116 protein-coding genes (1 of these 116 running past the window's edge) are annotated in these 112,775 nt (G+C 59.7%); 39 read left to right on the top strand and 77 right to left on the bottom strand.

What is annotated here, in order from left to right; genetic code table 11:
* Positions 1-170: 170 nt before the first annotated feature.
* The 13 genes from QRN41_RS21915 to QRN41_RS21975 all read right to left on the bottom strand — a co-directional run bounded on the left by QRN41_RS21915 (position 171) and on the right by QRN41_RS21975 (position 12,647).
* Positions 171-1,091: a S66 peptidase family protein gene (locus QRN41_RS21915; RefSeq protein ID WP_285422135.1), complete on the bottom strand. Its 921-nt coding sequence runs from the start codon at positions 1,089-1,091 to the stop codon at positions 171-173.
* Positions 1,092-1,243: 152 nt separating this feature from the next.
* Positions 1,244-2,245 carry a lipoyl synthase gene (gene lipA / locus QRN41_RS21920; protein ID WP_162276709.1) on the bottom strand — a complete coding sequence of 334 codons (1,002 nt, stop codon included), beginning with the start codon at positions 2,243-2,245 and terminating at the stop codon, positions 1,244-1,246.
* Between the two features lie 26 nt (positions 2,246-2,271).
* On the bottom strand, positions 2,272-2,919 hold the full coding sequence (gene lipB, locus QRN41_RS21925; RefSeq protein ID WP_034100909.1) for a lipoyl(octanoyl) transferase LipB: 648 nt from the start codon (positions 2,917-2,919) through the stop codon (positions 2,272-2,274).
* A complete protein-coding gene (locus tag QRN41_RS21930) occupies positions 2,919-3,194 on the bottom strand; it encodes a DUF493 domain-containing protein (protein ID WP_034100910.1) in 276 nt (91 codons plus the stop codon). Before QRN41_RS21930 ends, lipB begins: the two co-directional genes overlap by 1 nt.
* Before the next feature lie 84 nt (positions 3,195-3,278).
* Positions 3,279-4,436, bottom strand: coding sequence for a D-alanyl-D-alanine carboxypeptidase family protein (locus tag QRN41_RS21935; protein WP_034100911.1), 1,158 nt, complete (start codon positions 4,434-4,436; stop codon positions 3,279-3,281).
* A gap of 185 nt (positions 4,437-4,621) precedes the next feature.
* Complete coding sequence (locus tag QRN41_RS21940) at positions 4,622-5,620, bottom strand: septal ring lytic transglycosylase RlpA family protein (RefSeq protein WP_034139421.1); 999 nt, start codon at positions 5,618-5,620, stop codon at positions 4,622-4,624.
* On the bottom strand, positions 5,620-6,630 hold the full coding sequence (mltB, locus tag QRN41_RS21945; RefSeq protein WP_094065980.1) for a lytic murein transglycosylase B: 1,011 nt from the start codon (positions 6,628-6,630) through the stop codon (positions 5,620-5,622). The genes QRN41_RS21940 and mltB overlap by 1 nt, the downstream gene beginning before the upstream one ends.
* A gap of 17 nt (positions 6,631-6,647) precedes the next feature.
* On the bottom strand, positions 6,648-7,751 hold the full coding sequence (rodA, locus tag QRN41_RS21950; protein ID WP_015886065.1) for a rod shape-determining protein RodA: 1,104 nt from the start codon (positions 7,749-7,751) through the stop codon (positions 6,648-6,650).
* Between the two features lie 31 nt (positions 7,752-7,782).
* A complete protein-coding gene (mrdA, locus tag QRN41_RS21955; protein WP_034100915.1) occupies positions 7,783-9,681 on the bottom strand; it encodes a penicillin-binding protein 2 in 1,899 nt (632 codons plus the stop codon).
* 15 nt (positions 9,682-9,696) lie between these two features.
* On the bottom strand, positions 9,697-10,164 hold the full coding sequence (gene rlmH / locus QRN41_RS21960) for a 23S rRNA (pseudouridine(1915)-N(3))-methyltransferase RlmH (protein WP_003176297.1): 468 nt from the start codon (positions 10,162-10,164) through the stop codon (positions 9,697-9,699).
* Positions 10,165-10,173: 9 nt separating this feature from the next.
* Entirely contained in the window at positions 10,174-10,668 is a 495-nt protein-coding gene (gene rsfS / locus QRN41_RS21965) for a ribosome silencing factor (RefSeq protein WP_034100916.1), read from the bottom strand.
* Positions 10,669-10,737: 69 nt separating this feature from the next.
* Positions 10,738-11,382 carry a nicotinate-nucleotide adenylyltransferase gene (gene nadD, locus QRN41_RS21970; RefSeq protein ID WP_034115210.1) on the bottom strand — a complete coding sequence of 215 codons (645 nt, stop codon included), beginning with the start codon at positions 11,380-11,382 and terminating at the stop codon, positions 10,738-10,740.
* Positions 11,382-12,647, bottom strand: a complete 1,266-nt coding sequence (locus tag QRN41_RS21975; protein WP_167418187.1) for a glutamate-5-semialdehyde dehydrogenase — start codon at positions 12,645-12,647, stop codon at positions 11,382-11,384. Before QRN41_RS21975 ends, nadD begins: the two co-directional genes overlap by 1 nt.
* A gap of 174 nt (positions 12,648-12,821) precedes the next feature.
* On the opposite strand from QRN41_RS21975, the gene QRN41_RS21980 reads away from it, so the two are divergent.
* The gene (locus QRN41_RS21980; RefSeq protein WP_167418186.1) at positions 12,822-13,505 is read left to right on the top strand and encodes a DNA-3-methyladenine glycosylase; all 684 of its coding nucleotides are present in this window, start codon (positions 12,822-12,824) and stop codon (positions 13,503-13,505) included.
* 30 nt (positions 13,506-13,535) lie between these two features.
* Positions 13,536-14,852 carry a bifunctional DedA family/phosphatase PAP2 family protein gene (locus tag QRN41_RS21985; protein ID WP_167418185.1) on the top strand — a complete coding sequence of 439 codons (1,317 nt, stop codon included), beginning with the start codon at positions 13,536-13,538 and terminating at the stop codon, positions 14,850-14,852.
* Here QRN41_RS21985 and QRN41_RS21990 read toward each other — a convergent pair.
* Genes QRN41_RS21990 through QRN41_RS22000 form a run of 3 tightly spaced genes read right to left on the bottom strand, consistent with a single transcriptional unit; the run spans position 14,849 to position 16,536 of the window.
* The gene (locus QRN41_RS21990; RefSeq protein ID WP_034139426.1) at positions 14,849-15,439 is read right to left on the bottom strand and encodes an LON peptidase substrate-binding domain-containing protein; all 591 of its coding nucleotides are present in this window, start codon (positions 15,437-15,439) and stop codon (positions 14,849-14,851) included. The genes QRN41_RS21985 and QRN41_RS21990 overlap by 4 nt on opposite strands.
* Positions 15,440-15,460: 21 nt before the next feature.
* Entirely contained in the window at positions 15,461-16,177 is a 717-nt protein-coding gene (locus tag QRN41_RS21995; protein ID WP_034100922.1) for an LrgB family protein, read from the bottom strand.
* The gene (locus QRN41_RS22000; protein ID WP_034139427.1) at positions 16,174-16,536 is read right to left on the bottom strand and encodes a CidA/LrgA family protein; all 363 of its coding nucleotides are present in this window, start codon (positions 16,534-16,536) and stop codon (positions 16,174-16,176) included. The genes QRN41_RS21995 and QRN41_RS22000 overlap by 4 nt, the downstream gene beginning before the upstream one ends.
* Before the next feature lie 203 nt (positions 16,537-16,739).
* On the opposite strand from QRN41_RS22000, the gene QRN41_RS22005 reads away from it, so the two are divergent.
* The 3 genes from QRN41_RS22005 (at position 16,740) to QRN41_RS22015 (ending at position 19,690) form a co-directional block, all read left to right on the top strand.
* On the top strand, positions 16,740-17,195 hold the full coding sequence (locus QRN41_RS22005; protein ID WP_034100924.1) for a MaoC family dehydratase: 456 nt from the start codon (positions 16,740-16,742) through the stop codon (positions 17,193-17,195).
* A gap of 105 nt (positions 17,196-17,300) precedes the next feature.
* Positions 17,301-19,019 carry a C13 family peptidase gene (locus QRN41_RS22010; RefSeq protein WP_167418184.1) on the top strand — a complete coding sequence of 573 codons (1,719 nt, stop codon included), beginning with the start codon at positions 17,301-17,303 and terminating at the stop codon, positions 19,017-19,019.
* A 29-nt stretch (positions 19,020-19,048) separates the two neighbouring features.
* Complete coding sequence (locus tag QRN41_RS22015) at positions 19,049-19,690, top strand: oxidoreductase (RefSeq protein WP_034100926.1); 642 nt, start codon at positions 19,049-19,051, stop codon at positions 19,688-19,690.
* A gap of 57 nt (positions 19,691-19,747) precedes the next feature.
* On the opposite strand, the gene QRN41_RS22020 is transcribed toward QRN41_RS22015, so the two are convergent.
* From QRN41_RS22020 to QRN41_RS22035, 4 genes are read right to left on the bottom strand one after another with little or no spacing between them, the layout of a single operon-like run.
* On the bottom strand, positions 19,748-20,032 hold the full coding sequence (locus tag QRN41_RS22020) for a YceK/YidQ family lipoprotein (RefSeq protein ID WP_034139431.1): 285 nt from the start codon (positions 20,030-20,032) through the stop codon (positions 19,748-19,750).
* Positions 20,025-20,654 (bottom strand): flavin prenyltransferase UbiX, encoded by a 630-nt coding sequence (gene ubiX / locus QRN41_RS22025; RefSeq protein WP_034100928.1) that lies wholly within the window; start codon positions 20,652-20,654, stop codon positions 20,025-20,027. The genes QRN41_RS22020 and ubiX overlap by 8 nt, the downstream gene beginning before the upstream one ends.
* A complete protein-coding gene (gene mpl, locus QRN41_RS22030) occupies positions 20,651-22,000 on the bottom strand; it encodes a UDP-N-acetylmuramate:L-alanyl-gamma-D-glutamyl-meso-diaminopimelate ligase (protein WP_094065975.1) in 1,350 nt (449 codons plus the stop codon). The genes ubiX and mpl overlap by 4 nt, the downstream gene beginning before the upstream one ends.
* 57 nt (positions 22,001-22,057) lie before the next feature.
* Positions 22,058-23,971 carry a sigma-54-dependent Fis family transcriptional regulator gene (locus tag QRN41_RS22035; RefSeq protein ID WP_167418183.1) on the bottom strand — a complete coding sequence of 638 codons (1,914 nt, stop codon included), beginning with the start codon at positions 23,969-23,971 and terminating at the stop codon, positions 22,058-22,060.
* Between the two features lie 273 nt (positions 23,972-24,244).
* Between QRN41_RS22035 and exaC the strand changes: the two genes are divergently transcribed.
* The 17 genes from exaC to QRN41_RS22120 all read left to right on the top strand — a co-directional run bounded on the left by exaC (position 24,245) and on the right by QRN41_RS22120 (position 46,604).
* On the top strand, positions 24,245-25,765 hold the full coding sequence (gene exaC, locus QRN41_RS22040) for an acetaldehyde dehydrogenase ExaC (RefSeq protein ID WP_034115221.1): 1,521 nt from the start codon (positions 24,245-24,247) through the stop codon (positions 25,763-25,765).
* A gap of 146 nt (positions 25,766-25,911) precedes the next feature.
* On the top strand, positions 25,912-27,345 hold the full coding sequence (eat, locus tag QRN41_RS22045; protein ID WP_034100934.1) for an ethanolamine permease: 1,434 nt from the start codon (positions 25,912-25,914) through the stop codon (positions 27,343-27,345).
* Between the two features lie 62 nt (positions 27,346-27,407).
* Entirely contained in the window at positions 27,408-28,802 is a 1,395-nt protein-coding gene (locus QRN41_RS22050) for an ethanolamine ammonia-lyase subunit EutB (RefSeq protein WP_034100935.1), read from the top strand.
* Positions 28,799-29,635, top strand: a complete 837-nt coding sequence (gene eutC / locus QRN41_RS22055) for an ethanolamine ammonia-lyase subunit EutC (RefSeq protein WP_167418182.1) — start codon at positions 28,799-28,801, stop codon at positions 29,633-29,635. The genes QRN41_RS22050 and eutC overlap by 4 nt, the downstream gene beginning before the upstream one ends.
* Positions 29,636-29,724: 89 nt before the next feature.
* Positions 29,725-30,183 (top strand): GNAT family N-acetyltransferase, encoded by a 459-nt coding sequence (locus QRN41_RS22060; RefSeq protein WP_167418181.1) that lies wholly within the window; start codon positions 29,725-29,727, stop codon positions 30,181-30,183.
* Between the two features lie 386 nt (positions 30,184-30,569).
* Positions 30,570-31,226, top strand: a complete 657-nt coding sequence (locus tag QRN41_RS22065) for a DedA family protein (protein WP_123479421.1) — start codon at positions 30,570-30,572, stop codon at positions 31,224-31,226.
* A gap of 6 nt (positions 31,227-31,232) precedes the next feature.
* Positions 31,233-32,048, top strand: a complete 816-nt coding sequence (locus QRN41_RS22070) for a M90 family metallopeptidase (protein ID WP_034139435.1) — start codon at positions 31,233-31,235, stop codon at positions 32,046-32,048.
* Between the two features lie 109 nt (positions 32,049-32,157).
* The gene (ppa, locus tag QRN41_RS22075) at positions 32,158-32,685 is read left to right on the top strand and encodes an inorganic diphosphatase (RefSeq protein ID WP_003176323.1); all 528 of its coding nucleotides are present in this window, start codon (positions 32,158-32,160) and stop codon (positions 32,683-32,685) included.
* A gap of 214 nt (positions 32,686-32,899) precedes the next feature.
* Complete coding sequence (locus QRN41_RS22080; RefSeq protein ID WP_034100940.1) at positions 32,900-33,673, top strand: LexA family transcriptional regulator; 774 nt, start codon at positions 32,900-32,902, stop codon at positions 33,671-33,673.
* Positions 33,674-34,123: 450 nt separating this feature from the next.
* Complete coding sequence (ycaC, locus tag QRN41_RS22085; protein ID WP_034100941.1) at positions 34,124-34,756, top strand: isochorismate family cysteine hydrolase YcaC; 633 nt, start codon at positions 34,124-34,126, stop codon at positions 34,754-34,756.
* A 250-nt stretch (positions 34,757-35,006) separates the two neighbouring features.
* Entirely contained in the window at positions 35,007-39,623 is a 4,617-nt protein-coding gene (locus tag QRN41_RS22090; protein ID WP_285422137.1) for an RHS repeat-associated core domain-containing protein, read from the top strand.
* A 1-nt stretch (position 39,624) separates the two neighbouring features.
* Positions 39,625-39,939: a hypothetical protein gene (locus QRN41_RS22095; RefSeq protein WP_034100954.1), complete on the top strand. Its 315-nt coding sequence runs from the start codon at positions 39,625-39,627 to the stop codon at positions 39,937-39,939.
* A gap of 340 nt (positions 39,940-40,279) precedes the next feature.
* Entirely contained in the window at positions 40,280-41,419 is a 1,140-nt protein-coding gene (locus QRN41_RS22100; protein WP_167418212.1) for a Fic family protein, read from the top strand.
* A gap of 74 nt (positions 41,420-41,493) precedes the next feature.
* On the top strand, positions 41,494-41,736 hold the full coding sequence (locus tag QRN41_RS22105; RefSeq protein WP_003194556.1) for an exodeoxyribonuclease VII small subunit: 243 nt from the start codon (positions 41,494-41,496) through the stop codon (positions 41,734-41,736).
* Positions 41,733-42,620: a (2E,6E)-farnesyl diphosphate synthase gene (ispA, locus tag QRN41_RS22110; protein ID WP_167418213.1), complete on the top strand. Its 888-nt coding sequence runs from the start codon at positions 41,733-41,735 to the stop codon at positions 42,618-42,620. The genes QRN41_RS22105 and ispA overlap by 4 nt, the downstream gene beginning before the upstream one ends.
* Positions 42,621-42,731: 111 nt before the next feature.
* On the top strand, positions 42,732-44,630 hold the full coding sequence (gene dxs / locus QRN41_RS22115; protein ID WP_034115241.1) for a 1-deoxy-D-xylulose-5-phosphate synthase: 1,899 nt from the start codon (positions 42,732-42,734) through the stop codon (positions 44,628-44,630).
* Positions 44,631-44,714: 84 nt separating this feature from the next.
* Positions 44,715-46,604, top strand: coding sequence for a TonB-dependent receptor domain-containing protein (locus QRN41_RS22120; protein ID WP_167418214.1), 1,890 nt, complete (start codon positions 44,715-44,717; stop codon positions 46,602-46,604).
* A gap of 7 nt (positions 46,605-46,611) precedes the next feature.
* Here the strand turns inward: QRN41_RS22120 and QRN41_RS22125 are convergent, their stop codons facing one another.
* The 11 genes from QRN41_RS22125 to nrdR form a co-directional block, all read right to left on the bottom strand.
* Positions 46,612-47,400 (bottom strand): cobalamin-binding protein, encoded by a 789-nt coding sequence (locus QRN41_RS22125; protein ID WP_167418215.1) that lies wholly within the window; start codon positions 47,398-47,400, stop codon positions 46,612-46,614.
* On the bottom strand, positions 47,397-47,816 hold the full coding sequence (locus QRN41_RS22130; RefSeq protein WP_034100960.1) for a hypothetical protein: 420 nt from the start codon (positions 47,814-47,816) through the stop codon (positions 47,397-47,399). The genes QRN41_RS22125 and QRN41_RS22130 overlap by 4 nt, the downstream gene beginning before the upstream one ends.
* Positions 47,813-48,430 (bottom strand): GTP cyclohydrolase II, encoded by a 618-nt coding sequence (gene ribA / locus QRN41_RS22135; RefSeq protein WP_034100961.1) that lies wholly within the window; start codon positions 48,428-48,430, stop codon positions 47,813-47,815. Before ribA ends, QRN41_RS22130 begins: the two co-directional genes overlap by 4 nt.
* A 128-nt stretch (positions 48,431-48,558) precedes the next feature.
* Positions 48,559-49,287, bottom strand: coding sequence for a substrate-binding periplasmic protein (locus QRN41_RS22140; RefSeq protein ID WP_167418216.1), 729 nt, complete (start codon positions 49,285-49,287; stop codon positions 48,559-48,561).
* A 66-nt stretch (positions 49,288-49,353) separates the two neighbouring features.
* Entirely contained in the window at positions 49,354-50,319 is a 966-nt protein-coding gene (gene thiL, locus QRN41_RS22145) for a thiamine-phosphate kinase (RefSeq protein WP_034100963.1), read from the bottom strand.
* Between the two features lie 18 nt (positions 50,320-50,337).
* Positions 50,338-50,838, bottom strand: a complete 501-nt coding sequence (gene nusB / locus QRN41_RS22150) for a transcription antitermination factor NusB (RefSeq protein WP_034100964.1) — start codon at positions 50,836-50,838, stop codon at positions 50,338-50,340.
* The gene (gene ribH, locus QRN41_RS22155; RefSeq protein ID WP_034100965.1) at positions 50,835-51,311 is read right to left on the bottom strand and encodes a 6,7-dimethyl-8-ribityllumazine synthase; all 477 of its coding nucleotides are present in this window, start codon (positions 51,309-51,311) and stop codon (positions 50,835-50,837) included. Before ribH ends, nusB begins: the two co-directional genes overlap by 4 nt.
* Positions 51,312-51,399: 88 nt before the next feature.
* A complete protein-coding gene (gene ribBA, locus QRN41_RS22160) occupies positions 51,400-52,491 on the bottom strand; it encodes a bifunctional 3,4-dihydroxy-2-butanone-4-phosphate synthase/GTP cyclohydrolase II (RefSeq protein WP_034100966.1) in 1,092 nt (363 codons plus the stop codon).
* Positions 52,492-52,506: 15 nt separating this feature from the next.
* On the bottom strand, positions 52,507-53,169 hold the full coding sequence (locus QRN41_RS22165; protein WP_167418217.1) for a riboflavin synthase: 663 nt from the start codon (positions 53,167-53,169) through the stop codon (positions 52,507-52,509).
* A gap of 45 nt (positions 53,170-53,214) precedes the next feature.
* Entirely contained in the window at positions 53,215-54,351 is a 1,137-nt protein-coding gene (gene ribD / locus QRN41_RS22170; protein ID WP_167418218.1) for a bifunctional diaminohydroxyphosphoribosylaminopyrimidine deaminase/5-amino-6-(5-phosphoribosylamino)uracil reductase RibD, read from the bottom strand.
* The gene (gene nrdR, locus QRN41_RS22175; protein ID WP_034100969.1) at positions 54,348-54,818 is read right to left on the bottom strand and encodes a transcriptional regulator NrdR; all 471 of its coding nucleotides are present in this window, start codon (positions 54,816-54,818) and stop codon (positions 54,348-54,350) included. The genes ribD and nrdR overlap by 4 nt, the downstream gene beginning before the upstream one ends.
* A gap of 139 nt (positions 54,819-54,957) precedes the next feature.
* On the opposite strand from nrdR, the gene QRN41_RS22180 reads away from it, so the two are divergent.
* Positions 54,958-55,413, top strand: a complete 456-nt coding sequence (locus QRN41_RS22180) for a YbaY family lipoprotein (RefSeq protein WP_034139462.1) — start codon at positions 54,958-54,960, stop codon at positions 55,411-55,413.
* Complete coding sequence (locus QRN41_RS22185; protein ID WP_167418219.1) at positions 55,410-56,063, top strand: class I SAM-dependent methyltransferase; 654 nt, start codon at positions 55,410-55,412, stop codon at positions 56,061-56,063. Before QRN41_RS22180 ends, QRN41_RS22185 begins: the two co-directional genes overlap by 4 nt.
* Before the next feature lie 34 nt (positions 56,064-56,097).
* Here QRN41_RS22185 and QRN41_RS22190 read toward each other — a convergent pair whose 3' ends face one another.
* The gene (locus QRN41_RS22190; protein WP_285422145.1) at positions 56,098-56,499 is read right to left on the bottom strand and encodes a hypothetical protein; all 402 of its coding nucleotides are present in this window, start codon (positions 56,497-56,499) and stop codon (positions 56,098-56,100) included.
* Here QRN41_RS22190 and QRN41_RS22195 point away from each other — a divergent pair.
* The 3 genes from QRN41_RS22195 to trxA all read left to right on the top strand — a co-directional run bounded on the left by QRN41_RS22195 (position 56,464) and on the right by trxA (position 58,262).
* Complete coding sequence (locus QRN41_RS22195) at positions 56,464-56,655, top strand: Abi family protein (protein ID WP_243269844.1); 192 nt, start codon at positions 56,464-56,466, stop codon at positions 56,653-56,655. The genes QRN41_RS22190 and QRN41_RS22195 overlap by 36 nt on opposite strands.
* An 85-nt stretch (positions 56,656-56,740) precedes the next feature.
* Positions 56,741-57,316, top strand: a complete 576-nt coding sequence (locus QRN41_RS22200; RefSeq protein ID WP_243269843.1) for an Abi family protein — start codon at positions 56,741-56,743, stop codon at positions 57,314-57,316.
* A 73-nt stretch (positions 57,317-57,389) separates the two neighbouring features.
* Positions 57,390-58,262, top strand: a complete 873-nt coding sequence (trxA, locus tag QRN41_RS22205; protein WP_034115246.1) for a thioredoxin — start codon at positions 57,390-57,392, stop codon at positions 58,260-58,262.
* On the opposite strand, the gene QRN41_RS22210 is transcribed toward trxA, so the two are convergent.
* Positions 58,259-58,606: a hypothetical protein gene (locus QRN41_RS22210; protein ID WP_167418220.1), complete on the bottom strand. Its 348-nt coding sequence runs from the start codon at positions 58,604-58,606 to the stop codon at positions 58,259-58,261. The genes trxA and QRN41_RS22210 overlap by 4 nt on opposite strands.
* A 132-nt stretch (positions 58,607-58,738) precedes the next feature.
* Between QRN41_RS22210 and QRN41_RS22215 the strand changes: the two genes are divergently transcribed.
* The 5 genes from QRN41_RS22215 (at position 58,739) to QRN41_RS22235 (ending at position 62,649) form a co-directional block, all read left to right on the top strand.
* Complete coding sequence (locus QRN41_RS22215; RefSeq protein WP_034115247.1) at positions 58,739-59,338, top strand: DUF2796 domain-containing protein; 600 nt, start codon at positions 58,739-58,741, stop codon at positions 59,336-59,338.
* 6 nt (positions 59,339-59,344) lie between these two features.
* The gene (locus tag QRN41_RS22220) at positions 59,345-60,055 is read left to right on the top strand and encodes an ABC transporter ATP-binding protein (RefSeq protein WP_034100975.1); all 711 of its coding nucleotides are present in this window, start codon (positions 59,345-59,347) and stop codon (positions 60,053-60,055) included.
* A 1-nt stretch (position 60,056) separates the two neighbouring features.
* Positions 60,057-61,322 (top strand): ABC transporter permease, encoded by a 1,266-nt coding sequence (locus tag QRN41_RS22225; protein ID WP_285422138.1) that lies wholly within the window; start codon positions 60,057-60,059, stop codon positions 61,320-61,322.
* Between the two features lie 11 nt (positions 61,323-61,333).
* Positions 61,334-61,855, top strand: a complete 522-nt coding sequence (locus QRN41_RS22230; protein WP_034100977.1) for a DUF3299 domain-containing protein — start codon at positions 61,334-61,336, stop codon at positions 61,853-61,855.
* A gap of 95 nt (positions 61,856-61,950) precedes the next feature.
* Positions 61,951-62,649: an OmpW/AlkL family protein gene (locus QRN41_RS22235; protein WP_094066842.1), complete on the top strand. Its 699-nt coding sequence runs from the start codon at positions 61,951-61,953 to the stop codon at positions 62,647-62,649.
* Positions 62,650-62,768: 119 nt separating this feature from the next.
* Here QRN41_RS22235 and QRN41_RS22240 read toward each other — a convergent pair whose 3' ends face one another.
* The gene (locus QRN41_RS22240) at positions 62,769-63,653 is read right to left on the bottom strand and encodes a sugar nucleotide-binding protein (RefSeq protein ID WP_040265596.1); all 885 of its coding nucleotides are present in this window, start codon (positions 63,651-63,653) and stop codon (positions 62,769-62,771) included.
* A 167-nt stretch (positions 63,654-63,820) separates the two neighbouring features.
* Between QRN41_RS22240 and QRN41_RS22245 the strand changes: the two genes are divergently transcribed.
* On the top strand, positions 63,821-68,068 hold the full coding sequence (locus QRN41_RS22245; RefSeq protein ID WP_285422139.1) for a DEAD/DEAH box helicase: 4,248 nt from the start codon (positions 63,821-63,823) through the stop codon (positions 68,066-68,068).
* A gap of 93 nt (positions 68,069-68,161) precedes the next feature.
* Here the strand turns inward: QRN41_RS22245 and QRN41_RS22250 are convergent, their stop codons facing one another.
* On the bottom strand, positions 68,162-70,237 hold the full coding sequence (locus QRN41_RS22250; protein ID WP_285422140.1) for a mechanosensitive ion channel family protein: 2,076 nt from the start codon (positions 70,235-70,237) through the stop codon (positions 68,162-68,164).
* A 159-nt stretch (positions 70,238-70,396) separates the two neighbouring features.
* On the opposite strand from QRN41_RS22250, the gene QRN41_RS22255 reads away from it, so the two are divergent.
* Genes QRN41_RS22255 through QRN41_RS22270 form a run of 4 tightly spaced genes read left to right on the top strand, consistent with a single transcriptional unit; the run spans position 70,397 to position 74,301 of the window.
* Positions 70,397-71,323, top strand: coding sequence for a DUF72 domain-containing protein (locus QRN41_RS22255; RefSeq protein WP_236218675.1), 927 nt, complete (start codon positions 70,397-70,399; stop codon positions 71,321-71,323).
* Positions 71,320-72,096 (top strand): endonuclease/exonuclease/phosphatase family protein, encoded by a 777-nt coding sequence (locus QRN41_RS22260; RefSeq protein ID WP_034100983.1) that lies wholly within the window; start codon positions 71,320-71,322, stop codon positions 72,094-72,096. Before QRN41_RS22255 ends, QRN41_RS22260 begins: the two co-directional genes overlap by 4 nt.
* The gene (clsB, locus tag QRN41_RS22265; protein ID WP_285422141.1) at positions 72,093-73,355 is read left to right on the top strand and encodes a cardiolipin synthase ClsB; all 1,263 of its coding nucleotides are present in this window, start codon (positions 72,093-72,095) and stop codon (positions 73,353-73,355) included. Before QRN41_RS22260 ends, clsB begins: the two co-directional genes overlap by 4 nt.
* Positions 73,345-74,301 carry a lysylphosphatidylglycerol synthase domain-containing protein gene (locus QRN41_RS22270; RefSeq protein WP_034100985.1) on the top strand — a complete coding sequence of 319 codons (957 nt, stop codon included), beginning with the start codon at positions 73,345-73,347 and terminating at the stop codon, positions 74,299-74,301. The genes clsB and QRN41_RS22270 overlap by 11 nt, the downstream gene beginning before the upstream one ends.
* 3 nt (positions 74,302-74,304) lie before the next feature.
* Here the strand turns inward: QRN41_RS22270 and QRN41_RS22275 are convergent, their stop codons facing one another.
* The 3 genes from QRN41_RS22275 to QRN41_RS22285 all read right to left on the bottom strand — a co-directional run bounded on the left by QRN41_RS22275 (position 74,305) and on the right by QRN41_RS22285 (position 77,302).
* The gene (locus QRN41_RS22275; protein WP_285422142.1) at positions 74,305-75,060 is read right to left on the bottom strand and encodes an alpha/beta hydrolase family protein; all 756 of its coding nucleotides are present in this window, start codon (positions 75,058-75,060) and stop codon (positions 74,305-74,307) included.
* Positions 75,050-76,159: a DUF3182 family protein gene (locus QRN41_RS22280; protein ID WP_285422143.1), complete on the bottom strand. Its 1,110-nt coding sequence runs from the start codon at positions 76,157-76,159 to the stop codon at positions 75,050-75,052. The genes QRN41_RS22275 and QRN41_RS22280 overlap by 11 nt, the downstream gene beginning before the upstream one ends.
* A 171-nt stretch (positions 76,160-76,330) precedes the next feature.
* Positions 76,331-77,302, bottom strand: a complete 972-nt coding sequence (locus tag QRN41_RS22285) for a GlxA family transcriptional regulator (protein ID WP_285422144.1) — start codon at positions 77,300-77,302, stop codon at positions 76,331-76,333.
* A 96-nt stretch (positions 77,303-77,398) separates the two neighbouring features.
* Between QRN41_RS22285 and QRN41_RS22290 the strand changes: the two genes are divergently transcribed.
* A complete protein-coding gene (locus QRN41_RS22290; RefSeq protein WP_034100989.1) occupies positions 77,399-77,962 on the top strand; it encodes a cysteine hydrolase family protein in 564 nt (187 codons plus the stop codon).
* A 21-nt stretch (positions 77,963-77,983) separates the two neighbouring features.
* Here the strand turns inward: QRN41_RS22290 and tam are convergent, their stop codons facing one another.
* The 3 genes from tam to QRN41_RS22305 form a co-directional block, all read right to left on the bottom strand.
* Positions 77,984-78,745 carry a trans-aconitate 2-methyltransferase gene (gene tam, locus QRN41_RS22295; RefSeq protein ID WP_034139480.1) on the bottom strand — a complete coding sequence of 254 codons (762 nt, stop codon included), beginning with the start codon at positions 78,743-78,745 and terminating at the stop codon, positions 77,984-77,986.
* Positions 78,746-78,879: 134 nt separating this feature from the next.
* Entirely contained in the window at positions 78,880-79,395 is a 516-nt protein-coding gene (locus QRN41_RS22300; protein ID WP_047882862.1) for a single-stranded DNA-binding protein, read from the bottom strand.
* A 9-nt stretch (positions 79,396-79,404) separates the two neighbouring features.
* Positions 79,405-80,799: an MFS transporter gene (locus tag QRN41_RS22305; RefSeq protein ID WP_034100992.1), complete on the bottom strand. Its 1,395-nt coding sequence runs from the start codon at positions 80,797-80,799 to the stop codon at positions 79,405-79,407.
* Positions 80,800-80,977: 178 nt separating this feature from the next.
* Here QRN41_RS22305 and uvrA point away from each other — a divergent pair, with 178 nt between their 5' ends.
* Entirely contained in the window at positions 80,978-83,812 is a 2,835-nt protein-coding gene (uvrA, locus tag QRN41_RS22310) for an excinuclease ABC subunit UvrA (RefSeq protein WP_034100993.1), read from the top strand.
* 66 nt (positions 83,813-83,878) lie between these two features.
* On the opposite strand, the gene bfr is transcribed toward uvrA, so the two are convergent.
* The 36 genes from bfr to rpoB form a co-directional block, all read right to left on the bottom strand.
* Positions 83,879-84,343: a bacterioferritin gene (gene bfr, locus QRN41_RS22315; RefSeq protein WP_003176400.1), complete on the bottom strand. Its 465-nt coding sequence runs from the start codon at positions 84,341-84,343 to the stop codon at positions 83,879-83,881.
* 155 nt (positions 84,344-84,498) lie between these two features.
* Complete coding sequence (locus QRN41_RS22320; RefSeq protein ID WP_094066834.1) at positions 84,499-85,947, bottom strand: catalase; 1,449 nt, start codon at positions 85,945-85,947, stop codon at positions 84,499-84,501.
* 238 nt (positions 85,948-86,185) lie between these two features.
* Positions 86,186-86,572, bottom strand: coding sequence for a 50S ribosomal protein L17 (gene rplQ, locus QRN41_RS22325; RefSeq protein WP_003176402.1), 387 nt, complete (start codon positions 86,570-86,572; stop codon positions 86,186-86,188).
* A gap of 41 nt (positions 86,573-86,613) precedes the next feature.
* The gene (locus QRN41_RS22330) at positions 86,614-87,615 is read right to left on the bottom strand and encodes a DNA-directed RNA polymerase subunit alpha (RefSeq protein ID WP_003176403.1); all 1,002 of its coding nucleotides are present in this window, start codon (positions 87,613-87,615) and stop codon (positions 86,614-86,616) included.
* Between the two features lie 22 nt (positions 87,616-87,637).
* Complete coding sequence (gene rpsD / locus QRN41_RS22335; RefSeq protein WP_003176404.1) at positions 87,638-88,258, bottom strand: 30S ribosomal protein S4; 621 nt, start codon at positions 88,256-88,258, stop codon at positions 87,638-87,640.
* A gap of 18 nt (positions 88,259-88,276) precedes the next feature.
* Positions 88,277-88,666: a 30S ribosomal protein S11 gene (gene rpsK, locus QRN41_RS22340; RefSeq protein WP_002555466.1), complete on the bottom strand. Its 390-nt coding sequence runs from the start codon at positions 88,664-88,666 to the stop codon at positions 88,277-88,279.
* A gap of 30 nt (positions 88,667-88,696) precedes the next feature.
* Positions 88,697-89,053: a 30S ribosomal protein S13 gene (gene rpsM / locus QRN41_RS22345; protein WP_003194635.1), complete on the bottom strand. Its 357-nt coding sequence runs from the start codon at positions 89,051-89,053 to the stop codon at positions 88,697-88,699.
* A gap of 129 nt (positions 89,054-89,182) precedes the next feature.
* The gene (gene rpmJ / locus QRN41_RS22350) at positions 89,183-89,299 is read right to left on the bottom strand and encodes a 50S ribosomal protein L36 (protein ID WP_002555468.1); all 117 of its coding nucleotides are present in this window, start codon (positions 89,297-89,299) and stop codon (positions 89,183-89,185) included.
* A 27-nt stretch (positions 89,300-89,326) separates the two neighbouring features.
* A complete protein-coding gene (gene secY / locus QRN41_RS22355; RefSeq protein WP_003176406.1) occupies positions 89,327-90,655 on the bottom strand; it encodes a preprotein translocase subunit SecY in 1,329 nt (442 codons plus the stop codon).
* Positions 90,656-91,093: a 50S ribosomal protein L15 gene (gene rplO / locus QRN41_RS22360; RefSeq protein ID WP_034139513.1), complete on the bottom strand. Its 438-nt coding sequence runs from the start codon at positions 91,091-91,093 to the stop codon at positions 90,656-90,658.
* A gap of 3 nt (positions 91,094-91,096) precedes the next feature.
* Positions 91,097-91,273 (bottom strand): 50S ribosomal protein L30, encoded by a 177-nt coding sequence (rpmD, locus tag QRN41_RS22365; protein ID WP_003176408.1) that lies wholly within the window; start codon positions 91,271-91,273, stop codon positions 91,097-91,099.
* A gap of 2 nt (positions 91,274-91,275) precedes the next feature.
* Entirely contained in the window at positions 91,276-91,776 is a 501-nt protein-coding gene (gene rpsE / locus QRN41_RS22370) for a 30S ribosomal protein S5 (RefSeq protein ID WP_010566852.1), read from the bottom strand.
* A 3-nt stretch (positions 91,777-91,779) separates the two neighbouring features.
* On the bottom strand, positions 91,780-92,130 hold the full coding sequence (rplR, locus tag QRN41_RS22375; RefSeq protein ID WP_003186037.1) for a 50S ribosomal protein L18: 351 nt from the start codon (positions 92,128-92,130) through the stop codon (positions 91,780-91,782).
* 10 nt (positions 92,131-92,140) lie between these two features.
* Positions 92,141-92,674 (bottom strand): 50S ribosomal protein L6, encoded by a 534-nt coding sequence (gene rplF, locus QRN41_RS22380; RefSeq protein ID WP_003176412.1) that lies wholly within the window; start codon positions 92,672-92,674, stop codon positions 92,141-92,143.
* 12 nt (positions 92,675-92,686) lie between these two features.
* Entirely contained in the window at positions 92,687-93,079 is a 393-nt protein-coding gene (rpsH, locus tag QRN41_RS22385; RefSeq protein WP_010566853.1) for a 30S ribosomal protein S8, read from the bottom strand.
* Positions 93,080-93,287: 208 nt separating this feature from the next.
* Positions 93,288-93,593: a 30S ribosomal protein S14 gene (gene rpsN / locus QRN41_RS22390; RefSeq protein ID WP_003176414.1), complete on the bottom strand. Its 306-nt coding sequence runs from the start codon at positions 93,591-93,593 to the stop codon at positions 93,288-93,290.
* Between the two features lie 13 nt (positions 93,594-93,606).
* On the bottom strand, positions 93,607-94,146 hold the full coding sequence (gene rplE / locus QRN41_RS22395) for a 50S ribosomal protein L5 (RefSeq protein ID WP_003194642.1): 540 nt from the start codon (positions 94,144-94,146) through the stop codon (positions 93,607-93,609).
* Between the two features lie 22 nt (positions 94,147-94,168).
* Entirely contained in the window at positions 94,169-94,483 is a 315-nt protein-coding gene (gene rplX / locus QRN41_RS22400) for a 50S ribosomal protein L24 (protein WP_007896770.1), read from the bottom strand.
* An 11-nt stretch (positions 94,484-94,494) separates the two neighbouring features.
* Positions 94,495-94,863, bottom strand: a complete 369-nt coding sequence (gene rplN, locus QRN41_RS22405; protein ID WP_002555479.1) for a 50S ribosomal protein L14 — start codon at positions 94,861-94,863, stop codon at positions 94,495-94,497.
* A gap of 23 nt (positions 94,864-94,886) precedes the next feature.
* On the bottom strand, positions 94,887-95,153 hold the full coding sequence (gene rpsQ, locus QRN41_RS22410; protein ID WP_003176419.1) for a 30S ribosomal protein S17: 267 nt from the start codon (positions 95,151-95,153) through the stop codon (positions 94,887-94,889).
* A 2-nt stretch (positions 95,154-95,155) separates the two neighbouring features.
* A complete protein-coding gene (gene rpmC / locus QRN41_RS22415) occupies positions 95,156-95,347 on the bottom strand; it encodes a 50S ribosomal protein L29 (protein ID WP_002555481.1) in 192 nt (63 codons plus the stop codon).
* Complete coding sequence (rplP, locus tag QRN41_RS22420) at positions 95,347-95,760, bottom strand: 50S ribosomal protein L16 (protein WP_003176421.1); 414 nt, start codon at positions 95,758-95,760, stop codon at positions 95,347-95,349. The genes rpmC and rplP overlap by 1 nt, the downstream gene beginning before the upstream one ends.
* A gap of 12 nt (positions 95,761-95,772) precedes the next feature.
* The gene (gene rpsC, locus QRN41_RS22425) at positions 95,773-96,459 is read right to left on the bottom strand and encodes a 30S ribosomal protein S3 (RefSeq protein WP_003176422.1); all 687 of its coding nucleotides are present in this window, start codon (positions 96,457-96,459) and stop codon (positions 95,773-95,775) included.
* A 13-nt stretch (positions 96,460-96,472) separates the two neighbouring features.
* On the bottom strand, positions 96,473-96,805 hold the full coding sequence (rplV, locus tag QRN41_RS22430; protein WP_003103908.1) for a 50S ribosomal protein L22: 333 nt from the start codon (positions 96,803-96,805) through the stop codon (positions 96,473-96,475).
* Positions 96,806-96,816: 11 nt separating this feature from the next.
* Entirely contained in the window at positions 96,817-97,092 is a 276-nt protein-coding gene (gene rpsS / locus QRN41_RS22435) for a 30S ribosomal protein S19 (protein ID WP_002555486.1), read from the bottom strand.
* A gap of 16 nt (positions 97,093-97,108) precedes the next feature.
* Positions 97,109-97,933: a 50S ribosomal protein L2 gene (rplB, locus tag QRN41_RS22440; RefSeq protein WP_167418232.1), complete on the bottom strand. Its 825-nt coding sequence runs from the start codon at positions 97,931-97,933 to the stop codon at positions 97,109-97,111.
* A gap of 14 nt (positions 97,934-97,947) precedes the next feature.
* The gene (rplW, locus tag QRN41_RS22445) at positions 97,948-98,247 is read right to left on the bottom strand and encodes a 50S ribosomal protein L23 (RefSeq protein WP_002555488.1); all 300 of its coding nucleotides are present in this window, start codon (positions 98,245-98,247) and stop codon (positions 97,948-97,950) included.
* A complete protein-coding gene (gene rplD, locus QRN41_RS22450; protein ID WP_003176424.1) occupies positions 98,244-98,846 on the bottom strand; it encodes a 50S ribosomal protein L4 in 603 nt (200 codons plus the stop codon). Before rplD ends, rplW begins: the two co-directional genes overlap by 4 nt.
* Before the next feature lie 12 nt (positions 98,847-98,858).
* Positions 98,859-99,494, bottom strand: a complete 636-nt coding sequence (rplC, locus tag QRN41_RS22455; protein ID WP_003194649.1) for a 50S ribosomal protein L3 — start codon at positions 99,492-99,494, stop codon at positions 98,859-98,861.
* Between the two features lie 81 nt (positions 99,495-99,575).
* A complete protein-coding gene (gene rpsJ / locus QRN41_RS22460) occupies positions 99,576-99,887 on the bottom strand; it encodes a 30S ribosomal protein S10 (RefSeq protein WP_003186070.1) in 312 nt (103 codons plus the stop codon).
* A 156-nt stretch (positions 99,888-100,043) separates the two neighbouring features.
* Positions 100,044-101,237 carry an elongation factor Tu gene (gene tuf / locus QRN41_RS22465; RefSeq protein WP_034139514.1) on the bottom strand — a complete coding sequence of 398 codons (1,194 nt, stop codon included), beginning with the start codon at positions 101,235-101,237 and terminating at the stop codon, positions 100,044-100,046.
* Between the two features lie 30 nt (positions 101,238-101,267).
* On the bottom strand, positions 101,268-103,373 hold the full coding sequence (gene fusA / locus QRN41_RS22470; RefSeq protein ID WP_034100998.1) for an elongation factor G: 2,106 nt from the start codon (positions 103,371-103,373) through the stop codon (positions 101,268-101,270).
* Between the two features lie 30 nt (positions 103,374-103,403).
* On the bottom strand, positions 103,404-103,874 hold the full coding sequence (gene rpsG / locus QRN41_RS22475; protein ID WP_002555493.1) for a 30S ribosomal protein S7: 471 nt from the start codon (positions 103,872-103,874) through the stop codon (positions 103,404-103,406).
* A gap of 118 nt (positions 103,875-103,992) precedes the next feature.
* Positions 103,993-104,364 (bottom strand): 30S ribosomal protein S12, encoded by a 372-nt coding sequence (gene rpsL / locus QRN41_RS22480; protein WP_002555494.1) that lies wholly within the window; start codon positions 104,362-104,364, stop codon positions 103,993-103,995.
* A gap of 216 nt (positions 104,365-104,580) precedes the next feature.
* On the bottom strand, positions 104,581-108,780 hold the full coding sequence (rpoC, locus tag QRN41_RS22485) for a DNA-directed RNA polymerase subunit beta' (RefSeq protein ID WP_034100999.1): 4,200 nt from the start codon (positions 108,778-108,780) through the stop codon (positions 104,581-104,583).
* A 64-nt stretch (positions 108,781-108,844) separates the two neighbouring features.
* Positions 108,845-112,775 carry the 3' portion of a DNA-directed RNA polymerase subunit beta gene (gene rpoB, locus QRN41_RS22490; protein WP_034101000.1) on the bottom strand. The gene runs 143 nt beyond the window's last position, so the window shows 3,931 of its 4,074 coding nt (coding positions 144-4,074); the start codon falls outside the window, past its right edge — the gene reads right to left on this strand; it ends in the stop codon at positions 108,845-108,847.

Below are 112,775 nucleotides of genomic sequence, written 5' to 3' on the forward strand. Positions count from 1 at the left end.
TCAATGTGAGAGGGAGCTTGCCCCCTCCCACAGCTGACCAAGTTGTCATGTCGATCACTGATCAATGTGAGAGGGGCTTGCCCCCTCCCACAGCTGACCGAGTTGTCATGTCGATCACTGATCAATGTGGGAGGGGGCCCCCGATGGCGGTTTAGCAAGAGACCCCAGATTCAGAGTGTAAAGACCACATCCTGCTCCAACATCACCCGCTGCTCCCCCGCATCCAGCCGCACCCACGCGCCCATCGGCAGGGTCAGGTTCGGATCGCAATGCCCACTGCGCCAGCCGGCCAGCACCGGAATGCACAACGGTTCAAATGTCTGTTTGAGCAGGCGCTGCAGCGCGACGTTATCCACTCCCGCCACGTCCCCGACCAACACCCCAGCTACCTGAGCCAACTTGCCCGCCAGGCGCAAATGCGTGAGCAGACGATCGATGCGGTAGATCGGCTCGTTGACGTCTTCGATAAACAAGATGATGCCCTGCGCGTCGATTTCGTAAGGCGTGCCCATCACCGCCGCAATCATCGACAGGTTGCCTCCCAGCAAACGCCCACAGGCGATGCCAGGCTCAATGGTGGTCAGCGGGTAGGCCGCCGGGTGCGTGATGAGGTTGCCCGCGCCCAGTTGACCACGCAGCAGGCTGAACAGTGAGGACTCGGTAGGTTGCTGCTTGTCGCCCAACAGGTCGGCATTGAGCATCGGCCCGTGGAACGTCACGAAGCCCGCGTAGCGGCTGATGGCCAGGTGCAAGGCGGTGATGTCGCTGTAGCCGACGAAGGGTTTGGGGTTGGCGCGCAGCAGGTCGAAGTCCAAACAGTCCAACAGCCGTGGCGTGCCGTAACCGCCCCGCAGGCAGAAGATCGCATCGATTTCAGGGTCGGCGAAGGCGGCGTGCAGGTCATGCAAGCGCACCTCATCGCTGCCGGCGAGGTAGCCGTCGCGCTCATACACCCCAGGAAAAATCCGCAGGTCGTAGCCGCGGGTGCGCATCCATCGGCTGGCCTTTTCAACGTCCAGCGCTGCGGGGCCGGCGGGAGCGATCAGGGCGATGGTGCCTTCAGAACGAAGGGCTGGAACGGCGGTTGTCATACACAAGTCTCCCTGGTTAACGCACAACGAAATGTGGGAGAGGGCTTGCCCCGATAGCGGTGGATCAGCCAGCACATGAGTGACTGACCTATCGCTATCGGGGGCAAGCCCCCTCCCACATAAGCCCCTCCCATTCCGGATTTAAACTCCGATCAGGAGATCAGGCTTGCCTTGACCAGCTTGGCCTGCTCGTCGGCGTGGTACGAAGAACGCACCAGCGGGCCCGATGCCACGTTTTTGAAGCCCATCTTGTAGCCTTCCTCGGCGAACCAGGCGAAGGTGTCCGGGTGCACGAAACGCTGCACCGGCAAGTGGTTACGCGATGGTTGCAGGTACTGGCCCAAGGTCAGCATGTCGATGTCGTGTTCGCGCATGCGCTTCATGACTTCGATCACTTCCTCATCGGTCTCGCCCAGGCCCAGCATCAGGCCGGATTTGGTGGGGATGTGCGGCATCATCTGCTTGAACTTCTGCAGCAGGGTCAGCGACCACTGGTAGTCCGAACCGGGACGCGCGGCCTTGTACAGGCGTGGCACGGTTTCCAGGTTGTGGTTGAACACATCCGGCGGCTCGGCGGCAGTGATTTCCAACGCCACGTCCATACGGCCACGGTAGTCCGGCACCAGGGTTTCGAGCACAACGTTCGGCGACAGTTTGCGAATTTCGCGAATGCAGTCGGCAAAGTGCTGGGCACCGCCGTCACGCAAATCGTCGCGGTCCACCGAAGTGATCACCACGTACTTGAGTTTGAGGTCGGCGATGGCGATGGCCAGGCTTTCCGGCTCGTTGACGTCCAGTGGCTTCGGCCGGCCGTGGCCAACGTCGCAGAACGGGCAACGGCGGGTGCAGATGTCACCCATGATCATGAACGTGGCGGTGCCGCCGGAGAAACACTCACCCAGGTTCGGGCAGGAGGCCTCTTCGCACACACTGTGCAGCTTGTGTTTGCGCAGCAGGGCTTTGATCCGGTCGACTTCCGGCGAGACAGGGATGCGCACGCGGATCCAGTCAGGCTTTTTCGGCAGTTCGGTGGTAGGAATGATCTTTACCGGGATGCGTGCAACCTTCTCGGCGCCGCGCAGCTTGACGCCGGCTTCCACCTTGGCACGCGGGGCCGGGGCCGGACGCTCGGTTACGTCCAGCGTCGGGATCATGGTTTGCACTGCATCAGTAGTCATAGTCAGTCGATTCCGCCCGTGAGGGTCGTCTGCTCAGCATAGTCGAGGTGTTTGACGAGCTGCGCGCGCAGCCGGGCACTTACCTCGGCAAATTTAATCGGTGTCACATGCTCGCTCAGCTGTGTCATCGCTAACCCGGCATAACCGCACGGGTTGATGCGCCGGAAGGGCGCCAGGTCCATGTCCACGTTCAGGGCCAGGCCATGAAAGGAACAACCGTGGCGAATCCGCAGCCCCAGGGAAGCGATTTTCGCGCCATCCACATACACCCCCGGAGCATCGGGCTTGGCCGCGGCGGTGACGCCGTAACTGGCCAATAGCTCGATCAGGCACGCCTCGATACGGCTGACCAGATCACGCACACCAAACCCCAGCTTGCGCACATCCAACAGCAGGTAAGCCACAAGCTGACCGGGGCCATGGTAAGTCACTTGGCCACCCCGGTCGACCTGCACCACCGGAATCTCCCCCGGCAGCAGCAGATGTTCGGCCTTGCCGGCCTGGCCCTGGGTGAACACCGGTGGATGCTCCACCAGCCAGACCTCATCCGGCGCCGAGGTGCCGCGCTCGTTGGTGAAGCGCTGCATCGCATGCCAGACGGGCTCGTAGGCCATCTGGCCAAGTTCACGAAAGCCCAGGACCTGCGACATCACAACACCATGTGTACGAAGCCGGTGGCCCGCAGTTCACTGTTGATGTTGTAGAGCTGGTCCTGATCCGTCGCCACGATGTGCAACTGGATCGTGGTGTATTTACCGTTGGTACTGGAGCGCTCGTCCACACGGTTGTCGTTGATCGTGGCGTGTTTACGCACGATGTCGAGGATCTTGTCTTTGTTGCCAACACCGGTATCGCTGATCACCTTGACGGGATAATCCGTCACCGGGAACTCGATCTTAGGCGCCTTCACTTCTTTATCGGTCATGGCAGAACGGCCTCGTAAGCGGTAAGCCGTGGCGACGGCAAAGCCCCGCGTCGGTTCAACGCGGGGCTTTGCAGGTGCACACAATCAGTTGAACAAGCCGTAGAAGAATAGACGGATGCTATCCCACACGCGGCGGAAGATACCACCTTCGTCGACGGCGTCCAGCGCGATCAGGTCGGCGCTGTGCACCACCTTGTCGTCCAGTTTCACTTCGACTTTACCGATCACATCGCCCTTGGCGATTGGCGCGACCAATTGCGGATTCATGGTCATGCTGGCAGCGAGCTTTTTCAGCTGGCCTTTAGGCATGGTCAGGGTCAGGTCTTCGGCCAGGCCGGCCTTGACTTGGGAAGCCGCGCCTTTCCACACCGGGGCGGTCGCCAGTTCAGCACCCTTCTGGTAGAAGGTCTGGGTTTCGAAGAAGCGGAAACCGTAGGTCAGCAGCTTTTGCGTCTCGGCCGCACGGGCCTGTTCGCTGTTGGTACCGAACACCACGGCGATCAGGCGTTGGCCATCACGTACCGCCGAGGACACCATGCAGTAGCCGGCCTCTTCGGTGTGGCCGGTTTTCAGGCCGTCGACGGTCTTGTCGCGCCACAGCAGCAGGTTGCGGTTAGGCTGTTTGATGTTGTTCCAGAAGAACTCCTTCTGGGAGTAGATCGCGTAGTGCACCGGGTCGACGCGGATGATCGCGCGCGCCAGGATCGCCATGTCATGGGCCGACGAGTAGTGCTCTGGGTTCGGCAGACCGGTCGGGTTCATAAAGTGGCTGTTGGTCATGCCCAGATCGGCCACGGTTTTGTTCATCATGTCGGCGAACGCGTCTTCGCTGCCGGCGATGTGCTCGGCCAGGGCGACGCTGGCGTCGTTACCGGACTGGATGATGATGCCGTGCAGCAGGTCGCTGACGGTGACTTGGGAGCCCACCTTGATGAACATCCGCGAACCGCCGGTACGCCAGGCGTTTTCGCTGACGGTCACCGGGTCGTTTTCACCGATCTGGCCGCGACGGATTTCCAGGGTCGCGATATAGGCGGTCATCAGCTTGGTCAGGCTGGCCGGCGGCAGGCGCTGGTCACCGTTGTTCTCGACCAGCACGTTGCCGCTGGCGGCATCCATGAGCACCCAGGCCTTGGCGGCCAGTTGCGGTGAAGCCGGCACCATTTCAACCGCCCAGGCGGCCGGGGTGATGATCAGCGAGATAAGCAGGCACGTGCGTTTGGCTAAGGTGGTGATGTTCATCCGTCTCTCGAAATTGCTTATGGAAACTTGCCCTCGCGGGCAAAACTTATTCAGACAGCCCGCTACCAGACTGTCGCGTGTTCGGTTGCCCGCTCACCCCTTGCTCCCGGGTTTTTATTGTTCAAACGAGCCAACAACCAGAGTTCAAGCCCGCGTACGTGCCTGAACCATCAATCCGTTACTGCTTACTCGGCGGTGACCACACTGGGTTGCCCCAGGTTGGCCAGACGCACACTGTTCTGCACTTGCGCCACCTCGCTCGGCGAGCCGATCGGGCCCATCCGCACGCGGTGCAGGGTTTGCTGGTTGCGCACGATGGAACTGATGAAGACCGGCGCATTGACCATGCTGCTGAGTTTGGACCTTAACAGTTCCGCCGCATCCGGGTTGGCGAAAGCGCCGACCTGCAGGTACTGCCCGCCCGCCAGGGAAGCACCCGGCGCGGCCTGGGGCACGGCCACGGTGTCCGGGGCGTGCTGTTGCGGTGGCGGCGTCCACTGTTCGACCTTGCCGGCCGATGCGGTGATCTGTGGTTGCGGGGTCTGCGGCTCGTTGAGCATCAACGGCGCTGGCTTGCCACGCTGAGCCCAATACTGCGCCGGATCGATGCCTTCGACCTTGACCCGCGCGGTGCCGGTTTCGGCGTAGCCGAGCTTTTTGGCGGCAGCGTAGGACAAGTCGATGATACGGTCCGAGTAGAACGGCCCACGGTCATTGACCCGCAGGATCACCGTGCGGTGGTTGTCCAGGTTGGTCACGCGTACGTAGCTGGGCAACGGCAAGGTCTTGTGGGCCGCGCTCATGCCGTACAGGTCATAGACCTCGCCATTGGCGGTGTTCTGGCCATGGAACTTGGTGCCGTACCAGGAGGCCGTGCCGGACTGCACGTAGGTCTTGGATTCTTGCAGCGGAAAGTAGGTCTTGCCCAGCACGGTGTACGGGTTGGCCTTGTAGGGACCGGTGTGCAGGGTGGGCGTGGCATCCGGGATTTTCGAGACATCCACATCCCACCACGGCGCGCCGTCTTTGTGCGCGCGGTTGATGTCCAGGCCCGGTTGGGATCGAACCACCGCGCCGCCGGACTTCTGCGTCGGCGCGCGGCTGGTGGAACAACTGACAACCAGCAAGGACAACGCGGTGAACGCCACCAGCTTGAGCGGTTTATTGAACGGCGATGCCCGCATTACTTGTTGCCCCGTGCTTGGACCAGCATGTCTGACAGCTGATGCACGGCCATGGCGTACATCACACTGCGGTTATAACGCGTGATTGCGTAGAAATTCTTCAGGCCCATCCAGTATTCAGGGCCATTTTCGCCTTCCAGGCGGAATGCCGTTACCGGCGTGTCATCGTGTGGCGCATTCTGACTCGACCAACCCAGCGCCCGCAACTCCCCGACGGTCTTGGCCGGCTCGATCCCCTGGGTCAGGCCGTCGTCGGCGCGCTCCCCGGTGACATCCGCGCGGACCACCACCGGCTCGCCGGCAACCCAGCCGTGGCGCTTGAAGTAGCTGGCCACGCTGCCGATGGCATCGTCGGGATTGCTCCAGATATTGATGTGGCCGTCGTTGTCGAAATCCACCGCGTAGGCGCGAAAGCTGCTCGGCATGAATTGCGGCAAGCCCATCGCTCCGGCGTAGGAGCCCTTGAGGGTCAATGGATCGACCTGCTCTTCGCGGGCCAGCAGCAGGAATTCGCGCAGTTCCTTGCGGAAGAAGTCGGCACGGGGCGGGTAATCGAAGCCCAGGGTCGACAACGCGTCGATCACCCGGTAGCTGCCGGTGTTGCGCCCGTAGAAGGTTTCGATGCCGATGATCGACACAATCACTTGGGCCGGCACACCGTATTCCTGTTCGGCGCGGGCCAGGGCGGCCTCGTGCTCGCGCCAGAAGTCCACACCGCGGGCCACGCGGGCGTCGGTGAGGAACATCGGGCGATATTCTTTCCACTGTTTCACACGTTCAGCGGGGCGGGAAATGGCGTCGAGGATCGCCTGCTTGCGCTGCGCCTCGCGGAACACGCCCATCAACTGCTCACCGGCGAAACCGTAGTCGCGGGTCATTTCACCGACAAACTCGGCGACCTGAGGTGAACCATCGTAGTCACCGGCCAGGGTCTCCTGCGTTGCCCCCAGCAGCCCGATCAGGCCCATCCAGGACGCATGCCGAGTCGCCCAGCCGCGCATTACTTGCATTGACATCTTCACCTTATTCAAACCTGTGCGATCCACTTGCGATGCGTATGAATCGACATCAAAACCCCAAACGCTGACAGCAATGTCACCAGCGAAGTTCCGCCGTAGCTAATGAATGGCAACGGCACCCCAACCACCGGTAACAGGCCACTGACCATACCGATGTTGACGAAAACGTAAACAAAAAACGTCATGGTCAGCGCGCCGGCAAGCAATTTGCCGAACAGCGTCTGCGCTTGCGCGGTAATCACCAGGCCACGCCCGATCAACAACAGGTAGATCAGCAGCAACGCGCAGATCCCCACCAGGCCGAACTCTTCGCCCAGCACCGCGATGATGAAATCGGTGTGGCTCTCGGGCAGAAAGTCCAAGTGCGACTGGGTGCCCAGCAACCAGCCTTTGCCGAAGACCCCACCCGAACCGATTGCCGCCTTGGACTGGATGATGTTCCAGCCGGTGCCCAAGGGATCGCTTTCCGGATCGAGGAACGTCAGGATCCGTTGCTTTTGATAGTCGTGCATAAAGAAGAACCACATCGCCACCGCCACCGGCACCGCAGCGGCCAGCACGCTGAGGATCCAGCGCCAGCGCAACCCGCCCATAAACAGCACGAACGCGCCGCCGGCCAGGATCAGCAGTGAGGTGCCTAGGTCGGGCTGGCGCACAATCAGGATAAACGGTACGCCGATCAGGATCAGGCTGATGCCTACGTGTTTGAGCTGCGGCGGCAGGGTGCGCTTTGACAGGTACCAGGCGATGGTCGCCGGCATCAGGATCTTCATGAATTCCGACGGCTGGAAGCGAATCACCCCTGGGATATTGATCCACCGCGTCGCGCCCATGGCGTTGTGGCCCATCACGTCCACCACCACCAACAGCAACACCCCCGCCACATAGCCCAGCGGCACCCAGCGCGCCATGAAGCGCGGCTCCAACTGAGCGATCACCACCATCGACAACAGGCCCAGGCCGAACGACGACGCTTGTTTGATCAGCAGGTCCCAGTTCTTGCCACTGGCCGAATACAACACAAACAGACTGCCGGCCGCGAGGGTCAGCAACAGGATCAGCAACGGGCCGTCGATGTGCATGCGTTGCAGCAACGTCGCACGGCGACGCATCACATCCTCGCTGGAGAGGATGCGGTCAAAATTACTCTTCACTGGCCGTAACCTCGGGGCTTGAAGGGGGGCCGCCATATTCAGGCTTGAGCCTGCCGTCCTCGGCCAGAAGCCAGGCGTCCATCACCTGGCGCACCACGGGCGCGGCGACGCCGGAGCCGGACTCGCCGTTCTCAACCATCACCGCCACCACGATTTTCGGGTCGTCGGCCGGCGCAAAACCGACAAACAAGGCGTGGTCGCGGTGACGTTCCTGAACCTTGGAACGGTCGTATTTCTCGCCTTGCTTGATCGCCACCACCTGGGCGGTACCACTCTTGCCGGCGATGCGATATTGCGCACCGATCGCCGCCTTGCGCGCTGTGCCGCGCGCACCGTGCATCACCTGCTGCATGCCGTGGTTGACCTTGGTCCAGTCCGACGGGTCGCGCAGCACAATGTCCGGGATCGGGTTGTCATCCACCGGCTTCTCGCCTTCGATGGTCTTGGCCAGGTGCGGACGGTTCCACACGCCCTTGTTGGCCACCAGCGCCGTGGCCTGAGCCAGTTGCAGCGGCGTGGCCTGCATATAGCCCTGGCCGATCCCCAGGATCAGGGTTTCCCCCGGGAACCACGCCTGGCGGCGGGTCGCGCGCTTCCATTCCCGCGATGGCATCAAGCCTGGCGATTCTTCGAACATGTCCAGGGAAACTTTCTGACCGAGCCCGAACTTGCCCATGTAGGCCGACAGACGATCAATGCCCAGCTTGTGGGCAAGGTCATAAAAGTAAGTGTCGTTGGAGCGCATGATTGCGGTGTCCAGGTCGACATAACCGTCACCGGTACGGTTCCAGTTACGGTACTTGTGATCGTAATTGGGCAGCATGTAGTAACCGGGGTCGTACACCCGGCTGGAAGCGGTCACCACGCCAGCGTCCAGGCCGGCAATCGCCACCGCCGGTTTGATGGTCGAACCCGGTGGGTACAAGCCACGCAGCACACGGTTGAACAACGGCCGGTCGATGGAATCACGCAGCTCGGCGTACGCCTTGAAGCTGATACCGGTCACGAACAGGTTCGGGTCGAAGCTGGGTTGACTGACCATGGCCAGCACTTCGCCCGTCTTCGGGTCCAGCGCCACCACCGCGCCGCGTCGGCCGCCCAGCGCCATCTCGGCCGCTTCCTGCAGCTTGATGTCCAGGCTCAGTACGATGTCCTTGCCCGGCACCGGGTCGGTACGCTTGAGCACGCGCAGCACACGGCCGCGGGCGTTGGTTTCAACTTCTTCGTAACCCACCTGGCCGTGCAGTTCGGGCTCGTAGAAACGCTCGATGCCGGTTTTGCCGATATGATGGGTGCCGCTGTAATTCACCGGATCGAGGGTTTTCAGCTCTTTCTCGTTGATGCGCCCCATATAGCCGACGGAGTGAGCAAAGTGCGGCCCTTGCGGGTAGTGCCGCACCAACTGCGCCACCACTTCCACCCCCGGCAGGCGGAACTGGTTCACCGCGATCCGCGCGATCTGCTCTTCGGTCAGCTCGAACAGAATCGGCACCGGCTCGAATGGCCGGCGCCCCTGCCTCATGCGTTTCTCGAAGATCACCCTGTCTTCCGGCGTCAGTTGCAGGACTTCGACGATCACGTCGAGCACTTGCTGCCAATCGCCGGAACGTTCGCGGGTCATGCTCAGGCTGAAGCTGGGCCGGTTATCCGCCACGACAACGCCATTGCGGTCGAAAATCAGCCCGCGGGTCGGCGGAATCGGCTGCACATGCACCCGGTTGTTTTCCGACAGCGTGGAGTGATAGTCGTACTGGATCACCTGCAGGAAATACAGGCGCGCAATCAACACTCCGATCAGCGCCACCACCATGATCGCGCCAAACACCACGCGCGCACGTACCAGACGTGCGTCTTTCTCATGGTCCTTGATGCGGATCGGCTGAGTCATCGGGAGGGGCGCAGACTATTTGTGGTAAGGGTGCCCGGACAGAACTGTCCAGGCGCGATACAGCTGTTCACCGATCAGAATCCTTACCAACGGGTGCGGCAACGTCAGTGCCGACAGCGACCAGCGCTGGTCCGCCCGCGCGCAGACTTCCGGCGCCAGCCCTTCGGGACCACCGACCATGAAGTTGACCGTGCGCGAGTCCAGGCGCCAGCGATCCAGCTCCACCGCCAACTGCTCGGTGCTCCAGGGTTTGCCGTGCACTTCGAGGGTGACGATACGCTCATTGGGGCCGACCTTGGCCAACATGGCTTCGCCTTCCTGACGGATAAAGCGCGCCACGTCGGCATTCTTGCCCCGGGTGTTGAGCGGTATTTCCACCAGTTCCAGCGACAACTCGGCGGGCAGACGCTTGGCATACTCGTGCCAGCCTTCTTCCACCCACTTGGGCATGCGTGAACCGACAGCAATCAGACGCAGGCGCACAGCCGTTCCTTATTCCTGGTCTTTGTTGAGCTTGTCGAAGTGAGCGTGGCCCACTTCCGGGCTGTGGTGCTTGCCATCGGCGGCACGGCTCTGCTCGGCGCCTTTCCACAGACGCTCCAGGTCGTAGAACTGGCGAGCGTTGGAGGTCATCATGTGGACGATCACGTCGTCCATGTCCAGCAGCACCCAATCGCTGTCGCCCTTGCCTTCTTCACCCAACGGCTTGACGCCCTGGGCTTTGACGGCTTCGCGCACTTTGTCCAGCATCGCGCCGATCTGGCGGTTGGAGGTACCGGTGGCGATGATCATGTAGTCGGTGATGCTCTGCTTGTCGCGCACGTCCAGCACCTGGATGTCCTGGGCCTTCACGTCCTCCAGGGCCGCCACGGCGACTTTCACCAGCTCTTCGCCGACCAGTTCCGGACCGGTGTGGGCTTCTACCGGCAGAGGGGCGCTTTTGAACGTGCCTTTGCGCTTAACTTTGCTTACGTCTTTGTTGGTCATATAAAACTCGTTTTGCTCGTATGTTCGGGCGCTCGCTGTACGACTGTTCGTACCTTCAAGCACGCCTTTTCAGTTCGACGCACGGTAAAGCCCGTGCGCATCGATGTAGGCCAGGACCGCGTCAGGCACCAGGAACCGTACCGACTTACCGCTGGCCAGCAGTTGACGGATCTGGGTGGCGGACACCGCAAGCGGGGTCTGCCAGACGAATGCAATATTCCCGTTCGGCCCGGTCAGGGCCAAGGGGTCACTTACCGACCGCGCGGCCAGCAGGTTGCGCAAGGCATCCGGCGGTTCGCTGTCGGCATCCGGGCGTTGCAAAACCAGGATGTGGCAATGCTGGAGGAGATCCTCCCAGCGATGCCAAGAGGGCAGGCCGCAAAATGCGTCCCAGCCCAAAAGCAGAAACAACTGGTCGTCCGCGGCCAGTTCGGCGCGCATCAGTTCCAGGGTGTCGACAGTGTAGGACGGTTTATCGCGCTTGAGCTCGCGGTCGTCCACCACCAACGGTGCAATGCCTTCCACCGCCAGACGCACCATTTCCAGACGCTGCTGGGGCGACACTTGCGGCGTGTCGCGATGGGGCGGCCGGAAATTGGGGATCAGGCGCAGTTCATCCAGCGCCAGCGCGTCCGCCACTTCCAGAGCGCTGCGCAGATGGCCGATGTGCACAGGGTCGAAGGTACCGCCGAGCAGCCCAATGCGCTTAGCCATCAAGTGCGCACGTGCCCGTCGCCGAACACCACGTACTTCTCGCTGGTCAGGCCTTCCAGGCCCACCGGGCCGCGTGCGTGGAGCTTGTCGGTAGAAATCCCGATCTCCGCGCCCAAGCCGTACTCGAAACCGTCGGCAAAGCGCGTCGAGGCATTGACCATCACCGAAGCGGAGTCCACTTCGGTGAGGAAGCGCCGGGCATCGCTGAAATGCTCGGACACGATCGCGTCGGTGTGCTTGGAACCGTAAGTGTTGATGTGCTCGATGGCCTGATCCAGGTCGTCGACGATGCGGATCGACAGGATCGGCGCAGTGTATTCGGTGTACCAGTCCTGCTCGGTGGCTTCGATCACGTCCGTGCCCAGCAACGCGCGGGTACGCTCGCAACCGCGCAGTTCCACGCCCTTGTCGCGGTAGATCGCGGCCAACGGCGGCAATACGCGCTCGGCGATGCCGGCGTGCACCAACAGGGTTTCCATGGTGTTGCACGGCGCGTAGCGATGGGTCTTGGCGTTGTCGGCGATGCGGATCGCCTTGTCGATATCGGCCGCAATGTCGATGTACACATGGCACACGCCGTCCAGGTGCTTGATCACTGGCACCTTGGCATCGCGGCTCACGCGTTCGATCAGGCTTTTGCCGCCGCGCGGCACGATGACGTCGACGAATTCCGGCATGGTGATCAACGCACCAACGGCGGCGCGGTCGGTGGTTTCCACCACTTGCACCACTTCGGCCGGCAACTCGGCCACGGCCAGGCCCTGCTGGATGCACGCGGCGATGGCACGGTTGGAATGGATAGCCTCGGAACCGCCGCGCAGGATGGTGGCGTTGCCGGATTTGAGGCACAGGCTTGCGGCGTCGATGGTCACGTTCGGACGCGACTCGTAGATGATGCCGATCACGCCCAGGGGCACGCGCATCTTGCCCACCTGGATGCCGGACGGCAGGTAACGCATATCGCGGATTTCACCGATGGGGTCAGGCAGCTTGGCTACCTGACGCAGGCCTTCGATCATGTCGTCGATACGCGCCGGGGTCAGTGCCAGGCGGTCCAGCAGGGCCGGCTCCAGGCCATTGGCGCGGCCGTTGGCCAGATCCTGTTCGTTGGCGGCGGTCAGCTCGGAGCGCGAGGCATCCAGAGCGTCGGCGGCCGCCAGCAGGGCGCGATTTTTCTGCGCAGTGCTCGCACGGGCGATCAACCGCGACGCCTGGCGGGCAGCGCGACCCAGGCGGGTCATGTAGTCAAGAACGGACTCAGTCATGGTCGGGGAGTCTTGGCAAAGAGGAAAGCGGCAGATTATAGCCGTGACGCCGCCCGACTGACAGCGGTGAGGGGCGGATGGTCGAAATGAACTGTAAAAACCTGAGCTTCAGCCGTAATTAAGGTGGGAGTTGTTATCATCCGGTCACATTTAGCCGTAATAACTGCCGACGCCATGCCCAGTTCCGCTCTTCCAACCCCCGCCAGCGCCCTGCCCGACAGCTTCTTCGACCGCGATGCGCAAGTGCTCGCGCGTGAATTGCTCGGAAAAGTCATTCGCCACCGAGTCGGCGAAACCTGGCTTTCGGCGCGAATTATCGAAACCGAAGCTTATTACGCGGCCGAAAAGGGCAGCCACGCGTCCCTCGGTTACACAGAAAAGCGTAAGGCTTTGTTTCTGGATGGGGGGCACATCTACATGTATTACGCCCGTGGCGGCGATTCTCTGAATTTCAGCGCCCATGGCCCAGGCAATGCGGTGCTGATCAAATCCGCCTATCCATGGGTCGACGAAATCGCCAGCCCAGCCAGCCTGGCGCAGATGCTGCTGAACAACCCGGACGCCAAAGGTCTGCCCCGCCCTTCGCACAAGCTGTGCGCGGGCCAGACGCTGTTGTGCAAGGCGCTGGGGCTGAAGGTGCCGATGTGGGACGCCAAACGGTTTGACCAAGAACTGCTTTACGTCGAAGACGTCGGCCAGACCCCGACGCAGATCATCCAGACCACCCGCCTGGGCATCCCCAGCGGGCGTGACGAACACCTGATGTACCGCTTCGTCGATGCTGGCTACGCGCCTTATTGCACGCGGAACCCGTTGCGCCGAGGCCAGGTCGAAGGCCGCGACTATTTTTTGCTGTGAATTCCCAAGAACACCGATGGAGTGGATTGTATGGGCCAATGGCTCGATAGCATTACTGGCTGGCTGAGCATCAACCCTCAATGGCTGGCCGTGGCGGTGTTCATCGTCGCGTGCGTGGAGTGCCTGGCGATTGCCGGCTTGATCGTACCGGGCACGGTGCTGCTGTTCGCTATCGCCGCCTTGGCCGGTAGCGGCGCGCTGTCCTTGAGCGAGACGCTGCTGCTGGGTTTCCTCGGCGGCTTGCTCGGCGACGGGGTTTCCTACTTTCTGGGACGACATTTCCATCAGAACATACGGCGTTTGCCCGGCTTACGTCATCACCCCGAATGGATGAACGGCGCCGAGACCTACTTTCACAAATACGGGATCGCCAGCCTGCTGGTCGGCCGTTTTATCGGCCCGCTACGCCCCATGCTGCCGATGGTGGCCGGCATGTGCGACATGCCGTTCCCGCGTTTCGCCGGGGTGAGCATTCTGGCGGCGGCGGGTTGGTCGGTGGCCTATTTGCTGCCGGGCTGGGCGACCGGCGCCGCGTTCCGCCTGCCGTTGCCGCAAGGGTTCTGGCCGGAAGCGGCGGTGGTCGCAGGGTGCCTTGCGGTCGTGATCGGGCTAAGCCTGAATAGCAGCCTGCGGGGGCATCGTCGCGCCACGTTATGGATAGGCGGCGCCAGCCTGACGTTATTGATCGCGCTGTTTATCGGCTATCACTCGCTGGACAATTTTGACCATGGCCTGAGTGCGCTGGTGCAGGAGCATCGCAGCCCTTGGCTGGATGAAGTAATGGTGCGGATCACTCAACTGGGCGAATTCAAAAAAATGTTTTTCGCAAGTGCGGTGTTTACCGGCTTGCTGGTATTGGCGCGGCAATGGCGCCACGCGCTGTTTGTCGGTGCCACGCTGGCGGGGTCTGCGCTTATCAATACCGGGACCAAACTGTTTTTCGCCCGCGGCCGCCCGGAAATCCTCACAGACCCATTGACCAGTTTCAGCATGCCCAGCGGCCATGCGTCCGGCGCGTTTGCGTTTTTCCTGGCGTTGGCGGTCTTGGCCGGTCGCGGTCAGCCCACACGGCTGCGCCTGACCTGGATGCTGCTGGGCTGTATTCCGGCGGCGTTCATCGCACTGTCGCGGGTCTACCTCGGCGCCCATTGGCCCACGGACATCCTCGCCGGCACGTTGCTGGCAATGACGGTGTGCGCGTTCAGCCTGGGGCTTAGCGAATATCGAAGCCCCTTGCCCGCCATGCCACGGAAAACTTGGTGGCTGCTACTACCGGCGCTGGTGGCGGTGCTGAGTTTTATCGCGCTGGCCGGCACATCCCATGCCCTGTTGCGCTACGCCTATTAAGTGAACAGCTCGCCCTGAAGTTCGTCGAGCAGGAACTGGATCATATCCAGGCGCTGTTGCGGACTGTCCATTTCCAGCAGCTTGATCTTGTCGTCATCGGTGAACGGCAGCAAATACGCCAGCTGATTGGCCAACGCTTGTTGGCCCTGAGCGTTGGTGTCCATGTCCAATGAGGCGACCATCGGGTGTTCGGCCAGGACCTGAAGCAAGGCCAGCAGGTCTTCGTCCTCTTCTTCCAGGGCGCTGTCCGGTTGCTCATCCAGCCAGCGCACCTCGCCCACCAGCAACTGGTCTTTCTGCACCGTGACGTCAGACACATGAAAACGTCGCCCGCCCTCAACCCGAATGCCCAGCAGGCCGTTGTCCTGCTGTTTGAAGTCGCGGATCAGCGCTTCACAACCGACCACCGCGTAAGCGTCCGTCATATCGTCGGCACTGGCTTCTCCAAGGATGCACACCACCCCGAAACCTTCGCCCTTCTTCATACAGCGCCCGATCATATCGAGGTAGCGCGCCTCAAAGATCTGCAAGTCGAGCGTGCAGCCAGGAAACAGCACGGTATTGAGTGGAAACAGCGCCAGACTCATAAAGCGTTCCTTAAACCCGGTTTAAACAATGACCGACACGGCCAGCGGCAGGAACACCGCCGTAGCCACGCCCATCAAACTCATGGCAAGCGCCGCGAAGGCGCCACACTCTTCGCTTTCCTGCAAGGCCACTGAAGTACCGACGGCATGGGCGGTCATGCCCAGGGCCATGCCACGCGCCTCGGCGCTGTGAACGCCCAGACGCGACAACAACGCCGGGCCGACCATCGCGCCGACCACGCCGGTGATCAACACAAATACCGCCGCCAGCGCCGCCACGCCGCCGATCTGCTCGGCCACCAGCATGGCGATCGGCGACGTCACCGACTTGGGCGCCATGGTCATCAGCACCATGTGTTCGGCGCCAAACCACCATCCCAGCAGCACGCACAGACCGGTGGCGAAGACCCCACCTATCACCAGCGTAGTAAAAATCGGCCAGAACAATTGGCGAATCCGCCGCAGATTCAGGTACAGCGGCACCGCCAGGGCCACCGTCGCCGGGCCCAAGAGGATGCCCATGATCTCGGTGCTCTTGCGGTACTCGGCGTAGCTCAGGCCACAGCTGAGCAACACACCGATCACCAGCAGCATCGACACCAACACCGGTTGCAGGAAGATCCAGCGGGTTTTCTCGAAGCCCGCCAGCACCAGTTGATAGGCGCCCAGGGTGATACCGATCCCGAACAAGGGATGATGAATCACTGCCGTCCAGGCTCCGTGCCAGTCGAAGATCATTGGCCCTCCTCCTCACTGGCATGCCGCTTGGCCAAACGCTCCATCATCACGCCGATCACGGCCATGGCAATTACCAGCGACAACACGAGGGCGCCGACAATAGCCCAGAAATCCGCAGCGATAGCCTTGGCATACACCATCACCCCGACTGCGGGTGGCACCAGCAGCAACGGCAGGTAGCGCAACAGGCTGCCGGCGGCCAGGCTCAGGGGCTCACCCACCTCGCCGCGCCACACCAGAAAGCCCAGCATCAGCAGCAGGCCGATGATGGGCCCCGGCAGAACCGGCAACAGCAAATGATTGAGCGCCGTGCCGATCAGTTGAAACAGCACCAGCCACGTCAGGCCACGTAACAGCATCCGTCCTCTCCCCTTTAGAACCCGCCCGCATTATAAGCACGCTGGCGCTATGCCCAGGCATTCGCCATAAGCATGGTGGGTTGACCGAGCTGATGGGCCATGATGATCTACAGTGGATCTCTGTCACCCATAAAAGCCCCGCCGCCACTGGATAAACACATGGCTGTGCCGGGCATAAAACCGATGAACCAAGGAGAGACGCAATGCCCTATGTACCCGTAGCGCAGCTCAACGATTATGTCGGCAAGGAACTGGGACGTTCCGAATGGCTCACCATCGACCAGGCCCGTATCAACCTGTTCGCGGAGGCCACCGGCGATCATCAGTTCATCCACGTCGACCCGGTCAAGGCCGCGCAGACGCCGTTCGGCAGCACCATCGCCCACGGGTTTCTGTCGCTGTCACTGATGCCGAAGTTGATGGAAGACATCCTGATCGTGCCAGAAGGCCTGAAAATGGCGATCAATTATGGCCTCGACAGCGTGCGCTTCATCCAGCCGGTGAAAGTCAATTCCAAGGTACGCCTGAACGTCACGCTCACGGACGTCACCGAGAAAAAGCCCGGCCAATGGCTGTTCAAGGCCACCGCCACCCTGGAGATCGAAGGCCAGGAAAAACCTGCTTACATTGCCGAGTCCCTGTCGCTCTGCTTCGTATAAGGGTTTGCCTGTGGTGAGGCACGCACACTCACCACAGGGTATGTAAATTTATGTATGAAACTCGCAGCTGCGGCATACTCGGCGCTCAATTATCCGGATCCCGCTATGCGCCCACTCGCCCCCCTTGCCCTTGTCCTGTTGCTCACCGCTTGCGGAGATGGCGAATCGCTGTTGCCGCCGGATGCGCGCCTGCCCGATGGCGGCCGTTACCGGGGCGATGTGGTCAATGGTTTGCTGCAAGGCCAGGGCCGCGTGGATTACCCCAACGGCAGTTGGTACGCCGGCACGTTCGACAAGGGCCAGTGGCACGGTCAGGGTGAATGGCATGGCAGTAACGGCGAGGTCTATAAAGGGCAGTTCAAGCAGGGCCTGTTCGACGGCCAAGGCAGCCTGAACACCGCTGGCAGCCAGTATGTGGGCGGGTTCAAGAACGGTCGTCGCCATGGCGAAGGCACCCTCAAAGAAGGGCAGATGACCTACCGTGGCGAGTTCAAGGACGACCAATATTCCGGCCTCGGTCGCCTGGAACTGGCCGACGGTAGCCAGTATCAAGGCCAGTTCGCCCACGGCAAACCCAATGGCGAAGGCCAGCGCAACGACGACAGCGGCAACCAGTTCAGCGGCCATTTCGTCGATGGCCAACTGGAAGGCAACGGCACCTTCAACAGCGCCGATGGCGACATTTACATCGGCCAATTCAAACAGAACCAGCTCAACGGCAAGGGCCGTTACGAAAACGCCGATGGTGACGTATGGATCGGCCAGTTCAAGGAAGGCGCGCTGACCGGTAAGGGCGAGTTGATCGGCGCGGATGGCAGCCACTATGTCGGCGAGTTCGCCGACTGGCGCTTTAGTGGACAAGGCCGCCTGAACCTCACCGACGGCAGTTTCTATATCGGTGGCTTCGACAGCGATAACTACCAGGGCCGTGGCACCCTCGTACTCACCGACGGCACCGTACAGGCCGGCACCTGGGTCAACGGCATGCGCGTACGCGACGCGGAGGGCAAGTTATTACCCGACCCGTTGGAAATCGGCGTTCTGGCCCAAGGCCATCTGCTCGATGCCGCTCTCGCGGCCGTACCGGCCTCCACCTCCGCCGTCGAGCTGTACACCCTGGTGTTGGCCGGTGACGGCAAACAGAGCGTGTTCCTGCGCGAAGCCGATTACGTCAGCAATCTACTGGCGATCCGCTTTGGCGCACGCGGGCAGATTCGCCTGGTCAATCACCGCGACCACATTGCCGACCGCCCGCTGGCCACCCGCGAGAGCCTGCGCCGCTCCGTACAAACCCTGGCAGATCGCACTGGGCCGGAAGACCTGGTGTTCATCTACCTGACCAGCCACGGCACCCATGAACACGAACTGGTCCTGGACCAACCGCGCATGGAGCTGGCCGACCTGCCCGCCGACGAACTGGCGGCCGTAATGGCGCCGCTGAAAAACCGCGACAAAATTATTGTGATTTCCGCCTGTTACTCCGGCGGGTTCATCCCCGCGCTGAAAGACGACCGCACCCTGATCATGACGGCGTCGCGCGCCGACCGGGTGTCCTTCGGTTGTTCCGAAGAAGCCGACTTCACCTACTTCGGCGACGCCCTCTTCGCCCAGGCGCTCAACCAGACCGACGATTTGCAACAGGCCTTCAAGCTGGCCCAAGGGCATGTGAGCGAACGCGAACAGGCGGACAACTTCGAAGCGTCCGAGCCGCAGATCTGGGCTCCCAAAGGCGTGATCGCCCATTGGCAACTCTTGCGTAAACAGCAGGCACGAAAGGCGCTCGAAAGCGTCTCAATGAATAGCAAGGAAGCCAAAGGCAACTAAGCTGAACCGTGTAACAAGGGGGAAACACCATGTACCTGACGCCTCAGCATATTTTGCTTGCCGGAGCCTCCGGCCTAACGGGCGAACACCTGCTCGACCGCCTGCTCAACGAACCCACCGTCACCCGTGTACTTGCGCCCAGCCGCAAACCGTTGGCCGAACATCCGCGCCTGGAAAATCCAGTGGGCGACCCGGCGGTGTTCCTGCCCCGGCTCAGCGGCCAGGTAGACATTGCTTTCTGCTGCCTGGGCACCACCATCAAGCAAGCAGGCTCCGAAGAAGCGTTCCGCGCGGTGGACCTGGACATGGTGGTGGCTTTCGCCAAGCGAGCCCGGGAAATGGGCGCGCGGCACCTGATCGTGATCAGCGCGATTGGCGCCGATCCGAAGTCTTCGATCTTCTACAACCGCGTGAAAGGGGAAATGGAAGAAGCGCTCAAAGCTCAGGACTGGCCACAACTGACCATCGTGCGCCCATCGTTGCTGCTGGGCGAACGCCTCAAACCGCGCCTGGCCGAACAACTGGCCGGTCCGCTGTCGCGTCTGATTCCGGGTAAATACCACGGCATCGAAGTGTGCGAACTGGCCCGCGCCATGTGGCGCTTGGCGCTGGAAGAGCAAGACGGGGTGCGGGTGGTGGAGTCGGACGAACTGCGCAAGCTCGGTAAATAACCCCAAATAAGGGAGGGGGGGGGTTGCCCCCGATGGCGGAGGGGCTGTAAACCCAGGTTAAAGCCCGCCCGTGGCGTTGAACCCCACCCCCAGCACCGTCAACACCGACAGTGGCAACAGCAAGGTGTCGAGCAACGCACTGGCCGGCAGGTCGATGCCGGGATAGCTCGGCGCCTCGGCCCCAAACCGGTCCTTGGCGCAGCAGCCGCCATTCATCGCATATAAATCCAAACGCGTGCCGGCATACACCACCGGCGCGTTCGGCTTGGCTGCGTCCAACGTGCGCGCCGTGGCGCAGCCGGTCAGGTGCAACGCCAGCAGCACCAGCAGCGCCTTATTCATCGCTGCTCAAATGGTGCTCGCCCCACCGCGGCAGCATGTCCTGGGGGATATTCAACAGGTTGAGAATGCGCGCCACTACAAAATCCACCAGATCATCGATGGTTTGCGGCTGGTGATAGAAGCCCGGCGACGCCGGCAAAATCGTCACGCCCATATTCGATAGCTTGAGCATGTGCTCCAGGTGAATGCTCGAATACGGCGCCTCGCGCGGCACCAGAATCAGTTGGCGCCGCTCCTTCAAGGTCACGTCCGCCGCGCGCTCGATCAAATTGTTGCAGGCGCCGGTGGCAATCGCCGACAAGGTGCCGGTAGAACACGGCACCACCACCATCGCCGCCGGGGCACCGGAGCCCGAGGCCACCGGCGACATCCAGTCTTCCTTGCCGTAGACCTTGATCTGCCCCGCCGCCGCACCGGTGTACTCGGTGAGAAAGGCTTGCATCGATTGCACCTTGGCGGGCAGCGCCACATCGGTCTCGGTGGCCAGCACCAATTGCGCGGCTTTGGAAATCAAGAAGTGCACCTCCCGGTCCTCGCGCACCAGGCAATCGAGCAAGCGCAAGCCATAGGGGGCGCCGGATGCGCCAGTCATCGCCAGGGTGACGCGTTCCGGCCCGCTCATTTCAGAGCCTCGGCCAGTTTGCCATGCAGGCCGCCGAAACCACCGTTGCTCATGACCACCACATGGGTGCCCGGCGTGGCTTTTTGTTTGACGAACGCAATGATGCCTTCGATGGAGTCGCACACTTGCGAAGGCACTGTGCACTGCGCGGCAATGGCCGGCAGGTCCCAGCCGAGGTTGGCCGGGGCGTACCACACGGCCTGGTCGGCATCATTGACGCTTTCCGGCAAGCCGTCGCGGTGGGCGCCGAGTTTCATGGAGTTGGAGCGCGGTTCGACAATGGCGATGATCGGCGCATCACCGACCTGTTTGCGCAGGCCGTCGAGGGTGGTGGCAATGGCCGTCGGGTGGTGGGCAAAGTCGTCGTAGATGGTAATCCCATTCACGTCGGCGACTTTTTCCATCCGGCGCTTCACGCTTTTAAATGCGCTCAACGCCGCAATGCCCATGGCCGGAACCACGCCCACATGCCGCGCCGCCGCCAGGGTCACCAATGCGTTGGCCACGTTGTGCTGACCGGTCATGCCCCAATCGACAACACCTTGGGCCTCGCCTTCGAACAGCACCTCAAATCGCGAGCCGTCGTCACTGAGCAACTTGACCTGCCACTGCCCGCCGACACCGGTGGTTTGCACAGGGGTCCAGCAGCCCATATCGATCACTCGCTGCAGGGCCGGTTCGGTGGTCGGGTGGATCACCAGCCCCTCGCTCGGAATGGTGCGCACCAAATGGTGGAACTGCCGTTCGATCGCCGCCAGATCGGGGAAGATATCCGCGTGATCGAATTCCAAATTGTTCAAAATCGCCGTGCGCGGACGGTAGTGCACGAACTTGGAACGCTTGTCGAAGAAAGCGCTGTCGTATTCATCCGCCTCGATCACGAAAAACGGGGTCTCGCCCAGACGCGCCGATACCGAGAAGTTCTGCGGCACGCCGCCGATCAGGAAGCCCGGGCTCATGCCCGCATGCTCCAGCACCCAGGCCAGCATGCTGCTGGTGGTGGTCTTGCCGTGGGTGCCCGCAACAGCCAATACCCAGCGACCTTGCAACACATGGTCCGCCAGCCACTGCGGGCCGGACACATAAGGTAAGCCTTTATTGAGCACGTACTCGACCGCCGGATTGCCACGGGACATAGCGTTGCCGATCACGACCAGGTCCGGGACCGGCTCGAATTGCGCCGGGTCGTAGCCTTGGGTCAACTCAATGCCCTGAGCTTCCAGTTGCGTGCTCATGGGTGGGTAAACATTGGCATCGGAGCCGGTGACATGATGGCCCAGCTCTTTGGCCAGAACCGCCATCGAGCCCATGAACGTGCCGCAAATACCGAGAATATGAATGTGCATAGTCGACCTCGTAAAACATCGAGGCAGGTTAGCGTAGGGTGGGGAAATTCGCACTCTTTAGCTGATAGCCTGGCGGGCGATCCCGTGTCTGCGCAGCTTTCTATAAAGGGTATTGCGGCTGATACCGAGCTGCTGCGCCGTGAGTGTCATATGCCAGCGTTGTTGCTCCAGCACGGCCAGTAACGCCAGGCGCTCGGCATCGTCCAACGGTGACTCCAGCTGCGCCGCCTCGGTCAGGGCCTGCGGGTGGGCCTGACGGATCGCGACAGGCAGATCTTCCAGGCCCACACGTCCGTTGTCACACAGCGCCGCCAGCGTGCGCAGCACCGTACGCAGTTGCCGCACATTCCCCGGCCAGCTGAAACCCAACAGTGCCGAGCGCGCCGCCGCATCCAACACTATTGTCTGCCCATGCGCCTCCTGCGCCAGGAGAAACTCCAGCAACTGCGCCTTATCGCTGCGTTCACGCAACGGTGGCAGGCTGACTTCCAGACCGTTGAGCCGGTAATACAAATCTTCGCGAAAGCTACCGTTCCGTACGCGCTCCGACAGGTTTCGGTGAGTGGCACTGATGATGCGCACGTTCACCGCCTGGGGCTCGCCACCAATGGGCACCACTTGGCGGTCTTCCAGCACCCGCAATAGCCGGGTTTGCAGGGCCAGCGGCATGTCTCCGATTTCATCCAGAAACAGCGTGCCACCGTCGGCCTGCTGCAATTTGCCGGGCATGCCTTCTTTGCGTGCACCGGTAAAGCTGCCACCGCGATAACCGAACAGTTCGCTTTCGATCAGGCTTTCCGGGATCGCCGCGCAATTGAGGGCGATAAAGGCCTTGTCGACGCGCTGGCTGGCGTGGTGGACGGCTTTGGCGAAGGCTTCCTTGCCGGAGCCGGTTTCGCCGTTGATCAGCAACGGCACGTCGCGCTCGAATACCCGCAGCGCCTTGCGAAACCCCTCCTGCAACGACGGGTCGCCCAGGCAGATATCGGGCTGGCGCGCAGGTTGCGGGGCTGGGTTCGGCGCAGGCGCCAGCACGGCCGACACGCGGCGCGGCTGGCCACGCAAGGCGGCGAACAAATGCCGCCCCTCCCGCGTGCGCAGGGGCCAACTGGCAGTGGCCGTAGCGCTGGCGCGACAGAGTAGTTGATCCAGGGAACACTCGAAAAAGGCCTCCACCGGTCGCCCCAACAACCCGTCGCGCACTTGCCCCAGCAGGTTCAAGGCGCTCTGGTTGACCGCGCATATGCGTCCTTCGCCATCGAAGGCCAGCAAGCCTTCGCTGAATAACCCCACGGACTCGGCCTGCAAATGAAAACGCAACAGCCAGTGCTGCTCAAAGTGACGCAGGAAGTAACAGCTTTCGATCATCTTGGCCGACAGGTTCACCAGCGCCATGGTGTGGAACTGGCTCTGGCGCGACACCGCCTCGCGAGCCGATGACACATCCAACACTGCCAGCAGCTCGCCGTGGGGGTCGAACACTGGGCTGGCCGAACAGGTCAGCCCGGTGTGCCGGCCGCGAAAATGCTCATCCCGATGAATCGTCAAGGGTTGACGTTCAACCAGGCAGGTGCCGATGCCATTGGTGCCTTCGCTGGCCTCACTCCAATCGGCACCGAGCCACAACCCGGCGCGCTCGAAAACCCTACGCTCGGAGGGCGCGGTGACACAGTTGAGGATCACTCCGCGCGCATCGGTCAGCAGCACCGCGTGGCCGGCACCTGAGAGTTGTTGGTGCAGGCTGTTCATCTCGCTGCCGGCGATTTGCAGTACTTGCTGCAGACGCTCACGGCTTTCGAGCAGGCGGCCGTGTTCGAGCACGGTGGGAGCGATGGTTTGCGCAGGGTCGAGGTGGTAATCCTCCAGGCACCGCAGCCAGGAACGAGCGATGGAAGGATCGCTCGATGGGTCGCGGCCACGCGCCACTGTCAGGACCTGCTGGGCATGGCGACTGAAATGATCGTTGTGCATGTTCTTATTATTCTCCCGGCGTGAGAGCGTCCAGCATCCTCCAGCCCTGTGATGGATGCAATCCCGAGTCGGCCCACTGGTCATAAGCTGTACCGTTTATGGCACAAACTGTCACACCCGCTGTATCGCGCGTGCCACAGCAACCCTTTGCAACAAACCCCAACCCCTTGATTTACCTGGCCCACAACGCAGTGGCCCAACCTTTGCTCTACGCTTTACCAAGCGCTTGAGCGCTGCACTCCAATAAACATAAAAAGCCAGGAGATACCCACCATGCGTTACGCACACCCCGGTACTGAAGGCGCGATCGTTTCGTTCAAGGCCAAGTACGGCAACTACATCGGTGGCGAGTTCGTTGCGCCGGTCGATGGCAACTATTTCACCAACACCTCGCCGGTCAACGGCAAGCCTATCGCCGAATTCCCCCGCTCCACTGCCAAGGACATCGATAAAGCGCTGGACGCCGCCCATGCCGCCGCCGACGCCTGGGGCAAAACCTCAGCCCAGGACCGCTCGCTGGTGCTGCTGAAAATCGCCGATCGCATCGAGCAGAACCTCGAACTGCTTGCCATCACCGAGACCTGGGACAACGGCAAAGCCGTGCGTGAAACCCTCAACGCCGACATCCCCCTCGCTGCCGACCACTTCCGTTACTTCGCCGGCTGCATCCGCGCCCAGGAAGGCACCAGCGCCGAGATCAATGAGCACACCGCGTCCTATCACTTCCATGAGCCGCTGGGCGTGGTCGGTCAGATCATTCCTTGGAACTTCCCACTGCTGATGGCCGCCTGGAAACTCGCCCCGGCCCTTGCCGCCGGTAACTGCATCGTGCTCAAGCCGGCCGAGCAGACGCCGCTGGGCATCAACGTGTTGATGGAAGTGATCGGCGACCTGCTGCCACCGGGCGTGCTGAACGTGGTGCACGGGTTCGGCAAAGAAGCCGGCGAAGCCCTGGCCACCAGCAAGCGCATCGCCAAGATCGCCTTTACCGGTTCAACCCCGGTGGGCTCGCACATCATGCACGCGGCGGCCACCAACATCATCCCGTCCACCGTCGAACTGGGCGGCAAGTCGCCGAACATCTTCTTCGCCGACATCATGAAAGCCGAACCGTCGTTCATCGAAAAGGCCGCTGAAGGCTTGGTGCTGGCATTCTTCAACCAAGGCGAAGTCTGCACCTGCCCATCCCGCGCGCTGGTGGAAGAGTCGATCTACGACGATTTCATGAAAGTGGTGATGAAGAAGATCGAGCAGATCAAACGCGGCGACCCGCTGGACACCGACACCATGGTCGGCGCCCAGGCGTCCGAGCAGCAGTTCGACAAGATCCTCTCGTACCTGGACATCGCCAAGGGCGAAGGTGCGCAACTGCTGGCCGGCGGCCAGGTCGAGAAACTCAGCGGCGACATGGCCGGCGGTTACTACATCCAGCCGACCCTGCTTAAGGGCACCAACGAAATGCGCGTGTTCCAGGAAGAAATCTTCGGCCCGGTGGTGAGCATCACCACGTTCAAGGACGAAGCCGAAGCCCTGGCAATTGCCAACGACACCGAGTTCGGCCTGGGTGCCGGCGTGTGGACCCGCGATATCAACCGCGCCTACCGCATGGGCCGGGCGATCAAAGCAGGCCGCGTATGGACCAACTGCTACCACCTCTACCCGGCGCACGCCGCGTTCGGCGGTTACAAGAAGTCCGGCGTGGGCCGTGAGACTCACAAGATGATGTTGGATCACTACCAGCAGACCAAGAACTTGCTGGTGAGTTACGACATTAATCCATTGGGCTTCTTCTAACTCACAACACCCTCCCATCTTTGAAATGCCATCAACTGTGGGAGGGGGCCTGCCCCCTCCCACATTTAGATATTTATAAGTACTTGCGAATACATCCGGCCCACAGAGGCCGAGTTAAAAACAATAACAATGAAAGGTACTTTTCCATGCCTAGCGAACCCACTGGATCTTCTGTCGACTTCGAAAAAGTCGACACCGACTACTTCCAACAACGCGAACTGAAAAAAGGCGCCGCCGGCTGGGTACTGCTGGTGGGCCTCGGCGTTGCCTACGTGATCTCCGGCGATTATGCCGGCTGGAACTTCGGCCTGGCCCAAGGCGGCTGGGGCGGCATGTTCCTCGCAACTTTACTGATGGCCACCATGTACTTGTGCATGTGTTTTTCCTTGGCCGAACTGTCCTCGATGATCCCCACCGCCGGCGGTGGCTACGGCTTTGCCCGCAGCGCTTTCGGGCCCTGGGGCGGGTTTCTCACCGGAACGGCCATCCTGATCGAATACGCAATCGCCCCGGCCGCTATCGCGGTATTTATCGGCGCCTATTGCGAGTCGCTGTTCGGCATTGGCGGCTGGATGATTTATCTGGCGTTCTACATCCTGTTTATCGGCATCCATATTTTCGGCGTCGGCGAAGCGCTGAAACTGATGTTCGTGATCACCGCCATTGCGGCGATTGCCCTGGGCGTGTTCCTTGTGGCTATGGTGCCGCACTTCAACATGGCCAACTTGCTGGATGTGCCGGTGACCGAAGCCAAGGGCGCCAGCACCTTCCTGCCCTTCGGCTACGTCGGGGTATGGGCGGCAATCCCTTATGCGATCTGGTTTTTCCTCGCCGTGGAAGGCGTACCGCTGGCCGCTGAAGAAACCAAGAACCCCAAGCGCGACCTGCCCCGTGGCCTGATCGGCGCCATTGTGGTGCTCACCAGTTTTGCCCTGCTGATTCTGGTGATCGCACCGGGCGGCGCCGGCACCTATGCGCTGGTCAAATCGGGTAACCCGTTGGTGGAAGCACTGGCGTTGTCCTACGGCGGCTCGACCTGGATGGGCAGCTTCGTCAATCTGGTCGGCCTGGCCGGGCTGATCGCGAGCTTTTTCTCGATTATCTACGCCTATTCGCGGCAGATTTTCGCGCTTTCCCGCGCCGGCTACCTGCCGCGCAAGCTGTCGCAAACCAACAAAAGCAAGGCGCCGGTACTGGCGCTGGTGATCCCCGGCATCATCGGGTTCGGCCTGTCCCTCACTGGCCAGGGCGATCTGCTGATCCTGGTGGCGGTGTTCGGTGCGACGATTTCCTATGTGTTGATGATGGCCGCGCACATCACCCTGCGCGTGCGTCGCCCCAAAATGGAACGTCCTTACCGCACGCCCGGCGGCATTTTCACGTCCGGCGTCGCGCTGGTACTGGCCTGTGTGGCCGTGGTGGCGGGCTTTCTGGTGGATCCGCGGGTGGTGATTGGCGCGGCGATCATCTATGGAGTATTAATTGCTTACTTTGCTTTCTACAGCCGGCATCACTTGGTAGCAGGCACGCCCGAAGAAGAATTCGCCGCGATCCAGGCCGCAGAGGCCGCCTTGCACTAAGCCGTAAACCTCGACGCGGGCGCTGTTCATTCATTTGGCCCGCGTCGTCAAGGAGACACTGTATGGCAAGCTTTTCCCACGCGGTCGGTGCACAAACCTACCGCTTTGATAGCCTCAAAGACGTAATGGCCAAGGCCAGCCCCGCCCGTTCCGGGGACTTTCTGGCCGGCGTGGCCGCGCAGAACGACGGCGAGCGGGTGGCGGCGCAAATGGCGCTGGCAAATATCCCGTTGAAACATTTCCTTGAAGAAGCGCTGATTCCCTACGAAAGCGATGAAGTCACCCGTCTGATCATCGACACCCACGACAAACAGGCATTTAGCGCAGTCAGCCACCTGACCGTCGGCGGCCTGCGCGACTGGCTACTGAGCGACGCCGCCGACGAACAATCCCTACGCGCCCTGGCGCCCGGGCTGACGCCGGAAATGGCCGCCGCCGTGTCGAAGATCATGCGCGTGCAGGACCTGGTGCTGGTGGCGCAGAAGATCCGCGTCGTCACCCAGTTTCGCGGCACCATGGGCCTGCGCGGGCGCTTGTCGACGCGCCTGCAACCCAACCACCCCACGGACGAACCGGCGGGCATCGCCGCCAGCATTCTCGACGGCCTGCTCTACGGCAACGGCGACGCCATGATCGGCATCAACCCGGCCACCGACAGCATCGCCTCGATCTGCGCGATGCTGGAGATGCTCGACGCGATCATCCAACGCTACGAGATCCCCACCCAAGCCTGTGTGCTGACCCACGTCACCACCTCTATCGAAGCCATCAACCGTGGCGTGCCCCTGGACCTGGTGTTTCAGTCGATTGCCGGCACCGAGGCGGCCAACGCCAGTTTCGGCATCAGCCTGAGCGTGCTGCAGGAAGGTTACGAGGCGGGTTTGAGCCTCAAGCGCGGCACCCTGGGACAAAACCTGATGTATTTCGAAACCGGCCAGGGCAGCGCCTTGTCAGCCAACGCGCACTTTGGCGTCGACCAGCAAACCTGCGAAACCCGCGCTTACGCGGTGGCGCGGCATTTCAAGCCGTTTCTGGTTAACACCGTGGTCGGCTTTATCGGCCCGGAATACCTGTACAACGGCAAGCAAATCATCCGCGCCGGCCTTGAGGATCATTTCTGCGGCAAGCTATTGGGCGTGCCGATGGGCTGCGACATCTGCTACACCAACCACGCCGAAGCCGACCAGGACGACATGGATACCCTGCTGACGCTGCTGGGCGTGGCCGGGATCAACTTCATCATGGGCATCCCCGGCTCCGACGACATCATGCTCAACTACCAGACCACCTCCTTCCATGACGCGCTATACGCCCGGCAGACCTTGGGGTTAAAACCGGCACCGGAATTTGAACAGTGGCTGGCGAAAATGGGCATTTTCACGCAGGCCGACGGTAAGGTGCGCTTCGGCAGCAGCCTGCCACCGGCTTTTCGCCAAGCCTTGGCGCAACTGGGATGAAGGAGCCTACCGTGCAACGCGACCTGCCCGACAACCCCTGGCTGGAACTGCGCCGCCTCACCCCGGCGCGCATTGCCCTGGGCCGCACCGGCACCAGCATTCCCACCAGTGCGCAACTGGATTTCCAGTTCGCCCACGCCCAGGCGCGCGACGCGGTGCACCTGCCGTTCGACCATGCGGGCCTGAGCCAGCAACTGGCCGAACGCGGGCGTGACAGCTTGTTGCTGCACAGCGCCGCCACCGACCGCCACAGCTACCTGCAACGCCCGGACCTGGGCCGCCGCTTGAGTGATGAATCGGCCCAGGCCCTGCGCGCGCATGCCCAGGCCAATCCGGGAGGCGTGGACCTGGCAGTGGTGGTGGCCGATGGTTTATCGGCATTGGCGGTGCATAAACACACCTTGCCGTTTCTGACACGCCTGGAGGAACAAACCCACGCCGAGGGCTGGTCGTTATCGCCGGTGATACTGGTGGAACAGGGCCGTGTGGCCGTGGCCGACGAGATCGGGCAATTGCTCGGCGCCAAAATGGTGGTGATCCTGATCGGCGAACGACCGGGGCTCAGCTCACCGGACAGCCTGGGCCTGTATTTCACCTACAACCCCAAGGTCGGCCTCACCGATGCCTACCGCAACTGCATCTCCAACGTGCGTTTGGAAGGGCTGAGTTACGGCATGGCAGCGCATCGCCTGCTTTACTTGATGCGAGAGGCGTGTCGACGGCAGCTGTCGGGGGTCAATCTCAAGGACGAGGCGCAGGTTCAGACGATCGAGTCGGACGATCCGGACCTGATGAAAGGGAATTTTCTGCTCAGCTCACCGGATGACCAATAGCGGCACGATTGCGCTTTTTGGCGCCATTAGGCAGCATCCGGTCACGGCCGCTTGTGTGGTCATACCCCATTTGGAAGTTGAGGCCTGGCATGCGGATTACTCAAGCGACCCTGGAACACTTGGACCTGTTGACCCCCTTGTTCGTCAAATACCGCGAGTTCTATGGGGCGCTGCCCTACCCGGACTCGTCCCGGGCCTTCCTGGAAAAACGCCTGCGGCGCAAGGAGTCGGTGATCTACCTGGCGCTGGCCGATGACGACGACAAGAAGCTGCTTGGGTTTTGCCAGCTGTACCCGAGCTTTTCGTCGCTGTCGCTCAAGCGGGTGTGGATCCTCAATGATATTTATGTGGCCGAAGACGCACGTCGCCAATTGGTGGCGGACAACCTGATGCGCACGGCCAAGAAAATGGCCAAGGAGACCCACGCGGTGCGGCTGCGGGTGTCCACCAGCAGTGATAACCAGGTGGCGCAAAAAACCTACGAGTCGATGGGTTTTCGCGAGGACACCGAATTCAAGAACTACACGTTGCCGATCAGCGAAGACTGATGCCCGGATAGACACACTGTTAACGAGGGCAAGCCCTCTCCCACATTGATCTTATTGTCATGGCGGGTTTGCGACCGGTTCTGCGGGTGTAAATGCAGGGAAACGCTCCGAGCCAGGTGCCTTGACACTACTCCAATGTGGGAGGGGGCTTGCCCCCGATGACGGTCTGACTGCCCCACCACTTTCGCGAACACGCTGAATTGGTGGCAATCTGCAGACCGGGCTCCACGACATCCCCCGCTACAAAAGCCACACGCTTTTCACCTCCCGATCCGTATAATGCGCACCTTTCAGGGTTGTAAGAATCGCGGCATACACTTGTAGCCTTACTTACCCGAGCTTCCGCACAGGCCTGCTGAGTCGGGCCGTTCACACAGGTGCCATCCATGGATTTCAACCCGCTCGACCTTATCCTGCATCTCGATGTTTACCTCGATCTGCTGGTCACCAATTACGGTCCGTGGATCTACGCCATTCTGTTTCTGGTGATCTTTTGCGAGACCGGCCTGGTGGTCATGCCCTTCCTGCCGGGCGATTCGCTGCTGTTTATTGCCGGTGCGGTGGCGGCCGGCGGCGGTATGGACCCGGTGTTGTTGGCCGGCCTGTTGATGCTGGCGGCGATCCTTGGCGACAGCACCAACTATGTGATCGGGCGAACCGCCGGCGAGCGTTTGTTCAGCAACCCGAATTCGAAGATCTTCCGCCGCGACTACTTGCAAAAAACCCACGATTTCTATGACAAGCACGGCGGCAAAACCGTGACCCTGGCGCGCTTCCTGCCGATCCTGCGCACCTTTGCGCCGTTCGTCGCCGGCGTCGCCAAAATGCCGTACGCCCGCTTTTTCGGCTTCAGCGTGCTGGGTACCGTGCTGTGGGTCGGCGGCCTGGTGACCCTCGGGTACTTCTTCGGCAACGTGCCGTTTATCAAGAAAAACCTGTCGCTGTTGGTGGTGTTCATCATTCTGCTGTCCCTGGTGCCGATGATCATCGGCGTGTTTCGCAGCCGCTTTGGCCGCACCAGCTCCGAAGCCAAACAGCAGTAACCGGCGATGTGGTCCCTCAGCGCCTGGCGTCGTCGGCGCCTGCTGGCCAAGCACCCGATTGCCGACGACACGTGGCAGCGGGTGCGCCATCACCTGACCTTCCTCGACGGCATCAGCGCCGAGCAGGACCAGTGGCTGCGTGAAGCCTGCGTGGTGTTCCTCGCCGAAAAACACCTCACCGCCCTCCCCGGCGTCGACTTGCATCAGGAACAACGCCTGCTGCTCGCCGCCCAAGCGCAATTGCCGCTGATGAACCTTGGCGACCTCGATTGGTATCAGGGCTTCCACGAAATCGTGCTGTACCCCGACGACTTCCTCAGCCCGCAACGTCATCGCGACGCCAGCGGCGTCGAGCACGAGTGGGATGGCGAGCACAGCGGCGAAGCCTGGCAACAAGGCCCGGTGATCCTTGCCTGGCCCGGCGTGCTAGCCAGCGGCCAGTGGGAAGGCTACAACCTGGTGATCCACGAACTGGCGCACAAGCTCGACATGCTCAACGGCGACGCCAACGGCCTGCCGCCGCTGCACAGCGACATGCGCGTGCAGGAGTGGGCCAGCGTGATGCAAAGCGCGTTTGATGACCTCAATCGCCAGTTGGACGCCCACCCCGATGCCGAAACGCAGATAGACCCGTACGCGGCGGAAAACCCGGCGGAGTTCTTTGCCGTTACCAGCGAATATTTCTTCAGCGCCCCGGATTTGCTGGTCGACAGTTATCCCCAGGTATACGCCCAACTCAGCCGCTTCTATCGCCAGGATCCCCTGGCCCGCCTGACCCAACTGCAAGCCGCTGACCCGCGCTATCAGCCACAAGGCGAATGACCGTACGACGTCTGGCGCATGGCATCGGCGTCAGAATGTGCCTATAATCGCGGCCACTTTTAGGCCAATCCGGCCAAGTTTCTTGGCCAACTAACGGGGGCAACGCCCAATGAGCTACAGCAAGATTCCGGCTGGCAAAGACCTGCCGAACGACATCTACGTCGCCATCGAGATTCCGGCCAACCACGCGCCGATCAAATACGAAATCGACAAAGACAGCGACTGCCTGTTCGTTGACCGTTTCATGGCCACCCCGATGTTCTACCCGGCCAACTACGGTTTTATCCCCAACACCCTGGCTGACGACGGCGACCCCCTCGACGTACTGGTCGTAACCCCTTACCCGGTTACCCCTGGCTCGGTTATCCGCGCACGCCCAGTCGGCATCCTGAACATGACCGACGACGGCGGCGGCGATGCCAAAGTCATCGCAGTGCCTCACGACAAACTGTCCCAGCTGTACGTGGACGTGAAGGAATACACCGATCTGCCGCCACTGCTGCTGGAACAGATCAAACACTTCTTCGAGAACTACAAAGACCTCGAAAAAGGCAAATGGGTGAAGATCGACGGTTGGGGCAACGCAGACGCCGCCCGTGCCGAGATCATGAAGTCGGTGGCTGCCTACAAAGGCTGATACCGAATCCTCATTGCCTGAGTCCATCAGAAAAAGCCCCGTTCATTCGGGGCTTTTTTTTGGAAAAAATAAACGCATAGTTCAACAAACAGCAACTAACGTTTAAGTGCGCAATAAAAATGAAAAAATAGGCCACAACTAAGCAAAAACCTACAAGTGCAAATCAACGCATGGTTTATTTGATTAGTTTTCTCGGCCAGTAAACTCTGCGTTTATGAATAAATCAGGTGATCGTTTAAAAGCGCTACTGCGGGAAGTTCATCTTTCCGCTTCCGACTTCGCCAAGAACCGCGGTGTCACACCTCAACATGTGAACAACTGGTTCAAACGCGGCGTGCCCATGGGCCGACTCAATGAGATCGCAGAACTGCTCTGTGTCTCCAGCCGTTGGCTACGCACCGGCGAAGGCCCCAAACACCCACCGGCCAACTTCCTGCTGGAAGGCCCCGGTACACGGAAAGGACTCCCCACCCGCGAAGAAAGTGGCAAATACCTCACAGGCCCCGCCTGCCCGCCGGAAAAACTGGATGTGGAAATCCCCCTCCACCCCACCTTCACTTCAACCGAACGTATTCGCATCTCTGTGCACGCTCTCAAAACCCTCAACATCAACCCCGACCGCGCGCTGGGCGCCTACATGGTCGACAACAGCATGATCGACATCATCCAGCAAGGCGCCACCCTCGCCATCGACAAAGGCCGTACCCAAATCATTGACGGCGAAATCTACGCCGTCGAACACGACGGCATGCTACGCATCAAATACCTCTACAACCGGCCTGGCGGCGGTTTGCGCATGCGCAGTCACAACGCCAGCGAACACCCGGATGAATACCTCACCCACGAGGAACGCTTCGAACAGAACTTCGAGATTGTAGGCTGGGTGTTTTGGTGGTCCACCCTCAACAACCGCCGCCCTCCGGTACCGCTGGATGAGCACCTATTAGGCTGGGAAGGCTCTAAATCGGACACGGAGGTGGGCAACTGAGAGGAATGTGGGTATCATCCGTCGCACATTTGGCAGGGGTAGCCCAAGGCTATCCACCCTGCTCGGCGAAGCGGAGGAGTTCCCGCGGATGCCCCTACTATTCAGCCCGACGCCATGTGGGCTGAGCGATTTGAAGGCTGGTAAGGTTTGTCAAAAACAAATTGAAGCAGTCCCCGAGAAGCCGGCCACAAGCCGGCTTTTTAATGTCCGTAAGAAACGCCCTCCTATAGTCGCAACCACCGCGACGCCGCCACTGCGAACACCTGTCACTCAGTCTCCCTTCAACGCTCGACTCTTCATCGGCAGCACTGTCGAACAAGATTTGCCATCGTCCTATTTAAGTTGACAGAAAGACATATTCCAGCCGGTTTATCACATTCTAAGCACCCATTAATCTGTGCCCATGTTGAACGCAACGCCCAACCAACCTAAACAAAAAAGGATTCAACCATGAGCACTGCAACCTACAACCGCCTCAACAAAGACGACGCCATCGTACTGCTGGTCGACCACCAGACCGGTCTGATCTCCCTGGTGCAGGACTTCTCACCCAACGAGTTCAAGAACAACGTGCTGGCTTTGGCCGACCTGGCGAAGTTCTTCAACCTGCCGACCATCCTCACCACCAGCTTCGAACAGGGCCCCAACGGCCCGCTGGTGCCGGAGCTGAAAGAGATGTTCCCGGATGCGCCTTACATCGCCCGTCCTGGTCAGATCAATGCGTGGGACAACGAAGATTTCGTCAAGGCAATCAAAGCCACCGGCCGTAAGCAAATCATCATTGCCGGTGTGGTCACGGATGTCTGCGTAGCGTTCCCGACCTTGTCGGCGCTGGCGGAAGGGTTTGAGGTGTTTGTGGTAACCGATGCATCCGGCACGTTCAACACCACGGTGCAGCAAGCGGCGTGGAGCCGGATGACACAAGCCGGTGCACAGTTGATGAACTGGTTCTCGGTGGCTTGTGAGCTGCATCGCGACTGGCGTAACGATATCGAAGGGCTGGGCAATCTACTGTCCCAGCGTATCCCGAACTATCGCAACTTGATGAATGGGTATGCGGCGCTGACGGCGCATCAGAAGTAAGCCAGCCTTAGCGTGCGATAAGCCTGCCCTGAAAAGCAGGCTTTCGTTATTCAACCGAGCTTCCAACTTTGAGAACCACAGCGCACTGCTCTTCAATCAGCATAATCGCCATTTGAAGTAGCCCCCAACTGTGATTGGGGCTGACTATTGCGCGACCTTCATAAGCCCTTTCTGATTTTCCCCACCGTTCATCCAGCCGCTTTTTACTGCGGCAGACTCCGACGCCTTGCCCTCTGCCGAGACGTCACGGATGACCCACGCTTCCCACATTGCCTCTATCGAACATGAGCTGGATGGCTTTCATCAGAGCCTGGTGACTTATCGCCAGCAGATGGGCGCCTGGTATTCGCGGACGGTGGATTCGGTGAGCCATGCGGCAGATATGCCGTCGTTGCTGGGGATGGATCGGGTGTTGCGCGTCGGTGACTCGCAGACAACCGTAAGCATGAGCGACGCTAACTTTATCGGCAGTGTTGCCGTGTGCCAGTTGGGCGGCGAGCTGAAGATAGAGAGCAAATTCGACTCAGTGTATGACGTGCCGATTGGCGACATTCCGGTCGAGGTGATCAGGCTGGATGACGGCAGTTCCACGCGGGTCATGTTGGATGAGCACGGCAAGGGCTCACACCACTGCGCCGCTGGCGGGCGCTATCAGGTTCGGGTACAGGGCGGTGTTTCCCAGGAGCAGGTTGACGCGTTGTTCGCCTCCTACGCCGGGCTGATGGCGGACCTGGAGCGGTGGCTTCGCGAACAGTGGCAAGGCTTCAAGCCGCATTGGCAGCAGTCCACGGCCAGTGCGATTGGCAGCGGCGTGCTGGCGGGCAGTTGGGCCGCGATCCGGGACGTGTGGGACAGCATCAAGCTGGTGCAGGCGATTCTTGAAAACCCGTTGAAGTACGTCGAACAGCTGGGAGCCGAAGCGGCCAAGCTGGCACAAATCGCCACCGATGCGCCCAAGGTCATGGAACAGGCGATGTTGCTCGCCAGTGATGAGGCGGCGCTGTTCCTGCTGGTGCGCACGGCGATGATCTGGTTGGGCGCATTGCCGCCCAGTGAGATTGCGCAAGTGGCCGCTGGGTTTGTGGTGTCGCTGCTGATTGACCTGGTGATTGGCGCGGTGCTGACCATCGCATTGCCGGCGGCGGCTGTGGCGTATTTGAGCCTGCGGTTGGCCAGGTATGGCGCACAGATTGTTAAAGCGGCTGTTGGTTTTGTTCAGAGCGTGCTGGCGATTCTGACGAGGTTCATGCAGGCGGTGGATCGCTACAAAGCGGTAGCGGTTCGCGGCGTGGTCGGCGGAGTGAAGCAAGGCACGCTGCAGATGCGCTGGCGGGCGCGGCAGAACGCGGTGCTGAAGCAAAAAGAGCCTGTGGATGATGCACCGCTCGTGGCGACAAATCCTAAGGGCGATGCGGCGGCTTCTGCGGATAAAACCGTCACTAACGGCTGCCCCGTATCGATGGTCACCGGCGAGGAATTGCTGACCCTGACTGATGGCACGTTGGATGGGATTTTGCCGTTTGAATGGACACGCCTGTATCGCACCAGTGCGGTGGAAGTCGATTTAGGACTGGGGTTTGGCTGGAGCCACGGCCTGGCACAGCGGCTGCTGGTTTCAGGCGATTCGGTGGTGTGGACCGACCATGAAAATCGCTCTATCTCGTTTCCAATCCCCACCGTTGCGAGGCCGGCAATCACCAATAGCCTGGCCGAAGCAGCGATCTATCTGGGGGCTTCGCCGGATGAGCTGGTGCTGGCCCAGGCATCGCGGTTCTACCACTTTCGCGACGGTGTGCTGACGGCGATCAGCGATGCGTATGACAACCGCCTGCGAATTTTCCGCGACGTGCTCGGACGTATCGAGCGGGTGGATAACGGGGTGGGTCGCTCGTTGTTTCTGCGCTATGGGAGCGGGCGCATTGTCGCGGTGGACTACCAGATTCAGCGCGCCGAAGGCCGTGGTCCGTATGTCTGGACGACTGAGCAAAACGTCGTTTCCTACGCCTATGACGACCTGGGCCGACTGGTCTCGGCGACCAATGCCGTCGGCGAGAGCGAGGTGTATCGCTACGACGAGCAGCACGTCATTGTGGAACGCGGCCTGGCCGGTGGGGCGAGTTTCTTCTGGGCGTGGGAACGCTCCGGCAAGGCGGCGCGCTGTGTGCGGCACTGGGCCAGCTTCTCGCAGATGGACACGCGCTATGTGTGGGGCGATGACGGCCAAGTCACGGTGCACAACGCCGATGGCAGCCAGGAAATCTATGTCCACGACGACCGTGCGCGATTGGTGCAACGCATCGATCCCGATGGCGCGCAGCACTTCAAATCCTACGATGCCCAAGGGCGGTTGACGGTCGAACAAGACCCGCTGGGGGCGGTGACGGCGTATCAGTACGACGAAGCCGGACGGCTGGTGGCGCTGTTTCCCGGCGAAGATGAGCCCACTACCTACGAGCATGACCACGGTTTCGTACGCGTGGTGCGCCGGGGTGAAGCGGTCTGGAAATACGAGCGCAATGACCAGGGCGATATCACCCGTAGCACCGATCCCGACGGTCACGTTACCGACTACAGCTACAACAAACATGGGCAACTGACCGGCGTCTGGTACCCGGATCACAGCTGCCATCGCTTGGTGTGGAATGAGCGCGGGCAACTGGTTGAGGAGCAGTTGCCCAATGGTGGCATCAGGCGCTATCGCTACGACGACCTGGGCCGCGAGGTGGCGCGCGAAGATGAACACGGCGCGCTGACCCAGTACCAGTGGGACGCTGTGGGTCGGCTGACTCGTCTGACCCTGCCAGGCGGTGCCACCCGCGAATACAGCTACAACCCCTACGGAAAAATCACCGCCGAACGCGACGAACTCGGCCACGTCACCCGCTACGACTACGCCGACGGCCTGCACCTGATCAGCCGTCGCCTGAATGCCGATGGTACTCAGGTCCAGTACCGCTATGACAACGCCCGATTACTGCTCACCGAAATCGAAAACGAGGTCGGCGAGACCTACCGACTCAACTATCACCCCAACGGGCTGATCCAACAGGAAGTCGGGTTTGATGGGCAGCGCACCGCTTACGTTTACGACCTCAACGGCAACCTGCAGGAAAAAACCGAACACGGCGACGACGGTAGTCAGCTCGTCACTCGTTACGAACGCGACCACGCCGGACGCCTCGTACGAAAAACCCTGCCCGACGGCAACAACGTCGATTACGCCTACGACCGCCAGGGCAATCTCCTCAGTGTCGACGACGGCCACTGGGCGTTGGCCTACGAATACGACCGCCAAAACCGCCTCACCGCCGAACACCAGGGCTGGGGCACCCTGCGCTACGGCTACGACGCCTGCGGCCAGCTCAAGCACCTGCGCCTGCCGGACAACAACCGCGTAGTGTTCAACCGCGACAAGGGCGGGCACCTTGCGACTGTTGAATTGAATGGCAAAACCCTGACCTCGCACCTATTCAACGCCGGTCTGGAACACCAGCGCCAACAAGGCCAACTGCTCAGCCACTATCACTACGACGACCAACAGCGCCTGCACGCCCACGCCGTCACCCACCAGACCCATCCGCTCTACCAGCGTCAATACGACTACGACCGAGGCGGCAACCTCACCCACCTGCTCGACACCCGCAAAGGCGAACACCACTACCACTACGACCCGCTGCAACGCCTGACCCGCGCCGACCATTCCCACGACGTGCAGGAACGTTTCGCCCACAACCCGGCCGGCAACCTGCTGATGCAAAACCGCCCCGGCCCCGACATCGTCGCCGGCAACCGCCTGCTGATCCAGGGCGACCGCCACTACACCTACGACGCCTTCGGCAACCTGACCCAGGAACGGCGTGGCAAAGGCCAGCAACTCGTCACCGAATACCGTTATGACAGCCAGCACCGGCTGATCGAAATCACCCGGCCTAACGGCCAAACCGCCAGCTACCGCTATGACCCGTTTGGCCGACGTATCAGCAAAACCGTCGACGGCATCACCACCGAATTTTTCTGGCAAGGCGACACACTTATCGCCGAACACCAAGCGGGCCGCCACCGCAGCTACCTCTACGAACCCGACAGCTTCCGGCCGCTGGCGCTTTTAGAAGGCTTCGGTCCAAAAGAAACACAGCCCTACCACTACCAACTCGACCACCTCGGCACACCCCAGGAACTCACCACCCCCGAGGGCGATATCGCCTGGTCCGCCCACTACCGCGCCTACGGCGAAATCGCCCGCCTCGACGTAGGCAAAATCGATAATCCGCTGCGTTTCCAGGGCCAATACTTCGACGAAGAAAGCGGCCTGCACTACAACCGCCATCGCTACTACAATCCGGATATTGGTCGCTACCTGACGCCGGACCCGGTGAAGTTGGCGGGTGGGATTAATGGGTATCGGTATGTGCCTAACCCTACGGGGTGGGTGGATCCGCTGGGACTGAGTACATGCCCAGGGAATAAAGAATGTAAACCATCGTTGAGTGTTGACGAGCCTGTACCGCGACACAATGATGGACAGCCAAGCCTACCCACTGCCCACTCTCATTTTCCAAGCGATCCTAATGATTTAACAGACGTGCTAGGAGTAGCGCCAAAAGTCTCCACGACAAAGCATGGCACTCAGCGAATGGAGTGGAAACCTAACAGTAATACCCGGATTAGATTTGAGAGCCATCCGGGAGATGAGGGTGTATTCGTACAGAGACATCACGGCGAGCACTATCACATAGAGCTAAAGCCCAACGACTTCAGTTGGAAACAGGCTGAAAAAAACAGTCTAGTAATGAAAGTACTACCACATAATTACGAAGAAGGGCACGGAACCGGATTTTTGCCGGGTGAAAAACATCCAGGAAGCTGACATGAAAAAATTCCCTGTGGCAGATGGAACAATTGAAAAACTGATATGCAACCGCAATACATTGATAATGGAGTTTACAGACTGGCAGGAAAGACGATGGGAGATAACCTTCAACGATCTAGTTGCCTTTCAAGGCTTAGGCGCTGTCGGCACCGAAATATGTGATATGTACGAAGAGGAAAACACATGGCTCTCGCAAGAAGCAACCAGACTAGAACCTGGCGAAACTGGAATAACTTACTGTTTTACATCGAGTAATGGCGGAGAAAAAATTCTTCTCGTAGTTGCTGGCAGCTATAGCGCACAAGAGATATGACATTTTCCTGAAAACTCGTCAGTGATAAAAACTGATTCACCTGAACCCCGTCACAACTAAGAGCTACACAGGACTGTTTTTCTTCTAGCCTAATGCACGCACCAGATAAAGAACCTTTTATCACCCTTATCAACGGCGCAACTAAAACCACAGTGAACTCACTCAGGGCGCAGATGAAAGAAGTGAAATGAAGATACAGGTAACTGATATGGATTTCATGGTGCACTTACGAACACACCCACCACCAGCCTAGACCCTGAGCCAAATCCGAAGCACAATCGGCTCACCAAATGAGCCGAATAACCCCTTTATTCGGCTCACGCACCCCAGGCATTCAACCATGGCTCATCCGCACTGGATCTGGCAACACGCCGACTGGCCGCACTTCCACTGGCAACCCGGTCGCCTCGCGCCGTTGCTGCGCGATTGCGGACAAGCCCAGGGCAAGTTGCTGGGCATGCTCGGCTCCGTCAGCCAGCCAGTCAGCGCACAGAATGAACTGGATGCGCTGCTGCAAAATATCCTGACGTCCTCGGCGATTGAGGGTGAACAGTTGAATGTCGGCTCGGTGCGCTCGTCCCTGGCAAGGCGGATGGGCCTGGAAGCGATGGAAGACGGTCAGGTAAGCCGCCGCAGCGAAGGCCTCGCCGAGTTGATGATGGATGCCACTCAACAATTCACCCAGCCGTTTACCCTCGCCCGCCTATTGAAATGGCATCACTTATTGTTCCCGGTCCCGGAAGCGGGCTATACCGCTCGAGCGCTCAATATTGGATCCTTGAGGGGAGATGAGCCAATGCAAGTCGTGTCGGGCCGGCTTGATCGGCCGACCGTGCATTTCGAGGCCCCGCCACGTCTGGGACTGGAGCAGGCACTGGCGGATTTTCTGGAGTGGTTCGAAACCAGCCGCGATCAGCCGGAACTGGACCCGCTGGTACGCGCCGGCGTCGCGCACTTCTGGTTTGTCACACTGCATCCCTTCGATGACGGCAATGGTCGCCTGACACGCGCTATCACCGATTTGGCACTGGCCCAGGGTGAACACCAGGCCATCCGTTTCTATGCCATGTCAGCCAGCATCCTCGAAGACCGCACCGGCTACTACAACGCACTGGAATCCAGCCAGAAGGCCTCACTGGATATCACTGACTGGCTGGAGTGGTTCCTTAAAACCCTGTTACGCAGCGTGCAGCAGGCAATGGCGCGGATTGACCGAGTGCTGGGAAAGAGTCGGTTCTGGCAGCAACACCGCGACCTCCCTTTGTCTGCTGAACAGATCAAGGTTCTCAATCGACTGCTCGACGGTGGTGAGAAGAGCTTCGAACACGGCATCAGCGCGGCGCAGTACCAAGCGGTGGCAAAGGTCTCCAAGGCGACAGCGACGCGACACCTGGCTGACCTGCTGGAAAAAAACTGCTTGGTTCGTCTGCCCGGAGGCGGCCGCAGCACGCGTTATCAGGTCAATACAGCAGGCAAGTGACACCCCGCTCATTTGCCCAGAATCCCCATGTCTGCTAGTGTCGCGCCGGTTTACCGTCTACCGGAATAGCCGCCATGGCCCGCAAAAAAGTTGCACTCGATTTCGAACAATCCCTCGCTGACCTGCAAGCTCTGGTCGAGCGTCTGGAGAACGGCGAGTTGTCGCTGGAGGACTCGCTGACAGCGTTTGAGCAAGGCATCGGCCTGACCCGCGACTGTCAGAGCGCTTTGGCGCAGGCGGAGCAGAAGGTGCAGGTGTTGCTGGAACGTGACGGGGAGTTGGCCGAAGAACCTTTCGACGCGGAACAGCCGGAATGATCGACGCGTATCAGGCCAGTAGCCAAGCCCGGGTGAATGCGGCGCTGGAACCCTTGTTCGTAGCGCCAAGCCCGGAAATGAATCGCCTCTATGAAGCCATGCGTTACAGCGTGATGAATGGCGGCAAGCGCGTGCGCCCATTGCTGGCGTACGCAGCCTGTGAAGCGCTGGGCGCGCCGGCCGAGCAGGCCAATGGCGCCGCGTGCGCGGTGGAGTTGATTCACGCGTATTCCCTGGTACATGACGATTTGCCGGCCATGGACGACGACGATCTGCGTCGCGGCCAGCCCACCACTCATAAAGCCTTCGATGAAGCCTATGCCATCCTGGCCGGTGATGGCCTGCAAAGCCTGGCGTTCAGCGCATTGCTGGACCCGCGCCTGAGCAGCGTCAACGCCGAAATCCGCCTGCGCATGGTCACCACACTGGCGCAGGCTGCGGGCCCGGCCGGGATGGTCGGCGGGCAGGCCATCGACATGGGCTCGGTCAGCCTCAAGCTGGATCAAAAAGCACTCGAACACATGCATCGCCACAAGACCGGTGCGCTGATAGAGGCCGCCGTGCAGTTGGGCGCGCTGGCCAGCGGTCGTGCGCAGCCTGCGCAATTGGCAGCCTTGCAAACCTACTCCCAGGCCATCGGCCTGGCTTTCCAGGTGCAGGACGACATTCTCGACGTGGAAAGTGACACCGCCACCCTGGGCAAACGCCAGGGCGCCGATATCGCCCGGGACAAGCCGACCTATCCTGCGCTGCTCGGGCTCGACGCTGCCAAGGTCTACGCCCTGGAACTGCGTGACCAGGCCCTGGCGGCCCTGCGACCTTTCGACGCGGCGGCCGAGCCGTTGCGTAATCTGGCGCGGTATATCGTCGAACGCCGCCACTGATAACCACGGCCATTACGGCCGCATATCGGCCAAGTTCGGCGCTCCGCGTGGGCAGTTTGCGATGCTTGAGGTAAACTGCCGCCTCTTTCTATACCTATAACGATTCGCCTGATGCCCACGACGTTTCAAGAGATTCCCCGCAAGCGCCCGTCCACGCCCCTGCTCGACCGTGCTGCCACGCCGGACGGCCTGCGTCGTCTGGGTGAAGCCGAGCTGGAAACCCTGGCCGATGAATTGCGCCTGGAATTGCTCTACACGGTCGGTCAGACCGGTGGGCATTTCGGTGCCGGCCTGGGCGTCATCGAGCTGACCATCGCCCTGCATTACGTGTTCGACACCCCGGACGACCGGCTGGTGTGGGATGTGGGCCATCAGGCGTATCCGCATAAAATCCTCACCGGCCGTCGCGAGCGCATGAGCACGCTGCGCCAGAAGGACGGCGTCGCCGCCTTCCCGCGTCGTTCGGAGAGCGAGTACGACACCTTTGGCGTCGGCCACTCCAGCACGTCCATCAGTGCGGCACTGGGCATGGCGATTGCCGCCCGCCTGCAAAACAGTGATCGCAAAGCGATTGCCGTGATCGGCGATGGTGCACTGACCGCCGGCATGGCGTTCGAAGCGCTGAACCACGCGCCGGAAGTGGACGCCAACATGCTGGTGATCCTAAACGACAACGACATGTCGATCTCGCGCAATGTCGGCGGCTTGTCCAACTACCTGGCCAAGATTCTTTCCAGCCGTACGTATGCCAGCATGCGCGAAGGCAGCAAAAAGGTACTCTCGCGTCTGCCCGGCGCGTGGGAAATTGCCCGGCGCACCGAGGAATACGCCAAGGGCATGCTGGTGCCCGGCACCTTGTTCGAAGAACTGGGCTGGAACTATATCGGCCCCATCGACGGCCACGACCTGCCGACCCTGATCGCCACGCTGCGCAATATGCGTGACCTCAAGGGCCCGCAGTTCCTGCATATCGTCACCAAAAAAGGCAAAGGCTTCGCCCCGGCGGAAGTCGACCCGATCGGTTATCACGCGATCACCAAGCTCGAACCGCTGGACGCTCCCGCCGCCGCGCCGAAAAAGGCCAGCGGGCCGAAGTATTCCGGGGTGTTCGGCGAGTGGCTGTGCGACATGGCCGCCGCCGACTCGCGCCTGGTGGGCATCACTCCGGCGATGAAGGAAGGCTCGGATCTGGTGGCGTTCAGCGAGCGTTTCCCGCTGCGCTACTTCGACGTGGCGATTGCCGAGCAGCACGCGGTGACGTTCGCCGCCGGCATGGCCTGCGAAGGCGCCAAGCCAGTGGTCGCGATCTATTCCACCTTCCTGCAGCGCGGTTACGACCAATTGGTGCATGACGTCGCGGTGCAGAACCTCGACGTGCTGTTCGCCATCGACCGCGCCGGCCTGGTGGGCGAAGACGGCCCGACTCACGCCGGCAGTTTCGATTTGTCCTACCTGCGCTGCATCCCAGGCATGCTGGTGATGACCCCGAGCGACGAAAACGAATTGCGCAAGATGCTCAGCACCGGCCATCTGTACAACGGCCCGGCTGCGGTGCGTTACCCACGCGGCAACGGCCCGAACGCCGTGATCGAAAAAGACCTGGAGCCCATCGAGATCGGTAAGGGCGTCGTGCGTCGCCAGGGCAGCCAGGTGGCGTTCCTGGTATTCGGCGTGCAATTGGCCGAAGCCTTGAAAGTCGCCGAGAAGCTCGACGCCACGGTGGTCGACATGCGCTTCGTCAAACCTCTGGATGAAGCGCTGGTGCGCGAGATCGCTGGCAGTCACGAGTTGCTGGTCACGGTGGAAGAAAACGCCATCATGGGCGGCGCCGGTGCAGCGGTCAGCGAGTACCTGGCGCGGGAGAATATCCTCAAGTCGGTGCTGCACCTGGGCTTGCCGGATGTGTACGTCGAGCATGCCAAGCCGGCGCAGATGCTGGCCGAATGCGGGCTGGATGAGGCCGGGGTTGAAGCCTCTGTGCGCAACCGCATGGCGCTGCTGGGCCTGTAGAAACCGGGACCAAAGGAATGTGGGAGGGGGCAAGAGCCCCCTTCCACATTTGATTTGTGCCCTCCTCAACGCCATGGACAGCCCATGAAACACCTGTACTTTGCCTTGCTGCTCCTGCCCTCCCCGCAATTGCTCGCCGACACCCGCGACGATGCGCTGAAACTCCCCGATATCGTCATCAGCACCAACCGCCAGGTCCAGGCGCGCAATGACAGCAGCGCCGCCAACACGGTGTTCACCCGCGACGATATCGACCGCCTGCAACCGACCAGCCTTACCGACCTGCTCAACCGCGTGCCTGGCGTGCAAGTGGCGCCCACCGGCGGGCGCGGCAGTTTGCCGGGGATCTACCTGCGCGGCACCAAGTCCGCCCAAAGCCTGGTGCTGGTGGACGGCCAGCGCATCGCCAATACCACCTCCGGCGATAGCGGCCTGCAATACCTCAGTGTCGATCAGATCGAGCGCGTGGAAGTGCTGCGCGGCTCGCGCTCGGTGATCTACGGCAGCGATGCAATTGGCGGGGTGATTCAAGTCTTCACCCGACGCAACGCCGAGCAAGGCTTGCAGCCACGTCTGACCTTGGGCTTTGGCAGTCTTCAGACCTGGCAGCGCAGCCTCGGTCTGTCAGGCGGGGATGAACACACGCGGTTCAACCTGGGCGCAAGCCTGGATGAAACCGCCGGCATCAACTCGACCCACGCGTCCTTTCCCACTGACGGCGACCACGATGCTTACCGTAACCAGTCCCTCAGTCTTAACCTCAGCCATTCATTCAGCGAGGCGCTGGAGGCGGGTTTCAACCTGCTCGATAGCCGTGGCAAGTCGGAGTACGACAACAGTTTCGGCCGCTACGACGCCGCCAGCGGCCAGACGCTGGGGCAAAAGCCCTACACCGATTACACCGTCAGCAGTGCCAGCGGTTACCTCGATGCCACGTTCAACCCGCGCTGGCAGTCACGCCTGGAACTGGGCCACAGCGAGAACCGCGACACCAAGCGTGACACCCTCAGCGACGACTTCAGTGTGTTCAACACCTACCGCGACTCGGTCAACTGGCAGAACGACCTGACCCTGGACGAACACAACAGCCTGATCCTCGGCGGTGACTGGTATGAAGACCGCTTCCACGGCTCCACCGCGTTCAGTGAAAACAGGCGCTGGAACCGCGCGGCCTTTGTGCAGCATCGGTTTCACAGTGAGTGGTTTTCCACGGAACTGGGCCTGCGCCGTGACCAGAATCAGCAGTTCGGCGCGCAGAACAGTTGGAGCGGCACGCTGACCTTGCCGATCAACCCCGACAATGATGTATTGCTGAGCTACAGCGAAGGCTTTCGCGCCCCCACCTTCAACGACCTGTATTACCCCGACACGCGGTACAGCAACCCCGACCTGCAACCCGAAACCTCCAAGAGCTACGAACTGCAGTGGCGCAGCCAGCTCAGTGACAGCACACGCCTGGAGGCCTCGCTGTACCGCACGGACTTGAGCGACGCAATCATCCTCGACAGCACGGGCAAGCCGCAGAATGTGGCGTCGGCGCGTATCAACGGCATGGAAGCGGCACTCAAGCAGGACCTGTTCGGCTGGCAGGGCAATCTGGGGTTGTCGATTATCGACCCGCGCGACCGTAGCACAGGCCACACCCTGGCCCGTCGCGCACGTCGCACGTTGAGCCTGGACCTGGACCGGCAATTCGATCAGCTCGGCCTCGGCGCCAGTTGGCAGGCAATCAGCAGCAGCTATGACGATGCCGACAATGCACAACGCCTGGGCGGTTATGCGTTGCTCGGGCTGCGCAGCCGTTGGGCGATCAACCGGGAAGTGGCGCTGTCGCTGAAGGTCGACAACCTACTGGACAAGTCCTACGCGCGGGCGCGTTACAGCTATGACGATCCGATGTTTATCAACAATCAGGATTACCGCGAAGAAGGTCGGGTATGGCTGTTCGGTGTGACCTGGACTCCGGAAATCTGAGGCTCAGTCACAGGTCCGGCGCAATTACCTGGCACAACCGCCCCACCGCCTCCAGCATCTGCCCGCTGGGCCGCTCCAGGCCTTTATCGGGCACCTGCCGTACGCGATCGGCCATGGTTGGCCAGGCTTTCCAGGCGTCCATTTGCGTTTGATCGCTGACCAGAATCAGCTCGGGATTGCGCTGCAACACCGACTCGATACTGACTTGCGGCGCCGGCAGTTTGAGGTCGTCGAACACATTGCGTGCGCCGCAGACCGTCAACGCGTCGCTGATGATCTGCCCACCGCCCACGGTGTACAGCGGCGAGTTCCACACCTGGTAAAACACTCGTAAAGGTTCGGCACGCCGGTAGCGCTGACGCAGCTCGGCCAGGCGCTGGCGCAACGGCTCGGCCAATTGCCGGCCGGCGTCGACACGCCCAAGCCGCTCGGCGATGGCCTGAACCTGGGTGGTGAGTTGTTCGAGATTGTGGGGTTCGGCGACGTACACCGGGATATTCAAACGCTGCAACTGCGCGCGCTGGGCCGGGCCGACGCTGCCGGGCCACAGTAGGATCAGGTCCGGCTTGAGGCTGAGCAGGCGTTCCATGTCCAACTGCCCGTAACGCCCCACGGACGGCACCTGCGCCAATGCCGCCGGGCGCTCGCCACCGTCGAGCAGGCCCACCAGCAGGTCGGCGGCACCCAGTTCCATCACGATTTCCGACAGCGACGGCGCCAGGCTGACCACCCGCTCGGCCGCCAGGGCCTGGGCACTCAGCGCCAACACCAGCAGCGCCAGCCAGCGGCGCATCATCCCAACTGACGCGGGATGCGGTAGAGGTAAAACAGCACCATCGTCGACAGCGCCAATAGAAACAACGGCACCGCCTCCAGGCCGACGAACACCGCCAGCGCACCGATCCACGCGGGCAGCGCGGCCACCAGCAGCGCCGTACGGCGACGGGCCGCCAAGGTGATCCAGGCGCCGGGTTCTTCGGCGGTGTCGAGGGCTTTGGAGGTGGCGATCAACGCGTGTTTATAGCCGTTGAAGTAGCGCAGGCTGAGGAACATCGAGGCCACACCCGCGATAAAGAAAGGCATGGCCAACACCGGCAGCAAGGATTCAGCCTGGCCAAACACCAGGTTGATCACAAACAAGGGCAACAGCGCCAGGGCCAGATACTGCCACCAGTTGACGGACAGCCGACGCTTGACCTGGCCCCGAGTCACGCGCGGTCTACCTCACCTTGATGCTCGTTGCCCATCATGTGGTCGAGCTTGCTGGCCTTGGTCGCCAGGTAGAGCTTGTTGTGCGGGTTTTGCCCCGTGTGCAGCGGCACGCGCTCGGCCACGGTGATGCCCATGTCGGTCAAGGCCTTGACCTTGCGCGGATTGTTGGTCATCAGGCGCAGGGATTTGACCCCCAGGTGCTCAAGCATCGGCAGGCAGATCGCGTAGTCACGCTGATCGGCCGCGAAACCCAGACGTTCGTTGGCTTCCACAGTATCGGCGCCGCCATCCTGCAATTCGTAGGCGCGGATTTTGTTCAGCAGGCCAATGCCACGGCCTTCCTGACGCAAATACAGCAACACGCCACGACCTTCCCGCGCGATGGCCTGCAGCGCGGCTTCGAGCTGCGAGCCGCAGTCACAGCGCTGGCTGAACAACGCATCGCCGGTCAGGCACTCAGAGTGCAGACGGCCGAGCACGGGCTCGCCATCGGCGATGTCGCCCAGGCTGAGCACAACGTGCTCGCGCCCGGTGGCTTCTTCAAGAAAGCCGCTCATGGTGAACGTGGCAAAAGGGGTAGGCAGCTTGGAAGCGGCGACGAAAACGACGGGCACCGTGTGCTCCTGATTTCAGATTTCACAGAGGCGGCATTGTAACAGCAGGTTCTGACAGACGCTTAAGCTGAATTCTCGCTGATAAAGATCAATCGGTTCGATTGGCCTTCAACTCGGTTCTATGCAGGTCAGAACGGATAGGGCTGTTTCCAGTGCTGGAAAATCGGTTTGAGTTCGCCACTTTTCACCAGCGAGTCCATACGCCGATCAAATACGGCGCGCAGGCCGCGTCCGTGCTCGTTGTCGGCAAAGCCCACGTAGAGGGGCAGTTGAGTCAGGTGGGTCAACCGAAAGATCGACGGGTCTTGCGCCTGATTGAGGACTTCCTGTGCTTCGGTAAAGGCATCAATGTAGAAGTCGGCTCGTCCGTGTTGCAGCATCGGCAAAATACCGTCGCGCCGACGTATCTGGTTAAAACGTCGTACACTCGGCAAGTACGCTTCGTATTTGTAGCCATGCACCCAGGCCAGGCGATACTCCCCCAGCGTGGCCAGGCTCGGCGCCTTGGAAGTGGCCAGGCCGAGGGCGTAAATGGGGTCGGAATCGTAGTGCCAGCGGGGATACAGCACATCCTTGACTTCGTCACGGTACGAACCGACCCAGCCATCCACCTCGCCGCGCTGGGCCAGGCCAACCGCTCGGGTGTAGGGCTCGGTGCGGGTTTGAACAGTGAATCCCGCCGGCTCGAAAACCTTGCGCATCACGTCCCAGGCAAGGCCGCTGCCGTCGGCATTGGTGTAGCCGTCCCACGCCTCACTGGCCAGCGTAACCTTGGCAGGTGACACGGGAGTCTCCTGCGCCTGCAACAGCGTCGCGGCGAAGCACAGCAGTGTCAGCAACCAGCGGCGTACACCCATGGGGGCGACCTCCTACAGAGCCTTGCATCAGGGATTACGCTATTGAGGGTAGCCCAGGCCGCCGCTTCAGGGTGCATCGCGAAAATGTTGGTAGCCGCGCACGGCGGGTGTGATGTCCTGGCCATTGGCGTCAAGCAGGGTCACTCCCTGGCCTGCCTCGACCCGGCCGATCACATGAATTGGCCAGCCGTCGCCCAGCAACGGCGCCAGCTGCGCGGGCGGCAGAGTAAAAGCCAGCACATAGTCGTCGCCACCGCTCAGGGCGGCCACCCGCGCCTGCTCGTCACCCACGAATGCCAAAAGAGCTTTGGACAATGGCAGCGCCTGCCGCTCAATGACCAGGCTGACAGCCGAGGCTTTGGCGATATGCCCACAATCGGCCAATAGCCCATCGGAAATATCCATCGCCGCCGTGGCCTTGCCGCGCAGCGCCAATCCCAGTGCCAGTTGCGGTTGCGGCGACCAGTAATGGGCCAATAACGGCTCGGCGACCGCCGCCTCGGCGCTGCGCTGGCCCAGCACCAGCGGCAAGGCGCCGGCGGCGTTGCCCAGTTCGCCGCCCACGCACAGCCAATCACCTGGCTGCGCGCCGCTACGGGTCAGGGCCTGCCCCGCCGGTACACGGCCGAACACGGTCATGGTCAGGCTCAGCGGCCCGCGCGTGGTATCGCCCCCCACCAGGCCCACGCCGCAGCGTTGCGCCATGGCGTTCAACCCCTGGGCATAGCGTTGCAGCCAATCGGCATCGACGCTCGGCGTGGTGAGTGCAAGGGTAAATGCGAGGGGGTGGGCGCCCATGGCGGCCAGATCGCTCACCGCCACGGCCAACGAGCGCTGGCCGAGCAGGAACGGATCGCAGGGGTCGGCAAAATGCACGCCGGCCACCAGGGTATCGGTGGAGATTGCCAGTTGCTCCCCAGGGGGCAGCGCCAGCAAGGCGCAGTCGTCGCCGATCCCCAGGGCAATACCTTCGCCGCCCTGCGCACAAGGCGCGGCGGCGAAGTATGTGCGGATCAGCTCAAACTCACCCATCGAGAACTCAAGCGCGGATCAGCGCTTGTGTTCCTTGACTTCGGCTTCGCGCAGGCGCGGGGCCAGCTTATCGAGCACGCCGTTGACGAACTTGTGGCCGTCGGTCGAACCGTAGACTTTCGCCAGCTCGATGCCTTCGTTGATCACCACGCGGTACGGTACGTCGACGCGCTTGAGCAGTTCCCAGGTGGACAGGCGCATGACGCACAGTTCTACCGGGTCCAGTTCCTCGATGGTCAGGTCCAGGCAAGGTGCCAGGGCCGTGTCGATCTCGGTCAAGCTGGCGTGAACGCCGTGCAGGATGTCGTGGAAATAGCTTTGATCGGCGAAGGTAAAGTCGTTATCGACGCGAAACTGCGCTTCGATTTCGTTCAGCGAAGCACCTGCCAGATGGCGCTGATACAGCGCCTGGGTCGCAAGTTGACGCGCCTTGCGACGCTTCTCGCTCTTGGACGGCTTGCCGGCATCCGCAGGGCGTGGGTCCTGAGGGTTGAACTGATCGCTCTCGTCGGAAATCACTTGGCCTCCAACTGCGACAGCAGGCTGACCATTTCCAGGGCGGACAGGGCAGCTTCGGCACCTTTGTTACCGGCCTTGGTGCCGGAACGCTCGATGGCTTGTTCGATGGAATCCACGGTCAGCACGCCGAACGCAACCGGCACGCCGAACTCCATGGACACCTGGGCCAGGCCCTTGGTGCATTCGCCGGCCACGTATTCGAAGTGCGGCGTGCCGCCCCGAATGACCGCGCCCAGGGCGATGATTGCAGCGTATTCGGCCTGTTGGGCCACTTTTTGCGCAACCAGCGGAATTTCGAAGGCGCCAGGGGCGCGGATGATCGTGATGTCGCTCTCGCTCACACCGTGGCGAACCAGGGCGTCCACGGCACCGCTTACCAGGCTTTCAACCACGAAGCTGTTGAAGCGGCCAACCACCAGGGCATAGCGGCCTTTGGGGGCGATGAAGGTACCTTCGATGGTCTTCAGGGTCATTCGACAAATCTCTTAAAGAGCCGGGACGCGAAAAGTGCGTCCCTCAGTGATGATTTAACCGCGAACAAGGGGCAGAAATCGCCGGCCTTTATTCGGAGGGCACGTATTCTACAACTTCCAGATCGAAACCGGATATCGCATTAAATTTCATCGGTGCGCTCATCAGGCGCATTTTGCGCACACCGAGGTCACGCAGGATCTGCGAACCGGCACCGACAATGCTGTAGGTGGTGGGGGTTTTCACCTGGGTCTGCTCGGCGGTTTCACGGATATGCGCGAGCAAAACGTCGCCATCCACCGGGTTGCCCAACAACAGCACCACGCCGCTGCCAGCCTCGGAAACCGCGGCCATGGCGGCGCGCAGGCTCCAGCGGCCGGGTTGCTTGACCATCAGCAGGTCGCGCAGCGGGTCCATGTTATGCACGCGGACCAGCGTCGGTTCATCGGCGCAAATATTGCCCAGTGTCAGGGCCATGTGCACGTCGCCTTCCACCGAATCACGGTAGGTCACCAGGTTGAATTGGCCCAGTTCGCTGTCCAGTGGCTGCTCGGCAATCCGCTGAACGGTACGTTCGTGGATCATGCGGTAGTGAATCAGGTCGGCGATGGTGCCGATCTTGATGCCGTGTTCGGCGGCAAACGCTTCGAGTTCGGCGCGACGGGCCATGGTGCCGTCATCGTTCATCACTTCGCAGATCACGCCGCTGGGTTCGAAACCGGCCATGCGCGCCAGGTCGCAGGCGGCTTCGGTGTGGCCGGCACGGGCCAGGGTACCGCCGGGCTGGGCCATCAACGGGAAGATATGGCCGGGGCTGACGATGTCTTCAGCCTTGGCGTCCTTGGCGGCGGCGGCCTGCACGGTGCGCGCGCGGTCGGCGGCGGAGATGCCGGTGGTCACGCCGGTGGTGGCTTCAATCGATACGGTGAACTTGGTACCGAAACCCGAGCCGTTACGCGGCGCCATCAATGGCAGCTTGAGCAGTTCGCAGCGCTCGCGGCTCATGGGCATGCAGATCAGGCCACGGGCGTGCTTGGCCATGAAGTTGATGTGCTCGGCCTTGCAGGCTTCGGCGGCCATGATGATGTCGCCTTCGTTCTCGCGGTCTTCGTCATCCATCAGGATGACCATCTTGCCTTGGCGGATGTCTTCAACCAGTTCTTCGATGCTATTGAGCGCCACGTGGCACCCCCTTGGTCAGGATTTCAGGTAGCCATTAGCGGCCAGAAAACTTTCGGTGATGTTCCCGGCAGTCGGCTCTGCGGCCTTATCGCCCAGCAACAGGCGCTCCAGGTAACGGGCAAGCAAGTCCACTTCCAGATTCACCCGGCGACCCGGCTGGTACGAGGCCATGATGGTTTCGCTCAGGGTGTGCGGGATGATGGTCAATTCGAATTCGGCGCCGTTGACGGCGTTCACGGTCAGGCTGGTGCCGTCGACGGTGATCGAGCCTTTGTGGGCGATGTACTTGGCCAAGTCTTTTGGCGCGCGGATGCGGAATTCCACCGCCCGCGCGTTTTCGCTGCGCGACACCACTTCGCCAACGCCGTCGACGTGGCCGCTGACCAGGTGACCGCCCAGGCGGGTGGTCGGAGTCAGGGCTTTTTCCAGGTTGACCGGGCTGCCGGCCTTGAGATCGTTCATCGCCGTGCAGTCCAGGGTTTCGCGGCTGACGTCGGCGGCAAAGCCATTGCCCGGCAGTTCGATGACGGTCAGGCACACGCCGTTGACGGCGATGCTGTCGCCCAGTTTGACGTCGCCCAGGTCGAGCTTGCCGGTTTCAACCAGCAGGCGTACGTCGCCGCCCTTGGGGGTCATGGTGCGAATGCTGCCGATGGATTCGATAATGCCGGTGAACATGGCCTTCTCCTGGAAAACGGGGCCGCGCGGTGCGCAGGCCGGAAATTATACGCTGGCTGATGGCACAGGGATGGCGGTGACTCGCCAGTCGTCGCCTACAGCGCGCATGTCAGTGATCTTGAGTTGGGGAGCGTCGGCCAGTTTCTCAAGCGGCCAGTCCAGCAAAGGGCGGGCGGCGGAGCCGAGGAACTTGCCGGCGACGAATATCACGTATTCGTCCACCAGGCCCTGCTGCGCAAACGCGCCGGCCAGACTTGGCCCTGCCTCCACCAACACTTCGTTGACGCCTCGCGCGGCCAGCGCCACCAGCGCCGAACGCAGGTCGACCTGGCCGTCGACGCCCGGTACTACCAGGCATTCAGGGCCACGGGGAAACTGGTTTTCCGGGGTCACGCAGGTGATGACCAGTGCCGGGCCGGCCTTGAAGAACGGCGCATTGAGCGGCACCCGCAGGCGGCCGTCGATCAACACGCGCAACGGCGGGCGCGACATGGCCAAGGCGGTCGTGGCTTCATCGAGGCCCAGTTCGGCGGCACGCACGGTCAGCCGCGCGCCGTCGGCCAGCACCGTGTCGGCACCGGTCAAGACCACACTGGCCTCGGCACGCAGGCGCTGCACAGCGGCACGGGCGGCGGGGCCGGTGATCCACTGGCTTTCGCCGCTGGCCATCGCGGTGCGACCGTCCAGGCTCATCGCCAACTTGACCCGCACAAAAGGCAGACCGTGTTCCATACGCTTGAGAAAGCCCGGGTTCAGCGCTCGCGCCTGGCTTTCCAGCACGCCGCTGAGCACCTCGATCCCGGCTTGCGCCAGACGCTGCATGCCGCGCCCGGCGACTTCCGGATTGGGGTCCTGCATCCCGGCCACCACCCGTGCCACGCCAGCACTCACCAGCGCATCGGCGCATGGCGGCGTGCGGCCATGGTGGCTGCAAGGTTCGAGGGTCACGTACACCGTGGCGCCGCGCGCTTTATCGCCGGCGGCGCGCAGGGCATTGGGCTCGGCGTGGGGCTCGCCGGTGCGCTCATGCCAGCCTTCGCCGACAATCTGCCCATCGCGCACGATCACACAGCCGACCCGAGGGTTGGGATGGGTGGTGTACACGCCCTTGCGCGCAAGCTCCAGGGCACGGGCCATGTAGTGGGCGTCGAGCACGGCCTGTTCGGCGCAAGGCGGGTTCATTGTTTGGCCGGCTCGCGGGCCAGGCGATCGATCTCTTCGCGGAACTCGTTGAGGTCCTGAAAGCGTCGGTACACCGAGGCGAAACGGATATAGGCAACTTCGTCGAGCTTTTGCAGCTCGCCCATCACCAGTTCGCCCACGACCAGGCTCTTGACCTCGCGCTCGCCGGTGGCACGCAACTTGTGCTTGATATGCGCCAGGGCCGCTTCCAGCCGCTCGACGCTCACCGGGCGTTTTTCCAGGGCGCGCTGCATACCGGCGCGCAGTTTTTCTTCGTCGAAGGGTTGGCGGCTGCCGTCGGACTTGATCAGCCGTGGCAACACCAGTTCGGCGGTTTCGAAGGTGGTGAAACGTTCACCGCAGCCAGAGGCCAGGCATTCGCGCCGGCGACGTACTTGATCGCCCTCGGCGACCAGTCGCGAGTCGATGACCTTGGTGTCGTTGGCACCGCAGAAGGGACAGTGCATGGTGGCAGGCAACAAAAAATGGGAGGGCCATGGTAGCGCATCCCCGTGGCAAGACAAGCCATAGCCTTTACGGTATATAGGCTGACAATTATGTTTCTTCTCTTTTAAGCCACGGATTTTGTCCCTTCTGGAGCCGTACATGCAGTTACGACCTGTTGTTTTACTCGCGTTGTTCAGTGTTCTGGTCGCCTGCAGCAGCGAAGCCCCCAAGCCGAGCGCGCCCCAACCGACGCCCGCGCAGGAGAAAAAAGTCCCAGGGGTCGAAGACCTCGGCCCCCTGCCGGCCTACCAGCGTGAAATCAACGGCAGCCTGACCAACGTGCCCGCCGGCGCCGAGGTCGAGATGGCATTGCTGGTGATCGACGATCGCGCGCGCCCGCAACAATTACTGGCCAGCAGTGTGCTGACCGGCAACGGCAAACCTCTGGCCTTCCGCCTGCGATTCAACCCTGAAGCGTTCCCGGCCGGTGCGCGGGTCGAGTTGCGCGGTCGCGCCAGCCAATCCGGTCAGTTGATCCTGCACCTGCCCGCCGTGCGCATTACCCAGGCGATCACCCAGACCACCGGCCCCCTGCAACTTGTCAAAGCACCATGACGCCACCGCTGCACCTGCAGCGCGCCCTGAGTGCGCTGATCGGCGACGCGCAGCTGGTGCCCTGCGCGCTGCCGGGCACCGACCTGTGGTTATGGCTGCTGGACGCGGACAATATGGACCGCGCCTTCAGCCAGGAAGAAACCCGGCGCATCCTGCATGAACCGCCCTACTGGAGTTTTTGCTGGGCCAGCGGCCTGGCGTTGGCCCGCTATCTGGCGGCGCACCCTGATTGGGTTGCGGGCAAGCGCGTGCTGGACTTCGGCGCAGGCTCCGGGGTGGCTGGCATCGCCGCCATCAAAGCCGGCGCCCTGGAAGTGGTGGCCTGCGATCTCGACCCGCTGGCGCTGGCATCTTGTCGGGCAAATGCCGAACTCAACGGCGTGGAACTGGCTTATTCCGCCGATTTTTTCGCCGAAGCCGACCGCTTCGACCTGATCCTTGTGGCCGACGTGCTCTACGACCGCGCCAACCTGCCACTGCTGGATCACTTCCTCAGCCGTGGACGCGAAGCACTGGTGGCCGATTCGCGCGTGCGGGACTTCCAACACCCCGCCTATCGACGCCTGGACATACTGGATGCCCTGACCCTGCCGGACCTGGCCGAGCCTTGGGAGTTTCGCAAGGTGAGCCTGTACCATTCGAAGCGTTAAACCCGCACGTTACAGATTTTCAGCAATAGATTGGTTAAGACAGCAAAAGCGGGTGCATGGAAAATGCCCTCCTTCGCAAGCGGCCTGGACCATCGATCTGCATGCTTTTCCAAACAGTTTCAATCATTGCTGAGCGCTCAACGCCCTTGCAAAAAATCGGGCGGCTACCTAACCTTTGCAGCAATACACCCGCCATGCCTCTGGTTGCCTTAGCAACCAAGCACAAATTGTGCGGGTTTTTTTTGCCCGGTATTTTTTGAGCATGAGGACATTCAGCAAACCCGCCATTGACGTTCGCGCCCAGCTTGAGCTGCTCAAGCACCGCGGGTTGAATGTTCAGGATGAGGTTCACGCAGAGTCTTTTTTGCAATCGGTCAGCTTCTTTAGGCTCAGCCCCTATATGCGACCGTTTCAGCAACCGGAGGATATCGATCATCGCTTTCGTGATGGCAGCCAGTTTCGTCAGTTAACGCGTCTCTACGACTTTGATCGACGGCTTCGCTTACTGACCATGGATGCCATCGATAGAGTCGAAATCGCATCTCGTGCAGTCATCAGCAACCATATGGGGCCCGCCCATGGCAGTCATTGATATATAGACCCACGAATGTTCCATCAGATGTTCGATCATCAGCGGCTGCTTACGACGCTGTCCTTCAAACAATCCACAGCCATGCGTGATTTTCAGCGCGAATGCGAGCGCATCGATAGATCCCGTGCGGACGACAGGAGAAAAGGCCTACTTAAACGCCAAAGAGCTAAAGAAAGCTACGCCCGCCACCTACGCCCACCCACCTCTTATGCCTGGCTGGGCGATGTTGGAGGAACTGACACTGGGCGATTTATCCCATTTATATAAAGGCTTGGCGAAAGACGCGGACAAAAAGGCGATTGCCAGGCGTTTGGGAATTGCGGCTCCCCTGATGCAGTCTTGGCTGCACACCCTGACCACCATTCGAAACATATGCGCCCATCATTCACGGCTGTGGAACCGAGAATTAGGCATTCGTCCCGAACTGCCAAAGAAAGCCAACTTTTTATGGCCCAAACATCTCTTTCAGCCCGGGCCGCACACCCGCATTTTTGCAGCGCTCTGCATTTTGAATCATCTGACACATCGAGTGAGCCCCGACAGCCACTGGGATCAACGCTTGCATCAACTGATTTGCGAATTTCCCGACGTTAGCCTTAAAGCGATGGGCTTCCCTCTCAATTGGTATCAGGACCCTTTTTGGCATGCGCTTGAAAACTGAGCAGCCTGCTGCTTCCGGTAGCTTTCGCCAGCCCTTATAGTTGCCCCCATTCCCGCTTTCTTCGAGACGCCCCATGAGTGAGCCCACCCCGTATATCTTCGACGCCACCACTGCCACCTTCGACCAGGCGGTAATCGAAAACTCATTCCACAAACCTGTACTCGTGGATTTCTGGGCAGAGTGGTGCGCGCCGTGCAAGGCGTTGATGCCGATGCTGGCGCAGATTGCCGAGAGTTATCAGGGCGAGTTGCTGTTGGCCAAGGTCGATTGCGATGCCGAGCAGGATATCGTCGCGCGCTTTGGTATCCGCAGCCTGCCGACGGTGGTGCTGTTCAAGGACGGTCAACCGGTGGACGGGTTTGCCGGGGCGCAGCCGGAATCGGCGGTGCGTGCGATGCTGGAGCCCCATGTGCAGATGCCACCGCCGGCCGCGGCGGACCCGTTGGAGCAGGCCCAGGCGTTGTTTGCCGAAGGGCGTATCAGCGATGCCGAAGCCGTACTGGTAGCGCTGCTGGGCGAGGACAACACCAACGCCGGTGCGCTGATCCTCTACGCGCGCTGCCTGGCCGAACGGGGTGAGTTGGGCGAAGCCCAGACCGTACTGGATGCGGTAAAAAGCGACGATCACAAAGCCGCCCTCGCCGGCGCCAAAGCGCAGATCACCTTTTTGCGCCAGGCCGCCGACCTGCCGGACGCCGCCGAGCTGAAAAGCCGTCTGGCCCAGAACCCGCAGGATGATGAAGCGGCGTATCAACTGACGATCCAGCAATTGGCCCGCCAGCAATACGAGGCGGCGCTGGAAGGTCTACTCAAATTGTTCATCCGCAACCGCAGCTACAACGAAGGCTTGCCGCACAAGACCTTGCTGCAAGTGTTCGAACTGCTGGGCAACGATCACCCGCTGGTGACGGCGTACCGCCGCAAGCTGTTTGCCGCGCTGTACTAATCGCCGACCCAACGGTACAGCGGCGTATCCCCGCCGCTGGCCACTTTGACCTTGGCGCTGTGGCGCAGGCGCACCAGCAGACGCTTGCCCGCCGCCGCGTCGCCGGCCAGCCCTTCCAACTGATCGAGCAGTTCCAGTCCGCTGAGTTGGCCCGCATTGCGCAATAGGTCCTGGGCGCTCTGCCATAGGTCATCGTTGGGCTTCGCCGCGGCTGCTGGCGCAGCGCCGGCTGGGGCCCCTGGCGCGGTCTGAAATTGCGCCCCCAGGCGGGCCCAATCGCCGTCGTCCATCTCTACCGTCAAGTCCACCGGCAGGTCGCCGACGGTTCCACGAATTCGCAACATCGTCCCTACTCCCGCAGTTTTTCCGACCGGCATGCTCCCATGTGGCTTGCACAACGCCAAGCGGGCGGTCAAACTCTTGCCACTATTGTTATAAGATCACATAACAAAACTTTCATCTCTGGGAGCTTTTCCATGCGCCGTCTGTTGCTTGCCTTGCCGTTTGCCCTGCTGCCACTGGCCGTTGCTCAGGCTCATGAGGACCATGACCACGAACACGGTAGCCTCGGCGCCCATGAACACGGCGTTGCTCGCCTCAACGCGGTGCTCGACGGCCAGGCCCTGGAACTTGAGCTGGACAGCCCGGCGATGAACCTGGTGGGGTTCGAGCACATGGCCAGCAGCGCCGCCGATAAAGCCAAAGTCGCCGCCGCGCGCAAGCAACTGGAAAACCCTGTTGCCCTCTTCAACCTGCCCACGGCCGCCGGTTGCAAGGTCAGCTCCCAGGAACTCAACAGCCCGCTGTTCGGTGACAAGCCCGAAGCCGATCACGACGACGATGATGACGCCACCGACGGCAAAGGCGCAGCCGCCCATGAACATCATCACGACCACAGCGAGATCCACGCTCACTATCAATTCACCTGCGCCACACCGAGCGCCCTGAGCAATCTGGACCTGACCCAAGTGTTCAAGACCTTTCCCGCCACCCAGAAAATTCAGGTACAACTGATCGGCCCGAGCGGCCAGCAAGGCGTTGATGCGACGGCCACCGCAGCCACTTTGAAGTTCTGAGTGCCCATGACCCACCCATTGATCGAACTGTCCGACCTGGGCTTTAGCTGGCCCGGTCATCCTCAGTTGCTGGATATCCCCGCCTTTCGTCTGGAGCGCGGGGAAACCCTGTTTCTCAAAGGCCCCAGCGGCAGCGGTAAAACCACGTTGCTGGGCTTACTGGGCGGCGTGCAGAAGCCCGGCCGAGGCAGCATCCGCCTGCTCGGCCAGGAACTCACCGCGTTGTCGGCGGGTGCCCGGGATCGTTTCCGTGTTGATCACACTGGCTATATCTTCCAGCAGTTCAACCTGTTGCCGTTCCTGTCGGTGCGCGAGAACGTCGAGCTGCCTTGCCACTTTTCCAAGCTGCGCGCGCAACGCGCGGTCCAGCGTCACGGCAGCGTCGACCAGGCAGCCGCTACTCTGCTCGCGCACTTGGGGTTGAAAGACAAGGATCTGCTGGAGCGCCGCGCCGACTCGCTGTCCATCGGCCAGCAACAACGGGTGGCGGCCGCCCGTGCGCTGATCGGCCAACCGGAACTGGTGATCGCCGACGAACCCACCTCGGCCCTGGACTACGACGCCCGCGAAGCCTTTATCCAGCTGCTGTTCGCCGAGTGCCGCGACGCCGGTGCCAGCCTGTTGTTCGTCAGCCATGACCAGAGCCTGGCGCCGCTGTTCGACCGTCATTTGTCGCTGGCCGAACTCAATCGCGCCGCCACGCCCGCAGAGGTTTGAGATGTATCTGTTCCGTCTAGCCATGGCCAGCCTGGCGAACCGCCGCTTCACCGCGATCCTCACCGCGTTCGCCATCGCCTTGTCGGTGTGCCTGCTGTTGGCCGTGGAGCGGGTGCGCGTCGAGGCCCGCAATAGTTTCGCCAGCACCATCAGCGGCACCGACCTGATCGTCGGCGCGCGCTCGGGCTCGGTGAACCTGCTGCTGTACTCGGTGTTCCGCATTGGCAACGCCACCAACAACATCCGCTGGGACAGCTTCGAGCATTTCGCCGCCAGCCCTCAGGTGAAATGGGCGATTCCGATTTCCCTCGGTGACTCCCACCGCGGCTACCGCGTGATGGGCACCAACGCCTCTTACTTCGAGCACTACCACTACGGCCGCAAGCAGAACCTCGAACTGGCCAGCGGCCGCGCCTTTGCCAGCGACCCGTTTGAAGTGGTGCTCGGCGCCGAAGTGGCCGATGCGCTGCACTATAAACTCGGCGACAAACTGGTGCTGGCCCACGGCGTAGCGGTGGTCAGCCTGGTGAAGCACGATGACAAGCCGTTCACCGTGGTCGGTATTCTCAAACGCACCGGCACGCCGGTGGACCGCACGCTGCATATCAGCCTCGGCGGCATGGAAGCGATCCACATCGACTGGCACAACGGCGTCCCCGCCCAAGGCAAAGGCCGTATCAGCGCGGACCAGGCGCGCAACATGGACCTTACGCCGCAGGCCATCACCGCTTTTATGCTGGGCCTGAACAACAAGATCTCCACCTTCGCCCTGCAACGGGAGATCAACGAATTTCGCGGCGAGCCGATGCTGGCGATCCTGCCGGGCGTGGCGTTGCAAGAGCTGTGGAGCATGATGGGCACCGCCGAAAAAGCGCTGTTTGTAATCTCGCTGTTCGTGGTGCTGACCGGCCTGATCGGCATGCTCACGGCGATCCTCACCAGCCTCAACGAGCGCCGCCGCGAGATGGCGATTTTGCGCTCGGTGGGTGCGCGACCGTGGCATATCGCGACGCTGCTGATCTTCGAAGCCTTCGCCCTGGCGCTGTCAGGGGTAATCGCGGGCGTTGGCTTGCTCTATGTGTGCATCGCCGCCTCGCGCGGTTACTTGCAGGCCAACTACGGCCTGGACCTGCCGATGTCATGGCCGAGCGAATATGAATGGACCCTGCTCGCCGGTATCCTGGCCGCCGCGCTGTTGATGGGCAGCGTGCCCGCGTGGCGCGCCTATCGACAATCCCTGGCCGACGGCCTGTCCATTCGTTTATGAGGAAGGTTTCGATGCGCCGTGCCCTGTTTGCCCTGTTGCTCGTGCTGGCCGTGCCGACCTGGGCCGATGAGCCGCCCAGGGATCTGTCCTGGCAGGAAATGATTCCGCCGGACGCGCCGCCGGAAGTGCCCAATATGAAGCCCCTGCACGACCTGTCGAAGATGGCCGATGCCTTGTCCGTGGAAGCGGCGCCAGCGGCCAAGCAGGATTTGCCCAACGCGCCGGTGGTCAAGAGCCTCGACGGCCAGCATATTCGTCTGCCGGGTTATATCGTGCCGCTGGAAGTCAGCGAAGAGGGCCGCACCACCGAGTTTCTGCTGGTGCCGTACTTCGGCGCGTGCATCCATGTGCCGCCGCCGCCGTCAAACCAGATCGTGCATGTCAAAAGCGAAATCGGTGTGAAGCTCGATGAGCTGTACCAGCCGTACTGGATCGAGGGCGCGATGCAGGTCAAGCCGTCCACCAGCGAACTGGCCGACGCCGGTTACCAGATGGACGCCGAGAAAATTTATATGTACGAACTGCCCGAATAGCGCTTATCGCCCTTTCATTGAGCTGAGTCAAAAGACCGAACGGAACGATCTTTACCATTGGACCTACAACTTTTTTAACGTCCTTTGGAGCTCCCATGAACAAGTCTCTGCTCGGCGCGTCCCTCTTCGCGCTCGCCCTCGTCGCCCCTGCCGCCCACGCTCACGAAGCCGGTGACATTCTGGTTCGCGCCGGTGCAATCACCGTGAACCCGAAAGCCGACAGCGGCAGCGTCAAAGTTGACCAGGGCCCTGTGGCCGGCGCCAACCTCGGCGGCAAGGCGACCATGAGCAGCGACACTCAACTGGGCTTGAACTTCGCCTACATGGTCACCGACCACGTCGGTATCGAACTGCTGGCCGCCACCCCGTTCGAGCACGATGTGAAGCTCAAGAACACCGCCCTCGGCGCCGCCAACGGTAAGCTCGGTACCCTCAAACACCTGCCGCCGACCCTGAGCGTCGTGTACTACCCGCTGGATAAAAAATCCGCGTTCCAACCGTACGTCGGTGCCGGTATCAACTACACCTGGATCTACGATGAACACGTCGGCAGCCGTGCCGAGAGCGCTGGCTTCAGCAACTTTAAGGCGGAAAACTCCTGGGGTTGGGCCGCACAGATCGGTGCGGACTACATGATCAACGACAAGTGGATGATCAACGCCCAGGCGCGCTACATCGACATCAGCACCAAAGCCACCGTCGAAAACGACGCCGTGGCCCCCGGCACTCGCGCCAAGGTCAATGTGGACGTGGACCCAATGGTCTACATGGTGGGTATCGGCTACAAGTTCTAAGCCTGCTTTAACCAGCACTGCATAACCCATGTGTGAGGGGGCTTGCCCCCGATAGCAAAGTGTCAGTCAACAGGTTCATTGACTGGCCCAGCGCTATCGGGGCAAGCCCCCTCTCACATTCAGCTGCGGCGGTAGAAGCGGTCCAGCAAGGCCGGCAACGCCGCCCGCCATGCCCGTGGCTTGATGCCAAAGGTGTGCAGGATTTTCTTGCAGGCGAGCACGCCGTGCTGCGGTTCTTCGTTGGCGTCCGGCCGGGCGGCGTGGGCCTGGGCGGTGGGTGATTCGATGGCCAGCGGATGATAGCCGCGGGCTTCGGTAAGGATCGCCTGGCCCAGCGCCAACGGCGTCGTCGCCTCCTGGCCGGCATAGTGATAGGTGCCCCACAGAGGCGCGGCGCAATCGAGTTGCTTGAGCACCGAAATGATCACCCGTGCGGCATCGTCCACCGGCGTCGGGTTGCCGCGCCGGTCATCGGCCATCAACAATGGCTCCGCTCGTTCGGCCCGTTCCAGAAAACGCCCGAGGGTGCCGTCGACGCTGTCATCCAGTAACCAGCCAAACCGCAGCAACACATGTTGCGGGCACGCCGCACGCACACTCTGTTCGATACGCCACAACGCCTGGCCACGCAGGCCCAGGGGCACCGGCTCATCTTTTTCGCTGTAGGCGGTGGCGCGGGAGCCATCGAATACACGGTAGCTGGACGGCTGCAGCAAGGTGATCGAATGGTGCTGGCACAGTTCGGCCAGGCGTTCGATGGCGAATTCCTGGGCGGCCAGGCGCGTTTCGCTGACCGCTTCGGCCTGGAACCAGTCGAAATAGTAGGCGAGGTTGATCAACGCATCGGGACGGGTGTCGTCGAGCAGTTGGGTGAGGCTCGCGGCATCCCAGCCGTCTTGGGGCGGTTTGGGGGCGAGGAAACCGATATCTTCCTCCGCACCGAGGCGAATCAGCGCCTGCCCGAGGGCATTCCCGCCGCCCAGTAACATAAGGCGCATTCGCATAGATTGAGCAGGCCCGGTCTGTTTGGAACGATGGTGGTTGTCGACAAGGCTGTGGGCCGTGCCGTGGATAGTTGCCAGAATCGTTGCATTTTGCGGGTTTGTAGCGCAACCGTCACGGATAAAGTACGGGTTTGCAACTTGTTGGAACTGGCAGTATCAATCACTCCATGAACGTATCTGAATCAACCGACACGGTCCTGAACGGTTTCCACCCCGCCGTCAGCGCCTGGTTCCGCAGCAGCTTCCCCTCCGTAACCGCTGCCCAGGCCCAGGCGTGGCCGCTGATCCGCCAGCGCCGCTCAACGTTGATCGCCGCGCCCACCGGTTCGGGCAAGACCCTGACGGCGTTTCTGGCGGTGCTCGATGACTTGGTCCACCAGGGGCTGGCCAACGGCGGCGAACTGCCGGATGAGACGCTCGTGGTGTATGTGTCGCCACTCAAGGCGCTGTCCAACGACATCCAGATCAACTTGCAAACCCCGCTGGCGGGCATCACCCACCATTTGCAGCAACAGGGCTTGCCACCGCTGACGATCCGCACCGCCGTGCGCACCGGCGACACGCCGCAAAAAGACCGCGCACAGATGCGCAAACGCCCGCCGCATATCCTGGTGACCACCCCGGAATCACTCTACGTGCTGCTGGGCTCGGACTCCGGCCGGCAGATGCTCGCCACCACGCGCACGGTGATCGTCGATGAAATCCACGCCATCGCCGCCGGTAAGCGCGGCAGCCACCTGGCCCTGAGCCTGGAGCGTCTGCAAGGCTTGTGCGGCGAACCGCTGATGCGCATCGGCTTGTCGGCCACGCAAAAGCCCATCGAGGCGGTGTCGCGCTTTTTGGTGGGCACGGGCCGCCCCTGCGCCATTGTCGACATCGGCCACGCGCGCCCCCGCGATCTGGACATCGAAGTGCCGCCGGTGCCGTTGTCAGCGGTGATGGCCAACGATGTCTGGGAGCTGGTCTACAACCGCCTCGCCGATCTAGCGCGCGAGCACCGCACCACTCTGATCTTCGTCAACACCCGGCGTCTGGCCGAGCGCCTGGCCCGGCATCTGAGCGAGCGCCTGGGCAAAACCGCAGTGGCCGCCCACCACGGCAGCCTGGCCAAGGAGATGCGTCTGGATGCCGAGCAACGCCTCAAGGCCGGCGAGCTGCAAGTGCTGATCGCCACCGCCTCCCTGGAGCTGGGGATCGATATCGGCGACGTCGACCTGGTGTGCCAGATCGGCTCGCCCGGGTCCATCAACGGGTTTCTGCAACGGGTCGGGCGCTCCGGCCACCATGTGGGCGGCACACCCAAGGGCCGTTTGTTCGCCCTCACCCGCGATGATTTGATTGAGTGCGCCGCCCTGCTCGACTGCGTGCGCCGAGGTGAGCTGGACACGCTGCACATCCCCGTGGCACCGCTGGATGTGCTGGCGCAACAGATCATCGCCGAGGTCAGCGCCCAGGAGTGGTCGGAACACGCCCTGCTGGCGCTGATCCACCGCGCCGCGCCTTATGCCGAGCTGGATGAGCGCCACTACCAGGCTCTGCTGCACATGCTCGCCGACGGCTATAACGGGCGCCAGGGCATCCGCAGCGCCTACCTGCACCGCGATGCCGTGACCCACACCCTGCGCGGCCGACGTGGCGCACGGCTGACCGCTGTGACCAGCGGCGGCACGATCCCGGACAACGCCGACTACAGCGTCTTGCTCGAACCCCAGGGCTTGAACATTGGCAGCGTCAACGAGGATTTCGCGGTGGAAAGCATCGCCGGGGATATCTTCCAACTGGGCAATACCTCCTACCGCATCCTGCGGGTCGACGCCGGCAAAGTGCGGGTGGAAGACGCCCATGGCCAACCGCCGACCATTCCGTTCTGGCTGGGCGAAGCGCCAGGGCGCAGCCATGAGTTGTCGGCCGCTGTGGCGCGTTTGCAGGGGCATCTGGACAGCCTGCTCGGCGCCACTCCCGGCGACTTGAGCACGGCTTCGGCCTGGCTCACCCAGACCTTGGGCCTGAACCGCGCCAGCGCCGAGCAGATCCTCGATTACCTGGCCCGCGCGCGCCAGGCCTTGAGCGCGCTACCGTCCCAAGACACGCTGATCATGGAGCGGTTCTTCGACGCCTCCGGCGGCACCCAATTGATCATCCACACGCCCTTCGGCAGCCGCATCAACCGCGCCTGGGGCTTGGCCCTGCGCAAACGCTTTTGCCGCACGTTCAACTTCGAATTGCAGGCGGCGGCCAGTGAAAATGCGATCGTGCTGTCGCTGTCCACCAGCCACAGTTTCCCGCTGGACGAAGTATGGCGTTACCTCAACAGCCAGACTGCCGAACACCTGCTGATCCAGGCCGTGCTCGACGCGCCGCTGTTCGGCGTGCGCTGGCGCTGGAACGCCGGCGTGGCCCTGGCGTTGCCGCGCTACACCGGCGGGCGCAAGGTGGCGCCGCAGATCCAGCGCATGAAAAGCGAAGACCTGATCGCCAGCGTGTTCCCCGACCAGATCGCCTGCCTGGAAAACCTCGCCGGGGAGCGTGAAGTGCCGGAACACCCGCTGGTGGAACAAACCCTCGATGATTGCCTGCACGACGCCATGGACAGCGACGGTTGGCTTGCCCTGTTGCGGCGTATGGAAAGCGGCCAAGTGCGCTTGATCAGCCGCGATCTGCCGGCGCCTTCGCCCATGGCCGCGGAAATTCTCAGTGCACGCCCCTACACGTTTCTGGATGACGCGCCGCTGGAGGAGCGACGTACCCAAGCCGTGCTGAACCGCCGCTGGAGCGATCCGCAGAGCACCGACGACCTGGGTGCTCTGGATGCAGAAGCCATCGCCGGCGTACGCGAAGAAGCCTGGCCGGCGCCTCAAGGCGTGGATGAGATGCACGAAGCGCTGATGAGCCTGGGCGGCATCGCCCCCAGCGAAATCACACCAGCCTGGGCCACGTGGCTGCAAGCACTGGCCAAAACCGGGCGCGCCCATTGTTTACCCAACGGTCTGTGGGTGGCGGTGGAGCGCCTGAATATCTGGCAGGCGATCATTCCCCACCACCTGGCGCTGCTGCCCGGTTTTGATGAGCCTTGGATTCATGAAGACGCCCTCGCGGAAATACTGCGCGCACGACTCAGTGGGTTCGGCCCGCAGACCCTGGCCGAGATCGCCGCGCCCCTGGCCTTGCCGGCCACCGACATCGCTCAGGCCCTGGCTCGGCTGGAACAGGAAGGCTACGTGCTGCGCGGCCACTTCAGCCCCGGGGCCGACGACGAGCAATGGTGCGAACGGCACCTGCTGGCGCGCATCCATCGCTACACCGTCAAGCGTCTGCGCCGGGAAATCGAACCGGTGGCGCTGCAAGACTTCATGCGGTTTCTGTTCGATTGGCAGCACTTGTCCGATGAAACCCGTGGCCAAGGCAGCGCCATGCTGGCGAAGATCGTCGGGCAATTCGAAGGCTATGCCGCCGCCGCGTCAGCGTGGGACAGCGATCTACTCAGCGTTCGACTCAAGGATTACTCGCCGACTTGGCTCGATGAGCTATGCCGCAGCGGCAAATGGGTCTGGATGCGCCTGACCGACAAACACAGCGCCAGCGCCCAACGCAGCACGCCGGTGGTGGTACTGCCGCGCAGCCAGGTGGGCATGTGGAGCGGCCTGACCGATGCGGCCGACAGCAGCACGCTGTCGCCCAAGGCGCAGAAAGTCCACGGAGTGTTGCGTGAACACGGCGCGCTGTTCTTCGACGAGCTGGTGCACGAAGCCCATCTCTTGCGCAGCGAGCTGGAAACCGCGCTGCTGGAACTGGTCGGTGCCGGTTTGGTGAATGCCGACAGTTTTGCCGGCCTGCGCGCACTGACCACCATCGCCAGCAAACGCCAGGCGCGCAGCAGTCGACGCGGACGCGGGGCGTTTATCGGCGGCATGGACGATGCGGGGCGCTGGGCGCTGATCCGTCGCCCACCGAGCGCCGCCGGCCCGCACTCGGCCGAAACCCTGGAGCATGTGGCAATGACCCTGCTGCGTCGCTACGGCGTGGTGTTCTGGCGCTTGCTGGAACGCGAGGCCGATTGGCTGCCAAGCTGGCGCGAACTGCTGCGCACCTTCCACCGCCTGGAGGCCCGAGGGGAGATTCGCGGCGGACGGTTTGTCAGCGGTCTGGCAGGTGAACAATTTGCCTTGCCAGAAGCCATCCCATTACTGCGCGAAGTGCGGCGTCGTCCCCATGACGGGCGCCTGGTGGCCGTGTGCGGTGCGGACCCGTTGAACCTGGTGGGGACCTTATTGCCGGGCAATAAAGTGCCGGCGGTGAGTGGCAATCGCATCGTGTATCGCGACGGGCTGCCGGCAGCGGTGAGGGTCGGCAGCAAGCAGCAATTGCTGGTGGAGGAAGATCAGCAGGCGGTGCAGGAGAAGTTGATCAGGCTGTAAGCTTGAGGGCCTCATCGGGGGCAAGCCCCCTCCCACACTTTGGCCGCCACTGTGGGAGGGGGCTTGCCCCCGATAGGGCCCTAACACACACCATCAAACAACCGGCGCCTCAGCATCCGGTTCATCCAACTGTGCTTTGCGCATGGGCAGCAACACCTGCTGTGGATAAGTCTGCGCAAAGTGCACCTCGTCACAGTTATCCACAAGCTTCTTCAAGCGCTGGTTGAACGCGCGGCTCACCGCATACTGCCCGCCCGACACGGTGCGAAATTGCGCGGTCAGCACCACGCCGTTGAGGTCCATTTTGTCGACGCCGAATACTTCCAGCGGGCCTTGCAGGTTGTATTTGAGGAACACGTCGTCGCGGATCGACTGCCCCGCCTCGCGGATCAGCTCCACGGCCTTGTCCACATCGGTGTCATAGGTGAACTGCACCGAGAAAAACGCATAGGCGAATTGCCGCGATTGGTTGGTCACCGCCTTGATCTGCCCGAACGGCACCGAATGTACAAAGCCCTTGCCGTCGCGCAGGCGCAGGGTGCGGATGGTCAGGCCCTCGACGGTGCCGGCATGGCCGGAGTCGAGCACCACCCAATCGCCGATCGACAGCGTGTCTTCGATGATGATGAACAGGCCGGTGATCACATCCTGCACCAACTGCTGGGAACCAAAACCAATCGCCAGACCGACCACACCGGCACCCGCCAGCAGCGGCGCGACGTTGATGCCAAGGTTGGCCATAGTGGTGATCGCGCAGATCACCACCAGAATGATCTTCACCGCATTGCGCAGCAGCGGCAGGATGGTTTTGACCCGGGTGCTGGGTTGGCGGCTGGAGCGTTTGTTTACCGGCGGCTTGAGCGCTTCCTGGATCGCAGTGTCGAGCACCACCCAAAACAGCCATGTCACCAGCAGGATCAGGCCGATGCTGCTTAGGGAGTCACTGATCGCCCGGCCCACCGAATTGCGTTGGGCGAATTCAAACAGCGACACGCCCCAGATGCGCCCAAGAATCTCGATAAAGGCAATCGCCATAACGATGCGCAGGACCGCATGCAACAGGCTGAGGAAGCGCTCCTTGTAGGCGCTGCTGCGCTGGATTGCCACCTGGCTGCGGGACTTGAAAAGGTGTTGCAGCACCGTGCTGAGAAACACCGTGCCGATCAACAAAATGGTGGTGAACAGCGCGCAACGCAGGGCTTTCTGGTTATCGTCGCCGGCACCGATCAGGTTGATCGCCGAGACCAACACCATCAACAGGATTGGCCAGTACCACAACCCGGAAAACACCCGCAGCGACTGCTGCAACGCCGGATGCTTGAGGCGCTGGGCCAGCGGCCGATTCCGGATTAAATGCGCCACTGGCCGACGCAGGCGCACCACCAGCACGCCAAAAATCACCGCCGCGAACAGGCCGGTGAACACCGCGATACTGCTGGTGATATTGCCGCCGAACTGCCGTGCGATCTGTGGGCTGGTCAGTGCATCGCTGAGCGCGGCGAGAAAACCGATCAGGAACAGCGGCTTTGGGCAGTACTCGCGAATGATCTGCACTGCGCGCCGCTTATGCCCGAGGTTAAACATGACGATCACGCACAACAGTACCGAGGTAGAGAAGATGCCGCTGCTGGTCGCGTAGGCAAAACACAGCGCCAGCGCGCGACCAATGGACGGGGAAAGAAAATGGCTGACGTACAGGGTCAGCGGCAGACAAATCAGTGCCGGAATAGTATAGGGCACGACATAACTGAGCACGCCCAACAGGCGCTCACGCCGCTCGAAGAAAGAACGCTGGCCAAGACGCCGCACGATCAGCCGACCGAGCAGAGTCAACAGGGTAAAGGCGCCGATCCACACACCGGACAGCAACACAAAGTCCCCGGCGACGCTCCACGGCGAACGCTGCGCGGTCTGGTTAACCAGACGCCCGACTTCATCGGCGGCGCGGTCCGCGCGCAAGCGCCAGGCATCGATAAGGTTCTGATTGAGATCGAGCTTGTCCTGCACCTCATCGAGGCTGGAGCTGATCGCGCCGAGAAGGCCGCCCTCCACCAGCAACTCCGGCTTGGCCGGGGCTTCGGGTTCAGGCGCGGTAGCCGCGGCGTGCAATGCGCCGCTGCCACACAACAGCAGCGCACCAAGCAGTAATGCAGTCTTTGAATTCAGCAAAACACCGGGCTCCTTCGCGTAGGTCTGTAAGGAACTGACGGGTTTGCTTCCTGATCGTTCCCGAGAATGTGCCGTCTGTAGGAATCGCGAAACTTTCCGCCAAATCCGGCAGTCATCCAACAACGCAGGCAAACCGGCCTGGCCTTGACAGGAGCAACCATGGCGGCGATTCACATCGGCATATCCGGCTGGCGCTATACGCCCTGGCGCGGGGACTTCTACCCCGAAGGGCTGCCCCAGAAACGCGAATTGCAGTTTGCGTCACGCGCCGTCAACAGCATCGAGATCAACGGCTCGTTCTATGCGCTGCAAACGCCCAAGCGCTATGCCGAGTGGTACGCCGATACGCCTGAAGGTTTTATGTTCAGCGTCAAGGCCCCGCGCTATATCACCCACATCCTGCGCTTGCGGGATGTGCATAAGCCAATGGCGAATTTTTTTGCCTCCGGGGTGCTGGAGCTGAAAGAAAAACTCGGCCCGGTGCTCTGGCAGTTTCCACCCAGTTTCAAGTTCGATGCGCCGCTGTTCGAGGCGTTTCTAAAGGAGCTGCCCACCGACACCCAGCAAGCCGCCACCCTCGCCCGCCAGCATGAGGCGCGCCTGAACGGCAAGGCGAGCATGCAGGCCCACGGCAAGCGTGCGCTGCGCCATGCGGTTGAGATCCGGCATAAAAGCTTTGTCACCCCCGAGTTTGTAAAGCTGCTGGCACAGCACAACGTAGCGCTGGTGGTGGCCGACACCGCCGGCAAGTGGCCGTATGCCGAGGACGTGACTGCCGACTTTGTGTACCTGCGCCTGCACGGCGACAAGCAGTTGTACGCCAGCGGTTATACCGATGCAGCACTCAAACGCTGGGGCGAGCGCATCGACTGCTGGCGCCACGGCAAACAGCCTGCCGATGCTCACCTGATCGACCCGCACCACACGCCACCGGCACGTAAGCAACGCGACGTGTTCTGTTTTTTCGACAATGACATCAAGGTGCGCGCGCCTTTCGATGCCCGCCAATTGCTGCAGCATTTCGCGCTGGACAAGCACTTGGCCACCGCACCCGGACAACTGCCGGAACCGGGAGTGTTGCCATGACCCACCCTGAATTGATCCCCATCACCCCCACGGCGCCGATCACGCGCTTTACCGTGCTGACGGTGAATATCCACAAGGGCTTCACCGCACTCAACCGCCGCTTCATCCTGCCCGAGCTGCGCGAAGCGGTGCGCAGCATCGGCGCCGACATGGTGTTTTTGCAGGAGATCCACGGTACCCACGAGCAACACCCGCAGCGCTACAGCAACTGGCCGAACATGCCGCAGTACGAGTTCCTCGCCGACAGCATCTGGCCGCAGTTCGCCTATGGGCGTAACGCGGTCTACCCCCACGGCGACCACGGCAATGCGCTGCTTTCGAAGTTCCAGATCGTGCGCTACGACAACCTCGACATCTCCCAGAGCGGCCACGAAAACCGTGGCCTGCTGCATTGCGTGCTGCGCTTGCCGGGCACGGGCCAGGAGGTGCACGCGATCTGCATCCACCTGGGCCTGCGTGAGGTGCATCGTCAGCAGCAATTGCGCCTGCTGGAGCAACGCATCGCGGAAATTCCGGCGGATGCACCGTTGCTGGTGGCGGGGGATTTCAACGATTGGCGGCAAAAAGCCGACTTGAGCCGCAGCGGTCTGACCGAAGTGTTCGTCGGCGCCCACGGCAAACCGGCGCGGACCTTCCCGGCGCGCCTGCCGTTGTTGGCGCTGGACCGTATCTACGTGCGCAACCTCACCGCCCATAACCCCCGGGTGCTGACTACACGGCCCTGGTCCCATCTGTCAGATCACGTGCCGCTGTCGGTGGAGATCGAACTATGAACATTGCGGTAGAACACATTTCCACCGATCAGCCGCCGGACGAAGCCAAGGCCCGCGACCTCGATTACGGCTGGCAGAGCGGCAATCAAGTCGAGCTGCTGGAGAATGGCGAGGCGTACTTCCCCAGGGTGTTCGAGGCCATGCGCCAGGCCCAGCGCGAGATCCTGCTGGAGACCTTCATTCTTTTCGAAGACAAGGTGGGCAATGAGCTGCAGAGTATTTTGATCGAAGCGGCGCAACGGGGCGTCAAGGTGGTCGCCAGCCTCGACGGTTTTGGCAGCGGCGAGTTGAGCCCGGCGTTCCTCGGTGCGTTGGCGGATGCGGGCGTGGCGGTGCAGATGTTCGACCCGGCGTCCAAGACGTTGGGCATTCGCACCAACTGGTTTCGCCGTCTGCACCGCAAGATCGTGGTGGTGGACGCTACCGTGGGGTTTATCGGCGGGATCAATTTTTCCGCCGACCACCTCGGCGATTTCGGCCCGGAAGCCAAACAGGATTACGCGGTGCAAATCACCGGCCCGGCGGTTGCCGACCTGCATCATTTCGCATTGGCGCAAAGCGGCCGCCAAGTGCGCACCCGACGTGGCTGGCGGCGGCGCCAGCAACGGCCCTCGGTATGGCCGGTCGAGCAAGGTAACGGTCAGGTGCGCCTGATTTACCGCGACAATCTGCAACACCGGGACGACATCGAAGAGGCGTATATCCATGCGTTGAGCAAGGCGCAAAAACGCGCGGTGATCGCCAACGCTTATTTCTTCCCCGGTTACCGGCTGCTGCGTGAGATCCGCAACGCCGCGCGGCGCGGGGTGCATGTGCAATTGATCATGCAGGGCCAACCCGATGTGCTGCTGGCCAAGCTGGCGGCGCGCATGCTCTACGACTACCTGCTCAAGGACGGCGTGGTGATCCACGAATACTGCCAGCGCCCGCTGCACGGCAAAGTGGCGCTGGTGGATGACGAATGGAGCACCGTCGGTTCGAGCAACCTGGACCCGCTGAGTCTGGCGCTCAACCTGGAAGCCAACGTGCTGATCCGTGATCGTGCGTTCAACCAGCAGTTGTACGAACGCTTGGAGGCACTGGCGAACAACCACTGCAAGACCATGCCGGAAAACCGCAAGCCACGCCTGTGGCTGTGGCGCCTGACCGTGGGTTTCCTGGTGTTCCATGTGATGCGCCATTTCCCCGCGCTGACGGGTTGGCTGCCGGCCCATAAACCGCGTTTGAAACCTTTCGAGAGCCAGGCCCATGACCACTGAAACCGGCGGTTCACGCTTCAAGCGCTGGAAAAAACCGCTGACCATCGCGTTCTTCCTGCTGCTGATCGTGCTGTTCACGATGCTCGCGCGCCGCATCGACTGGAGCGAAGTGGTGCAGACCCTGGGCGACTTCAAGCTGCGCACCCTGCTGATCGCCAGCGCGTTGACCCTGTGCAGTTTCATCGTCTACGCCTGTTTCGACCTGATCGGCCGCACCTACATACGCCAGCCGTTGCGCTGGAAGCAGATTTTGCCGGTGGGCATCATCAGCTACGCGTTCAACCTCAATCTAAGTGCGTGGGTGGGCGGTATCGCCATGCGCTATCGGCTGTATTCGCGACTGGGGGTGAGCACCAGCAATATTGCCAAGATCCTAGGCCTGAGCCTGGCCACCAACTGGTTCGGTTACATGGCCCTGGCCGGCGTGGTGTTCAGCAGCGGCCTGGTGACCCTGCCGCCGGGCTGGAAATTGAGCAGCGGCGCCTTGCAGGGTGTGGGGGTGTTGCTGGTATTGGCGAGCCTGGGCTATCTGGCGGCCTGCCGGTTCTCGAAGAAGCGCGCGTGGTCGATCCGCGGTATCGAAATCAACCTGCCGTCGCTGCGCATGGCGTGTCTGCAATTGGCATTGGGCGCGCTGAACTGGTCGTTGATGGCGGCGGTGATTTTCACCCTGTTGCCGGGCAAGCTGGACTACCCGCTGGTGCTCGGCGTGCTGCTGATCAGCGCGATTGCCGGGGTGGTTACGCATATCCCGGCCGGGCTCGGGGTGCTGGAGGCGGTGTTTATCGCGCTGCTGCAACACGAGGCATCGCGCGGCAGCCTGCTGGCCGGGCTGATTGCGTACCGGGCGATCTATTTTATCTGCCCGTTGCTGATTGCCTTGGTCATGTACTTGGGCGTTGAAGCCAAGGCCAAGGCGCTGCGGGTGAAAAAAACACCCGCATAGGGCTTAGCGCGACTGGATGATGCTCAAGCGCTCGCCCACCACCATCTCGGTGATCCAGTCCACCAGGATCGAGGTGTAAGCCTGCTGGGACACCGGATCGCTGAGGGAGTGGTCGGCACCGTCGATGATGCGGTGGGTCAGCGAGTGAGTATGCCGACATGCCGCACGGTAACTCATGATGGTGGCGTGGGGCACGTGCTCGTCGGTTTCCGATTCGACGATCAATACATCCCCGGTAAACACCGAGCACGCGTGCAGGGCACGATTGGTCTCGGCCTGCACCAGGGTACTGCGGTAATCCATCAAGTCGGCTTTATCCAAGTCGCGCTTGGGCTTGAGCCATTCCTGATCGCGGTAAAGCGCCGGTACCCGCAATGCCAGCCAACGCACCGGGCGTAACGAGGTGAGGATTGCCGCCAGGTAACCGCCGTAGCTGGTGCCCACCACCGCCACCGCCGAGGTGTCGATGGCCGGGTGCGCGATCAGCCGGTCATAGGCGGCCAGCAGGTCGCGCAGGTTGTCTTCGCGCGTCACCCGCGACAGCGGAATACCGGTGCCGGCGTGACCTCGCAGGTCGAAGGTCAGGCATACACAACCCAGGCCCGCAATACCTTTGGCCCGCTCCAGGTCACGCTCCTGGCTACCGCCCCAGCCGTGCACAAACAACACGCCGGGCACCTTGGATTTAGGGCTCAGGAACGTGCCGCTCATTTGTTCGTCGTCGATATCGATCGCAATGCTTTCGCTTCTAGCCGTCATAAGAATTGACCGTTACGTACTTGAGAAGAAATTCGCTGTGTTCCGCCGGGCCTCGGTACACCTCGATGGCATCCGCCGGCAGCGCTTGGTGCTCGTAAGTCTCCACCGAGGACACATAAATGGCCTTCAGGCCCGGATGGTTGATAAAGCTCTGTAGCGCAGCGACCTCCGCGCTGCTGGCACCGCCCATGCGCCAGGACTGTTCGAGTACGCCGCTGCGGCGCTGGCCCTGGCTGTCCAGACCTTGGGCGATATCGTAGTTGCGCCGCGAGGCGTAGAACCCTGGGTAACATTGGTCGGCGGCGGCGTCGAATACCCTGGCCTGCTCGACCGCCAGGCGCACGTCGTCGGGCAGCGCCAGTGCAAGCAGATCGGCATAATCGCCAGGCACCACGAGCAGGTTGGAGCCACCGTAGACCTCTTCGCCCTGCCCGTCCCGCGTCAGGTATTGCTGGCCGCAGTAGCTGAGCACGTAATCGCCGATAAAGCTCTGGCCCACGCTGTGGGTGACGACGTCGTGCAGGTCCTGCTCCAGCACTACGCCGTCGTTGAACATTGCCGCTGCTTCCGGGCGCGCCAGCACGGTATCCAGTTCGTCGAGGCTACGGATCACTTGTTGACCGCGCCCTGCGCAGGCATGCACGGGTTTCAGCCGAATCGCCCCGCTGTACAGCAGGCGCGTGGCAGCCTCCCGCGCATCGCCCAAGGCAAATACGCTGAGGCCATCAAGCACCACATCGCGCACTTGCTCGCAGAACTGCGGCGACCAACCCTCCGGTGCCTCGGCATCTGGGCCGAGCAAGCCATGGCTGATGGCTTTGGTGCAGATGAAAGCATGATCCACATATCCGCCCCACAGGTCGTCCGGACCTTGGATATTCAAAGCGCGGGCCTGTTCTTGGCCGACAATGGTTTGCGTAGGCAATAAGTAGAGATCGCGCCCCGCGTGCTGCTGCGGGCTATAGCTGCCAGCGAACTTGAGCCCGAGGATTTGCGCCAGCCAACGGGCCAGGGCGCGATTGGTGTCGACTTCATGCTGGGGCGCTCCATCGCGCGTGGAATGCGCCGCCACAGATTTTTTGCGTTGAATCGGGGTCATGCGTCCCCCTTGGCCATCCTGCCATGTGTGTAGAAGGACAGTTGCAGGGATCAGGCCAACCCCAAGTAGAGGGACAGCGCTGGCAAATCAGTCAGTTATGCTCAAAGCGATAGCCATTGGCCTGTTTGATTCTGCACGACCTCTTCTAGTGCCTCCGGCGTTCTGCACGATTCAAACGCCAAAACGACTACGGTAGTCGCTCGGCGCCAAGCCGGTGATCTTCTTGAAGGTGGCGCGAAAGGCACTGGGGTCTTGATAACCCACGGTCCAAGCGATGTGGTCGATGGTGCCATTGGTGAATTCCAGCATTTGCCGCGCCTTGCCAACCCTCAGGTGCTGGCAGTATTCGGTGGGTTTGAGCCCGGTGGCATTGCGAAAACGGCGCAGGAACGTGCGCTCTTCCAGTCCCGCCTGCTGCGCCATGGCTGCAACGGACACATCCACCGCGCCGCTGGCCTGCAACCAATGCTGGACCTTGAGAATCGCCCCATCGCCATGGCTGAGGATCGGCGCAAAGTTGCTGCCGCACTGGCTGGCGCTGTCGCTGTGCTCGATCACCAGGAAACGCGCGGTGTCGGCGGCGATACTCGGCCCCATCAGGCGGTCGACCAGGCGCAAGCCCAATTCGGACCAGGCCATCAGCCCGGCGGTGGTGATGAGGTCGCCGTCGTCCACAATGGGCTTATCCGCCTCCAGCCGCACCGCCGGGTACAGCGCGGCAAACGATTCGGCGGATGACCAATGGGTGGTGGCGCTGCGCCCGTCCAACAGGCCGCTGCGCGCCAGCATGATCGAACCGATGCACACGCCGCCGAGCACCGTACCGTCGGCATGCCTTTTACGCAGCCATGCCAGCAGAGTCGGCGGCGCCTGGTCGTCAGTGAAGCCACAAATCGAGGGCGGCACCAGCACAGCCATCAGCGGCAGATCCGGGCCGGGCTGGCTGTCGAATATCCGCACCGGTTCACCCTCGGCCTGCATTTGCCAATGGCTGATGCGCAGCAACGGTAGCTGGGTGGACGCATGTTCGGCAGCAATGCGATTGGCCACGCCGAACAGATCGGTCAAACCATGCACCGCGGCCAATTGCGCGCCCTGATAGATCAGCACACCCAGCTCAACGGTGGAGCGTTCCACGGCCATTGTCAGTTTTCCCCCTGTTATTGTCGGTGCTGCCAATCCTCGGGCGCGGCGCCAGCTAAGATACTGGGCCCATCAACCCATCACGAGGCAACCTCCATGGCCAAGCAGGCGCTCATCCTAATCGATATCCAGAACGACTACTTCCCCCAGGGCAAGTGGCCGCTCGACGGCGTGCAAGCCGCTGCCGACAAGGCGGCGCAGGTGCTGCAAGCCTTTCGCCAGGCCGGCGACGCGGTGATTCATGTGCGTCATGAGTTTACGTCCGAGGATGCACCCTTCTTCACTCCCGGCTCCGAAGGCGCACACCTGCACAGCCAGGTGCTCAATCAAGGCGATGAGCCAGTGGTGCTCAAGCATTTCGTGAACGCGTTTCGCGAAACCAACCTGCGCGCGTTGCTCGAACAACGCAGCATCACCGAACTGGTAGTGGTTGGCAGCATGAGCCATATGTGCATCGACGGCGTGGTGCGGGCTGCGGCAGACATGGGCTACACCGTCACCGTGATCCATGATGCGTGCGCCACCCGCGACCTGGAGTTCAACGGCCAAGTGATTCCCGCAGCGCAGGTGCATGGCGCCTATATGGCGTCACTGGCATTCGGCTATGCGGGCGTGGTGTCGGCGGATGAGTTTCTGACAGCGCAAACGGCGACGGCCTGACCGCCACCATTAAGGGACGCTTTAGCGCGTGGCGATGATGAACAGACGCGGGAACGGCAACAGCACGGTGCCGTCAGCGAGAGCCGGATAACCTTGGGTGATCCGCGCCTGGTATTCCTGTAGGAAAGCGACTCTTTCTTCGTCAGTCAACGGCGCAAGAAAAGGTCGCAGCCCTGTGCCCTTGAACCACTCCACCACGGCCCCATGATCGGCCAACGGATGTTGGTAGGTGGTGCGCCATACGTCGACCGTGCTGCAGTGCTTGCTCAGCAGTTCGTAGTAGTAGCCAGGCGCATGCCGCTCGTTGTGTTTGAAGCCACCAATCTTCGCCGCCCACGGGCCATCGGCAGCGACTTCGCGAGCGAGCCGGTGCGCAGGTTCATCAAGGTTGTCCGGCGTCTGCACGGCCAAGGTGCCGCCGGGCGTCAGTTGCTGGATCAGGTGCGGGTACAACGTAGCGTGGTCGGGCAGCCATTGCAGCGAGGCGTTGGCCAGGATCACATCGAAAGACTGGGACGGCTGCCACGCGCCAATATCCGCCAGTTCGAAATTCAAGGCAGGCAAACGCTTACGGGCGTCGATCAACATATCGTCGGAGCTGTCGATGCCAGTGATGTGCGCCTGCGGGAAACGCGCCGCCAATACTTCGGTGGAGTTGCCTGGACCGCAACCCAGATCAACAGCCGTGCGCACCTCGACGGTGGGGATGGCGGCAACCAGATCACGCACCGGGCGGGTACGTTGCTGTTCGAACATCGTGTATTGCTTGGCTGACCAGGTCATCGCGGCTTTCCGTTTCTAGAAGTTGGCCCTAGCCTAAATTCTGTGACCGGTGAGGACAACTGGGCGGTTTAACCGGTAATAAAAAACCCCCGAAGCCTGGACTATCGGGGGTTTTCGTTTCGAAGCTTTAAGCCCTAGAACGGGATATCGTCATCAAAGCTGTCGAAATCCGCCGCCGGCTGAGGTGCCGCCTGCTGTGGCGCTGGACGCGACTCACGCTGTGGCTGCTGACTTGGCTGTGGGCGCGACTGCTGTGGACGCGGTGCCGAGTTGGACATGCCGCCCTGGCCCTGTTGGTCGCTCTGTGGACGGCCGCCCAGCAGTTGCATGGTGCCTTGCATGTCGACCACGATTTCAGTGGTGTAACGCTTGATGCCGTCTTTTTCCCACTCGCGGGTCTGCAATTTGCCTTCGATGTAGACCTGCGAACCTTTGCGCAGGTATTCGCCGGCGATTTCCGCGACCTTGCCGAACATCGACACGCGGTGCCATTCGGTCTTCTCGACCTTCTGGCCGGTCTGCTTGTCGGTCCACTGTTCGCTGGTCGCCAGACTCAGGTTGGTCACGGCATTACCGTTAGGCAAGTAGCGAACTTCGGGATCCTGGCCGCATGTACCGACCAATATGACTTTGTTAACCCCACGGGCCATAACGTTCTCCTAAGCTGGGCGCGCTGTCGGCACTGGGTTGACCAGTTGCTCGAGCGTCGCGCGATCCAATAATTCGGTGTCCAATTTGATGTAGATCGCGGCTTCTTCCGCAACCACTACTGCGTCCGTTACTCCAACGACGGCCTTGAGGCGCTCGACCAAGCCAGCCTCGCGCATCGCTTCAGGCGATAACGGCAGGCGCAGGCTCGTCACATACGGAGGTTCGCGCATGGTAACAGCAAAGGCCAGCCAGAGGGCAGCCAGACCTGCGCACCCGAGGAACACAACCGACAAACCGCCATGCTGGAACATCCAGCCGCCCATGATGCCGCCCAATGCGGAGCCCAGGAACTGACTGGTGGAATACACCCCCATCGCCGTGCCCTTGCCGCCGGCCGGTGAAACTTTACTGATCAGCGAAGGCAGCGAAGCCTCCAACAGGTTGAACGCGGTGAAGAACACTACCGTGCCGATCACCAGTGCCCGCAGGCTATCGCCGAACTGCCAGAAGAATAGTTCAGTGAGCATCAATGTCGCGACGGCGCCCAGCAAAACACGTTTCATTTTGCGTCGCTTCTCGCCATAGATGATGAACGGGATCATGGCGAAGAATGAAATCAGCAACGCGGTCAGGTACACCCACCAGTGCTGTTCCTTGGGCAGACCGGCTTTTTGCACCAGGGCCAGGGGCAAGGCGACGAAGCTGCACATCAGCATGGCGTGCAATACGAAGATACCTAAATCCAGGCGTAGCAGGTCCGGGTGCTTGAGCGTCGGCAACAGCGCCTTGCGCGCCACGCCGGACTCGCGGTGCTGCAGCGTGCCGGTGGAGCGCGGCACCATGAACGCCACGATCACGATCCCGAACAACGCCATGCCGCCGGTGGCCAGAAACAAACCATGCAGACCAAAAGCGCGCGTCAACAGCGGGCCCACCACCATGGCCACGGCAAACGACAGACCGATGGTCATGCCGATCATGGCCATGGCCTTGGTACGATGCTGCTCGCGGGTCAGGTCCGACAGCAACGCCATCACGGCAGCGGAAATTGCCCCGGCGCCCTGTAGGATGCGGCCGGCGATTACGCCCCATATGGAATCGGATTGCGCTGCGAGCACGCTGCCAAGGGCAAATACGACCAGCCCGAGATAAATCACCGGCCGACGACCAATGCGGTCGGAAATGATCCCAAACGGAATCTGAAAAATCGCCTGGGTCAGGCCGTAGGCACCAATGGCCAGACCGATCAAAGCGGGGGTCGCGCCTGCGAGATCCATCCCGTAAGTCGCCAGTACCGGCAACACCATGAACATGCCAAGCATACGGAAGGCGAACACCAGGGCCAGACCGCTTGCCGCGCGGGTCTCACCGCTACTCATGCGTTCGCTGTGGGGATCGTGCATGGAAAAACCTCGTGTGAACCGGCGGCGATTCTACCAGTCCCATCGATTGAGAGGGTATATGCGGCGGTTTGCCGCGCAGCTTTCATGTAAGGCTGCAAGCGGCCTTTTGACAGTGTATATTCATCCAGTCTTTAGCCGTATACTCCGGCATTATTTACGCCCGCCGTGCGAGGCCATCTTGGACAAGATCCTGATTCGTGGGGCTAGAACCCACAACCTGAAGAACATTGACCTGACCCTGCCACGGGACAAACTGATCGTGATCACCGGCCTGTCGGGGTCCGGCAAATCGTCTCTGGCCTTCGATACGCTGTATGCCGAAGGTCAGCGTCGTTATGTGGAGTCGCTGTCGGCCTACGCCCGCCAGTTCCTGTCGATGATGGAAAAGCCTGACGTCGATACCATCGAAGGTCTGTCGCCAGCCATTTCCATCGAACAGAAGTCGACTTCCCATAACCCCCGTTCCACCGTGGGCACCATTACCGAAATCTATGACTATCTGCGCCTGCTGTATGCGCGGGTAGGTATCCCGCGCTGCCCGGACCACGACATTCCTCTGGAAGCCCAGACCGTCAGCCAGATGGTCGACCTGGTGTTAGCGCAGCCCGAAGGGGCCAAGCTGATGCTGCTGGCGCCGGTGATCCGCGAGCGCAAGGGCGAACATCTGTCCGTATTCGAAGAGCTGCGCGCCCAGGGTTTCGTGCGAGCTCGCATCAACGGCAAGCTCTATGAACTCGATGAAGCACCGAAGCTCGACAAGCAGAAGAAGCATTCTATCGATGTTGTCGTCGATCGCTTCAAAGTGCGGGCGGACTTGCAGCAACGCCTGGCGGAATCGTTTGAAACTGCACTGAAACTGGCGGACGGTATTGCCCTGGTCGCACCGATGGATGACGAACCGGGCGAAGAAATCATCTTCTCCGCGCGCTTTGCCTGCCCGATTTGTGGCCACGCCATCAGCGAGCTGGAACCCAAGCTGTTCTCCTTCAACAACCCCGCCGGCGCCTGCCCGACCTGCGATGGTCTGGGGGTCAAGCAATTCTTCGACATCAAGCGCCTGGTCAATGGTGAGTTGACCCTTGCCGAAGGCGCGATACGCGGCTGGGATAGGCGTAACGTCTATTACTTCCAGATGCTCGGTTCGCTGGCCTCCCACTATAAATTCAGTCTGGAAGTGCCGTTCAACCAACTGCCAGCGGACCAGCAAAAGGTCATCCTAAATGGCAGCGGCTCGCAGAATGTCGACTTCAAGTACTTGAACGACCGAGGCGATATCGTCAAGCGTTCTCACCCGTTTGAAGGCATCGTGCCGAATCTGGAGCGCCGCTATCGCGAGACCGAATCGGCGAGCGTGCGCGAAGAATTGGCGAAGTTCCTCAGCACCCAGCCGTGCCCGGATTGCCGGGGTACGCGCCTGCGACGCGAGGCGCGTCATGTGTGGGTTGGTGAAAAAACCCTGCCGGCGGTGACCAATCTGCCGATTGGCGATGCCTGTGAGTACTTTGGTGAGCTCAAGCTCACCGGACGGCGCGGGGAAATTGCCGACAAGATTCTCAAGGAAATTCGTGAGCGTTTGCAGTTCCTGGTTAACGTCGGCCTGGACTACCTTTCGCTCGATCGCAGCGCGGACACGCTGTCCGGCGGTGAAGCCCAACGGATTCGCCTGGCCAGTCAAATCGGCGCAGGCCTCGTGGGTGTGCTTTATATCCTCGATGAACCGTCGATTGGTTTGCACCAGCGCGACAACGACCGGTTGCTGGGCACCTTGAAACACCTGCGCGATATCGGTAACACGGTGATTGTGGTCGAGCACGATGAAGATGCGATTCGCCTGGCGGATTATGTGGTCGACATCGGACCGGGCGCAGGCGTGCATGGCGGACATATTGTCGCCGAGGGCACGCCGGCCGAGGTCATGGCTCACCCGGATTCGCTGACCGGTAAGTACCTTTCGGGTCGAGTAAAGATCGAAGTCCCGGCCAAACGCACACCGCGTAACAAGAAGATGGCCCTGCACCTCAAGGGCGCGCGTGGTAATAACTTGCGCAATGTAGACCTGGAGATTCCACTGGGCCTGCTTACCTGCGTGACAGGTGTTTCCGGGTCAGGCAAGTCGACGCTGATCAACAACACGCTATTCCCCCTCAGTGCCACCGCCTTGAACGGCGCGACCACTCTGGAAGCGGCGGCACACGACAGCATCAAGGGCCTGGAACATCTGGATAAAGTGGTCGATATCGACCAGAGCCCTATTGGTCGCACGCCGCGCTCTAACCCTGCAACTTACACCGGGCTCTTTACCCCGATTCGCGAACTGTTCGCTGGGGTTCCGGAGTCGCGCTCCCGCGGCTACGGGCCTGGCCGGTTCTCGTTCAACGTCAAGGGTGGCCGCTGCGAAGCCTGCCAGGGCGATGGCTTGATCAAGGTAGAAATGCACTTCCTGCCGGACATCTACGTGCCCTGCGATGTATGCAAGAGCAAGCGCTATAACCGCGAGACCCTGGAGATCAAATACAAGGGCAAGAGCATCCACGAAACCCTCGAAATGACGATCGAGGAAGCGCGGGAGTTCTTCGATGCAGTTCCGGCACTGGCGCGCAAGCTGCAGACTTTGATGGATGTAGGCTTGTCGTATATCAAGCTCGGACAGTCGGCTACTACCCTGTCCGGCGGTGAGGCGCAACGGGTGAAGTTGTCTCGCGAACTATCCAAGCGCGATACCGGCAAGACTTTGTACATCCTGGACGAGCCGACCACCGGCCTGCACTTCGCCGATATCCAGCAACTGCTGGATGTGCTGCACCGACTCCGTGACCATGGCAATACCGTGGTAGTGATCGAGCATAACTTGGATGTGATCAAAACGGCCGACTGGCTGGTGGACCTCGGGCCGGAAGGTGGCTCCAAGGGTGGCCAGATCATCGCAGTGGGCACGCCGGAGCAGGTCTCCGAGATGCCTCAATCCCACACGGGTTACTACTTGAAACCTTTGCTGGCACGCGATCGGGCCTGATTTATCCGGCGCAATAAAAAGCCCCTGTCACCTCATTGGGTGACAGGGGCTTTTTCGTACCGGAAATCAGAACTGCGATTGCAGGTAGTTTTCCAGACCAATCAGCTTGATCAGACCCAGCTGTTTTTCCAACCAGTAGGTGTGATCTTCTTCAGTGTCGTTCAACTGCACACGCAGAATTTCGCGGGTGACGTAGTCGTTATGCTGTTCGCATAACTCAATGCCCTTGCAGAGCGCAGCACGAACTTTGTACTCAAGGCGAAGGTCGGCGGCGAGCATGTCAGGTACCGTCGTGCCCACATCCAGATCATCAGGGCGCATACGTGGCGTTCCCTCGAGCATCAAGATGCGGCGCATCAGCGCATCGGCGTGCTGTGCCTCTTCTTCCATTTCATGGTTGATACGCTCGTAGAGCTCGGTAAAGCCCCAGTCTTCGTACATGCGCGAATGGATGAAATATTGGTCACGAGCTGCCAGTTCGCCCGTCAGCAACGTGTTGAGGTAATCGATTACGTCGGGGTGACCTTGCATCGCCCTACATCTCCCTGCTTGAAAGTCTGTAGTTTGAACCATGATGACCCGGAGGTCACGAGACCAACGGCAGAAAAGTGAAGATTTATCGCGAAAAGTAGCTGAAATAACGCAAAAACCGCCCAAATGAGGGCGGTTCTGCTTCTCGTTTAGAGTCAGTTAAGCGATACACCCAGCGCCTTTGCGATTGCTTCTCCGTAAGCGGGGTCTGCTTTGTAGAAGTGTCGCAACTGACGCTCAACGACATCACCCGAAACCCCGGACATAGCACCAGCAATGTTGTTGGTGAGCAGAGCTTTCTGCTCATCGCTCATCAGCCGGAACAGCGCACCGGCGTGGCTGTAGTAGTCGGTATCTTCGCGATGATCGTAGCGGTCCGCCGCACCACTCAATGCCAACGCGGGTTCAGCATATTGAGGCGCTTGTTTCGGCGCGTCGGAATAGCTGTTCGGTTCGTAGTTGGGAGCCGCCCCGCCATTACTACCGAATGCCATGGAGCCGTCACGCTGGTAGCTATTCACCGGGCTGCGCGGCGCATTCACTGGCAGCTGCTGGTGGTTGGTACCGACACGGTAGCGGTGCGCATCTGCGTAAGCGAATACGCGACCTTGCAGCATACGGTCGGGAGACAACCCCACACCCGGAACCATGTTGCTTGGGCCGAACGCAGCTTGCTCTACTTCAGCGAAGTAGTTTTGCGGGTTACGGTTAAGCTCCAGCTCGCCAACTTCGATCAGCGGGAATTCCTTTTGCGACCATGTTTTGGTCACGTCGAAAGGATTTTCGTAATGAGCATTGGCCTGCGCCTCAGTCATGATCTGGATGCAAACCCGCCATTTAGGGAATTCTCCGCGCTCAATTGCATTGAACAGGTCGCGCTGCGCGTAATCGGGATCTGTTCCCGCGAGGCGCGCGGCTTCTTCCGGCGCGAGGTTCTTGATGCCTTGCTTGGTCTTGTAGTGCCACTTGACCCAATGCCGCTCGCCTTGCGCGTTGATCAGGCTGTAGGTGTGGCTACCGAAGCCGTGCATATGACGGTAGCCATCAGGGATACCGCGGTCAGAGAACAAAATCGTGACCTGATGCAGCGCTTCGGGAGAATGCGACCAAAAATCCCACATCATTTGCGCGCTTTTCAGGTTGCTTTGCGGCAGGCGCTTTTGAGTGTGGATAAAGTCAGGGAATTTCAACGGATCGCGAATGAAGAATACCGGCGTGTTGTTACCCACGATGTCCCAGTTACCCTCTTCGGTATAGAACTTCAAAGCGAAACCGCGGGGGTCGCGCTCAGTGTCAGCGGAACCACGCTCGCCACCGACCGTAGAAAATCGCAAAAAGGTAGGCGTCTGCTTGCCAACCGCTTCGAAAAGCTTAGCACTGGTGTATTGGGTGATGTCGCGGGTCACGGTAAACGTGCCGTATGCGCCCGAGCCTTTCGCGTGTACGCGGCGCTCAGGAATGTTTTCACGGTTGAAGTGAGCAAGCTTCTCGATCAGATGAAAATCATCAAGAAGCAGAGGACCACGCGGGCCGGCAGAACGAGAGTTCTGGTTATCCGCAACGGGAGCACCGCTCGCGGTGGTAAGGATTTTATCCTGGCTCATGTTCAATTTTCCTCAGGTCAGATGTGGCACTGCCGGCTAGTCGGCTTGAAGGAAGTATTGATCATCAACATGACACTGACAAATTCATTAAATCGTAAGCATCAATAGAAAATATCTACCAACAATTCCTATACTCATGGTGCCAACTGCAATTTGAGGAAGCTTGTACCCATCGCGCTTTTCTTGTGCGCACAAAAAACCGGGCACTAGGCCCGGTTTTTCGTTACAGACTGTCGTCTTACTCGGCGCTTACAGCTTCGCCAGCAGTAGCACGATCAACCAACTCGACGTACGCCATTGGCGCGTTGTCGCCAGCGCGGAAACCGCACTTGAGGATGCGCAGGTAGCCACCCTCACGGGTAGCGTAGCGCTTACCCAGGTCGTTGAAGAGCTTACCAACGATAGCTTTCGAACGAGTACGGTCGAAAGCCAGACGGCGGTTAGCCAGGCTGTCTGTCTTAGCCAAAGTAATCAGCGGCTCAGCAACGCGACGCAGTTCTTTAGCTTTCGGCAGTGTAGTTTTGATCAGCTCGTGCTCGAACAGCGACACCGCCATGTTCTGGAACATGGCCTTGCGGTGCGAGCTGGTACGGCTCAGGTGACGACCACTTTTACGATGACGCATGGTTCATTCCTTACCAAACTCACGTTCGGTGATTACGACGATCAGGCAGTCGCCTTGTCGTCCTTCTTAAGACTTGCAGGCGGCCAGTTGTCGAGGCGCATGCCGAGGGACAGACCGCGGGAGGCCAGAACGTCCTTGATTTCGGTCAAGGATTTCTTGCCCAGGTTCGGAGTCTTCAACAGTTCTACTTCGGTACGCTGAATCAGGTCGCCGATGTAGTAAATGTTTTCCGCCTTAAGGCAGTTAGCCGAACGTACAGTCAGTTCCAGATCGTCAACCGGGCGAAGCAGGATCGGATCGATCTCGTCTTCCTGCTCGATTACCACTGGTTCGCTGTCACCTTTGAGATCGACGAACGCAGCCAACTGCTGTTGCAGAATGGTTGCAGCGCGGCGGATAGCCTCTTCAGGATCCAGGGTACCGTTGGTTTCCAGATCAATAACCAGCTTGTCCAGGTTAGTACGCTGTTCGACACGGGCGTTTTCCACCACGTATGCGATACGGCGAACCGGGCTGAACGAAGAGTCAAGCTGCAAGCGACCAATGCTGCGGCTTTCGTCTTCATCGCTCTGACGCGAGTCGGCCGGTTCATAACCACGACCACGAGCTACGGTGAGCTTCATGTTCAGGGCGCCGTTAGACGCCAGGTTAGCGATTACGTGATCGGGGTTAACGATCTCGACATCATGATCCAGCTGAATATCGGCAGCGGTAACCACCCCCGAACCCTTCTTCGACAAGGTCAGCGTAACTTCGTCACGGCCGTGCAGCTTGATAGCCAGACCTTTAAGGTTCAACAGGATTTCAATTACGTCTTCCTGTACACCTTCGATGGCGCTGTACTCGTGGAGCACACCGTCAATCTCGGCCTCGACTACTGCACAGCCGGGCATTGAGGACAACAGGATGCGGCGCAGCGCGTTGCCCAGGGTGTGGCCAAAACCACGCTCGAGAGGCTCGAGAGTGATCTTAGCGCGGGTTGGACTGACAACCTGCACATCAATGTGGCGGGGTGTCAGGAACTCATTTACCGAAATCTGCATGGATGCACCTATTTTCTAGCCCTTACTTGGAGTAGAGCTCGACAATCAGGCTTTCGTTGATGTCGGCGGACAGATCACTGCGAGCTGGAACGTTCTTGAAAACGCCCGACTTCTTCTCAGTGTCTACTTCTACCCATTCTACGCGGCCACGTTGGGCACACAGATCGAGAGCTTGGACAATGCGAAGTTGGTTTTTAGCTTTCTCGCGAACTGCGACCACGTCACCAGCACGAACCTGGTAAGACGGAACGTTTACGGTCTGACCGTTAACGCTGATCGACTTGTGCGATACCAGCTGACGGGATTCGGCACGAGTCGAACCAAAGCCCATACGGTATACAACGTTGTCCAGACGGCATTCGAGCAGTTGCAGCAGGTTTTCACCGGTTGCACCTTTCTTACCAGCAGCTTCTTTGTAGTAGCCGCTGAACTGACGCTCGAGAACGCCGTAGATACGACGGACCTTCTGCTTTTCACGCAGTTGGGTGCCGTAATCGGACTGGCGACCGCGGCGTTGGCCGTGGATACCAGGTGCTGCTTCGATGTTGCACTTCGATTCGATCGCGCGCACGCCGCTCTTCAGGAAGAGATCGGTGCCTTCGCGACGAGCGAGTTTGCATTTTGGACCAATGTAACGAGCCATTCTTTACAATCTCCTGGATTACACGCGGCGCTTCTTCGGCGGACGGCACCCGTTGTGCGGGATTGGCGTCACGTCGGTGATGCTGGCGATCTTATAGCCACAGCCGTTCAAAGCACGGACAGCAGACTCACGACCTGGACCTGGACCCTTGACGTTAACGTCGAGGTTTTTCAGGCCGTATTCCAGCGCAGCTTGACCAGCACGTTCAGCAGCTACTTGAGCAGCAAACGGGGTGGACTTGCGGGAACCGCGGAAACCCGAACCACCGGAGGTAGCCCAAGAAAGCGCGTTACCTTGACGGTCGGTGATGGTCACGATGGTGTTGTTAAAAGAAGCATGGATGTGGGCGATGCCATCAACCACTGTCTTTTTAACTTTTTTACGAGGACGAGCAGCAGGTTTTGCCATGATAATTTTCCTGTCGATTCGCGGGGGCGATTACTTGCGGATCGGCTTACGCGGACCTTTACGGGTACGCGCGTTAGTCTTGGTACGCTGACCGCGTACTGGAAGACCACGACGATGACGCAGACCGCGATAGCAACCGAGGTCCATCAAACGCTTGATTTTCATGTTGATTTCGCGACGCAGATCACCTTCAGTGGTGAACTTCGCCACTTCGCCACGCAGCTGTTCAATCTGCTCGTCGCTCAGATCCTTGATCTTAGCGGCTGGGTTTACCCCAGCAACTGCGCAAATTTTCTGCGCAGTAGTGCGACCAACACCATAGATGTAGGTCAGCGAGATAACAGTGTGCTTGTTATCTGGAATGTTAACGCCTGCAATACGGGCCATTCAGTGGGACTCCAATTGACAGCTACCTACGCCCCGGAAGCCAAGAAATAGGGCGCGAGATAATATCGCTGTAATAACAAATAATCAACCCGGCAGCGCACTAGCTGCCGGGCTTCAAGCGGATCACACTCAGCCTTGGCGCTGTTTGTGACGCGGTTCCGCGCTGCAAATTACTCGAACAACACCTTCGCGGCGAATAATCTTGCAGTTACGGCACAGCTTTTTCACCGATGCACGAACTTTCATCACCAACTCCTCGAACCTTATGGGTACTCAGCGCAACATGCCGCTGCCGTAACCCTTCAGGTTGGCTTTCTTCATCAGGGATTCGTACTGGTGCGAAACGAGGTGCGATTGTACTTGGGACATGAAGTCCATCACAACCACGACCACGATCAGCAACGAGGTCCCGCCAAGGTAGAACGGAACGTTTGCTGCAACCACCAGAAACTGGGGCAACAAGCACACGGCCGTCATATATAGAGCACCGAACAGGGTCAAGCGAGTCAGAACGCCATCAATGTAGCGTGCAGACTGCTCACCTGGACGAATACCCGGAATAAAGGCACCGGACTTCTTCAGGTTTTCCGCTACGTCTTTCGGATTGAACATCAACGCCGTATAGAAGAAGCAGAAGAAAATAATCCCTGCACTAAACAGCAGAATATTCAACGGCTGACCAGGAGCGATCGACTGAGAGAGGTCCTGCAGCCAGCCCATATTTTCAGACTGACCAAACCAGGTACCCAACGAAGCCGGAAACAGCAAAATGCTGCTCGCGAAAATTGCCGGAATAACACCGGCCATATTCACTTTCAGCGGCAAGTGGCTGGTCTGCGCGGCAAAAACCTTACGGCCCTGCTGACGCTTGGCGTAATGAACAGCGATACGACGCTGACCACGCTCAATGAACACCACAAAACCGATAATCGCTACTGCCAGCAAACCGATGGCAACCAAGGCGAAGATATTGATATCACCCTGACGTGCAGACTCGAAAGACTGCCCAATCGCTCTCGGAAGACCGGCGACGATACCTGCGAAAATCAACATCGAGATACCGTTACCAACACCACGCTCAGTAATCTGCTCACCCAGCCACATCATGAACATTGCACCAGCCACAAAAGTGGACACCGCAACGAAATGGAAGCCAAAGTCACCAGTGAACGCGACACCCTGCCCGGCCAGGCCAACGGACATGCCGATAGCTTGAACCAGAGCGAGGATGACAGTGCCGTAGCGGGTGTACTGGCTAATCTTGCGACGGCCAGCTTCACCTTCCTTCTTCAACTGCTCCAGCTGCGGGCTGACGGCTGTCATCAACTGCATGATGATCGATGCCGAAATGTACGGCATGATCCCCAGTGCAAAGATGCTCATCCGCTCCAGCGCGCCGCCGGAAAACATGTTGAACAAGCTAAGAATGGTCCCCTCATTCTGTCGAAACAGGTCTGCGAGTCGGTCCGGGTTGATACCTGGAACCGGGATGTGTGCGCCTATTCGGTAGACGATAATCGCCAGGAACAGAAAACGCAGACGAGCCCAAAGTTCAGACATACCGCCTTTGCCGAGCGCAGAGAGAGCACCTTGCTTAGCCATTTATTCCTCGAACTTGCCGCCAGCTGCTTCGATAGCCGAACGCGCACCTTTGGTGGCGCCGATTCCCTTGCCGATAGTGACAGCGCGAGCCACTTCACCGGACAGCATGATTTTCACACGCTGTACGTTGACGTTGATCACGTTGGCATCTTTCAGGGTCTGCAGAGTTACGATGTCGCCTTCCACTTTAGCCAGTTCGGACAGACGCACTTCTGCGCGGTCCATGGCTTTCAGGGATACGAAACCGAACTTAGGCAGGCGACGATGCAACGGCTGTTGACCGCCTTCAAAGCCTGGAGCGATGGTACCACCGGAGCGGGAGGTCTGACCTTTGTGGCCACGGCCGCCAGTCTTACCCAAACCGCTACCGATACCACGGCCCGGACGATGCTTTTCGCGACGGGAACCCGGCGCTGGACTCAGATCATTGAGTTTCATCGATTAACCCTCGACACGCAGCATGTAGTAAGCCTTGTTGATCATCCCGCGATTCTCGGGAGTATCCTGAACTTCTACAGTGTGACCGATGCGACGCAGACCCAGACCCTTAACGCACAGTTTGTGGTTAGGGATGCGGCCGGTCATGCTTTTGATCAGCGTTACTTTAACGGTAGCCATGATCAGAAAATCTCCTGGACGCTTTTGCCACGCTTGGCGGCAATGGATTCAGGGGACTGCATAGCTTTCAAACCTTTAAAAGTGGCGTGAACCACGTTTACCGGGTTAGTCGAGCCGTAGCACTTGGCCAGAACGTTCTGAACGCCAGCAACTTCGAGGACAGCACGCATAGCGCCGCCAGCGATGATACCGGTACCTTCAGAAGCAGGCTGCATGTACACCTTCGAAGCGCCATGGGCGGACTTCATTGCGTACTGCAGGGTGGTGCCGTTCAGATCAACTTGGATCATGTTGCGACGAGCAGCTTCCATTGCCTTCTGGATCGCAGCAGGCACTTCACGCGACTTGCCACGGCCGAAGCCAACACGCCCTTTACCATCACCAACCACGGTCAACGCGGTGAAAGTGAAGATACGGCCGCCTTTAACGGTTTTGGCTACGCGGTTAACTTGAACCAGCTTCTCAATGTAGCCTTCGTCGCGCTTTTGGTCGTTATTTGACATAACTTAGAACTCCAGCCCAGCTTCACGAGCAGCATCAGCCAGCGCTTTAACGCGGCCGTGGTACTTGAAGCCAGAGCGGTCGAAAGCCACTTGCGAGACGCCAGCGGCCTTAGCACGCGTAGCGACCAGCTGGCCAACCTTTGTGGCCGCGTCGATGTTGCCAGTGGCACCATCACGCAGTTCTTTATCCAAAGTCGAGGCGCTTGCCAGGACTTTGTTGCCGTCGGCCGAGATGACCTGGGCGTAGATGTGCTGCGACGAGCGGAACACGCAGAGACGCACGACTTCGAGTTCGTGCATTTTCAGGCGTGCTTTGCGAGCGCGACGCAGTCGAGTAACTTTTTTGTCGGTCATTTGCTATGCCCTACTTCTTCTTGGCTTCTTTACGACGGACGACTTCGTCCGCGTAGCGCACACCTTTGCCTTTGTACGGCTCTGGTGGACGGAAGTCGCGGATCTCAGCAGCCACTTGACCTACCAGCTGCTTATCGATGCCCTTGATCAGGATATCGGTCTGGCTAGGAGTCTCAGCGGTGATGCCTTCCGGCAGTTCGTAATCCACTGGGTGCGAGAAGCCAAGGGCCAGGTTCAAAACCGTGCCTTTTGCTTGCGCTTTGTAACCAACACCGACCAGCTGGAGCTTACGCTCGAAGCCTTGGCTTACGCCTTGGACCATGTTGTTCACCAACGCACGCGTGGTACCGGCCATTGCGCGAGTCTGTTGATCGCCATTGCGAGCAGCGAAACGCAGCTCACCAGCTTCTTCAACGATCTCAACGGACGAATGGATGTTCAGTTCAAGAGTACCCTTGGCACCCTTCACCGAAAGCTGTTGGCCTGCGAATTTGACTTCGACACCGGCTGGCAGCTTAACGGGGTTCTTAGCGACGCGAGACATGCTTATCCCCCCTTAGAACACAGTGCAAAGAACTTCGCCGCCGACACCGGCAGCGCGCGCAGCACGATCCGTCATCACACCTTTGTTGGTGGAGACGATAGACACGCCCAGACCGCCACGAACTTTCGGCAGATCTTCAGCGGACTTGTACTGACGCAGGCCTGGACGGCTAACGCGCTTCACTTCCTCGATGACCGAACGGCCTTCGAAGTACTTCAGCTCGATGGACAGCAGTGGTTTGGTTTCGCTGCTGATCTGATAACCCGCAATGTAGCCTTCGTCTTTCAGGACTTTGGCAACAGCTACCTTCAACTTGGAAGATGGCATGCTTACGACGGACTTTTCAGCCATCTGGGCATTACGGATACGAGTTAGCATGTCCGCTAACGGGTCCTGCATACTCATGGGCTAGACGCTCCTAATACAAAAAAATTAGCCTTGCGGCTACATATGTCGCCGAGAATCTCCGAGCATAGAAAACACGGGCTCAGGCGAGCCGGGTATTCTAGACACACTCCGGAAATGAAACAAGCCCCAAAAGGGGCTTGTTCCAGATTCAAGGTCACCGGTGGTCAGTATCTTGCGATACCAATCGCCTGGACTCTGAAAGTACTTACCAGCTGGCTTTAACCAGACCTGGGACGTCACCACGCATTGCCGCTTCACGCAGTTTGTTACGGCCGAGGCCGAACTTGCGGTAAACGCCGTGTGGACGACCGGTCAGGCGGCAGCGGTTACGCATGCGCGAAGCGCTTGCGTCACGTGGCTGCTTCTGCAGAGCTACTGTAGCTTCCCAACGTGCTTCTGGACTTGCGTTCAGATCGACGATGATTGCTTTCAGTGCTGCACGCTTCTTGGCGTACTTGGCAACCGTGAGCTGACGCTTCAGCTCGCGGTTTTTCATGCTCATCTTGGCCATGGTCCTACTCCAATCAGTTGCGGAACGGGAATTTGAAAGCACGCAACAGGGCGCGACCTTCATCATCGTTCTTGGCAGTGGTGGTCAGGGTGATGTCCAGACCGCGGAGAGCATCGATCTTGTCGTAGTCGATTTCCGGGAAAATGATCTGCTCTTTCACGCCCATGCTGTAGTTGCCACGACCATCGAAGGACTTGGCATTCAGGCCGCGGAAGTCGCGAACCCGAGGCAGGGAGATCGACAGCAGACGATCCAGGAATTCGTACATACGCTCACGGCGCAGAGTTACCTTTACGCCGATCGGCCAACCTTCACGGACTTTAAAGCCAGCGATGGATTTCCGAGCGTAGGTCACAACGACTTTTTGGCCGGTGATCTTTTCCAGGTCAGCAACAGCGTGCTCGATGACTTTTTTGTCGCCGATCGCTTCGCCCAGACCCATGTTCAGGGTGATTTTGGTAACGCGCGGAACTTCCATCACGTTCCCGAGCTTAAGTTCTTCCTTAAGCTTGGGGGCGATTTCCTTCCGGTAAATCTCTTGTAGTCGTGCCATGGTCTTATCTACCTAGCAGTGTTCAAGCATCAACCGCTTTTTGGGTCGACTTGAAGACACGAATTTTCTTACCGTCTTCTACTTTGAAACCAACACGATCAGCCTTGTTGGTTTCGCCGTTGAAGATGGCGACGTTAGAAGCGTGCAGTGGCGCTTCTTTCTCGACGATACCGCCCTGTACGCCCGACATAGGGTTAGGCTTGGTATGACGCTTGACCAGGTTCAGACCACCTACAACCAGACGGTCGTCAGCGAGAACCTTCAGCACCTTACCGCGCTTACCTTTGTCTTTGCCGGCGATCACGATGATCTCGTCGTCACGACGAATCTTTTGCATGTCGGATCTCCTTACAGCACTTCTGGGGCGAGCGAGACGATCTTCATGAACTTCTCAGTACGAAGTTCACGGGTCACTGGCCCAAAGATACGGGTGCCGATCGGCTCTTGCTTGTTGTTCAGAAGAACAGCAGCGTTGCCATCAAAGCGGATAATGGAGCCATCTGCACGGCGTACGCCGTGACGAGTGCGAACTACAACAGCAGTCATCACTTGGCCTTTTTTCACCTTACCGCGAGGAATTGCTTCCTTCACGGTAACTTTGATGATGTCACCGATACCAGCGTAACGACGATGGGAGCCACCCAGCACCTTGATGCACATAACACGGCGAGCGCCGCTGTTATCGGCCACATCGAGCATGGATTGAGTCTGAATCATATAATTTCTCCGACCCCTAGTCCTTAGACTTCCACAGCGCGTTCGAGAACATCAACCAGTGCCCAAGACTTGGTCTTGGCCAACGGACGAGTTTCACGAATAGTGACTTTGTCGCCGATGTGGCACTGATTGGTTTCGTCGTGCGCGTGCAGCTTAGTCGAACGCTTAACATATTTACCGTAGATCGGGTGCTTAACGCGACGCTCGATCAGAACGGTGATGGTTTTGTCCATCTTGTCGCTGACAACACGGCCAGTCAGCGTACGGACAGTCTTTTCGGCTTCAGCCATGATCACTTACCTGCCTGCTGGTTGAGCACAGTCTTCACGCGAGCGATGTCACGCTTAACTTGCGAGAGCAGATGAGACTGCCCCAACTGGCCAGTTGCTTTCTGCATGCGCAGATTGAACTGGTCGCGCAGCAAGCCGAGCAGTTGCTCGTTCAGCTGCTGTGCGGATTTTTCACGAAGTTCATTCGCTTTCATCACATCACCGTCCGTTTAACAAAGGAGGTGGCGAGCGGCAGCTTTGCAGCAGCCAGGGCGAAAGCCTCACGCGCCAGCTCTTCAGAAACACCCTCGATTTCATACAGGACTTTGCCTGGCTGAATCTGGGCTACCCAGTATTCCACGTTACCCTTACCTTTACCCATCCGCACTTCGAGAGGCTTCTTGGAGATCGGCTTGTCCGGGAATACACGGATCCAGATCTTGCCGCCACGTTTTACGTGACGGGTCAGAGCACGACGCGCTGACTCGATCTGACGAGCGGTGAGACGACCACGAGCTACAGACTTCAGCGCGAACTCGCCGAAGCTGACTTTGCTACCGCGCTGAGCCAGACCACGGTTGTGGCCTGTCATCTGCTTGCGGAACTTCGTACGCTTAGGTTGCAACATTTGGCGTACCCCTTACTTAGCAGCTTTTTTACGAGGCGCTGGTGCTTGTGGTTTCAGTTCTTCTTGGCGACCACCAATTACTTCGCCTTTGAAGATCCAAACCTTTACACCGATCACACCGTAAGTGGTGTGAGCTTCGTAGTTGGCATAGTCGATGTCGGCACGCAGGGTGTGCAATGGCACACGACCTTCGCGATACCATTCAGTACGTGCGATTTCAGCACCGCCGAGACGACCGCTCACTTGGATTTTGATGCCTTTGGCACCAATGCGCATGGCGTTCTGTACGGCGCGCTTCATAGCGCGACGGAACATTACGCGGCGCTCCAGCTGCTGAGCTACGCTCTGCGCAACCAGCATACCGTCGAGTTCCGGCTTGCGGATCTCTTCGATATTGATGTGCACAGGCACACCCATTTGCTTGGTCAGGTCCTGACGCAGTTTCTCAACATCTTCACCTTTCTTCCCGATTACGATACCTGGGCGAGCGGTGTGGATGGTGATACGTGCAGTTTGGGCCGGACGATGGATATCGATACGGCTTACGGACGCGCTTTTTAGTTTGTCTTGGAGATACTCACGCACCTTCAGATCAGCGAACAAATAGTCCGCATAAGTCCGACCGTCTGCGTACCAGACGGAGGTGTGCTCCTTGACGATTCCCAGGCGAATGCCAATGGGATGTACTTTCTGACCCATCTCTTCGACTCCGTTACTTGTCAGCAACCTTGACAGTGATATGGCAAGACCGCTTGACGATGCGATCAGCACGGCCTTTGGCACGTGGCATGATGCGCTTCAGCGAACGCCCTTCGTTGACGAAAACGGTGCTGACCTTCAGGTCATCAACGTCTGCGCCTTCGTTATGCTCGGCGTTGGCTACGGCCGACTCCAGCACTTTCTTCATGATCTCGGCGGCTTTCTTACTGCTGAAAGCCAACAGGTTGAGCGCTTCGCCCACCTTCTTCCCGCGGATCTGGTCGGCGACCAAGCGGGCTTTCTGGGCGGAGATTCGAGCGCCCGACAACTTAGCGGCTACTTCCATTTCCTTACCCCTTAACGCTTGGCTTTCTTGTCTGCCACGTGCCCACGATAAGTGCGGGTACCGGCAAACTCGCCCAGTTTGTGGCCGACCATGTCTTCGTTAACAAGAACGGGGACGTGTTGACGACCGTTGTGTACTGCGATGGTCAAACCGACCATTTGTGGCAGGATCATCGAGCGACGCGACCAGGTCTTAACTGGTTTGCGATCGTTCTTTTCCGCCGCCACTTCGATCTTCTTCAGTAGGTGAAGATCAATAAAAGGACCTTTTTTCAGAGAACGTGGCACTGTCGTATCCCTCTATTTACTTGCGACGACGGACGATCATTTTGTCGGTACGCTTATTACCACGAGTCTTCGCGCCCTTAGTCGGGAAGCCCCATGGCGATACCGGATGACGACCACCAGAGGTACGACCTTCACCACCACCATGTGGGTGGTCAACCGGGTTCATGGCAACACCACGAACGGTTGGGCGAACGCCACGCCAGCGTTTGGCACCAGCTTTACCCAGCGAACGCAGGCTGTGCTCGGAGTTCGAGACTTCACCCAAGGTCGCACGGCATTCAGCCAGTACTTTACGCATCTCACCAGAACGCAGACGCAGGGTCACGTAGACACCTTCACGAGCGATCAGCTGAGCCGAAGCGCCAGCGGAACGAGCGATTTGCGCGCCTTTACCTGGCTTCAATTCGATGCCGTGTACGGTGCTACCAACTGGAATATTACGCAGTTGCAGAGCGTTGCCCGGCTTGATCGGTGCCAGAGCACCTGCGATCAGCTGGTCGCCAGCGCTCACGCCTTTAGGGGCGATGATGTAGCGACGCTCGCCATCTGCGTACAGCAGCAGAGCGATATGAGCAGTACGGTTTGGATCGTATTCGATACGCTCGACAATGGCAGCGATGCCATCTTTGTCGTTGCGACGGAAGTCGACCAGACGATAATGCTGCTTATGGCCACCACCAATGTGACGAGTGGTAATACGACCATTGTTGTTACGACCACCAGACTTCGATTTCTTCTCGAGCAGCGGTGCGTGAGGAGCGCCTTTATGCAGCTCCTGGTTGACCACCTTGACCACAAAACGGCGGCCAGGGGAAGTCGGTTTGCATTTAACGATTGCCATGATGCACCCCTTCCTTACTCAGCACTGCTGCTGAAATCGAGATCTTGGCCTGGCTGAAGGGAGATAACTGCCTTCTTCCAGTCATTGCGCTTGCCCAGACCGCGAGCAGTGCGCTTGCTCTTACCCAGAACATTCAGGGTAGTAACACGCTCTACTTTCACGCTGAACAGGCTTTCGACGGCCTTCTTGATTTCCAGCTTGGTTGCGTCAGTTGCAACCTTGAAAACGAACTGGCCTTTCTTGTCAGCCAGAACCGTAGCCTTTTCGGAAACGTGCGGGCCAAGCAGAACTTTAAATACGCGTTCCTGGTTCATCCCAGCAGCTCCTCGAATTTCTTCACGGCCGACACGGTGATCAACACCTTGTCGTATGCGATCAGACTAACTGGATCGGAACCTTGCACGTCACGTACATCAACGTGTGGCAGGTTGCGAGCAGCCAGGTACAGGTTCTGATCAACAGCTTCAGACACGATCAAAACGTCGGTCAGGCTCATGTTGTTCAGTTTGCCCAGCAGATCTTTGGTTTTTGGACTTTCAACAGCGAAGTCCTGAACCACGACCAGGCGATCAGTACGCACGAGTTCAGCAAGGATGGAGCGCAGAGCTGCGCGATACATCTTCTTGTTGAGCTTCTGAGAGTGATCCTGCGGACGAGCTGCAAAAGTGGTACCGCCGCCACGCCAGATTGGGCTACGGATGGTACCAGCACGAGCACGGCCAGTACCTTTCTGACGCCAAGGGCGCTTACCGCCACCACGAACGTCGGAACGGGTCTTTTGCTGCTTGCTACCTTGACGGCCGCCGGCCATGTAGGCCACGACTGCTTGGTGAACCAGCGTCTCGTTGAATTCGCCGCCAAATGTCAGTTCGGAAACTTCGATCGCTTGAGCGTCATTTACATTTAATTGCATGTCAGCTTCCCCTTAACCGCGAGCCTTGGCCGCTGGACGTACAACCAGGTTGCCGCCAGTAGCGCCAGGAACAGCACCCTTGACCAACAACAGATTGCGTTCAGCGTCGACGCGCACTACTTCGAGGGACTGCACGGTCACGCGCTCAGCGCCCATATGACCGGACATTTTCTTGCCCTTGAATACACGACCAGGAGTCTGGCACTGGCCAATAGAGCCCGGGACGCGGTGGGAGACGGAGTTACCGTGAGTGTTGTCTTGGCCACGGAAATTCCAACGCTTGATCGTACCCTGGAAGCCTTTACCTTTGGACTGACCGGTCACATCAACCAGTTGACCAGCAGCAAAGATTTCAGCGTTGATCAGATCGCCAGCTTGGTAGTCACCATCTTCAAGACGGAACTCCATAACAGTACGACCAGCTGCAACGTTTGCTTTAGCGAAGTGACCTGCTTGAGCAGCAGTCACGCGCGAAGCACGACGCTCGCCGACAGTGACTTGCACTGCACGATAGCCATCGGTTTCTTCAGTTTTGAACTGGGTGACGCGATTCGGCTCGATCTCAATGACCGTGACCGGAATGGAGACACCTTCTTCGGTGAAAATACGGGTCATACCGCATTTACGACCGACTACACCAATAGTCATGTTGTAAACCTCATGAGTGTACGGGGCTTTCACCCGCTATGGCCGCCCATTTCAGAGCGTTACACGACTAAGACCCAAGTCTTAGCCGAGGCTGATCTGTACTTCCACACCGGCCGCCAGATCGAGCTTCATAAGAGCATCAACGGTTTTATCCGTTGGCTGGACGATGTCCAGTACGCGCTTATGAGTACGGATCTCGTACTGGTCACGCGCGTCTTTGTTGACGTGCGGGGAGACCAGAACGGTGAACCGCTCTTTACGGGTAGGCAGTGGAATTGGACCACGCACTTGAGCACCAGTACGTTTCGCGGTTTCCACGATTTCCTGGGTGGATTGGTCGATCAGGCGATGGTCAAAGGCCTTCAACCTGATACGGATTTGCTGATTTTGCATTGGATTTCAGACTCCGGCTGCTATTCCCACCGAGCGCAATACGCCCGTTAAAAGGAGGCGCAATTCTATAGACGGCCCCGATAGGTGTCAACCCAATAAAAAAGCCCCCGCTGAGCGGGGGCTTTTTCAAAACATCAAAGCAAACTCTAAAAGAGCTTACTCGATGATTTTAGCTACAACGCCAGCACCAACGGTACGGCCGCCTTCACGGATAGCGAAGCGCAGACCGTCTTCCATCGCGATGGTTTTGATCAGGGTAACAGTCATCTGAATGTTATCGCCTGGCATTACCATTTCAACGCCTTCTGGCAATTCGCAGTTACCGGTCACGTCAGTAGTACGGAAGTAGAACTGTGGACGGTAGCCTTTGAAGAACGGAGTGTGACGACCGCCTTCTTCCTTGCTCAGAACGTAAACTTCTGCAGTGAACTTGGTGTGCGGCTTAACCGAACCCGGCTTAACCAGAACCTGACCACGCTCAACGTCGTCACGCTTGGTACCACGCAGCAGAACGCCGCAGTTCTCGCCAGCACGACCTTCGTCGAGCAGCTTACGGAACATTTCAACACCGGTGCAGGTGGTGACGGTAGTGTCACGCAGACCAACGATTTCCAGTGGATCTTGTACGCGAACGATACCGCGCTCAATACGACCAGTCACAACAGTACCACGACCGGAGATCGAGAATACGTCTTCGATTGGCATCAGGAACGGCTTGTCGATAGCACGCTCTGGCTCTGGAATGTAGGTGTCCAGAGTTTCTACCAGCTTCTTGACGGCAGTGGTGCCCATCTCGTTGTCATCTTTGCCTTCCAGCGCCATACGGGCCGAACCAATGATGATTGGAGTGTCGTCGCCTGGGAAGTCGTAAGTGCTCAACAGATCGCGCACCTCCATCTCTACCAGTTCCAGCAGCTCAGCGTCGTCTACCAGGTCAGCCTTGTTCAGGAAAACCACGATGTACGGAACGCCTACCTGACGGGACAGCAGGATGTGCTCACGGGTTTGTGGCATCGGACCATCAGCGGCCGAGCAAACCAGGATCGCGCCGTCCATCTGGGCAGCACCAGTGATCATGTTCTTCACGTAGTCAGCGTGACCTGGGCAGTCAACGTGAGCGTAGTGACGAATGTTCGAGTTGTACTCGACGTGCGCGGTGTTGATGGTGATACCACGAGCTTTTTCTTCTGGCGCGCTGTCGATCTTGTCGAATTCAACTACGGCCGAACCGAAAACTTCGGAGCAGACGCGAGTCAGAGCAGCAGTCAGAGTGGTTTTACCGTGGTCAACGTGACCGATAGTGCCAACGTTGACGTGCGGTAGGGAACGATCAAATTTTTCTTTAGCCACGACAATTAACTCCTTGCCTAAAGGACTGAATCAGCCTTGTTTTTTGGATACAGTTTCAGCGATGTGCGCCGGAGCTGTGTTGTATTTTTTGAATTCCATAGAGTAGCTTGCGCGACCCTGAGACATGGAGCGAACGTCGGTCGCATAACCGAACATCTCACCCAACGGAACCTCGGCGCGAATCACTTTGCCGGAAACCGTATCTTCCATACCCAAGATCATGCCGCGACGACGGTTAAGGTCGCCCATGACATCACCCATATAGTCTTCAGGTGTAACAACTTCTACCGCCATGATTGGCTCAAGCAACTCACCACCACCCTTCTGGGCCAGTTGCTTGGTTGCCATGGAAGCAGCCACCTTAAACGCCATCTCGTTGGAGTCGACGTCGTGGTAAGAACCGTCAAAAACGGTTGCTTTCAGGCCGATCAGCGGATAGCCGGCAACAACACCGTTCTTCATCTGCTCTTCGATACCCTTCTGGATAGCAGGGATGTATTCCTTAGGAACGACACCACCCACTACTTCGTTCACGAATTGCAGACCTTCCTGACCTTCGTCAGCAGGAGCAAAACGGATCCAGCAGTGACCGAACTGACCACGACCGCCGGACTGACGAACGAACTTGCCTTCGATTTCACAGTTCTTCGTGATGCGCTCACGATACGAAACCTGAGGCTTACCGATGTTGGCTTCGACGTTGAACTCACGGCGCATCCGGTCTACCAGGATGTCCAGGTGCAGCTCGCCCATGCCGGAGATGATCGTTTGACCAGTCTCTTCATCAGTCTTGACGCGGAAAGATGGATCTTCCTGAGCAAGCTTGCCCAGAGCGATACCCATTTTTTCCTGGTCATCCTTGGTCTTAGGCTCTACCGCAACCGAAATAACCGGCTCCGGGAAGTCCATGCGAACCAGGATGATTGGCTTAGCGGCGTCGCACAAAGTCTCACCAGTGGTGACATCCTTCATGCCGATCAAGGCCGCGATGTCGCCAGCGCGAACTTCCTTGATCTCTTCACGGGCGTTTGCGTGCATCTGCACCATACGACCCACACGCTCTTTCTTGCCTTTAACCGAGTTGATCACGCCGTCGCCGGATGCCAACACGCCCGAGTAAACGCGGACAAAGGTCAAAGTACCCACGAATGGGTCGGTAGCGATCTTGAACGCCAGAGCCGAGAACGGCTCGCTGTCGTCAGCGTGACGCTCCATCTCTTCTTCCTCGTTATCAGGGTTAGTACCCTTGATAGCAGGAATGTCAGTCGGGGCAGGCAAGAAGTCGATAACGGCGTCGAGAACCAGGGGAACACCCTTGTTCTTGAAGGAAGAACCACAAACAGCCAAGACGATCTCACCAGCGATAGTACGCTGACGCAGAGCGGCCTTGATTTCCACGTTGGTGAGCTCTTCACCTTCGAGGTACTTGTTCATCAGTTCTTCGCTGGCTTCGGCAGCAGCCTCGACCATGTTGTTGCGCCACTCATCAGCCAGTTCCTGCAATTCAGCAGGGATAGGCTTACGAACAGGAACCATACCCTTGTCGGCATCGTTCCAGTAGACAGCTTCCATGTTGATCAGATCAATTTGACCCTGGAAGTTGTCTTCGGAACCGATAGCCAACTGGATCGGCACCGGAGTGTGACCCAGACGCTGCTTGATCTGACCGATCACGCGCAGGAAGTTGGCACCAGCACGGTCCATCTTGTTTACGTAAACAAGACGCGGCACGCCGTATTTGTTGGCTTGACGCCATACGGTTTCCGACTGAGGCTCAACACCCGAAGTACCGCAGAACACAACGACAGCGCCGTCGAGCACACGCAGGGAACGCTCAACTTCAATGGTGAAGTCCACGTGGCCCGGGGTATCGATTACGTTGAAGCGATGCTCGTCTTTGTACTGCTTCTCAGAACCTTTCCAGAAGGCGGTAATAGCAGCAGAAGTAATGGTAATACCACGCTCCTGCTCCTGAACCATCCAGTCTGTGGTCGCGGCGCCGTCATGCACCTCGCCCATTTTGTGACTTTTGCCGGTGTAAAACAGTACGCGCTCAGTGGTGGTGGTTTTACCAGCATCCACGTGTGCGACGATACCGATGTTACGGTAGCGGCTAATCGGAGTAGTACGAGCCATAAAGCCCTCGCAAAATTAGTGAAGCTAAAATTAGAAGCGGTAGTGCGAGAAAGCTTTGTTGGCTTCAGCCATACGGTGCACGTCTTCACGCTTCTTAACAGCAGCACCTTTACCTTCAGCAGCGTCCAACAGTTCGCCGGCCAAACGCAGAGCCATAGACTTCTCGCCACGCTTACGGGCGAAGTCTACCAACCAGCGCATTGCCAGAGCGTTACGACGGGACGGACGAACTTCAACCGGAACCTGGTAAGTAGCACCGCCTACACGGCGCGACTTCACTTCGACCAGCGGAGCGATGGCGTCGAGAGCTTTCTCGAAGATTTCCAGGGGGTCGCTGTTCTTGCGTTCTTTAACCTTTTCCAGCGCGCCATAAACGATACGCTCGGCAACGGCTTTCTTGCCGCTTTCCATTACGTGGTTCATGAACTTGGCCAGGATTTGGCTTCCGTATTTTGGATCGTCAAGCACTTCGCGCTTGGCTGCTACGCGTCTTCTTGGCATGGATAAGCCCTCAAACGGTCTTCAGGTTCGCTCGGAATCGGTGCCCTTTCGGGACGCCTCCGACCTTACTCTTATCGACTCAGAAAATAAGATGATTCAGGTTTACAAAAAGCCGCTACTACTTAGGCTTCTTGGTACCGTACTTCGAACGACCCTGGTTACGACCTTTAACGCCGGAAGTATCCAAGGAACCGCGTACGGTGTGGTAACGAACACCTGGCAAGTCTTTTACACGACCGCCGCGGATCAGTACCACGCTGTGCTCTTGAAGGTTGTGGCCTTCACCGCCGATGTACGAGGAAACCTCGAAACCGTTGGTCAGACGCACACGGCATACTTTACGCAGTGCCGAGTTAGGTTTTTTCGGCGTAGTGGTATACACACGAGTGCATACGCCACGACGTTGCGGGCAGTTCTGCAGCGCAGGCACGTCGGATTTCTCGACGATACGCTTACGCGGCTGACGTACCAGCTGGTTGATAGTTGCCATCTACTAGCTCCACTGTTGTCTTGCGACGCTATTGTCTTGCAAGAAAAGCAAAATGGCAGGAACGAATTCCCGCCAAATTTAGGGGTACAAGAGTCTAAAGAGGATCTTGCCCCCAGTCAAGGCAAGGCCCCGACCTCCCCACCCATCGAACTGAAGCAAAATTGCCTCAATCCGACGAACGGAGCTGTCAGGGCCTAGACTCATCTACCGCAGAACTCAGTTACCGCTTGAGTTCAGCGCTTCGGTCAGTGCAGCTTCCACTTCACTGGCGCTTACGCGCAACGGCTTGTCGGCATCACGACGACGCTTACGCTCGCTGTGATAGGCCAAACCGGTACCGGCTGGGATCAAACGACCCACAACCACGTTTTCTTTCAGACCGCGCAGGTAGTCGCGCTTGCCGGTTACCGCTGCTTCGGTCAGTACGCGGGTGGTCTCCTGGAAGGAGGCCGCCGAGATGAACGACTCAGTGGACAACGAGGCCTTGGTGATACCCAGCAGTACGCGAGTGAACTTGGAAACGAACTTATCTTCGTTCGCCAGACGCTCGTTTTCCACCAGCACATGAGTCAGTTCCATCTGGTCGCCCTTGATGAAACTGGAATCGCCGGATTCAGCGATTTCAACTTTACGCAGCATCTGACGCAGGATGGTTTCGATGTGCTTATCGTTGATCTTCACGCCCTGCAGACGGTAAACGTCCTGGATCTCGTTCACGATGTACTTGGCCAGCGCACTTACACCCAGCAGACGCAGGATGTCGTGAGGATCGCTTGGACCGTCGGAAATAACTTCGCCGCGGTTTACCTGCTCACCTTCGAACACGTTCAGGTGACGCCACTTCGGAATCAGCTCCTCATACGGATCACTACCGTCGTTCGGGGTAATGACCAGACGGCGCTTGCCTTTGGTCTCTTTACCGAACGCGATGGTGCCGCTGACTTCAGCCAAAATCGAAGCTTCTTTCGGACGACGAGCTTCGAACAAGTCGGCAACACGCGGCAGACCACCGGTGATGTCACGGGTCTTCGAAGTTTCCTGCGGGATACGCGCGATAACATCACCGATCGCGATCTTCGCGCCGTCAGCCACACCGACGAGGGCGTTAGCTGGCAGGAAGTACTGGGCGATTACGTCAGTGCCTGGCAGCAACAGATCCTTGCCGTTGTCGTCGACCATCTTCACGGCTGGACGGATATCTTTACCAGCAGCTGGACGGTCTTTCGCGTCAAGTACTTCAATGTTGGTCATACCGGTCAATTCGTCAGTCTGACGCTTGATCGTGATGCCTTCTTCCATGCCCACGTAGGTCACGGTACCTTTCATTTCGGTAACGATTGGGTGAGTGTGCGGATCCCACTTGGCCACGATTGCGCCAGCGTCGACCTTGTCACCTTCCTTAACCGAAATCACAGCACCGTACGGCAGCTTGTAACGCTCACGCTCACGACCGTAGTCATCAGCGATTGCCAGCTCACCGGAACGGGACACAGCAACCAGGTGACCATCCACTCGCTCAACGTGCTTGAGGTTGTGCAGGCGGACAGTACCGCCATTCTTCACCTGAACACTGTCAGCCGCGGAGGTTCGGCTTGCCGCACCACCAATGTGGAACGTACGCATGGTCAACTGAGTACCTGGCTCACCGATGGACTGGGCAGCGATAACGCCGACCGCTTCACCGATGTTCACTTGGTGACCACGAGCCAAGTCACGGCCATAGCACTTGGCGCAAATGCCGTAGCGGGTTTCGCAGCTGATCGGTGAGCGAACAATCACTTCGTCGATGCTGTTGAGCTCGATGAACTCAACCCACTTCTCATCTACCAGAGTGCCAGCAGGAACGATAACTTCCTCGGTACCCGGCTTGAATACGTCACGGGCAATTACACGACCCAATACGCGCTCACCCAACGGCTCTACAACGTCACCGCCTTCAATGTGCGGAGTCATCAGCAGGCCGTGCTCGGTACCGCAATCGATCTCTGTTACAACCAGATCTTGTGCAACGTCTACCAGACGACGAGTCAGGTAACCGGAGTTAGCGGTTTTCAACGCGGTATCCGCCAGACCTTTACGAGCACCGTGAGTGGAGATGAAGTACTGAAGTACACTCAAACCTTCACGGAAGTTCGCGGTAATCGGCGTTTCGATGATGGAACCGTCCGGCTTGGCCATCAGACCACGCATACCGGCGAGCTGACGGATCTGCGCAGCAGAACCCCGTGCGCCCGAGTCGGCCATCATGTACATCGAGTTGAAGGACTCCTGGTCAACTTCGTCGCCGTGACGGTCGATGACCTTCTCTTTCGAGAGGTTGGCCATCATCGCCTTGGAAACTTCATCGTTGGCCTTGGACCAAAGGTCGATCACCTTGTTGTACTTCTCGCCCTGGGTTACCAGGCCAGAGGCATACTGGCTTTCGATCTCTTTCACTTCGTCGGTAGCGGCACCGATGATGCGGGCTTTTTCATCCGGGATAACGAAGTCGTTAACACCGATGGAAACGCCGGAAATGGTCGAATAAGCAAAACCGGTGTACATCAACTGGTCAGCGAAGATCACGGTCTCTTTCAAACCAACCACGCGGTAGCACTGGTTGATCAGCTTGGAGATCGCCTTTTTCTTCATTGGCAGGTTGACGACATCGTACGACAGACCTTTTGGCACAACCTGATACAACAGCGCACGGCCGACAGTGGTGTCGACGATACGGGTGTTGGTCACGCTGCCGCCATCACGGTCGTTGACGGTTTCGTTGATCCGCACTTTGACCTTGGCGTGCAGTGCGGCTTCGCCGGCACGGAACACACGGTCAACTTCCTGCAGGTCAGCGAACACACGGCCTTCGCCTTTGGCGTTGATCGCTTCACGCGTCATGTAGTACAGACCCAATACAACGTCCTGCGACGGAACGATGATTGGCTCACCGTTGGCTGGCGACAGAATGTTGTTGGTCGACATCATCAACGCACGCGCTTCCAACTGGGCTTCCAGGGTCAGCGGTACGTGAACGGCCATTTGGTCGCCGTCGAAGTCGGCGTTGTACGCAGCACAAACCAGAGGGTGCAGCTGGATAGCCTTACCTTCGATGAGTACCGGCTCAAACGCCTGGATACCCAGACGGTGAAGTGTCGGTGCACGGTTGAGGAGAACCGGGTGTTCGCGAATCACTTCAGCGAGAACGTCCCAAACCTCTGGCAGTTCGCGCTCGACCATTTTCTTGGCCGCTTTGATGGTGGTCGCGAGACCGCGCATTTCCAGCTTGCCGAAGATGAACGGCTTGAATAGTTCAAGCGCCATTTTCTTAGGCAGACCGCACTGATGCAGACGCAGGGTCGGGCCTACGGTAATTACCGAACGACCGGAGTAGTCAACACGCTTACCGAGCAAGTTCTGACGGAAACGACCTTGCTTACCCTTGATCATGTCAGCCAAGGATTTCAAAGGACGCTTGTTCGAACCGGTGATAGCGCGACCACGACGACCGTTGTCGAGCAATGCATCGACAGCTTCTTGCAACATACGCTTTTCGTTACGCACGATGATGTCCGGAGCGGACAAATCGAGCAGGCGCTTCAATCGGTTGTTACGGTTGATCACGCGACGGTACAGGTCGTTGAGGTCGGACGTTGCGAAACGACCACCATCCAACGGCACCAGCGGACGCAGGTCTGGCGGCAGAACCGGCAGAACGGTCAGCACCATCCATTCTGGCAAGTTGCCGGAACCTTGGAAGGCCTCCATCAACTTCAGACGCTTGGACAGCTTCTTGATCTTGGTTTCGGAATTGGTTTGCGGAATTTCTTCGCGCAGACGGCCAATCTCGTGCTCCAGGTCGATAGCGTGCAGCAGTTCGCGCACAGCTTCGGCACCCATGCGAGCATCGAAATCATCGCCGAACTCTTCCAGCGCTTCGAAGTACTGCTCATCGTTCAGCAGCTGACCTTTTTCAAGGGTAGTCATGCCTGGATCGATAACGACATAGCTCTCAAAGTAGAGAACGCGCTCGATATCACGCAGGGTCATGTCCATCAGCAAGCCGATACGGGACGGCAGCGATTTCAGGAACCAGATGTGGGCAACCGGCGAAGCTAGCTCGATGTGTGCCATGCGCTCACGACGAACCTTGGCCAGCGCAACTTCAACGCCGCACTTCTCGCAGATCACACCACGGTGCTTCAAGCGCTTGTACTTACCGCACAGGCACTCGTAATCCTTTACCGGGCCAAAGATCTTGGCGCAGAACAGACCGTCACGCTCAGGTTTGAACGTACGATAGTTGATGGTTTCCGGCTTTTTAACTTCACCGAACGACCACGAGCGGATCATCTCAGGCGATGCCAACCCAATACGGATGGCGTCGAACTCTTCGACTTGACCCTGGTTTTTCAGCAAATTCAGTAGGTCTTTCAAGGCCTTTCCTCCTGGCGGAGCAGAGAGCGGGCATCACTGCCACGCTCTCGATTCGCGTCACGTGTTATTCGGTTTCCAGATCGATATCGATGCCGAGGGAACGAATTTCTTTGATCAACACGTTGAAGGACTCGGGCATGCCCGGCTCCATACGGTGATCGCCGTCCACGATGTTTTTGTACATCTTGGTCCGACCGTTCACATCGTCCGACTTCACTGTGAGCATTTCTTGCAGAGTGTAAGCAGCACCGTATGCTTCCAGTGCCCAGACCTCCATCTCCCCGAAACGCTGACCACCGAACTGAGCCTTACCACCCAGCGGCTGCTGGGTAACGAGGCTGTACGATCCGGTAGAACGGGCGTGCATCTTGTCGTCTACCAAGTGGTTCAGCTTCAGCATGTACATGTAGCCGACTGTAACCGGGCGCTCGAATTTGTTGCCGGTACGGCCGTCGAACAGCTGCATCTGGCCACTTTCCGGCAGGTCAGCCAGTTTCAGCATGGCCTTGATTTCGCTTTCCTTGGCACCGTCGAACACAGGTGTGGCCATCGGCACGCCGCCGCGCAGGTTCTTCGCCAGATCCAGGATTTCCTGGTCGGAGAAGGTGTCCAGCTCTTCGTTGCGACCGCCGATCTCGTTGTAGATCTCGTGCAAGAACTTACGCAGGTCAGCAACCTTGCGCTGCTCTTCGATCATACGGTTGATCTTCTCGCCCAGACCTTTAGCCGCGAGGCCCAGGTGAGTTTCGAGGATCTGACCAACGTTCATACGCGAAGGTACGCCCAGCGGGTTGAGGACCACATCGACCGGGGTGCCATTGGCATCGTGCGGCATGTCTTCAACCGGCATGATCACGGAGACCACACCTTTGTTACCGTGACGACCGGCCATCTTGTCGCCCGGCTGGATGCGGCGGCGGATTGCCAGGTAAACCTTGACGATTTTCAGCACGCCTGGAGCCAGGTCATCGCCCTGCTGCAGTTTGCGCTTCTTATCTTCGAACTTGTCATCCAGCAGACGGCGGCGATCAACGATGTAGGCCTGGGCCTTCTCGAGCTGCTCGTTCAAAGCATCTTCAGCCATGCGCAGTTTGAACCACTGGCCGTGCTCAAGACCGTCGAGGACTTCATCAGTGATGTCTTGACCTTTCTTCAGACCTGCACCGCCTTCAGCCTTGTGGCCTACCAAAGCGGAGCGCAGACGTTCGAAGGTCGCGCCTTCAACGATACGGAACTCTTCGTTCAGATCCTTACGGATCTCGTCGAGCTGGGTCTTCTCGATGGACAGAGCACGAGCATCACGCTCAACGCCGTCACGGGTGAAGACCTGTACGTCGATGACAGTACCCTTGGTACCGGTAGGTACGCGCAGGGAGGTGTCTTTAACGTCGCTGGCTTTTTCACCGAAGATGGCACGCAGCAGTTTCTCTTCTGGCGTCAGTTGGGTCTCGCCTTTCGGAGTAACCTTACCAACCAGAATGTCGCCTGCGCCAACTTCAGCACCTACATAAACGATACCGGCTTCGTCCAGCTTGTTCAGTGCAGCCTCACCCACGTTCGGAATGTCTGCAGTGATTTCCTCTGGCCCAAGCTTTGTGTCACGCGCCACACAGGTCAGTTCCTGAATGTGGATCGTGGTGAAGCGATCTTCTTGAACAACACGCTCGGACAGGCAGATGGAGTCTTCGAAGTTGAAGCCGTTCCACGCCATGAAGGCGATGCGCATGTTCTGACCCAGAGCCAGCTCACCCATGTCGGTGGACGGGCCGTCAGCCATGATGTCGCTACGCTGAACGCGATCACCCTTGCTCACCAGCGGACGCTGGTTGATGCAGGTGTTCTGGTTCGAACGGGTATATTTGGTCAGGTTGTAGATGTCGACACCGGCTTCGCCAGTTTCAACTTCGTCATCGGCAACACGAACCACGATACGGCTAGCATCAACGGAATCGATTACACCGCCACGACGAGCCACGACGCAAACGCCGGAGTCACGCGCTACGTTGCGCTCCATGCCGGTACCTACCAGCGGCTTGTCAGCGCGCAGGGTTGGTACAGCCTGACGCTGCATGTTGGAACCCATCAACGCGCGGTTAGCGTCATCGTGCTCCAGGAACGGAATCAGAGACGCTGCAACCGAAACTACCTGCTTCGGCGAAACGTCCATCAAGGTGACGTCTTCCGGCGCCTTAACGGTGAATTCGTTCAAGTGACGAACAGCTACCAGCTCGTCGATCAAAACTTTCTTGTCGTTCATCGTGGCCGAAGCCTGAGCGATCACGTGATCGGCTTCTTCGATTGCGGACAGGAACACGATCTCGTCGGTGACCAGAGCGTCTTTCACCACACGGTATGGGCTCTCGAGGAAACCATATTGGTTGGTGCGCGCATAGGCTGCCAAGGAGTTGATCAGACCGATGTTCGGACCTTCCGGCGTTTCGATCGGGCAAACACGACCGTAGTGCGTAGGGTGTACGTCACGAACTTCGAAGCCAGCACGCTCACGAGTCAGACCGCCCGGGCCCAGTGCCGAAACACGGCGCTTGTGGGTAATCTCGGAGAGCGGGTTGTTCTGGTCCATGAACTGCGAAAGCTGGCTGGAGCCGAAGAACTCTTTCACCGCTGCGGCCACTGGCTTAGCGTTGATCAGGTCTTGCGGCATCAGGCCTTCGCTTTCAGCCATCGACAGACGCTCTTTGACCGCACGCTCAACACGTACCAGGCCAACGCGGAACTGGTTCTCGGCCATCTCGCCTACGCAGCGAACACGACGGTTACCCAGGTGGTCGATGTCATCGACGATGCCTTTGCCGTTACGGATGTCGACCAGAGTCTTCAGTACCGCGACGATATCTTCCTTGCACAGCACGCCCGAACCTTCGATCTCGGTACGACCGATACGACGGTTGAACTTCATCCGGCCGACCGCAGACAGGTCGTAACGCTCAGGACTGAAGAACAGGTTGTTGAACAGGGTTTCGGCAGCGTCTTTGGTTGGTGGTTCACCAGGACGCATCATGCGATAGATCTCGACCAGCGCTTCCAATTGGTTGCTGGTGGAGTCGATCTTCAGTGTGTCGGAGATGAACGGACCGCAGTCGATGTCGTTGGTATACAGGGTTTCGATGCGAACAACCTGAGCCTTGGCGATTTTGGCCAGGATCTCGGTGTTCAGCTCGGTGTTGCACTCAGCCAGGATTTCGCCTGTGGCCGGGTGAACGATAACCTTGGCGGTAGTGCGACCCAGGACGTAGTCCAGAGGCACTTCCAGCTCTGTAATACCGGCTTTTTCGATTTGATTGATATGGCGCGCAGTGATACGACGGCCAGCTTCAACAATAACCTTGCCTTTTTCATCCTGGATATCCAGAACGGCAATTTCACCACGCAGACGCGAAGCGATCAGTTCCAGCTTGAGGGTTTCATCCTTCAGGCTGAATACGTTGGTGGTGTAGAAGGCATCAAGCACTTGCTCAGTGGTGTAGCCAAGCGCGCGCAGCAGTACCGAGGCCGGCAATTTACGACGACGGTCGATACGCACGAACACGCAGTCTTTAGGGTCGAATTCGAAGTCCAACCACGAACCACGGTACGGAATGATCCGCGCAGAGTACAAGAGCTTACCGGAGCTGTGCGTCTTGCCGCGGTCGTGGTCGAAGAACACGCCCGGCGAACGGTGCAGCTGGGAAACGATAACACGCTCGGTACCGTTGATAACGAAGGTACCGTTTTCAGTCATCAATGGGATTTCGCCCATGTAGACTTCTTGCTCTTTGATGTCCTTGATCGCTTTGTTCGACGATTCTTTGTCGAAAATGATCAGACGGACTTTTACCCGCAAAGGTACGGCGTACGTAACGCCACGCAACACACATTCTTTGACATCAAATGCCGGTTCGCCCAGGCGATAACCCACGTACTCCAGCGCAGCATTGCCGGAGTAGCTGATGATCGGGAAAACGGATTTGAAGGCCGCATGCAGGCCCACGTCGCGG

It is taken from the genome of Pseudomonas sp. efr-133-TYG-23, from assembly GCF_030209215.1.
Taxonomy (GTDB): Bacteria; Pseudomonadota; Gammaproteobacteria; order Pseudomonadales; family Pseudomonadaceae; genus Aquipseudomonas; species Aquipseudomonas rhodesiae.

Bases quoted from the DNA above. Each gene is read 5' to 3' on its own strand.
- clsB (WP_285422141.1), top strand. From the start codon at position 72,093: ATGAACATTGCGGTAGAACACATTTCCACCGATCAGCCGCCGGACGAA.
- dxs (WP_034115241.1), top strand. From the start codon at position 42,732: ATGCCCACGACGTTTCAAGAGATTCCCCGCAAGCGCCCGTCCACGCCC.
- QRN41_RS22290 (WP_034100989.1), top strand. From the start codon at position 77,399: ATGGCCAAGCAGGCGCTCATCCTAATCGATATCCAGAACGACTACTTC.
- QRN41_RS22240 (WP_040265596.1), bottom strand. From the start codon at position 63,653: ATGCGAATGCGCCTTATGTTACTGGGCGGCGGGAATGCCCTCGGGCAG.
- QRN41_RS22065 (WP_123479421.1), top strand. From the start codon at position 30,570: ATGGATTTCAACCCGCTCGACCTTATCCTGCATCTCGATGTTTACCTC.
- QRN41_RS22330 (WP_003176403.1), bottom strand. From the start codon at position 87,615: ATGCAGATTTCGGTAAATGAGTTCCTGACACCCCGCCACATTGATGTG.
- fusA (WP_034100998.1), bottom strand. From the start codon at position 103,373: ATGGCTCGTACTACTCCGATTAGCCGCTACCGTAACATCGGTATCGTC.
- lipA (WP_162276709.1), bottom strand. From the start codon at position 2,245: ATGATCCCGACGCTGGACGTAACCGAGCGTCCGGCCCCGGCCCCGCGT.
- nadD (WP_034115210.1), bottom strand. From the start codon at position 11,382: ATGGCTAAGCGCATTGGGCTGCTCGGCGGTACCTTCGACCCTGTGCAC.
- QRN41_RS22195 (WP_243269844.1), top strand. From the start codon at position 56,464: ATGCGACCGTTTCAGCAACCGGAGGATATCGATCATCGCTTTCGTGAT.
- QRN41_RS22005 (WP_034100924.1), top strand. From the start codon at position 16,740: ATGCCCTATGTACCCGTAGCGCAGCTCAACGATTATGTCGGCAAGGAA.
- QRN41_RS22020 (WP_034139431.1), bottom strand. From the start codon at position 20,032: ATGAATAAGGCGCTGCTGGTGCTGCTGGCGTTGCACCTGACCGGCTGC.
- QRN41_RS22125 (WP_167418215.1), bottom strand. From the start codon at position 47,400: ATGATGCGCCGCTGGCTGGCGCTGCTGGTGTTGGCGCTGAGTGCCCAG.
- QRN41_RS22275 (WP_285422142.1), bottom strand. From the start codon at position 75,060: ATGACGGCTAGAAGCGAAAGCATTGCGATCGATATCGACGACGAACAA.
- rpsM (WP_003194635.1), bottom strand. From the start codon at position 89,053: ATGGCCCGTATTGCAGGCGTTAACATTCCAGATAACAAGCACACTGTT.
- QRN41_RS22100 (WP_167418212.1), top strand. From the start codon at position 40,280: ATGGCTCATCCGCACTGGATCTGGCAACACGCCGACTGGCCGCACTTC.
- QRN41_RS22015 (WP_034100926.1), top strand. From the start codon at position 19,049: ATGTACCTGACGCCTCAGCATATTTTGCTTGCCGGAGCCTCCGGCCTA.
- QRN41_RS22210 (WP_167418220.1), bottom strand. From the start codon at position 58,606: ATGTTGCGAATTCGTGGAACCGTCGGCGACCTGCCGGTGGACTTGACG.
- QRN41_RS22300 (WP_047882862.1), bottom strand. From the start codon at position 79,395: ATGGCCCGTGGGGTTAACAAAGTCATATTGGTCGGTACATGCGGCCAG.
- mrdA (WP_034100915.1), bottom strand. From the start codon at position 9,681: ATGACTCAGCCGATCCGCATCAAGGACCATGAGAAAGACGCACGTCTG.
- rpsE (WP_010566852.1), bottom strand. From the start codon at position 91,776: ATGTCAAATAACGACCAAAAGCGCGACGAAGGCTACATTGAGAAGCTG.
- rplW (WP_002555488.1), bottom strand. From the start codon at position 98,247: ATGAACCAGGAACGCGTATTTAAAGTTCTGCTTGGCCCGCACGTTTCC.
- rpsG (WP_002555493.1), bottom strand. From the start codon at position 103,874: ATGCCAAGAAGACGCGTAGCAGCCAAGCGCGAAGTGCTTGACGATCCA.
- QRN41_RS22185 (WP_167418219.1), top strand. From the start codon at position 55,410: ATGACGCCACCGCTGCACCTGCAGCGCGCCCTGAGTGCGCTGATCGGC.
- eutC (WP_167418182.1), top strand. From the start codon at position 28,799: ATGAAGGAGCCTACCGTGCAACGCGACCTGCCCGACAACCCCTGGCTG.
- QRN41_RS22140 (WP_167418216.1), bottom strand. From the start codon at position 49,287: ATGGGTGTACGCCGCTGGTTGCTGACACTGCTGTGCTTCGCCGCGACG.
- rpmD (WP_003176408.1), bottom strand. From the start codon at position 91,273: ATGGCTACCGTTAAAGTAACGCTGATCAAAAGCATGACCGGCCGCATC.
- QRN41_RS22035 (WP_167418183.1), bottom strand. From the start codon at position 23,971: ATGCACAACGATCATTTCAGTCGCCATGCCCAGCAGGTCCTGACAGTG.
- QRN41_RS22220 (WP_034100975.1), top strand. From the start codon at position 59,345: ATGACCCACCCATTGATCGAACTGTCCGACCTGGGCTTTAGCTGGCCC.
- rpsQ (WP_003176419.1), bottom strand. From the start codon at position 95,153: ATGGCTGAAGCCGAAAAGACTGTCCGTACGCTGACTGGCCGTGTTGTC.
- mltB (WP_094065980.1), bottom strand. From the start codon at position 6,630: ATGCAAGTAATGCGCGGCTGGGCGACTCGGCATGCGTCCTGGATGGGC.
- QRN41_RS22235 (WP_094066842.1), top strand. From the start codon at position 61,951: ATGAACAAGTCTCTGCTCGGCGCGTCCCTCTTCGCGCTCGCCCTCGTC.
- trxA (WP_034115246.1), top strand. From the start codon at position 57,390: ATGAGTGAGCCCACCCCGTATATCTTCGACGCCACCACTGCCACCTTC.
- rpmC (WP_002555481.1), bottom strand. From the start codon at position 95,347: ATGAAAGCGAATGAACTTCGTGAAAAATCCGCACAGCAGCTGAACGAG.
- QRN41_RS22090 (WP_285422137.1), top strand. From the start codon at position 35,007: ATGACCCACGCTTCCCACATTGCCTCTATCGAACATGAGCTGGATGGC.
- QRN41_RS22320 (WP_094066834.1), bottom strand. From the start codon at position 85,947: ATGAGCCAGGATAAAATCCTTACCACCGCGAGCGGTGCTCCCGTTGCG.
- rplE (WP_003194642.1), bottom strand. From the start codon at position 94,146: ATGGCACGACTACAAGAGATTTACCGGAAGGAAATCGCCCCCAAGCTT.
- rplP (WP_003176421.1), bottom strand. From the start codon at position 95,760: ATGTTGCAACCTAAGCGTACGAAGTTCCGCAAGCAGATGACAGGCCAC.
- bfr (WP_003176400.1), bottom strand. From the start codon at position 84,343: ATGCAAGGTCACCCCGACGTAATCGATTACCTCAACACGTTGCTGACG.
- rplQ (WP_003176402.1), bottom strand. From the start codon at position 86,572: ATGCGTCATCGTAAAAGTGGTCGTCACCTGAGCCGTACCAGCTCGCAC.
- QRN41_RS22305 (WP_034100992.1), bottom strand. From the start codon at position 80,799: ATGCACGATCCCCACAGCGAACGCATGAGTAGCGGTGAGACCCGCGCG.
- rpsD (WP_003176404.1), bottom strand. From the start codon at position 88,258: ATGGCTCGTTACATTGGTCCAAAATGCAAACTCGCTCGTCGCGAAGGC.
- rodA (WP_015886065.1), bottom strand. From the start codon at position 7,751: ATGCGTCGCCGTGCGACGTTGCTGCAACGCATGCACATCGACGGCCCG.
- QRN41_RS22245 (WP_285422139.1), top strand. From the start codon at position 63,821: ATGAACGTATCTGAATCAACCGACACGGTCCTGAACGGTTTCCACCCC.
- nrdR (WP_034100969.1), bottom strand. From the start codon at position 54,818: ATGCACTGTCCCTTCTGCGGTGCCAACGACACCAAGGTCATCGACTCG.
- lipB (WP_034100909.1), bottom strand. From the start codon at position 2,919: ATGTCGCAGGTCCTGGGCTTTCGTGAACTTGGCCAGATGGCCTACGAG.
- ycaC (WP_034100941.1), top strand. From the start codon at position 34,124: ATGAGCACTGCAACCTACAACCGCCTCAACAAAGACGACGCCATCGTA.
- rplO (WP_034139513.1), bottom strand. From the start codon at position 91,093: ATGAAACTCAATGATCTGAGTCCAGCGCCGGGTTCCCGTCGCGAAAAG.
- secY (WP_003176406.1), bottom strand. From the start codon at position 90,655: ATGGCTAAGCAAGGTGCTCTCTCTGCGCTCGGCAAAGGCGGTATGTCT.
- QRN41_RS21995 (WP_034100922.1), bottom strand. From the start codon at position 16,177: ATGATCTTCGACTGGCACGGAGCCTGGACGGCAGTGATTCATCATCCC.
- ppa (WP_003176323.1), top strand. From the start codon at position 32,158: ATGAGCTACAGCAAGATTCCGGCTGGCAAAGACCTGCCGAACGACATC.
- exaC (WP_034115221.1), top strand. From the start codon at position 24,245: ATGCGTTACGCACACCCCGGTACTGAAGGCGCGATCGTTTCGTTCAAG.
- rplR (WP_003186037.1), bottom strand. From the start codon at position 92,130: ATGACCGACAAAAAAGTTACTCGACTGCGTCGCGCTCGCAAAGCACGC.
- rplF (WP_003176412.1), bottom strand. From the start codon at position 92,674: ATGTCTCGCGTCGCTAAGAACCCCGTTAAGCTGCCAGCCGGTGTCGAA.
- QRN41_RS22070 (WP_034139435.1), top strand. From the start codon at position 31,233: ATGTGGTCCCTCAGCGCCTGGCGTCGTCGGCGCCTGCTGGCCAAGCAC.
- ispA (WP_167418213.1), top strand. From the start codon at position 41,733: ATGATCGACGCGTATCAGGCCAGTAGCCAAGCCCGGGTGAATGCGGCG.
- QRN41_RS22190 (WP_285422145.1), bottom strand. From the start codon at position 56,499: ATGATCGATATCCTCCGGTTGCTGAAACGGTCGCATATAGGGGCTGAG.
- QRN41_RS22255 (WP_236218675.1), top strand. From the start codon at position 70,397: ATGGCGGCGATTCACATCGGCATATCCGGCTGGCGCTATACGCCCTGG.
- QRN41_RS21985 (WP_167418185.1), top strand. From the start codon at position 13,536: ATGGGCCAATGGCTCGATAGCATTACTGGCTGGCTGAGCATCAACCCT.
- QRN41_RS21980 (WP_167418186.1), top strand. From the start codon at position 12,822: ATGCCCAGTTCCGCTCTTCCAACCCCCGCCAGCGCCCTGCCCGACAGC.
- rplN (WP_002555479.1), bottom strand. From the start codon at position 94,863: ATGATTCAGACTCAATCCATGCTCGATGTGGCCGATAACAGCGGCGCT.
- eat (WP_034100934.1), top strand. From the start codon at position 25,912: ATGCCTAGCGAACCCACTGGATCTTCTGTCGACTTCGAAAAAGTCGAC.
- QRN41_RS21940 (WP_034139421.1), bottom strand. From the start codon at position 5,620: ATGCGGGCATCGCCGTTCAATAAACCGCTCAAGCTGGTGGCGTTCACC.
- rpmJ (WP_002555468.1), bottom strand. From the start codon at position 89,299: ATGAAAGTTCGTGCATCGGTGAAAAAGCTGTGCCGTAACTGCAAGATT.
- mpl (WP_094065975.1), bottom strand. From the start codon at position 22,000: ATGCACATTCATATTCTCGGTATTTGCGGCACGTTCATGGGCTCGATG.
- QRN41_RS22180 (WP_034139462.1), top strand. From the start codon at position 54,958: ATGCAGTTACGACCTGTTGTTTTACTCGCGTTGTTCAGTGTTCTGGTC.
- rpsN (WP_003176414.1), bottom strand. From the start codon at position 93,593: ATGGCCAAGATGAGCATGAAAAACCGCGAGCTGAAGCGTCAGCTCACG.
- QRN41_RS21915 (WP_285422135.1), bottom strand. From the start codon at position 1,091: ATGACAACCGCCGTTCCAGCCCTTCGTTCTGAAGGCACCATCGCCCTG.
- QRN41_RS22105 (WP_003194556.1), top strand. From the start codon at position 41,494: ATGGCCCGCAAAAAAGTTGCACTCGATTTCGAACAATCCCTCGCTGAC.
- tam (WP_034139480.1), bottom strand. From the start codon at position 78,745: ATGACCTGGTCAGCCAAGCAATACACGATGTTCGAACAGCAACGTACC.
- ribH (WP_034100965.1), bottom strand. From the start codon at position 51,311: ATGACCCTGAAGACCATCGAAGGTACCTTCATCGCCCCCAAAGGCCGC.
- QRN41_RS21935 (WP_034100911.1), bottom strand. From the start codon at position 4,436: ATGAACATCACCACCTTAGCCAAACGCACGTGCCTGCTTATCTCGCTG.
- rplD (WP_003176424.1), bottom strand. From the start codon at position 98,846: ATGCAATTAAATGTAAATGACGCTCAAGCGATCGAAGTTTCCGAACTG.
- rpsH (WP_010566853.1), bottom strand. From the start codon at position 93,079: ATGAGTATGCAGGACCCGTTAGCGGACATGCTAACTCGTATCCGTAAT.
- ubiX (WP_034100928.1), bottom strand. From the start codon at position 20,654: ATGAGCGGGCCGGAACGCGTCACCCTGGCGATGACTGGCGCATCCGGC.
- rpsL (WP_002555494.1), bottom strand. From the start codon at position 104,364: ATGGCAACTATCAACCAGCTGGTACGTCAGCCGCGTAAGCGTATCGTC.
- QRN41_RS21990 (WP_034139426.1), bottom strand. From the start codon at position 15,439: ATGAGTCTGGCGCTGTTTCCACTCAATACCGTGCTGTTTCCTGGCTGC.
- QRN41_RS21930 (WP_034100910.1), bottom strand. From the start codon at position 3,194: ATGACCGATAAAGAAGTGAAGGCGCCTAAGATCGAGTTCCCGGTGACG.
- QRN41_RS22095 (WP_034100954.1), top strand. From the start codon at position 39,625: ATGAAAAAATTCCCTGTGGCAGATGGAACAATTGAAAAACTGATATGC.
- QRN41_RS22260 (WP_034100983.1), top strand. From the start codon at position 71,320: ATGACCCACCCTGAATTGATCCCCATCACCCCCACGGCGCCGATCACG.
- QRN41_RS21975 (WP_167418187.1), bottom strand. From the start codon at position 12,647: ATGACTGAGTCCGTTCTTGACTACATGACCCGCCTGGGTCGCGCTGCC.
- rpsJ (WP_003186070.1), bottom strand. From the start codon at position 99,887: ATGCAAAATCAGCAAATCCGTATCAGGTTGAAGGCCTTTGACCATCGC.
- QRN41_RS22225 (WP_285422138.1), top strand. From the start codon at position 60,057: ATGTATCTGTTCCGTCTAGCCATGGCCAGCCTGGCGAACCGCCGCTTC.
- ribD (WP_167418218.1), bottom strand. From the start codon at position 54,351: ATGAACCCGCCTTGCGCCGAACAGGCCGTGCTCGACGCCCACTACATG.
- rpsK (WP_002555466.1), bottom strand. From the start codon at position 88,666: ATGGCAAAACCTGCTGCTCGTCCTCGTAAAAAAGTTAAAAAGACAGTG.
- thiL (WP_034100963.1), bottom strand. From the start codon at position 50,319: ATGGGTGAGTTTGAGCTGATCCGCACATACTTCGCCGCCGCGCCTTGT.
- rsfS (WP_034100916.1), bottom strand. From the start codon at position 10,668: ATGACCAACAAAGACGTAAGCAAAGTTAAGCGCAAAGGCACGTTCAAA.
- QRN41_RS22080 (WP_034100940.1), top strand. From the start codon at position 32,900: ATGAATAAATCAGGTGATCGTTTAAAAGCGCTACTGCGGGAAGTTCAT.
- QRN41_RS22050 (WP_034100935.1), top strand. From the start codon at position 27,408: ATGGCAAGCTTTTCCCACGCGGTCGGTGCACAAACCTACCGCTTTGAT.
- QRN41_RS22060 (WP_167418181.1), top strand. From the start codon at position 29,725: ATGCGGATTACTCAAGCGACCCTGGAACACTTGGACCTGTTGACCCCC.
- rpsC (WP_003176422.1), bottom strand. From the start codon at position 96,459: ATGGGTCAGAAAGTACATCCCATTGGCATTCGCCTGGGAATCGTCAAG.
- QRN41_RS22000 (WP_034139427.1), bottom strand. From the start codon at position 16,536: ATGCTGTTACGTGGCCTGACGTGGCTGGTGCTGTTTCAACTGATCGGC.
- QRN41_RS22285 (WP_285422144.1), bottom strand. From the start codon at position 77,302: ATGGCCGTGGAACGCTCCACCGTTGAGCTGGGTGTGCTGATCTATCAG.
- QRN41_RS22165 (WP_167418217.1), bottom strand. From the start codon at position 53,169: ATGTTCACCGGCATTATCGAATCCATCGGCAGCATTCGCACCATGACC.
- QRN41_RS22280 (WP_285422143.1), bottom strand. From the start codon at position 76,159: ATGACCCCGATTCAACGCAAAAAATCTGTGGCGGCGCATTCCACGCGC.
- rplC (WP_003194649.1), bottom strand. From the start codon at position 99,494: ATGACTATTGGTGTAGTCGGTCGTAAATGCGGTATGACCCGTATTTTC.
- QRN41_RS22010 (WP_167418184.1), top strand. From the start codon at position 17,301: ATGCGCCCACTCGCCCCCCTTGCCCTTGTCCTGTTGCTCACCGCTTGC.
- rplB (WP_167418232.1), bottom strand. From the start codon at position 97,933: ATGGCAATCGTTAAATGCAAACCGACTTCCCCTGGCCGCCGTTTTGTG.
- QRN41_RS22230 (WP_034100977.1), top strand. From the start codon at position 61,334: ATGCGCCGTGCCCTGTTTGCCCTGTTGCTCGTGCTGGCCGTGCCGACC.
- rplX (WP_007896770.1), bottom strand. From the start codon at position 94,483: ATGCAAAAGATTCGTCGTGACGACGAGATCATCGTGATCGCCGGCAAA.
- QRN41_RS22215 (WP_034115247.1), top strand. From the start codon at position 58,739: ATGCGCCGTCTGTTGCTTGCCTTGCCGTTTGCCCTGCTGCCACTGGCC.
- QRN41_RS22270 (WP_034100985.1), top strand. From the start codon at position 73,345: ATGACCACTGAAACCGGCGGTTCACGCTTCAAGCGCTGGAAAAAACCG.
- rplV (WP_003103908.1), bottom strand. From the start codon at position 96,805: ATGGAAGTAGCCGCTAAGTTGTCGGGCGCTCGAATCTCCGCCCAGAAA.
- QRN41_RS22120 (WP_167418214.1), top strand. From the start codon at position 44,715: ATGAAACACCTGTACTTTGCCTTGCTGCTCCTGCCCTCCCCGCAATTG.